Here is a 115343-nt window from a genome sequence, read left to right as displayed (position 1 = left end):
ACGCTGATGAACGGCGTCAACGCCTGCGCCAGGGCGCTGAGGTTCCATTGGCCGATCGGCACCTGGTTGCTGAAGGAATAGCGCCCTTCATGGTCCGAGTGGTTGCAGATGAAGTGCGCGTCAAAGTCGTCGAGAAACGCAAACGGCCCGAAGTCGAAGGTGATGCCGAGGATCGACATGTTGTCGGTGTTCATCACGCCGTGGCAGAAGCCGTAGGCCTGCCATTTGGCGATCATCTCGGCATTGCGCTCGACGATCTCACGGAACATCGCCAGGTACGGCTCAGGCTGCTCGCGGCACTCGGGGTAGTGCAGGTTGAGCACGTGCTCGGCCAATTGCGCCTGCTGTTCGGGCTTTTTGGTGTAGTAGAAATATTCGAAATGGCCGAAGCGGACATGGCTGTGGGCCAGGCGCAGCACCATTGCGCCGCGCTCCTGTTTCTCACGCCACACCGGGGTATCGGAGCCGATCACGCAGAGGGCCCGGCTGCTGGGAATGCCCAGCGCGTGCAGCGCTTCTGAGGCCAGGAACTCCCGAATCGACGAACGCAGCACCGCGCGCCCATCGCCCATGCGCGAGTACGGCGTCATGCCGGCGCCCTTGAGGTGCAGGTCCCAGTGCTCGCCGGCCTGGTTGTACACCTCGCCCAGCAGCAGCCCCCGGCCATCGCCCAATTGTGGCGTGTAGCCACCGAACTGATGCCCGGAATAGACCATCGCCCGCGGTTCCGCCTCGGCCCACAGCTTGTGGCCGCCAAACAGCTCGGCGAACACCGGCGTTTCAGCCACGGCCGGGTCGAGGTCGAGCAAGGCCATGGCGGCCTCGCTCGCCACCACAAGGCGCGGCGCATCGAGGGGTTCAGGCAGGACGTGGGTTGAGAACGCGTCGCCCAGGCGTGCGAAGCGGTTGTCGAAGGTCAGTTCGTCGAGGGCTTTCACCGGCCATCTCCAGCAGAATGTCCGAGCATTCTGCTGGGGATAGGGCGTTTAGTCGAGTTTACCCGGCGGCGGTTCTTGCACGCCGCCGTCGTTGGCGGGTTTGGCCGGGGTGTCGACTTCGACGAGTTTGTATTCCTGGCCGTGGAGGTTCTTCAGGTAGACCTCCATCTGGCGGAACGAAATGTTGATGTGCTCTTTCTTGAACTCGCGGTTGATAAAGCGGTTCACTTCGTCGATCACCGGGTTGCGGTCGCCCAGGTCGCGCACGTGCATGCGCAGTTCGTGGTCGAGGGTGCTTTCGCCGAAGTTGAGGAAGTACACGTGTGGCTCCGGCTCCTTGAGCACTCGCGGGTTTTCGCGGGCGGCCTTGAGCAGCAGTTCCTTCACGCGGTCCAGGTCGGAGCCGTAGTCCACGCCAAGCTTGAGGGTGACGCGGGTGATGGTGTCGGTCAGTGACCAGTTGATCAGTTGCCCGGTGATGAAGGTCTTGTTCGGGACAATGATGTCCTTGCGGTCGAAATCGGTGATGGTGGTGGCGCGGATGCGGATCTTGCTCACTGTGCCCGACAGGTTGCCGATGGTGATGGTGTCGCCGATCCGCACCGGGCGTTCGAACAGGATCATGATGCCGGAGATGAAGTTGGCGAAGATTTCCTGCATCCCGAAGCCCAATCCCACCGACAGCGCCGCGACCAGCCATTGCAACTTGTCCCAGCTCACGCCGAGGGTCGACAGGGTCGAGACAAAGCCGACGCCGGCAATCACATAGGACAGCAAGGTGGTGGTCGCGTACGCGCTGCCCTGCGCCAGGTCCAGCTTGGACAGCACCAGCACTTCCAGCAAGCCGGGCAGGTTGCGCGCCAGGGCGAAGGTGATGCCGACAATGATCGACGCCCCCAGCAGGTCGCCGATGCTGATCGGCACCATGCTGATATTGGCGCCGGTGCCGCTGGTGTATTCGTAGAGCGTGACGTTGTCGAGGTAAGAGAACACGGTGATCAGGTCTTTCCAGACCCAATACAGCGCCGCGATAAAGCCGCCGAGCAAGGCCAGGCGGATCAGGCGCATGGATTGTTCGTTGACCTGCTCGATGTCCAGCGTCGGCTCTTCGATCACTGCCTCGCCATCGCCGGCTTCCTTGGCAGCCTGGCGTTTGGCCAGGGCGCGTGCGTAAGCCAGTCTCCGCGCGGCGACACCCAGGCCGCGTACGAAAGTGGCTTCGATCACCAACCAGAACATCAACAGGTACAGGGTGTTGATCAGCCGGTCGCTGAGTTTGAGCGCGGTGTAGTAGTAGCCGAACAGCACCGCGATAAACAGCGCGATGGGCAGGGCGGTGAACAGCAGGCCCACGGCTTTGCGAAACAGCGAGGCTTTTTCATGCGTCGGGCTGTTCAGCAGCAGGCGCCCCAGCAGCCAGGCCATCAGTGCGTAGCACAGCAGCACCACGCCGATGCCCAGCACGTCGTCGGCCAATGCCGCCGGTTGATGCTCGGCAATTGCCACCACCGCCACCAGGGCCAGCACCACCAGCCCGAGCTTGCGCACCCAGCCCTGGAGGAATTCGACCTGGGGTTTCTCCCAACGGAAGTGCAGCTCGGCCACGCCACCCGGCGCGAGGATGCGGTAGGCGGTGTAGAACACCAGCCACGCCTGGGCGATCTGCAGCAAGGCCGCGCCGAGGTTGGCGTTTTGCCCACGGGCGTCAATCTGCAGCGCATACCCGCACAGCGCCAGGCCCAGGGCTACCGGCATCGCCAGCAGGATATTGATCAGGATGGCCTGCGGCGTGTGCCACTGGCTGTCGCGCTTGAAGTGACCGATGTCCAGATGGACCTTGTTCAGGCGCTGGTACAGGGCTTTGCGGCGCCACAACAGCGCGCCGATCAACAGCAGCAGCGGCAGGAACAGCAGCGGACGCTGGGTCAGGCCGTCGTACAACTCGCTGACGCTGGAAGCCCAGGGCAGGGTGGTGACTTGCTTGCTCAGGTGCGCCGGCACGGTTTCCAGCCACTCGGTGTCCAGCGGCTTGTTGCTGGGGATCCAGAACATTTGCTCATCCAGCGTCGCGCGCAGGGTGGTGGCGGTGCTGAGCAGTTGTTTCTGGTTCAGTTGCAGGGTGATGGATTCGTTCAGCAGCGCGCTCAGCTCACGGCTCAGGCGCTCCAGCAGGTCGCTGCGAGTGATCGCCAGCTCCAGCAGGGTGCGACGCAATTGTGGCGTGACGTCTTCCGGTGGCTGGTTGGCCAGCAGGTTGTCGACGTAGGTGCTCGGGGAACTGATCAGCTCGCGCTGCTGGTTGACCTCGAACTGGTACAAGCGAATGTTGGCGATATCATCGGCCAGGTCGCGGTCCACCGTCAGGCGCGGCAATGCCTGCTTTTGTTTGTAGAGAATCTTGGAGAGCAGCAGGCTGCCCTTGAGCACGTTGATCTGCTCGTCCAGCGCCGAATCGCTCTGGGTCACGGTGTCCAGTTGCTGCTTGGTCTGCAGGTTTTTCTGGGTCAGGTCGTTGAGGCGGTCGGTGCTTTTGAGCAGGTAGTCGGACAGTTTCAGGTTGGCCGCGCTCTCGGTCGCCAGCAGGCTGCTGCCGCCGGCCTTCTGCGCCTCGATGGACTGCTGGGTTACCGTCTGCTGGGACTGGGCCAGGCGTTTCTGGTTGATCAGGGTTTGCAGGTCCTGGATTTCCTGCTCCAGGCGCGCGGTTTTCTCCACCACCAGGTCGTGCTGGCTATTGCCCAGGTCTTGCAGTTGGCTGTTGCCGGCCAGTTCCTGGCGACGCAAAGGGATCAGCGCATTCAGGGCGGCGAGTTCAGCGTTCAGTTGGTTGCGCTGGTCGCCGCTGATGGTTTTGCCATTGTCCTTGCCGGCCTTGAGGATCGCATTGATCTGCTGGATGCGCGTCTGGCTGTTGCTGATTTCGGTCTGGGCGCGCTCGGGGCGGGTCTGGGCGGCAATGGTCAGGCTGTTGGCGTCGGCCAGTTCTTTTTGCAGGTCACCTTGCTGGGTGGTGCGCTGCACCAGCAGTTGTTCCAGCTGTGGCACCGGCAGGCTGGCGTAGCGCTGGGCGACCGGGATGACCTTGGTGGCCTTGAGCCGGGTCAGCTCACGCTGGTTGTCGGTGGTCTGGCGCGGGGCGTCCTCCAGCTGGCGCTTGAGGTCGATGAGGCGCTGCTCGTAATCCTGCTTGTTGCCCAGGTAATTCAGGGTCTGCTGCAGGATCGACTGCAACGCCTTCATGTCGGCGTCGGGCAGCTTGCGATCGGGCAGCTTGTCCAGGGATTGCTGGATGGCGTCGGCGCTGGGCGGATCGGCGGCGTGTACGCTGCCGACACAAAGGGTCAGGCCCAGCAGGGCAGTGGCGAGAAAAGTGCGCAGGATTGGCATAGAGACCGGTCGAGCAAGGTGAAGAATCGGGGCGTTGTCGCCCCGCAGTTTAGAGGAAGAGTCCGGGACCCGGGCGACTTCCTTCGGGGAATCTGACGCCGACTTTGCCGATCTTGTTCCCGTCCATGACCGCGACGGTCCAGATGGTGTTGTTCCATTCCACCTGGTCGCCCACCACCGGCGCGCCGCCGACTTTCTGGGTGATGAAGCGGCTGAGGGGCATGTCCGGGTCGATGCCTTCGAGCTTGAGGCCGTACAGGGCGGAAACCGCGCCCAGCTGGGCGTCGCCTTCAAGCACGAAGTCGCCGAAGAAGCGCAGGTCCAGGCCGCGTTGCGGTGCCTGGCTGAACAGTTTGCCCAGGGCTGGCAGGTTGTGTTCGTGGCCGATCACACAGAGCAGGTCGTCGACTTCCAGCACCGTACTACCCGACGGATGGAGCAGTTGCTGACCACGGAACAGCGCGGCGATCCGCGTGCCTTCGGGCATTTTCAGCTCGCGCAGGGCTGCGCCGATGCACCATTTTTCCGCGCCCAGGCGGTAGACGAACAGCTCCCACTCGCTGGTGACGTGCACTTCCAGGGCCGCGCGCGAGATGGGCGCAGGGTCCGGCGGTACCGTCACTTTCAGCAGCTTGGCCACCCACGGCAGGCTGGTGCCCTGCACCAGCAATGACACCAGCACGATAAAGAAGGCGAGGTTGAAGTACAGCTGCGCATGCGGCAGGCCGGCCATCAGCGGGAACACCGCCAGGATGATCGGTACCGCGCCACGCAGGCCGACCCAGGCGATGAAGGCTTTTTCGCGGCCATGGAACGCCTTGAACGGCAGCAGGCCGACCATCACCGACAGCGGCCGCGCGAACAGGATCATCCACAGCGCCAGGCCCAGGGCCGGCAGCGCGATCGGCAGCAAGTCGTGGGGCGTGACCAGCAGGCCCAGCACCAAAAACATGCCGATCTGGGCGAGCCAGGCCATGCCGTCGAGCATATGCAAAATGCCATGACGGCTGCGCACCGGGCGGTTGCCGATCACCAGGCCGCACAGGTACACGGCGAGGAAGCCGCTGCCGTGCAGGGCGTTGGTCAGGGCGAACACCACCAGGCCGCCGGCGATCACCAGGATCGGGTACAGGCCCGTGGCCAGGTTGATGCGGTTGACCATCTGCAGCATCAGCCAGCCGCCGCCCAGGCCGACGATGCCGCCGATGCCGAATTCGCGCACCAGGTGCGTCAGCAGGCTCCAGTGCAGGCCGGTCTGGCCGCTGGCAAGCATGTCGATCAGGGTGACGGTGAGGAACACCGCCATCGGGTCGTTGCTGCCGGACTCGATTTCCAGGCTGGCGGTGACCCGCTCGTTCAGGCCCTTGCCGCCCAGCAGCGAGAACACTGCCGCGGCGTCCGTGGAACCGACGATGGCGCCGATCAACAGGCCCTGGATGATATTGAGGTCAAACAGCCAGGCCGCGGCCATGCCGGTGAGGCCGGTGGTGATCAGCACCCCGACCGTGGCCAGCGACAACGCCGGCCACAACGCCACGCGAAAACTTGCGACCCGTGTACGCAGGCCGCCGTCCAGCAGGATCACGGCCAGCGCGAGGTTGCCCACCAGGTAGGCGGTCGGGTAGTTATCGAAAATGATGCCGCCGCCATCGACGCCGGCGACCATGCCCACGGCCAGGATGATCACCAGGATCGGGATGCCCAGGCGGGACGAAAGGGAACTCACCAGAATGCTTGCACCCACCAGCAACGCGCCGATCAAGAACAGGCTGTTGATGGTCGTCGCATTCAAAGGCAGTACTCCATGAGTAAACAAGACGGGGCGCAAACTGACCATGCAGTCTGCGTGCCAGCGATTCTAACCTGTTGAATTGCTGCGCTGTCAAAAAGGTTTTGTGGCGCGATGAAGATCAAATGTGGGAGCTGGCTTGCCTGCGATAGCATCGCCTCGGTGAGCCTGATTCACCGAGGTGCCTGCATCGCAGGCAAGCCAGCTCCCACAAGGGATCAGCGCTGCCAGGAGGGCTTTGGTTCAGAGCCTGAACCGCCCCACCATCCCATTCAAATCCACCGCCAGGCGCGACAGCTCACTGCTCGCCGCACTTGTCTGGCTGGCGCCGGTGGCTGATTGCACCGACAAATCACGGATGTTCACCAGGTTACGGTCCACTTCCCGCGCCACTTGCGCCTGCTCTTCCGCCGCGCTGGCGATCACCAGGTTGCGCTCGTTGATCTCCACGATGGCGGTGTTGATGGTGTCCAGCGACATCCCCGCGCCCTTGGCGATGTTGAGTGTCGATTCCGCACGTTCGGTGCTGTTGCGCATCGAGTCCACTGCGTGCTCGGTGCCGGCCTGGATGCTGCCGATCATCCGCTCGATCTCGCTGGTGGACTGCTGGGTACGGTGGGCCAGGGCGCGCACTTCATCGGCAACCACGGCAAAGCCACGGCCGGCTTCCCCGGCACGCGCGGCTTCAATGGCGGCGTTGAGGGCCAGCAGGTTGGTCTGGTCGGCCAGGCCGCGAATCACGTCCAGCACCTTGCCGATATCCCGGGACTCATTGGCCAGGTCGCCGATCAAGGTAGCGGTGGCTTGCACGTCGCCGCTCATGCGCTCGATCGCGCTGACGGTTTCCTGTACCAGGTCACGCCCGTCGCCGGCGGAAGTGGTGGCATTGCGCGAGGCTTCGGAGGTGCTCACCGCATTGCGCGCGACTTCTTCGACGGCGCTGGTCATCTCGTTGACGGCCGTGGCGGCCTGTTCGATTTCGTTGTTTTGCTGGGTCAGGCCGCGGGCGCTTTCGTCGGTGACGGCGTTCAGCTCTTCAGCCGCCGATGCCAGCTGGGTGGCGGAGCCGGCGATACGCTGCAGGGTGTCGCGCAGCTTGTCCTGCATCTTGGCCATGGCCGCCAAAAGGCGCCCGGCTTCGTCGTTGCCGTCAATCTTGATCGGCCGCGTCAGGTTGCCTTCGGCGATTTCTTCAGCGGCGCCCAATGCCTGGGAAATCGGCAAGGTGATGCTGCGGGTCAGCAGCCAGGCGAACAGCAGGGTCAGCGCGGTGGCGATCACCAGCAGGCCCACCACCAGGTCAAAGGCCAGGTCGTACTGGTCTTCGGCTTGCTGGTTGGTGGCCAGGGCCATCTTGTTATTGAGGTCCAGCAGGCGCGTGAGCACCGCGTTGACCTGCTCGGAGTTGCTCAGCAGTTCGGTGTTGAGCAGGCTGCGCAACTCGTCCACCTGATTGGCGCGCGACAGGCTTTTCATGCGCTCTTCGATCTGATGGTACTGGCCGAGCAGGCGCACGTATTCGTCGTAGGTCGAACGCTCCTCGCTGCTCTCGATCAGCTTCTCGTAGACCGCCTGGGCCGTACGGATCTGCTGGTTGCGCAGCTCGAAAGCCTCGAGGGTTTTCTGCTGCACCTCCGGCTCGCGGTTGGTCAGCAAGCGATAGGACAGGACCCGCAGGCGCAAAGTGAGTTGGGTGAACTCATCCAGGGCGCGAATGCTCGGCACGCTGGACAGCGTGATGTCTTCGGTGGCGCCACGGATTTTGCTCATCTGGTTCAGGGCGAACACACCGAGAAACAACATCAGGGCACCAATCAGCGCGAAGCCGAGGAAGGCCCTCGGAGCAATATTCATATTACGAAGCGACATGCGGAAATCCTGGGGAGAAGCGCGATCCGTGCGGTCATGAGACGGGGTGTCCCTCTCTATCGGACGTACGACTAAAGTCTAAAGGGCGCTGTGCGTTTTTGTCGCACCTGACGAGGGGTTGCGCTGATTCAGGAACCAGATGGGGGAAATGCAGTCACTAAGGCTCGAAAGCGTGGCCCGGCCCTTAAAAAACGGGCTGCGCGCCGGGGATAACCCTGGCATCCGAGGTGAATTTTCTTTATCGTCACCGCCCTTTGAAAAAGCCCGAGAAATCAAAATGTTAGAAGCATCCCTCAGCCAACTGGAACAACTGGTCAGCGATCTGGTACAGCAGAATCAGGATCTACTGGGCAGCAACGAATCCCTCAAGGCCGAACTGGCTCGCGCCAAGGATGAGAACGACAGCCTGCAATTGAACCTGATGGAACAGGAAGAAAAGCATGGCGCCACCGCCGCGCGTATCCAGGCGTTGGTTGAGCGCGTGAGCGCAGGGCCTGTCAGCGCATGAATGAAGGGATAAAGGTCGTTTCGATTCTCGGAGAGGATTACTCGATCAAGGCACCGGCAGGGGAGGACAAGACCCTGATGCACGCCGTGACCATGCTCAAGGCGTCCCTGGCCACCACCAAGAAAAAGTACCCGACCCTGATCGGTGACAAGCTACTGGTGCTGGCGGCGCTGAACCTGTGCGCCGAGCAGATCGAAATGCAGCAGGCTCACCAGCAGGAACTCGACCGTTACCAAGAGCAAGTCAGCGCCACGGTCGATGTGATTTCCAAGGTGATCGGACAACCTTAGGGGTCAGAACCACTCATCCTGCATGCCGAGGCACGTGTCATCACGTGCTTCGAGAATCGCCAGTTCATGATGGCAGCTTGGTACTTCCCAGGTCAGGAAGTACCGAGCGGCCTGGAGCTTGCCTTTGTAGAAGGCCACATCCGCCGCATTGCCCCTGGCCAAGCCTTCCTCGGCGCGAATCGCCTGTTCCAGCCAGCGCCAGCCAATCACCGTATGCCCGAATACCTTCAGGTACAGCGCCGAATTCGCCAGGCTGCTGTTGACCTTGCCGTGGGCGAGATCCGTCAGCAGGCCGATGGTCACGCTTTGCAAGCGGTTGACCAAGTGCTCCAGCGGTTCCCTGAGTGGGGTGAGGCTTGGGTATTGCTGCGCACGCGCACCGGTTTCGGCGATCAGTCTGATGAGTTGCTTTAAGCCCGCCCCGCCGTTCTGTGCGAGCTTGCGCCCGAGCAAATCCAGGGATTGGATGCCATGGGTGCCTTCATGGATCGGGTTCAGGCGGTTATCGCGGTAGTACTGTTCTACCGGGTATTCACGGGTGTAGCCGTGGCCGCCGAGAATCTGGATAGCCAACTCGTTGGCCTTGAGGCAGAACTCCGAGGGCCAGGATTTGACGATGGGGGTCAGCAAGTCCAGCAATTCGTGGGCGTGCTTGCGCTCGGCTTCGGTTTCCAGGGTGGTGGTGTCGTCGAACAGCCGCGCGGCGTAGAGGCCCAGATCGAAGGCGCCTTCAACGTAGGATTTCTGGGTCAGCAGCATGCGTTTTATGTCCGCGTGCTGAATGATCGAGACCGGCGCAGTGGTGGGATCCTTGCTGTCCGGCAGGCGACCTTGCGGGCGTTCACGGGCGTACTCCAGGGAGTAGAGGTAGCCGGCATAACCGAGCATGACCGCGCCCATGCCCACGCCGATGCGCGCCTCATTCATCATCTGGAACATGCAGCTCAACCCCTGGTGCGGCTTGCCCACCAGGTAGCCGACACAGTGGCCGTTGTCGCCGAAATTCAGTGCCGTGGACGTGGTGCCGCGCCAGCCCATCTTGTGGAACAGCCCCGCCAGCAACACGTCGTTGCGTTCCCCCAGGCTGCCGTCGTCGTTGACCAGGAATTTGGGCACGATAAACAGCGAAATGCCCTTCACCCCAGGCGGCGCGTCCGGCAGCTTGGCCAGCACCATATGCACGATGTTTTCCGACAGCGGATGATCGCCGCCGGAGATGAAGATCTTATTGCCTTTGAGTCGATAGCTACCGTCAGCCGCTGGCTCTGCGCGTGTACGAATATCCGACAGGGATGAACCGGCATGTGGCTCAGTAAGGGCCATGGTGCCGAAGAAGCGGCCCTCGATCATCGGCTGCAGGAAGCGTTGTTTCTGCTCCTCGGTGCCGAAGCTTTCAATCAGGTTGGCGGCACCCATGGTCAGGAACGGATACGACGTGGACGCGGCGTTGGCCGACTGGAAATGCGCGAAACAGGCCTGCGACAGCAGGGTGGGCAGTTGCATGCCGCCCGCTTCGAAACTGCGCGCCGCGTTGAGGAAGCCGGCTTCGAGGAACGCATCCACCGCCGGCTTCACTTCCGGAATCAGGATGGCCTTGCCGTCTTCATAGCGCGGTTCGTTTTCGTCGTTTTTGCGGTTGTGCGGTGCGAAGTACTTCTCGGCAATGCTGCGTGCCGTGCTGATGGCTGCATCGAAGGTTTCGCGATTGTGCTCGGCAAACCGCTCGCGCTGCGTCAGGCCCTCGGCATCGAGGACTTCATACAGCTCGAAAGCCAGATTGCGGGAACTGAGCAGCGTCTCGGACATGGCGGCTTACCTTTGAAAAGTATGCCGCAGTCTAGAAGCGCTGATAAAAAGGGGGAAGGAACATAGATGGGGGTGATGGGAGGACACAAGCTTCAGCTACAAGCTACAAGCTACAAGCTACAAGCAGCTTGAGGCTTGAGGCTTGCAGCTTAGAAGGTTTAGCCGATGGTCATGAGGCTGGCGTTACCGCCTGCTGCAGCGGTGTTAACGCTCAACGCCCGCTCAATCACCAGGCGTTCCAGCGCAATCGCGGTCTCGCCTTGCGACAAACCATGCACCCCGACAATCGCCCCGCCACGCTGGGCCACTTGCTGGCACACCGCACGCAGTTGATCGGAATCACCGTGGTGCAGGACGGCGTCGAACACCACGTCATCCTTGGTCCAGTCGGCCACGCGCTTGATCTTCGCCTGAATCTCCTTCGGCAGGCGTGGAAACAAGGCCTTGGTCAGGTCGGTTTCCGGCCATACCGCAGAGCCGCCAACAGCCAGCACCGCCGCCAGTTGAGTCAGCAGGTCGCCTTCTACGTCCGCCAGGCACAGCACGTGTTCGCGGGGCAGGATGGCGTAGCTGTTGCGCTCGCCAGTCGGGCCAGCCAACTGACGCGTGATACCGCTTTGCGATTGCGCGGCGAACTGGCTGCACAGGGCGCTCAGGTCGCTGAACTGATTGCTGTCCGCCCAGGTTTTCAGGGCGGTCAGCGGTTGGCTCATGGCGTCGCGCAAACGGACATCCGGTGCAGCCAGTGCGTCGCCACGCACGAAGGATTGTTCGATGGCATCGGTAGGACGGGTCGACAGCAGGCGGTACAGGTACAGCGGACCACCGGCTTTCGGGCCGGTCCCCGACAGGCCTTCGCCGCCGAACGGCTGCACGCCGACCACGGCACCAACAATGTTGCGGTTGACGTAGACGTTACCGGCATTGACGTTGTCGATCACCTTGGCGATGGTCTCGTCGATACGGGTGTGCACGCCCAGGGTCAGGCCATAGCCGGACGCATTGATCTGCGCGATGAGCTGGTCGATCTCTTTGCGCTTGTAGCGCACCACGTGCAGCACCGGGCCGAAGATCTCGCGTTGCAGTTCGTCGAAGCTTTCCAGCTCGATCAGGGTCGGCATCACGAAGGTGCCACGCTTGATCTCTTCGCCGTCGGCAATGGCCACCTGGTACACGTTGCGGCCTTTGTCGCGCATGGCCTGGATGTGTTTCTCGATGCCGGCCTTGGCTTCGGCGTCGATCACCGGGCCGATGTCCACGGACAGGCGCTCCGGGTTGCCCAGGCGGCATTCAGCCATGGCGCCCTTGAGCATTTCTATCACGCGGTCTGCCGAATCTTCCTGCAGGCACAGGACACGCAGGGCCGAGCAACGCTGGCCGGCACTGTCGAAGGCCGAGGACACTACGTCGATGACCACTTGCTCGGTCAGCGCCGAAGAATCGACGATCATCGCGTTCTGGCCACCGGTTTCGGCGATCAGTGGGATCGGACGGCCCTGGGCATCCAGGCGGCCGGCGACATTGCGTTGCAGCAGGCGCGCGACCTCGGTGGAACCAGTGAACATCACACCTTTGACGCGTTCATCACCGACCAGGCGCGCACCGACGCTTTCGCCCTGACCCGGCAGCAGTTGCAGCACACCTTCCGGAATACCGGCTTCAAGCAGGATGCGCACGGCTTGGGCCGCCACCAGCGGCGTTTGCTCGGCAGGCTTGGCCAGTACCGGGTTGCCGGCAGCCAGTGCGGCAGCGACCTGGCCACTGAAGATTGCCAGCGGGAAGTTCCACGGGCTGATGCAGACCACCGGACCCAGTGGGCGGTGGGCGTCGTTGGTGAAATCGTTGCGTGCCTGCACCGCGTAGTAGCGCAGGAAGTCCACGGCTTCGCGCACTTCGGCGATGGCGTTGGCGAAGGTCTTGCCGGCTTCGCGAGCCAGCAGGCCCATCAGTGGCTGGATCTCGCCTTCCATCAGGTCGGCGGCACGTTCCAGGATCGCGGCGCGCTCGGCGGGCGGGGTGGCCTGCCAGATCGGGCCGGCATTGATGGCGCACTGGATGGCGTTGTCGACGTCTTCGACGGTGGCTTCCTGGACGTGACCGACCACATCACGCAGGTCGGACGGGTTCAGCACCGGTGCAGCAGGCTGGTCGCTGGAGGCGCAACCGAGCATCGGGGCGGCCTTCCAGTGGTTGTGCGCGGTGGCAAGCAACGCGCAGGACAGCGACGCCAGACGGTGTTCGTTGGCCAGATCGATGCCGGCCGAGTTGGCGCGGTCGCTGCCATACAGGTCGCGGGGCAGCGGGATACGCGGGTGCGGCAGGCCGAAGCCGCCTTCCAGCGTCGCCATCTGCTCGATGCTGGCCACCGGATCGGCCACCAGCTCCTGGATCGAGATGGACTGGTCGGCAATCCGGTTGACGAACGAGGTGTTGGCGCCGTTTTCCAGCAGGCGACGCACCAGGTACGCCAGCAGCGTTTCGTGGGTGCCGACCGGTGCGTACACGCGGCACGGACGATTCAGCTTGCCGTCGGAGACCTTGCCTACAACTTGCTCGTACAGTGGCTCACCCATGCCGTGCAGGCATTGGAACTCGTACTGGCCGGGGTAATAGTTCTGACCAGCGATATGGTAGATGGCCGACAAGGTGTGGGCGTTATGCGTGGCGAACTGCGGGTAGATGACTTCCGGCACCGACAGCAGTTTGCGTGCACAGGCGATGTAGGAAACGTCGGTGTACACCTTGCGGGTGTAGACCGGATAGCCTTCCAGGCCTTCAACCTGGGCGCGCTTGATTTCGCTGTCCCAGTACGCGCCTTTCACCAGGCGGATCATCAGGCGATGGCGGCTGCGGCGGGCCAGGTCGATAACGTAGTCGATCACATACGGGCAACGCTTCTGGTAGGCCTGGATCACAAAGCCGATGCCGTTCCAGCCGGTCAGCTGTGGTTCGAAGCACAGGCGTTCGAGCAGATCCAGCGACAGCTCCAGGCGGTCGGCTTCTTCGGCGTCGATGTTCAGGCCGATGTCGTATTGCTTGGCCAGCAGGGTCAGGGACAGCAGGCGCGGGTACAGCTCGTCCATCACGCGCTCGTATTGCGCACGGCTGTAACGCGGGTGCAATGCCGACAGCTTGATGGAGATGCCTGGGCCTTCATAAATCCCACGACCGTGAGAGGCTTTGCCGATCGAGTGGATGGCTTGTTCGTACGAGGCCAGGTATTTCTGGGCATCGTGTTCGGTCAGGGCGGCTTCCCCGAGCATGTCGTAGGAATAGCGGAAGCCCTTGGCTTCGAACTTGCTCGCGTTGGCCAGGGCTTCGGCGATGGTTTCGCCGGTGACGAACTGCTCGCCCATCAGGCGCATGGCCATGTCGACGCCCTTGCGGATCATCGGCTCGCCGCTCTTGCCGATGATGCGGCTCAGGGACGAGGTCAAGCCTGCTTCGTTATGCGTGGCGACCAGTTTGCCGGTCAGTAACAGGCCCCAGGTGGCGGCGTTGACGAACAGCGACGGGCTGTTGCCCAGGTGCGGCTGCCAGTTGCCGGTGCTGATCTTGTCGCGGATCAGCGCATCGCGGGTGCCCTTGTCCGGGATGCGCAGCAGCGCTTCGGCCAGGCACATCAGTGCGACGCCTTCCTGGGACGACAGGGAAAATTCCTGCAGCAGGCCCTGAACAATACCGGCACGGCCGCCGGCACTCTTCTGATTACGTAGTTTTTCGGCAATCGAGGCGGCCAGCTTGTTGGTGGCTTCGGCCATGGGCTGCGGCAGGCGGGCCTGCTCGATCAGCATCGGCACCACTTCCGGCTCAGGGCGACGGTAAGCGGCGGTGATCGAGGCGCGCAGTACGGATTGCGGCAGGATGCTCTCGGCAAACTCCAGGAAGCATTGGTGGGCGTGGTCGGCCTGGACTTCGCCGGCGTCATCTGCGTCCTTGCTGCTCAAGCCATTCAGCTCGGTCAGGGTTGCACCACCCTCGAGTTTCTCCAGGTAATTGAAAATCGCCTGCTTGATCAGCCAGTGCGGCGTGCGATCAATCGAGGTCGCGGCGGCCTTCAGGCGTTCGCGGGTCGGGTCGTCGAGTTTGACCCCAAGGGTGGTCGTAGCCATTTTTTTATCCTCATGGGTGCCACTACCGAGTGGCATCAGCTGGCGGCAAGATTAGCTTTGCGCCTGCAGAGGTGCAACCGGGTGCAACCCATTTTCTTCATGAATTTTTCGATCGTGATCGGGAAAAAATCTGGCCCTCGACGGAATTCGCTGCGAGTTGGTGCATTTGCTTCTGAGATCGGCTGTTCTTGCTCCGAAAAGGAGCAAAAACGCGCTGATTGCTGCAATACACACCTAGGTGCAACTTATTCTCAAGAAACTGGTTGCACCTTATTTGCTTTGTTGAATAGCATTCGCGCCCAAGGTGCAACCACCTTAACGGTTCGGTTCATCGGCTGACGGCTTTCCTGGGGAAACGTCAGTCATAAATGCGCGGCACGCCGGTTCGTCTCCCCAACTAGCAATGGGGTAGCCGTCCGCGAGACCGCTGCTACATAAAAACAAAGCCAGGGCGTCACTCATATGAGCGTTAGTAATCCCACCCTGATCACGTTTGTGATCTACATCGCAGCAATGGTGCTGATCGGCTTCATGGCCTATCGCTCCACCAACAACCTTTCCGACTACATCCTCGGCGGTCGCAGCCTCGGCAGCGTGGTCACCGCCCTGTCGGCCGGTGCTTCGGATATGAGCGGCTGGCTGTTGATGGGCTTGCCGGGCGCGATCTACATGTCCGGCCTGTCGGAAAGCTGGATCGCCATCGGCCTGATCGTCGGTGCCTACCTCAACTGGCTGTTCGTGGCCGGTCGCCTGCGGGTACAGACCGAGCACAACGGCGACGCCCTGACCCTGCCGGACTACTTCTCCAGCCGTTTCGAAGATAAAAGCGGCCTGCTGCGGATCATCTCTGCGGTGGTGATCCTGGTGTTCTTCACTATTTATTGCGCTTCCGGCATCGTGGCCGGCGCCCGCCTGTTCGAAAGCACCTTCGGCATGTCCTACGAGACTGCGCTGTGGGCCGGCGCGGCTGCGACGATTGCCTACACCTTTGTGGGTGGTTTCCTGGCGGTGAGCTGGACCGACACCGTACAAGCCACGCTGATGATTTTCGCGCTGATCCTCACGCCGATCATCGTGCTGCTGGCCACCGGTGGCGTCGACACCACCTTCCTGGCGATCGAAGCCAAGAACCCCGACAACTTCAACATGCTGAAGAACACCACTTTCATCGGCATTATCTCGCTGATGGGCTGGGGCTTGGGTTACTTCGGCCAGCCGCACATCCTCGCGCGTTTCATGGCAGCGGACTCGGTGAAGTCGATTGCCAATGCGCGTCGCATCTCCATGACCTGGATGATCCTGTGCCTGGGCGGTACCGTGGCGGTGGGCTTCTTCGGTATCGCCTACTTCTCGGCGCACCCGGAAGTGGCCGGCCCGGTCAACGAGAACCACGAGCGTGTGTTCATTGAGCTGGCCAAGCTGCTGTTCAACCCATGGATTGCGGGCGTGTTGCTGTCGGCCATCCTGGCAGCGGTCATGAGCACCTTGAGCTGCCAGTTGCTGGTATGTTCGAGCGCGCTGACTGAAGACTTCTACAAGACCTTCCTGCGCAAAAATGCTTCCCAGGTCGAGCTGGTGTGGGTCGGCCGCGCCATGGTGCTGGTAGTGGCGCTAATCGCTATCGCCATGGCTGCCAACCCGAACAACCGTGTGCTGGGCCTGGTGAGCTATGCCTGGGCCGGCTTCGGTGCCGCGTTCGGTCCTGTGGTACTGATCTCGGTGATCTGGAAAGGCATGACCCGCAACGGCGCACTGGCCGGGATCCTGGTCGGCGCGATCACCGTAATCGTGTGGAAGCACTTCGAATTGCTCGGCCTGTACGAAATCATCCCAGGCTTCATCTTCGCCAGCCTGGCGATCTACTTCGTCAGCAAGCTGGGCGCACCGACCGCCGGCATGATCGAGCGTTTTGATGCTGCGGAAAAAGACTACAACCTCAACAAGTAATTCGCCGGGCGCTGAGCGCCTGATGAGTTAAAGAAAAGGCCCGCATCCTACGGATGGCGGGCCTTTTTTTGCGTGTGATTTCAGACGAGCCAAAGAAGATTCTGACGCACCTATGTAGGGTTTTACTGATTTGCAGTGAGCATGCTCTTTAGCGTGGAGCAGTGGTGCAGAATCTGCCGCCTACCCCTCGCAGAGAAACACCGGATGTTCGCTCCTGCCAATCAAAGTGCCTTTACCCTGACCCTGGATGGGGTGCCGAGTGAACTCAAGGTGTTCGAGTTTCACGGCACCGAAGCCATCAGCCAGCCCTATTGTTTTGACCTTGAGCTGGTCAGCGAGCAGCCTGACCTGGACCTGGAAAGCTTGCTGCATCGCCAGGTGTACCTTGGCTTCGATGCCCAGGGGCGCGGGGTGCATGGCCTGGTCTGCCGCGTGGCACAGGGCGATTCCGGGCGACGCCTCACGCGCTATCAGCTCAGCCTGGTGCCCCAGTTGGCGTACCTGCAGCACAGCAGCCACCAGCGGATCTTCCAGCAGCAGACGGTGCCGCAGATTGTGGCGCGGGTATTGGTGGGGCAGGGCATCCAGAGCGACCAATTCCAGTTCAGCCTGAGTGGTACTTACCCACCGCGCGAGTATTGCGTGCAGTTCGGCGAGACTGATCTGGCGTTCATTCAGCGGCTATGTGCGGAGGTGGGGATTCACTATCACTTCCAGCATTCGCCCGAAGCGCATTTGCTGGTCTTTGGCGATGACCAGACGGTGTTTGCCCAGGCTGAACAGTCCACGCCGTATGCGCCCGGCTCCGGAATGGTGGCTGAGGCGCCGGCAATCAAGCGGTTTGCCGTGCGCTTGGCCACGCGTACCACGTCGGTCAATCTACGCGATTATGACTTTCAAAAACCGCGCCTCGCCCTGGAGAGTGCGGCCGCCGGTGAGCAGCTTCCCACGCTTGAGCAGCAGGGTTTCCCCGGCCATTTCAACGACCGTGCCCATGGCAAATACCTGGCGCAGCGTGGGCTGGAGCGTCATCGCAGTGATTACCAGCTGGCCCATGGCAGCGGTGATGTACCGGCGCTGGCCAGTGGTCGGTTCCTCACGCTGAGCGGGCACCCGCGCGCGGCTTGGAATGATGTGTGGCTGGTGCGCGAGGTCACGCATGCAGGCAAGCAACCGCAGGTGTTGGAAGAGGCTGTTACAGCGGTGTCTGGCGCAGCGTTTCGCCAGGGTTATCGCAATGAATTTGTCGCCGCGCCGTGGCAGGTGATCTTTCGCCCGCCATTGCCTGAGCAGCCGCGCCCGGTTATTTCGGGTTATCAGAGTGCCGTGGTCACCGGCCCCGCCGACAGTGAGATCCATTGCGACGAGTACGGGCGGGTCAAGGTGCAACTGGCCTGGGATCGCGGCGGTGAACATGACGAGCATTCCAGTTGCTGGTTGCGGGTCGCCAGTGGCTGGGCGCATGACCGCTATGGCTCGGTGTTGATCCCCAGGGTCGGCATGGAGGTGCTGGTGGGTTTCGTCAATGGTGACATGGACATGCCGCTGGTGATGGGGTGCGTGCCCAACGCGGCGACGACGTTGCCCCTCGACCTGCCCGCGGAAAAGACCCGCAGCATTTTCCGCAGCCAAAGCAGCCCCGGTGGGGGCGGCTATAACGAGTTGCGCATTGAGGATCGCAAGGGCGCCGAGGAAATCTACCTGCGTGCCCAGCGGGATTGGACCCAACATGTGCTGCATGATCAGCAGGTGCAGGTGGATAACCGGCGGCGGGTGAGGGTGGGTGGTGAATCGCACCATGAACTGCAGGGCGAAGAACAACGCATCACCCATGGCAATCGGCTGACTGAACTCAAGCAGGATGATCACCTGGTGGTCGGCGGCTCGCAGCAGATGCGGGCCGGGCGAACCATTCAGATCGGCGCGGGGCAGAGTGTGGTCATCGATGCCGGTGCGAGTGTGACGATTCAGGCAGGCGGGCAATCGATCACGCTGTCCTCGGGCGGCATATTCAGCAGCGTGCCGATTCAACTGGGCGGTGCTCCCGCTGCGGCGGCCGCACCATTGCTGCCGGGCGCGAAGGAGACATTGCTCGCAGTGATTGCCGCGCCATTAAGTCGTGTGCAGATAGCCAGCCTGAAACGCAGCGCACCCTTTTGCGAGGAGTGCGAGCGATGCAAGAACGGCCAGTGCGATCTGGCCGGTCAATCCCCCCTGGCAAGGAGTCCAGCCTGATGCCTCCACATTTGACGCCAGGCGCCTGGTTGGCCGAATACCCTTTGCTTGCCCATGAGCGGCTTTTCGCGGTGTTGGGCAGTGCCAGCGAGGCCAAGCCGTATGCTGCCTGGCAAGCCATGGCGGCCGGGAATCTGCCGCACTCCGTGTGGGCCGGCACCCCCTACGCCGACTGGGATGAGGTCATGCCTTATGTGGGCATTGTCGAGCCGGGTAGCGCTTTCCTCGATTGGATTGCTGCCAGTGCCGCCACGGATTGGGGATGGTTGGCGATATCGTCCAGCCCGCTGGAGACCGTGCTTGCGCACCTGCAAGGCCTGACCAAGGTGTACCTGCCCGATAATCAGGAGGTGTTTTTGCGCTTCTGGGACGGGGCTCAGTTTCACCCGATCTTGCAGGCATTGGGCGATGAGGCGGGAAAGGTGCTACCAGTGTTCCAGCGGTATCTGATCAATGGTCAACCGCTGGCGGTAGTACCGGGGCCCGTGACCGAGGCCAACCCCTGCCCCTGGTGGCGGGTGCCTGCGCCAGTACTGGAGCATCTGGCAGCGCAACCGCCGCACATTCTGGTCGACAACCTGCTGCAATGGCTCGAAGAACAGCGCCCGGACGTGTACACGGCGTTTACGCCGGCGACCCTGCGGCACAAGGTCACCTATTGTGTGCGCCGTGCGCAGATCAGCCACGAGGCGCTGGCCGACTACCTGGTTTCAGAGTCGGGTTGAGTCGAGTGCCTGTTGCAGGTCCTCGACCAGGTCTTCGATCGCCTCGATACCGACTGACAGGCGGATCATCTCCGGCTTCACGCCGGCCTTGGCCTGCTCCTGCTCGTTCATTTGCCGATGGGTGGTGGAGGCTGGGTGGCAGGCCAGGGATTTGGCGTCGCCGATGTTCACCAGGCGCTTGAAGATCTGCAGCGCATCGTAGAAGCGCACGCCGGCCTCATAGCCGCCCTTCAAGCCGAAGGACAGGATCGCCGACGGTTTGCCCTGCATGTATTTCTGCGCCAGCGCATGGTGCGGGTGATCCGGCAGGCCTGCGTAGCTGACCCACTCAACGTCGGCATGGTCTTGCAGGAACTGCGCAATTTTAAGCGCGTTCTCGGTGTGGCGCTCCATGCGCAGGGCCAGGGTTTCCAGGCCTTGCAGCAGCAGGAACGCATTCATCGGCGCAAGGGCGGCGCCGGTGTTGCGCAAGGGCACGGTACGGGCGCGGGCGATAAAAGCGGCAGGGCCGAATTTCTCGGTGTAGACCACGCCGTGATAGGCCGGCTCGGGCTGGTTGAGGCCGGGAAATTTATCCGCGTATTTCGTCCACGGGAACGTCCCGCTGTCGACGATCACGCCGCCCAGGGAGTTGCCGTGGCCACCCACGTATTTGGTCACCGAGTGCACCACGATGTCGGCGCCGAACTGGATCGGCTTGCACAGGATCGGCGTGGCCACGGTGTTGTCGACCATCAGCGGGACGCCACGGGCATGAGCGACGTCGGCCAGGGCTTCGATGTCGATGATATTGCCTGCCGGGTTGCCGATGCTTTCGCAGTAGACCAGCTTGGTGTTGTCGTCGATCAGTTCGGCAATGGCCTCGGCGGAGTCGTTGCGGGCGAAGCGCACGTCCACGCCGAAGCTGGGCAGCAGGTGGGCGAACAGGGTGTAGGTGCCGCCATACAGCTGCGGGGTGGTGACGATATTGTCACCGGCACGGGTCAGGGTCTGGATCGCATAGTGGATTGCAGCGCTGCCAGCCGAGACGGCGAGGGCGGCGATCCCGCCTTCGAGGGCCGCCATGCGTTGTTCCAGCACATCGTTGGTGGGGTTCATGATCCGTGTGTAGATATTGCCGGGCACATCCAGGTTGAACAGGTCGGCGCCGTGTTGGGCGTTATCGAATTCGAAGGCGACGTTCTGGTAGATCGGCACGGCGACGGCCTTGGTGGTCGGGTCCGACTTGAAACCGTGGTGCAGTGCAAGGGTGGCGTCTTTCATGATGGTTATTGACCTCCTTGGATTCCTGGATGCCCCCGCCGAGAACGCTGGGGGCTGGTTGCCTGCGATGGCATCACCGCGCACTACGGGTAATACCGCGTCACTTGCGTCGCGGGCAAGCCCGCGCCCACCGGGGGCATTAGATTGTTTTCGGGGGTATGCCTGCGTTTGCGACATAAGCACCGCCCGACACGCAGCCCTGCACCTTTGCCCGTGTAGAAGGTAAACTTCGCCCCCTGCGCAGGAGCAACCATGAATTATCGTCACGCCTTTCACGCCGGCAACCACGCCGATGTCTTCAAACACCTGACCTTGACCCGCCTCATCGCCCTGATGTCGCGCAAGGAGCAGCCGTTCGCCTACCTCGATACCCACGCCGGCATTGGTCTGTACGACCTGCAGGGCGACCAGGCCAACCGCACCGGTGAATACCTGGAAGGCATCGCCCGCCTGTGGGGCGCGAGCGACCTGCCGCCGCTGACCGCCGACTACATGCGCGTGTTGCATGAGATGAACCCGGACGGTCAGTTGCGCTATTACCCGGGTTCACCGGAGCTGGCACGACGTCTCACCCGGCCGCAGGACCGCGTGTTGCTCAACGAAAAGCACCCCGAAGATGGCGTGCTGCTCAAGGACAACATGAAGGGTGATCGCCGGGTCAAGGTGCACCTCGGCGAAGGCTGGCATGTGCCTCGCGCACTGCTGCCGGTGCCGGAAAAGCGTGCGCTGATGCTTATCGACCCGCCGTTCGAGCAACTCGATGAAATGCAACGCTGCGCCGCCTCCCTCAAGGAAGCGATAGGCCGGATGCGTCAAACCGTGGCGGCGATCTGGTACCCGGTGAAGGATCAGCGCATGTTGCGCCGTTTCTACCAGGACCTGGCCGGCACCGGTGCGCCGAAGTTGCTGCGGGTGGAACTGCTGGTGCATCCGCTGGACACGCCAAACACCCTGACCGGCTCGGGCCTGGCGATCGCCAACCCGCCATGGGGCCTGGAAGAGGAATTGCGTGAGCTGTTGCCGTGGCTGTCCAAGAAGCTTGGCCAGACCCAGGGTGGGTGGCAGATGGATTGGCTCATAGCTGAATAGTTATAAGCTGCAAGCCGCAAGCTTCAAGCTGCAAGTGACAGCAGCGAACACCACTTTCAGCTTGTAGCTTGTAGCTTGCAGCTTGCAGCTTATGTCTTGCAGCTGCGACCTTCAGATCGGACAAGTCACGCCCGTGCCGCCAATCCCGCAGTAGCCCTGCGGATTCTTCGCCAGGTACTGCTGGTGGTACGCCTCGGCGAAATACACCGTCGGTGCTTCTTCGATTTGCGTGGTGATCGCACCCAGGCCGGCCTTGCTCAGTTCTTGCTGATACGCCTGTGCGCTGGCCTTCGCCGCGGCCAATTGCTCGGGCGTGGTCGCATAGATTACCGAGCGGTACTGACTGCCGATGTCATTGCCCTGGCGCATGCCCTGGGTCGGGTTGTGCAATTCCCAGAACATTTTCAGCAGGTCTTCATACTTGACCTTGGCCTGGTCATATACCACCAGCACCACTTCGCTGTGGCCGGTCAGGCCCGAGCAGACTTCTTCATAGGTCGGGTTCGGCGTGAACCCGCCGGCGTAGCCGACCACGGTGCTGACCACGCCATCGCGCTGCCAGAACCTGCGCTCGGCACCCCAGAAGCACCCCAGGCCGAAAATCGCGAAGCCGACATCATCCAGAAACGGGCCCAGCAGCGGGTTGCCGTTGACGAAGTGCGTCTGTGGCAGGTTCATCGGGGTTTCACGGCCAGGCAAAGCTTGTTCTTGAGTAGGCAGCACGTTTTTGTTCACCAGAATTTCCGAGCGCAAGACCATGGGCAGTCCTCTCAGTCAGATTGAGTTGGGTAAGAATTCAGACCGCCAGTGTGCCCGAGTGTTACGGCGCTGTCAGGCGATTGGCCCGCGCGGGTAGCGCTTGAGCTTCTCGAGCAGCTCTGCACCCGGGATCGGCCGGTCGAACAGGTAGCCCTGTCCCACGTCGCAACGATGCCGGCGCAGGAAGGCCAGTTGCTCGGAGGTTTCGACGCCTTCGGCCACCACCTTGAGCTTGAGGTTGTGGGCCATGGCGATCACCGCCGAGGTGATTTCCATGTCGTCCTGGTTGTCCGGGATTTCGTGGATAAAGCTGCGATCGATCTTGATGATGTCGATGGGGAATTTTTTCAAGTAGCTGAGCGACGAGTAACCGGTACCGAAGTCGTCCATGGCCAGGGTCAGGCCGAAGCTTTTCAATTGGTCCAGTTGCAGGCGCGTGTCCTCCGTGGCCTCCAGCAGCAGGCCTTCGGTCAGTTCCAGCTCGAGCAGGTTGGCCGGCAGCTGTTCTTCCTTGAGGATCGTCGCGATGGACGCCACCAGGTCCGGGTCGGAGAACTGCTTGGGCGACAGGTTGATCGCCACCTGCAGGTTGCCCATGCCGGCGGCGCTCAATTGCCGGCTCATGCGGCAGGCCTGGCGGGCGATCCATTTGCCGATGGGGATGATCAGCCCGGTTTCTTCGGCCACGCTGATGAACTGGTCGGGGCGGATCATGCCTTTTTCCGGGTGGTTCCAGCGCAGCAGCGCTTCCATGCCCAGCAAACGGCCACTGCGCAGGCACAGCTTGGGCTGGTAGAACACGTCCAGCTCGTTCTGGGTGAGGGCGCGGCGCAGGTTGTTTTCCACGAACAGCTTGTAGCTCGCCTCGGCGTTCAGCGCTTCGGTAAAGACTTGCACCTGGTGTTTACCGTTGGCCTTGGCCTTGTGCAGGGCCAGCCCGGCGTTGCGCATCAATGTCTGTGGATCGCGGCCGTGCAGCGGCGCGCAGGCCAGGCCCACGGAGCCGGTGACGCTGATCAACTGGTTGTCGACGAACATCGGCTTGTCGAGGGTCGCGAGCAGTTGGCTGGCGACCTGCTGGCCGCTCTCCAGGTCCGTGTCGTCGAGCAACACCGCAAACTCGTTACTGGCAAACCGCGCCAGGCTGCCGCCGGCACTCAGGCTGTTGCGCAGGCGCCGTGCCAGGCTGATCAGCAGCTTGTCGCCGGTCTGGTGGCCGAGGCTGTCGTTGATCCGCTTGAAGTTGTCGATGTCCACCAGCAACAGGCTGATCGGGCTGTCGCTGTCGCGGGCAAAGCGCTCGTCGAGGTTGCGGATGAAGGCCGGGCGGTTACCCAGGTTGGTCAGGTTGTCGGTATAGGCCAGGCGCTCGATGCGCTGCTGCGCGAGTTTGGTCTGGGTGATGTCTTCGTAGATACCGATGTAGTGAGTCAGCTCACGATTGTCGCCATACACCTTGGAGATCGACAGCTGGCCCCAGTAGGGCTCGAGGTTTTTGCGCCGGCTCTTGAACTCGCCCTGCCAACTATTGCTTTTGGCCAGGCTCGAGGGCGCATCGAACAGCAGTTCGCTGAGGTTCTCCAGGGCCGGCAGTTGGGCCAGGCGGTGGCCGTGGACCTCTTCGGCGCTGTACTGGGTGATCGCCGTGAAGCTCGGGTTGACGTATTCCACCACGCCATCGCAGTTGACCAGCAGGAAGGCGTTGGCGCTTTGTTCCACGGCGCGCTGGAACAGGTGCAGGGCGCTGGTGGCGGTGCGGCGGTTGTGGTTGTTGATGACTTGCGCGAACTGGTCGGCCAGTTCGCCGGCGAAAGCAATTTCATCGGCCTGCCACGCGCGCGGGCTGCCGCCCTGTTCCAGGCACAACACGCCGATCACTTGGCCATCGACGCGGATGCTCGCGTCGAGCATCGCGTAGATGTCCTTGGCCCGCAGGTTCTCGGCCATCTCGCGGGTGCGCGGGTCGCGCATGGCGTTGGTGGCGTCGATGGCGCGGCTGGTGTGCAGGGCTTCCAGGTAGTCGGGAAAGCCGCTCGCGTCGATCGCCTCGGGCATATGGTGGCGTTGGTCCGCGCGGTGGTACGCCGAAATTGGCACCAGGCGCTGGCCTTCGAGGTTCCAGATGCTGGCGCAGTCGATCTGGTAGATATCGCAGGCGCTGCGGGTGATCAGTTCGGCGGCTTCCTGCAGCGAATTGTTAGTGGTGTAGCGCTGGCGGGCCAGCAGCAGGATCAGCTCCTGCTGGGCGCGCACCCGTTCCAGGTGCTGCAGTTGTTCCTGCTGGGCGCGCTGGTTGAGCTCCAGGGCAATCTGCAGGCGGCTGTTCTGGCTCTCCAGCTCCGCCGTGGGGGCGGGGGAAGGCACTTCGCTGAACAGGCCGTCGACCACCATTAGGTAGCCGCGCAGCAGGTGGCGATTGTGCTGTTTGTAGGCTTCGCCCATTTCCAGCAGGCTCAGCGGGCCGTCGCTGGTGTGCAGGGTGTAGCGCACCAGATAGTGAGGGCTCTGGGTCAGTTGCTGCTGGATGGTGTCGTGCAGTTGATAGCGCGCCTGGGGCTCCATCAGGCTGGCGTAGGGGGTGCCGATCAGGGCGCACAGCTCGACCGCCGGCAGGCCGAATTGGCGCTCACAGTTGGGGTCGAGGTAGAGCAGGGCCCAGCTTGCCTCATTAAGCCGCTCGAAACGCAGCATACCGAGGCGCGAAGGCACCGGTAACTGCGTCACTACCTCGGCCGCCATACGGGCGACATCGGGTTGGCTTTTCATGGGGGAGACTCACTTGAAATAACGCGCACGGCGCCGGGCTCACGCCCTCTTTTCTGCTGCCTGCGGCAAGGTTGCATCATGCGGCGCGGGCTGACAAGAGAGGATGAAGGCTAAGTGCTATAAGGGGGTTATCGGCCGCGCGAGGGGTTTCTTCAATCGATGTGACGGAAGGTGTACAAACCTGTTTGGCTTGTTCAATTTTTACCCGGTACGCAGGCAAAAAAAGCCCCGCCAAGTGGCGGGGTTGAGGTACGAGCGTGGCGCTCGGAAATCGGTGCGGCAAGGGCCTCCCCGCTGAAGGGGAGGCCGTTGCGGCTTACAGCAGGATGGTGCGGATGTCGTTCAGCAGTTGGCTCAGGCGCTGCGTGAAGCGTGCAGCGGCGGCGCCGTTGATCACACGGTGATCGTAGGACAGCGACAGCGGCAGCATCAGCTTTGGCTGGAACGCTTTACCGTCCCACACAGGCTGGATAGTTGCCTTGGACACACCCAGGATCGCCACTTCCGGCGCGTTGACGATCGGCGTGAAGCCGGTGCCGCCAATGTGGCCGAGGCTGGAGATGGTGAAGCACGCGCCCTGCATGTCGTCCGGGGTGAGCTTCTTGTCACGGGCCTTGGCAGCCAGTGCAGCAGCCTCAGCGGCAAGCTGCAGCAGGCTCTTCTGGTCGACGTTCTTGATGACCGGTACCAGCAGGCCATCCGGGGTGTCGACCGCAAAGCCTACGTGCACGTATTTCTTGCGAATGATCGCCTTGCCGCTTGGCGCTAGCGAGCTGTTGAAGTCCGGCAGTTCCTTGAGCAGGTGTGCACAGGCCTTGAGCAGCAGTGGCAACACGGTCAGTTTCACGCCGGCCTTCTCGGCCACGGCTTTCTGCGCAACGCGGAAAGCTTCCAGGTCGGTGATGTCGGCCTGGTCGAACTGAGTCACGTGCGGGATGTTCAGCCAGCTGGCGTGCAGACCGGCCGCGCCGATTTGCATCAGGCGGGTCATCGGCACTTCTTCGGTTTCGCCGAAGCGGCTGAAGTCCACGGTGCGGATCGGCGGAATGCCCGAACCACCGGTAGCGCCGCCAGCAGCTGGCGCTTCCTTGGCTTTGTGCATCATGGCCTTGACGTAGACCTGCACGTCTTCCTTCAGCACGCGACCGTGAGGGCCAGTGGCCGACACGGCGCTCAGCTCAACGCCGAACTCACGGGCCAGCTGACGCACGGCAGGGCCGGCGTGCACCTTGGCACCGCTTGGCGCTGGAGCGGCAGCAGCAGGGGCCGCAGCGGCCTCGGCTTTGGCTGCAGGCGCAGGGGCGGCGGCAGCCGGAGCCGATTCAGCCTTGGCAGCCGGAGCGGCCGCTGGTGCTGGAGCGGCAGCCGGCGCTGCGCCTTGGACTTTGAGCTTGAGGATGAAATCGCCAGTGCCGACTTCGTCTTCCAGTTTGACCGCGATGCTTTCCACCACGCCGGCAGCCGGCGAAGGGATTTCCATGGAAGCCTTGTCGGACTCCAGGGTGATCAGCGACTGGTCGGCTTCGACGGTGTCGCCGACCTTGACCAGCAGCTCGATGATCTTGGCCTTGCCTGACGAGCCGATGTCCGGGACGTGAATGTCCTGGACGCTGGCGGCGGCAGGTGCAGCAGCCGGGGCCGGAGCGGCCTCGGCAGCAGCAGGCTTTTCAGCAGCAGGTGCTGGTGCAGCAGCGGCAGCCGGGGCCGCCGCAGGGGCCGCATCAGCGGCACCTTCGATTTCCAGCTCCAGCAGTTCGTCGCCTTCTTTCAGGCGATCGCCCAGCTTCACTTTCAGGCTCTTGACCACGCCGGCCTTGGGAGCAGGGATTTCCATGCTCGCCTTGTCCGATTCCAGGGTCAGGATGCTCTGGTCGGCTTCGACGGTGTCGCCGACCTTCACAAACAGCTCGATTACTTCACCTTCACCGCTGCCGATGTCAGGTACGCGAATGAGTTCGCTCACAAAAAATCTCCTCAGCAGTCCAGTGGGTTGCGTTTTTCCGGGTTGATCCCGAACTTGACGATAGCGTCAGCCACTACCTTAGGCTCGATCTCACCACGGTCAGCCAAGGCTTCCAGGGCTGCCAACACCACGAAGTGACGGTCGACTTCGAAGAAGTGACGCAGCTTCTTGCGGCTGTCACTGCGGCCGAAACCGTCGGTGCCCAGGACTTTGAATTCCTTGGACGGGACCCACTGGCGAATTTGTTCAGCAAACAGTTTCATGTAGTCGGTCGAAGCGATCACCGGGCCTTTACGGCCGGTCAGGCACTCTTCCACGAAGGTGCGCTGTGGCTTCTGGCCAGGGTGCAGGCGGTTGTGACGCTCTACGGCCAGGCCATCGCGACGCAGTTCGTTGAAGCTGGTAACGCTCCAGACGTCAGCGCCGACGTTGAACTCGTCACGCAGGATCTTAGCCGCTTCACGCACTTCACGCAGGATGGTGCCGGAGCCCATCAGCTGCACGTGGTGCGCCGCTTCCTTGGTGTCTTCTTCGAGCAGGTACATGCCCTTGATGATGCCTTCCTCGACACCGGCCGGCATGGCTGGCTGCTGGTAGGACTCGTTCATCACGGTGATGTAGTAGAAAACGTCCTGCTGCTCTTCGGTCATCTTCTTCATGCCGTCCTGGATGATCACCGCCAGCTCATAGCCGTAGGTTGGATCAAAGGTGCGGCAGTTCGGGATGGTGGCAGCCAGGATGTGGCTGTGACCGTCTTCGTGTTGCAGGCCTTCGCCGTTCAGCGTGGTACGGCCGGCGGTGCCGCCGATCAGGAAGCCACGGGTACGGCTGTCGCCTGCTGCCCAAGCCAGGTCGCCGATACGCTGGAAACCGAACATCGAGTAGAAGATGTAGAACGGCAGCATCGGCTGGTTGTGGCTGGAGTACGAAGTACCGGCAGCGATGAAGGAGCTCATGGCGCCCGCTTCGTTGATGCCTTCTTCGAGGATCTGGCCCTTCTTGTCTTCCTTGTAGAACATCACCTGGTCTTTATCGACTGGCTCGTAGAGCTGGCCGACGGAGGAGTAGATGCCCAACTGACGGAACATGCCTTCCATACCGAAGGTACGGGCTTCGTCCGGGATGATCGGGACGATGCGCGAACCGATTTCCTTGTCCTTGACCAGCTGCGCGAGGATCCGCACGAAGGCCATGGTGGTGGAGATTTCACGGTCGCCCGAGCCGTCCAGGATAGCCTTGAGGGTATCGAGTGGCGGTGTAGGGATGTCGAAGGACTTGGCGCGACGCTGTGGCACGAAACCGCCCAGTGCGGCACGACGCTCGCTCAGGTAACGGGCTTCGGCGCTGTTCGGCTCCGGCTTGAAGAACGGCAGGTTCTCCAGCTCTTCGTCCTTGACCGGGATGTCGAAACGATCGCGGAACAACTTCAGGCTGTCGACATCGACTTTCTTGGTGTTGTGCGCAGTGTTTTTCGCTTCGCCGGCACCGGTGCCATAACCCTTGATGGTCTTGGCCAGGATGACGGTCGGTTGTTCTTTGTGGTTGACCGCTTCGTGGTACGCCGCGTAGACCTTGTACGGGTCGTGGCCGCCACGGTTGAGTTTCCAGATCTCGTCGTCGGACAGGTCGGCAACCATCGCCTTGAGTTCAGGCGTGTTGAAGAAGTGTTCACGTACGAACGCGCCGTCTTTGGCTTTGTAGTTCTGGTACTCGCCGTCGATGACTTCGTCCATCCGGCGTTGCAGGATACCGTCGACGTCCTTGGCCAGCAGTGGGTCCCAGAAACGGCCCCAGATGACTTTGGTCACGTTCCACTGAGCACCGCGGAACACGCCTTCGAGTTCCTGGATGATCTTGCCGTTGCCGCGAACCGGGCCGTCGAGGCGCTGCAGGTTGCAGTTGATGACGAAGATCAGGTTGTCCAGCTTCTCGCGGCCAGCCAGGGAGATGGCGCCCAGGGATTCCGGCTCGTCGCACTCGCCGTCGCCCAGGAAGCACCAGACTTTCTGCTTGCCTTCCGGGATGAAGCCGCGCGCTTCCAGGTACTTCATGAAGCGTGCCTGGTAGATCGCCTGGATCGGGCCAAGGCCCATGGATACAGTCGGGAACTGCCAGAAATCAGGCATCAGCCAAGGGTGCGGGTACGACGACAGGCCGTTACCGTCCACTTCCTGGCGGAAGTTGTTCATGTGTTCTTCGGTGATGCGGCCTTCCATGAACGCACGGGCGTAGACGCCTGGCGAGGTGTGGCCCTGGAAGTAGATCAGGTCGCCGCCGTGTTCGTCGGTCGGGGCCTGGAAGAAGTAGTTGAAGCCGATGTCGTACAGGGTTGCGCTGGAAGCGAAGCTGGAGATGTGACCGCCCAGGTCAGAATCTTTCAAGTTCGTGCGCATTACCATCGCCATGGCGTTCCAACGTACCAGCGAGCGAATGCGGCGTTCCATGAACAGGTCGCCAGGCATGCGTGCTTCGTGGGTAACGGGGATGGTGTTGCGGTACGGCGTGGTGATGGCGTAGGGCAGTTGCGAGCCGCTGCGGGTCGCGAGTTCGCCCATACGGGTCATCAGGTAGTGAGCACGGTCTTCGCCTTCTTTGTCGAGAACCGATTCCAGGGCGTCCAGCCATTCCTGGGTTTCGACGGGATCGAGGTCTTGCATGGCTTGCTCCAGGGCGGAAAGGCTACCAGAATCGGTTGCCTGAAGTTTGCGACTGGCCTTGTGGGCAGACGACATAAATTCTTGGATGGCCGAAGGTTGCTTCGGCGTCCTGTAGTTTTACTACAAATCGTCGGCCATTTCAGCCTTTCGAATGTATATACGAGTAGTAAAACTACACAAGACTGAGCGGATTGCTCGGTCTGGCTGGTGAGCATAATCGTTATTGTTGATCTTTTGCGAACAAGAAAAGGTAGAAGTTTAATGTTGCCTGCCAAAATTAATGATTTTTCAGCTATTTCTAACTTTTGTTCGACAGTCCTTCATCGAGCGTGGTTCTTGCGTTCACAGCTACAAGCCATTTACGCGCCGATCAAGGATAGACCATGAGCCTGCCAACACTGGCCGAATTACCCGCCATTCTCTTGCCTTACGCCAGCCGGGCCGAGCAGTCATTTCGTGACGCAGTGGCCGCGCTGGACGACGATCATGGCCTTTCTGCGTGGACGCCGCAACGGTGGGCCGACTTCGCCCGCGTGTGCGCCGCCAGTGATTTCGTGATTGAACAGAGTGTTCGTGACCCTTTGATGTTGCTCGAGCTGGTGGCCTGGGGCGAGCTGGACCGCGGCTTTGCGCCGGGCGAGCTGTGCGGCCAGATCGCCGGCGCCGTGCAACAGGCCGAAACAGAAGATGAGCTGGGCCGCGTGCTGCGCCGCCAGCGCACGCGCCAGCAAGTGCGCATCATCTGGCGCGACCTGACCCGCCAGGCGGACCTGGTGCAAACCTGCCGCGACCTCTCCGACATGGCCGACGCCAGCATCGACCAGGCCTACCAGTGGCTGTACCAGCGCCATTGCGTGCAGTTCGGCACGCCGACTGGCCGACGCAGCGGCGAAGCCCAGCACATGGTGATCCTCGGCATGGGCAAGCTCGGCGCGGTGGAGCTGAACCTGTCGTCGGATATCGACCTGATCTTCGCCTACCCCGAGGGCGGGGAGACGGTGGGCGTCAAGCGTTCCCTGGATAATCAGGAGTTCTTCATTCGCCTTGGTCAAAAATTGATCAGGGCCCTCGATCCGATGACCGTCGACGGCTTTGTTTTCCGTGTCGACATGCGCCTGCGCCCCTACGGCTCGGCTGGCGCGCTGGTGCTCAGCTTCAACGCGCTGGAGCAGTACTACCAGGACCAGGGTCGCGACTGGGAACGCTACGCCATGATCAAGGCGCGTGTGGTCGCCGGCGACCAGGTCGCCGGTGCGCAGTTGCTCGATATGCTGCGCCCCTTCGTGTACCGCCGTTACCTGGACTTTTCCGCCATCGAAGCGCTGCGCACCATGAAGCAGCTGATCCAGCAGGAAGTGCGGCGCAAGGGAATGGCCGAAAACATCAAGCTGGGCTCGGGCGGCATCCGCGAGGTGGAGTTCATCGCCCAGGCCTTCCAGTTGATCCACGGTGGTCGCGACCTCAGCCTGCAGCAGCGGCCGCTGCTCAAAGTGCTCGGCACCCTCGAAGGCCAGGGCTACCTGCCGCCGGCGGTGATCGCCGAGTTGCGCAATGGCTATGAATTCCTGCGCTACACCGAGCACGCGATCCAGGCGATTGCCGATCGCCAGACGCAAATGCTCCCGGACAGCCCGGAGGACCAGGCGCGCATTGCCTTTATGCTCGGTTTTGCCGACTGGTCCGCGTTCCATGAGCGCCTGATGTACTGGCGTGGCCGGGTGGATTGGCATTTCCGCCAGGTCATCGCGGATCCGGATGAAGAGGAAGGCGAAGAGGGCGAACTGGTCGTGGGCGGAGAGTGGCTGCCGCTGTGGGAAGAGTCCCAGGACGAAGAGGCTGCGTGTCGCCAGCTCGCTGAAGGCGGCTTCACTGATGCGCCCAAGGCCCTCAAGGCCCTGGCCGGCCTGCGCAGCAGCCCGCAATTGCGCGCCATGCAGCGCCTCGGTCGCGAGCGATTGGACGCGTTTATCCCGCGCCTGCTGGCCCAGGCCGTCGAACACGCCAACCCGGACCTGGTGCTCGAACGTGTATTGCCGCTGGTGGAGGCCGTCGCGCGGCGCTCTGCCTATCTGGTGCTGCTCACGGAAAACCCCGACGCCCTGCGCCGCCTGCTGACCCTGTGCGCCGCCAGCCCGTGGATTGCCGAGCAGATCACGCGTTTCCCGCTGCTGCTCGACGAGTTGCTCAACGAAGGCCGCCTGTTCAAGCCACCATTGGCGCCGGAACTTGCCGCCGAGTTGCGCGAGCGGCTCACGCGCATCCCCGAGGATGACCTGGAGCAGCAGATGGAGGCCTTGCGGCACTTCAAGCTGGCTCACCGCCTGCGCGTGGCGGCCTCGGAAATCGCCGGCAGCCTGCCGTTGATGAAAGTCAGCGACTACTTGACCTGGCTCGCCGAAGCCATCCTCGAACAGGTGCTCGCCCTGGCCTGGCGCCAGACCGTGGCGCGCCACGGCTCGCCGCAACGGCTGGACGGCACCTTGTGCGATCCCGGGTTCATCATTGTCGGTTATGGGAAAGTCGGCGGCATCGAACTGGGGCATGGTTCGGACCTGGACCTGGTGTTTATCCACGATGGCGACCCGCAGGCCGAGACCGACGGCGCCAAGCCGATTGATGGCGCGCAGTTCTTCACGCGCCTGGGCCAGCGGATCATCCATCTGCTGACCACCCAGACCAACTCCGGGCAGCTGTATGAGGTGGACATGCGCCTGCGGCCTTCGGGCGCGTCCGGGCTGTTGGTCAGTTCGCTCGGCGCGTTTGATCGCTATCAACAAAATGAAGCCTGGACCTGGGAGCATCAGGCGCTGATCCGCGCGCGCGTGCTGGTCGGCAGCCAGGATGTGGGCCAGGCGTTCGAGCAGGTCCGGGCCAAGGTACTGGGGCGTGAGCGCGATCTGGCGAAGCTGCGCCAGGAGGTCAGCGAGATGCGCGCCAAGATGCGTGACAACCTGGGCACCAAGGGCACGGCGGCCGGCACCGGCGCCAATGCCTTCGAAGCCACGGCGCTGTTCGACCTCAAGCAGGACGCCGGAGGTATCGTCGATATTGAATTTATGGTGCAATACGCGGCTTTGGCGTGGTCTGCACAGCATCCATCGTTGCTGCGCTATACCGACAATATCCGCATTCTGGAAGGCCTGGAGCAGGTGGGGTTGATGCCCGCCGCCGATGCTCATCTGCTGCGCGAGGTGTATAAAGCCTACCGCTCCGCCGCGCACCGCCAGGCCCTGCAGAATGAGGCTGGTACGGTAGCCGGGGATCAGTTCGCCGACGAACGGCGCCAGGTGATGCGAATCTGGCAGGAACTGGGGTTAAGCTGAAGCTCGAATAAAGGTGGGAGCGGGCTTGCTCGCGAAAGCGCTATTTCAGTCACTCGATGGGGCGGCTGACAGATCGCTTTTGCGAGCAAGCCCGCTCCCGCACAAAGCTGTTACCGGGCCAACCGTGACCTACAGTAATTTTCGAGGCGGGGAGGCATAAGCCTCCCCGCATCGTTTGTGGAAACTACATGAATATTCTGATCGTTGGGCCCAGTTGGGTCGGTGACATGGTGATGGCACAGACACTGTTCCAGTGCCTGCGCCAGCGCTATCCGGACTGCCAGATCGACGTGCTTGCCCCTGAGTGGAGCCGGCCGATCCTCGAGCGCATGCCCGAAGTGCGCAAGGCCTTGAGCTTTCCGCTCGGCCACGGTGCCCTGGAACTGGCGACCCGCCGGCGTATCGGCAAATCCCTGGCCGGCCAGTACGACCAGGCGATCCTGCTGCCCAACTCGATGAAGTCGGCGCTTGTGCCGTTTTTCGCCGGTATTCCCAAGCGCACCGGCTGGCGTGGCGAGTTTCGCTACGGCCTGCTCAATGACGTGCGCAAGCTCGACAAGGCGCGTTACCCGCTGATGATCGAGCGTTTCATGGCGTTGGCCTACGCCCCCGGCGCCGAATTGCCGACGCCGTACCCGCGCCCGAGCCTGCAGATCGACCCAGTCACCCGCGATGCAGCGCTGGCCAAGTTCGGCCTGCAACTCGATCGCCCGGTGCTGGCGCTGTGCCCGGGTGCTGAGTTTGGCGAGTCCAAGCGCTGGCCGTCGGAGCATTACGCCAAAGTCGCCGAGACCAAGATCCGCGAAGGTTGGCAGGTGTGGCTGTTTGGATCGAAAAAGGATCACCCGGTCGGCGAGGACATTCGCCAGCGCCTGATTCCCGGCCTTCGCGAAGAAGCCGTGAACCTCAGTGGCGATACGTCACTGGCCGAGGCCATCGACTTGCTGTCCTGCGCCGACTCGGTGGTGTCCAACGACTCCGGCCTGATGCACGTGGCGGCTGCACTGAACCGCCCGCTGGTGGCGGTCTACGGCTCCACCTCGCCGGGCTTCACTCCGCCGTTGGCCGACCAGGTCGAAGTGGTGCGCCTGGGACTCGATTGCAGCCCCTGTTTTGATCGCACCTGCCGTTTCGGCCATTACAACTGCATGCGCCAATTGCTGCCGCAGCCGGTGAACGAAGCCTTGCAGCGGTTGCAGGGCTCTGCGGTCGAGGTCCGATAGTTTGCGCGTACTGGTAGTCAAGACCTCATCCCTGGGCGACGTGATCCACGCGTTGCCGGCACTTACCGACGCCGCGCGGGCGATCCCGGGCATTCAATTCGACTGGGTGGTGGAAGAAGGCTTTGCCGAAATCCCCACCTGGCACCCGGCGGTGGACAAGGTGATCCCGGTGGCGATCCGCCGCTGGCGCAAGAACCTCTGGCAGACCTTCAAGAGTGGCGAGTGGCGACGCTTCAAGCAGCGCATTCAGTCGACCAGATATGACCTGGTAATCGATGCCCAGGGCCTGCTCAAAAGTGCCTGGTTGACCCGTTACGTGCGGGCCCCGGTGGCGGGTTTTGACCAGCAGTCGGCCCGTGAGCCAATCGCCGCGCGCTTCTATTCGCGCCGCCTGGCCGTGGCCCGTGGGCAGCATGCGGTGGAGCGTTTGCGCCAGCTGTTTGCCGTGGCCCTCGGTTATGACTTGCCCAAAGGCCTGGGCGACTATGGCCTGAGCGTCGACAAGTTGCTCGGCCTGCCGCCGAAAAAGCCCTTCGTACTGCTGCTGCACGGCACCACCTGGGACACCAAGCACTGGCCCGAAGCCTACTGGCGCGAGCTGGCCGAACGCATGGGCCGCCTGGGGGTGGACGTGAAATTGCCGTGGGGCAACCCGGTCGAAAAGGCCCGGGCCGAGCGCCTGGCCCAGGGCCTGCCGAATGCCGAAGTCCTGCCCAAGTTGAACCTGGCCGGCGTCGCCCGCGTATTGGCCGGTGCCCGCGCCTGTGTGGCGGTGGACACCGGCCTTGGCCACCTGGCGGCGGCGCTGGATGTGCCGACCATTTCCCTGTTCGGCCCGACCAACCCCGGCCTGACCGGCGCCTACGGCAAGGGCCAGATTCACCTGGCCAGCGATTGGTCGTGTGCGCCGTGCCTGCAAAAGAACTGTACCTATCAACCGACGGCGGATGACCTGCGTCGGTTCGACATCAAGCGTGAGTCGCCCCTGTGCTTCACGCGCCTGAACCCTGAGCGTGTGGCGAGCCGGCTGAGCACGTTGTTACTGGCTGAGGAACTGCACTGATGCAACTGGCTTTTGTTCTGTACAAATACTTCCCCTTCGGCGGCCTGCAGCGTGACTTCATGCGCATTGCCCTGGAGTGCCAGCAGCGCGGCCATCAGATTCGTGTCTACACGCTGATCTGGGAAGGTGACATCCCGCCGGGCTTCGAAGTGCTGGTGGCGCCGGTCAAGGCATTCTTCAACCATCGGCGCAACGAAAAACTCAGCGCCTGGATGGCCGAGGACCTGGCCAAGCGCCCGATCGACCGCCTGATCGGATTCAACAAGATGCCTGGCCTGGACGTGTACTACGCCGCCGATGGCTGCTTCGAAGACAAGGCGCAAAACCTGCGCCATTCGCTGTACCGCAATTTTGGTCGCTATCGCCACTTTGCCGAGTACGAGCGCGCGGTGTTCGCCAAGGATGCCAAGACCGAGATCCTGATGATCTCCGAAGTGCAGCAGCCGTTGTTCATCAAGCATTACGACACGCCGCTGCAACGCTTCCACCTGCTGCCGCCAGGCATTGCCCAGGACCGTCGCGCGCCGCCGAATGCGGCCGAGATTCGCCAGGGTTTCCGCCAGGAATTCAACCTGGCCGACGACGATTTGCTGCTGGTGCAAATCGGCTCCGGCTTCAAGACCAAAGGCGTCGACCGCAGCTTGAAAGCCGTGGCCGCGCTGCCGACGGAACTGAAAAAACGCACGCGCCTGTTTGTAATCGGCCAGGACGACCCCAAGGTATTCCAGCTGCAAAGCGCGACCCTGGGCCTGGGCGACAATGTGCAGTTCCTCAAGGGCCGCAGTGATATCCCGCGTTTCCTGCTGGGCGCCGATGTGTTGATCCACCCGGCGTACAACGAAAACACCGGCACCGTATTGCTCGAAGCCCTGGTGGCCGGGTTGCCGGTGCTGGTCTCGGCCGTGTGTGGTTACGCCCACTACATCGCCGAAGCCGACAGTGGCCTGGTGCTGGATGAGCCGTTCGAACAGAGCCAGCTCAACCAGTACCTGGCTCGCATGATCACCGACACTGCACAGCGCGCGGCCTGGGGCCGCAATGGGTTGGCCTTTGCCGAGACGGCCGACCTCTACAGCATGCCGCAGCACGCTGCGGATGTGATTCTGGCGGAGCCAAAACGATGAAGTTGATTCTTGCCGAACCGTTCAAGACTTTATGGGCCGGGCGCGATGCCTTCGCCGAAGTCGAGCAACTGCAAGGCCAGGTATTCCGTGAACTGGCGGCACGTCGCACCCTGCGCACAGAGGTGGAGGGCCGTCCGTATTTCGTCAAAATCCACCGGGGTATCGGCTGGGGTGAAATCTTCAAGAACCTGATCACCGCCAAGCTGCCGGTGCTCGGCGCCGGCCTTGAGTGGGCGGCGATTCATCGCTTGCAGGAACTCGGCGTGCCGACCATGACCGGCGTGGCCTTCGGTGAAAAGGGCAGCAACCCGGCGGACCAGCACTCGTTCATCATCACCGAAGAACTGGCGCCGACCCTCAGCCTCGAAGACCTCAGCATCAACTGGGTCGCCGAACCGCCTGCACCCGCGCTGCGCCATGCGCTCACACACGAACTGGCACGCATGGTGGGCGACATGCACCGTGGTGGCGTCAATCACCGTGACTGCTACCTCTGCCACTTCTTGCTGGACACTTCCAGGCCCATCGACGCGAACAACATCAAGCTCTCGGTGATCGACCTGCACCGCGCCCAGTTGCGTGCCCATCTGCCGCTGCGCTGGCGCGACAAGGACTTGTCCGCGCTGTACTACTCGGCGCTGGACATCGGCCTGACCCGCCGCGACAAACTGCGCTTCCTCAAGGGCTACTTCCGCCAGCCGCTGCGCCAGATCCTGGCGGAGCAATCGGCATCGTTGAGCCTGATGCAGCGCAAGGCCGACAAGCTGTACGCGCGCAAGCAACGTTATGGGGATGCGATCTGATGGCGGGTTGGAACCTGGAACCTGCCTACGCCCACCTGGCGGATGATTTTGGAAGCCTCGACGCCGTGTTCGCCCTGCAAGGCGAACGCCTGACCCGCGATCCCTTGTCGGAAGTGATCCGCGTGGAGCGCGGCGGGGTCAATTACTACGTCAAGCGCTACACCGGCGCCGGCAAGGGTTTGCGGCGCTACCTGGGCAAGCCGCGCGTGAAGTCCGAATGGCAGAACCTCAAGCGCTTCGCCAAGTGGGGCATCCCCACCGCCGACGTGGTCGCCTGGGGCCTGGCGCGCAAGGGCCTGGCCTACGACCGTGGGGCGATGATCACCCGCGAATTGCCGAGGACCGAAGACCTCTCGGTGCTGGCCGAGCGTAACGATGCGCGCCTGCGCGACCCCAAATGGGTCGACGCGGTCAGCCGCCAGCTCGCCGAATACACGCGAACCATGCACGACCATCGGTTTACCCATAACGATTTGAAGTGGCGCAACCTGCTGATCGACGACCAGTCGACCCTGTACCTGATCGACTGCCCCAATGGCGATTTCTGGCGCGGCTTCTGGCTCAAGTACCGCATCACCAAGGACCTGGCGTGCCTGGACAAGGTCGCCAAGTATCACCTGTCAGCCACCCAGCGCCTGCGTTTCTACATGCAGTATCGTCAGCGCCGGCACCTGAGTGCATCGGACAAACAGCGTATTCGCCACGTGGTGAAGTTTTTCGAGGGACGCGAATGAGTGATTTCCTGGCGGCCGAAGACCGCGCCCTGTTGGAGCGCCACGGCCTCGCGACATTCGACGCGCTGTGGGCCAAGCAACTGGACGCGGTGGACGAGCCGAACACCAGCCGTGGCGGCTGGAGCAGTGTGTTTCGCCTGGAGCTGGACGGCCACGGCTATTACCTCAAGCGCCAAAGCAACTACCTCACGCGCAGCTTGCACCGGCCGTTGGGCGAGCCCAGTTTCTCGCGTGAATTTCGCAATATCAGCCGTTACCGCAAGCTCGGTATCCCGGCGTTGCAGGCGGCGTTCTATGGCGAGCGCAAGGTCGCCGGCGAACACCGCGCGATGCTGCTGACCCGCGCCCTGGACGGCTGGAATGACCTGGACTCGCTGCTGGAGCAGTGGGCGCACCTGAGCGACGCCCAGCACCACGCGATCCTGTTGGCCTGTGGCCTGTTGGCGCGCCGGCTGCACAGCGTTGGCCAGGTGCATGGCTGTTTCTACCCCAAGCATATTTTCCTGCAGGCCACTGGTGACGGTTACGCCGCGCAGTTGATCGACCTGGAGAAAACCCGCCCGCTGCTGTTCGGCTGGCGTGACCGGGTCAAGGACCTGGAGCCGTTGTTGCGCCGTGCGCCGCAATGGTCGGATGCGCAGGTGCGCCAGTTGCTGGCGGCCTACCTCGATCAGCCTGAGGGCAGTGCATTGGTCGGCACCTGGCTGCAGCGCCTGACGAAACGGCGTAGCCACAAGGAGAACCGCTGATGCGTCTGTCCGAGCTGAAAAACGCCGGCCGCACACCGAGCCTGCCCCTCACTCTGGATCTCGCCGATGCCGCCGGCCCCGGCCAGTTGCAACTGCTGAGCCTGTTGCGCGTGTTGCCAGGCGAGCGCTACGTGGGCGCGGCGGTGTGGCGCGGGCGTCCGGTGCTGGCCAAGTTGTTGGTGGGTAGCAAGGCGGCGCGGCATTTTCAGCGTGAGCTGCGCGGCGTGCGGCTGCTCGCCGAGCAAGGCCTGACCACCCCGTTGCTGCTCGCCGATGGCTTGCAGGAAGGCGAGGGCGGTTGGCTGCTGTTCGAATTTATCGAGGGCGCCGAGAGCCTGGCTGATGCCTGGCACGCCGTCGAAGGCCTGCCGCCGTTGGCCGACGAGCAGACAGCGGTGCTGGCCGAGGCGCTGGGTGCGGTCGCGCAGATGCACGCCAAAGGGCTGTGGCAGGAAGACCTGCACCTGGACAACCTGCTGCGCCAGGACGGCAAGCTGTACCTGATCGATGGCGCCGGGATTCGCGTCGAAGAAGCCGGTAAGCCGCTGTCACGTAACCGCGTGCTGGAAAACCTCGGGGTGTTTTTCGCCCAGTTGCCAAAAAATCTCGAGCCGTTTACCGAAGAGCTGCTGGTGTACTACCTGCTGGGCAACAGCGAGCACGCCCTGCCGCTGGAAGCCTTGGAGAAACAGGTGCGCAAGGTCAGTGCCTGGCGCCTGAAAGACTTTCTGCACAAGGTCGGCCGCGAATGCACGCTGTTCAGCGTGGTGCGAGGGGCCTTTGCCTTGCGCGCGATTCGTCGCGAGGAAGAGCCGGCGATGCTCTCGGTGCTGGAGCAGGCGGATGCATTGCTCGACCAGGGCCACCTGTACAAGACCGGCGGGGCCGCCAGCGTGGCCAAGGTCGAGGTGGCCGGTCGGCCGCTGGTGATCAAGCGCTACAACATCAAGGGTTTCGCCCACTGGCTCAAGCGCTTCTGGCGCCCCAGTCGCGCCTGGCATTCCTGGCGCGAAGGCAACCGCCTGGCCTTCCTCGGCATCGCCACGCCCAAGCCGCTGGCCGTGCTGGAAAAGCGTTTTCTCTGGCTGCGCAGCCGCGCGTACCTGGTCACCGAATACCTGCCGGGTCCGGACATCATCGAGCGCTTCGCGCCGTACGTTGAAAGCGGCGAGGCGCCGGAAAACGAACTGCAGGCGCTGGATCAACTGTTCGCCGAGCTGATCCGCGAACGCATCAGCCATGGTGACTTCAAGGGCCATAACCTGTTCTGGGACAAGGACCGCTGGTCGCTGATCGACCTCGACGCCATGTGCCAACACAGCTCAATCGCGAGCTTCACCCCGGCGTATGCCAGGGACCGCGCGCGGTTCATGCGCAACTGGCCGCAGAGCAGCGCGTTGTACCAACTGATCGATCAGCGACTGCCCAAACTGTAGGCGCCGGCTTGCCGGCGATTGCGGCCCGCCAAATCCATGTCGGATGACGGGCACGCCGAGTGTTGGGGCAAGAGCGCTTTGGTTGCCTTCGCGCTTTTCGAAAGTGACCCGCTGCAAGAGCGGAACCCGTAGCCGCGGTTGCCGCAGAAAGGGATAGGTACTCAGTCTGATCCAACATCCTGGTCGACTGTCAGGTCGCCTTCGCGGGCGAGCCCGCTCCCACATTCGAATGGGGGGCAGATAAAATTCGTTTCAGGCAATTCCGCATTCCAGAAAGCGTAAAGCCCCGATGAAACTCACCGAGGCTAGAGCGCCGACCGGGACCCCCAGTCCCTTCGCGCCAGGTTCTATGCCTGCGATTCCAGGGTGTCAACGCAGGCGCTTTAGTCGAAATGCGCAAGCTGGGGTGCGAACACCCAGTGACAGGTGTTGCGTGGGCAACAGCGATTGGGCAGTTGTGTTCAAGAACGACATCACGCTTTCGCTTTGGGTTTTTATCTTGCTGATTTAACTCATTAAAAATCCTGGCACGGGCTCTGCAATAGCACCTGGTGAACCCTTTCACCGTTTGCAGCGGAGCCCTGTATGCCTTCCAGCCTTTCCTCGCTTTCCCGTTTGATCTGCCTTGGCGCCGTCCTGCTGCTGAGTGGCGTGGCCCATGCTGCAGAAGGTGATGATGCCGTGCCGTCCCTGGCCGGCAAGCGCATTGCGGTGAGCATGACCGGTACCAGTCACTATTTCGATATCAAGGCGTTCCAGGCGCAGGTCGATGAGATCAAGCGCCTGGGCGGTACACCGATCACCCTGGATGCCGGGCGTAACGACAAAAACCTGGTGACCCAGCTGCAGACCGTGGTCACCCAGAAGCCGGATGCGGTGATCCAGACCCTCGGTACCCTCAGCGTGATCGACCCCTGGCTCAAGCGCATCAGCAAGGCCGGCATCCCGCTGTTCACCATCGATGCGCCCTCGCAATACAGCCTCAACAACACCACCTCGGACAACGTCGCCACCGGCAAGGCGCTGGCCGATCAGTTGATCAAGGACGCTGGCGGCAAGGGCAAGATCCTGGTGTTCAATGGTTTCTACGGCGTGCCCGTGTGCGCGATCCGTTATGACCAGTTGAAGCTGGCGCTCAAGGATTACCCACAGCTGGAGATCATCCAGCCGGAACTGCGCGATGTGATCCCTAATACCGTGCAGGACGCCTATTCCCAAGTGTCGGCACTGCTCAACAAATACCCGGCGGGCAGCGTCTCGGCGATCTGGTCGGCGTGGGACATCCCGCAACTGGGCGCGAGCAAGGCATTGATCGATGCCAAGCGCACCGAGATCAAGACCTACGGCGTCGACGGCACCCCCGAAGTGCTGGCGCTGCTCGGCCAGGCGAACTCGCCGGTGGGCGCGGTGGTGGCGCAGCAGCCGGCGCTGATCGGCAAGACCGCCGTGCAGAACGTGGCGCGTTACCTGGCCGGCCAACGTGACCTGCCCAAGGAAACCCATGTGCCCACGCTGCTGACCACCGCCGCCAACCTGGCGCAGGTCCAGCAATTGCGGGGTGACTGATGGCGGCATTGCACCTGCAGCACTTGCGCAAACGCTTCGGTGCCACCCAGGCGCTGGATGATGCGAGCCTGAAGGTCGAGCGTGGCAGCATTCACGGGCTGGTGGGCGAGAACGGCGCGGGCAAGTCGACCTTGATCAAGATCCTTGCCGGCCTTCACAAGGCTGATGCGGGACAGATCAGTATCGACGGCCAATCCTATGCCTCCTTGTCGCCGCGCCAGGTGGATGCGCTGGGCGTGCAGTTCATCCATCAGGAGCGCCTGTTGCCGGCGAGTTTCACTGTCGGCGAGGCGCTGTTTTTCGGCCATGAATTGCGCCGCGGGCCGTTCGTGGATCGGCGCCGACAGCAGCGTGAAGCCGAGCGCTTGCTGGCCGAATATTTTGATCTGCAACTGCCGGCCGGTGCCTTGGTCGGCGAGCTGAACAGCGCCGAGCGCCAAGTGCTGCAAATTACCCGGGCGTTGATCCGCCAGCCGAAAATCCTCGTATTCGACGAGCCCAGCGTGGCGTTGGTCAAGCGTGAAGTCGACCAACTGCTGCGCATCGTCAAGCGTCTGCGTGACCAGGGGTTGTCGATTCTGTACATCTCTCATTACCTGCAGGAAATCGACAGCCTGTGCGATGAAGTCACCGTGTTACGCAATGGCCGCGACGTGGCGGTGGTGCAGCCACGACACACCTCCAGCGCCGAGATTGCGCGGCTGATGGTCAACCGCGAGGTGCAGGAGATGTACCCCAAGGCCAAGGTCGAATTGGGCCCGCCGTTGTTGCAAGTGCGCGGGCTGAGCCTGGCGCGGCGTTATCGGCAGATTGACCTGCAGGTGCGCCGCGGAGAAATCCTCGGCCTGACCGGGCTGGTCGGCTCAGGTGCCAAAGAGTTGTTCAAGACCTTGTTCGGCGTGGAACGCGCCGACAGCGGCAGCGTGCACCTGGACGGGCGCCTGTTGCGCCTGCGCTCGCCGGGCCAGGCGATTGCCGCGGGCATCGCCCTGGTGCCGGAAGAGCGGCGGAGCCAGGGCATTTCGCCGCTGCTGTCGGTGCTGGAAAACCTCACGCTGGCGGGGCTGGGAAGGTTCAGTCGCTGGGGGCTGTTGAGTCGGCGCCAGGAGCACGCGGAGAGCGTGCGCTTGATCGATGAACTGGCGATCAAGGCGCCCGGCCCACACGCGGCGGTCAGCCAACTGAGCGGCGGCAACCAGCAAAAAGTCGCGTTGGGTAAATGGCTGAGTCGGCGCTCGGCCGTGTACCTGCTGGATGAGCCCTGCGTGGGTGTGGATGTGGGCGCCAAAGTGGAGATCTATCGCTTGATCGGACGCCTGGTGGAAGCGGGCGCGGCGGTGCTGGTGCTGTCTTCGGACTTGCCGGAATTGCTCGGGATCAGTGATCGGATTGTGGTGCTGCATCGCGGCGAGATCGCCGGTGAATTCCATGCCGGCGAGGCTGACAGCGATCAGTTGCTGGCCTGTGCGACGGGGGCCGTGCCCGCTGCAGCGCTGCCGGCGCGGGAGGTCGAACATGCTTGATGTGGCGACGCCTGGGTTCTCGCAACGCGTGTGGGTGCTGGTGCTGCGCCGGGGTTCGGTGGGGGTGTTCCTGGCGATCCTGGTGGGGTTTGCCGTGGCCGCGCCGAATTTTTTGTCGGTGGGTAACCTGGCCAATGTGTTCAGCCAGTCGGCGATCCTCGGCGTGCTGGCCTTCGGGCTGACCTGCGTGATTATCGGCGGCGGCTCGAATGTGGTGGCCGGCGGGCTCGACCTGTCGTTGGCGGCCAATCTCGGGCTGTGCGCGGCGGTGTTCAGCCGGCTCAACAACGCCGGCCTGGAGCTTTGGCTCAGCGTGCTGTTGACCCTGGGCTGTGGCCTGGCGGTCGGCGTGCTGAACGGCCTGGCGGTGGTGCTGTTGCGCTTGCCACCGTTGCTGGCGACGCTGGCGAGCATGAACGTACTGGCCGGGCTGGAGCTGGTGCTGACGGAAAACACCGTGGTCTCTACCGACTCGCCGCTGCTCGACCTGCTCAGCGGCGGCACCTGGCTGGCGGTGCCGGCACTGGCGTGGGTGCTGCTGGTGACGGCGGGCGTGCTGACCTTGCTGATCCAGCATTCGGCCTACGGGCTGCGCCTGCATGCGGTCGGCGAATACCCACAGGCGGCGCAGGCAGCCGGGATCCGGGTGCCGGCCTATGTGCTCTCGAGCTACCTGCTGTCGGGGCTGTGCGCCGCCGTGGCCGCGCTGTGTTCGGCGGCATTTTTCAGCGGCAGTACCACCGGTTCCGGCGACATGTTGCTGTCGGTGGTGGCGATCGCTTTTCTTGGCGTGGTGTTTTCCAGGCGACTGGTGGCAAGTATCCCGGGCACTTTGCTCGCTGCGCTGTTGATCGGTTTTCTGATCAATGGCTTCCAGTTGCTCAACGTGTCGAGCTTCTGGGTCAATGGCGTGCAAGGCGTGTTGATCTTGCTGGTGGTCGCCGCCTCCAGCGCCTTGAACCGAGGAGCCCACCCATGAACCTGCGCGCCTTGTTGCCGCTGACCTTGCCGCTGGTGTTTGCGCTGATCGTCGGGGTATTCGCCGTGCAGGCGCCAGGGTTCCTGAGCGCCGGCAACCTGCACAGTCTGCTGCTGAACAACTTCGTGTTGCTGGCGATTGTCGCCATCGGCATGACTTACGCCGTGGCCGCCGGCGGTATCGACCTGTCGGTGGGCACCGCGCTGGATTTCGCCAGTTTCAGCTTCGTCGTGCTGCTCAATGGTGGGCATGGCTGGGCGATAGCTGCCACGGGGGCGCTGGTCGCTGCGTTGCTGGTCGAGGTGTTCAATGCCGGCTTGATCGCCGGGCTGCGTATCAGCCCTTTCCTGGCGACCCTGGGGACGTTGTTTATCGGCACCAGCGCCCAGCAGTTGCTGTCGGACGGCGGTCAGCCGATCTATATCGCCCAGGGCGTGAAACCTGAACTGACCGGCCTGATCCCGCTGCTGATCGTCCTTGGGCTGGCACTGTTCTACGGCCTGGCACTTGCGCGCGGGCGCCTGGGCCGTGAGTTGTTGGCCCAGGGCACCCAGCCGCTGCTGGCGTATTACTCGGGGTTGTCGGTGCGGCGCATCGTGACCGTCGTGGCGCTGGCCACCGCGTTGGCCTGCGGGGTGGCGGGGGTGTTGCTCAGCTCGACGGTCAGCGCCTACGTGCCGCTGTCCGGCAATGCGTTTTTGCTCAATGCGATTGGCGCGGTGTTCATCGGCACCACGTTGAGCCGACAGGGCCGGGCAAATATCCCCGGCACCTTGCTGGGGGTGCTGTTTATCAACGTGATCGCCAACGGCCTGCTGCTGATCGGCTGGAATTTCTACTGGCAGCAGGTGGCGACCGGCGTGCTGATTTTTGTGGTGCTGACCTTCAGCTTTGCCAGTCGCCGTGTGCTGGAGCGCAGCTAGCCGGGGTTATTCAGCCTTGACCCGGATGATGCGGGGTTTGTAGGTGCCGTTTTCCACACGTGACGCGATGCGTTTCATGGGCATTGCTTGCTGAAAGAGGCGTGCAAACGCTTTTGGCGCAGCGGCAGGCTGCTTGAGTTCGGTAACCGCATCAGAACTGGTACTGCGCGCCGGCTCCCGCATACCAGGAGCGTCCGGGCGCTGCTTCGTAGTAGCGGCCGTTGCCGTCGCCGACGATCACCGAGCCGACGTACTGGCGGTCGAGCAGGTTATCCAGGCGTAGGGTCTGGTGGAAGGTCCAGTGCTCGACTTTCTGCTCGAAACGGGCGCGCCAGTTGAACACGCTGTAGCCGGGGGCGACGTGTTGCTGGTTGGTGTCTTCGACGTAGACCTTGCTGCGGTACATGCCTTCGATGGCGGTGCTGACCCAGTCCCGTGGCTTCCAGTTCAGTTCGGCGAACAGGGTGGTTTGCGGCACGCCGGGGAGGTAGTTGCCTTTGTCGACCGGCTTGCCGCCGCCGATGAAGTCGCTGTCATAGGTGGCTTGCAGGCGGGTGTAGGCGAGGCTGGTGCTCCAGTGGTCGGCCAACTGGCTCTCGATGCCCAGTTCGAAACCGCGCCGCAGGGTGCGGCCGGCGTTCTGGTAGCTGGTGCGCCCGCCCAGGGACTGGTCGACGACCAGTTCGTCCTCGGTGGTGATCTGGAACACCGCCGCGTTGATCCGCGTGTCGTTCAGTTGGGCCTTCAGGCCCACTTCATATTGGGTGCTTTCGGACGGTTTCAGGCCGAAGTTGAAGCCCTCGACATTACCTGGCGCGTAGGCCAATTCGGCCTGGGTCGGGGTTTCGAAACCTTTGCCTGCACTGACGTAGCCGTGCAACTCGGGCGTGAACGCGTACATCACGCTCATCGACGGGGTATTTTTCTGGTAGGTCTTGCTGCCGCTGGCGTCGCCATTGCTCAGGAATTGATCGTCGACGTCCAGTTGCATGGTGCTGTGGCGGATGCCGGCTTGCAGGGTCCAGCGGTCGAGGGCCCAGTTGGCCTGGAGGTAGGGATCGAGGCTGCGCGCCGTGTCGATTTCATCGCGGCGTAGCTGGCCCTTTACGCCAAGGGTGGTGCCGCTGTAGTTCTGGTAGCCGTGGCGGCTGTCTTCGCTCTGGTCGAAGTCCAGCCCGGTGATAATCGTCAGCTCACCCGGCGCGCTGTCGATGGGCTGCATCCAGCGTACGCTGCCGCCGTAGAACTTGCGGTCGAATTGCACCACGCCGCCGCCGCGTTCGTTGGGCGGGGTGCCTTTGGGGATCGACAGGTACTGAATCACACTCCTGCGCCCCGTATACGCATTCACTTGCAACGTCGCATCGCCGATGTAGCGCTCGTAATTCATCCCCAATTGCTGATGATCGATGCTTTTGCGCGTGTTGTACTGCAACGCGGCGGGGTCCACCGAGCGAGGGTCTGCCTTATACGCCTGCCATTTCTGCCCCAGCGGGTCCTGCGTCCCGTTCTGCTCCAGGCTGCTGTAGATCAGCGCCAGCTTGCTGTCGTCATCGGGCTGGAAATTGAGCTTGGCGAAGGTCTGGTCGCGGCGCGCGCTGCTGTGGTCGCGATAGCCGTTGGTGTCCATGCGCGAGGCGTCGAGGACGAAGCCCGCACCATTGGCGGCGCCTTCGGCGCTCAAGTGGTTTTTGTTCAGGCCGTCGCTGCCCACCAGGGTTTCGGCGCCGATGCGCGGCGGGCCTTCACCGTCGCGGGAAAACATCTGGATCACGCCGCCGGCGTTGCTGCCATACAGCGTGGCGGCAGGCCCGCGCAGCACTTCGATGCGTTCGGCGGTGTCGAGGTTGAAGGTTGCGGCCTGGCCCTGGCCGTCCGGGGTGCTGGCGGGAATGCCGTCGGCAATCAGCTTGATGCCACGCACGCCGAACGCCGAGCGCGCGCCGAAGCCGCGGGAAGAAATCTGCAGGTCCTGCGCATAGTTCTGGCGGTTTTGCACCACCAGGCCTGGCACGCGGGACAGGGCTTCAGAGGCATTGATGCCCAATTGCCCGTCGCTGATCTGCTCGCGGCTGATGCCGTCCACCGAGTATGGCAGGTCGAACGTCGGGCTGGCGCTGCGTGAGCCGGTGACGACGCTGGGATCGAGGATCAGGGCGGTGTCGTCTGCACGGGCGGTGTCACACAGGGCGAGCAGGCCGGGCAGCAACAGGGTGAAGCGAGTGAGCGGGGTCATGGTTCAGCCGGAATCCGTGGCGCTTAGGGTGTAAACGCGCAAAAGGGCGCGAGTTTAGTGACTCGGGCGATTTATTTCATTTAGGAATCGGCCTACGGAACCCGTCGGTGCGTTGGCGCTGGGCTCACACACGGCCCGATGTTAGCGTGGTCAGCCCCGCCCATGACAATGGCCGATGGGTCAAAAGGAGTTGTACGTGAGGAGTACGTCGATAGTCGCGTGCCTGGCAGCGGTGCTGGCGCTGGCCGGTTGCGGAACGATCAACACCGTGTTCCGCCCGGACGCCGTGGCCAGCCAGAACCTCAAGGATTCGCGCAGCCACTGCGAGAACGTTCCGCGCATCTACAGCGGGGTGATCTACGGATTTTGTTCGCTCAATGGCGAGCCCAGGCCTGAAAAAAGCCTCAAGGACCCAAGCGTGTCCGACGCCGCCGGCAATGCCTTCCCGGTCATCGCCATCGATTTCGTCGCCTCCGGCGTACTGGACACGTTGGTGCTGCCCTATACGATCTACCGGCAGAACAAGGACGGCAGCATCGAGATCTTCCGCTAGTGCCTCTTGCCGCTCGCCGCTAACAGCTTCCCACTGCTTTTGAGCTATAATCCCGCCCTTTAGCTGTTTCCTGCCCAGGTGGGAAGCACACTTTTTTCAGGCGCAACCCGCCTGCATGCAGACTAAAAGAGGCTAGACCCCTGTGGCATTGACGATTCTTGGCCTGTCCGGCGCCCTTAGCCATGATCCTTCCGCAGCCTTGTATATCGACGGCAAGCTGATCGCGGCCGCCGAAGAAGAGCGCTTCGTACGCGACAAACATGCAAAGAACCGCATGCCCTACGAATCGGCGAAGTTCTGCCTGGAGCAGGCCGGCATCAAGCCTTCCGACGTTGATGTGGTGGCGATCCCGTTCGCCCCGATCAGCCTGTTCGGCGAGGCGCGCTGGCACTATGCCAAGCGTTACTGGTATGCACCGGACCGCGCGCTCGACGCGATCCTGATGGGCAACCGTCGCTACAAGCGCTATCGCAACAAGATCGTCTGGTGCCTGGAGCAACTGGGCTTCGATCCGAAGAAAATCAAGATCGAACCGGTTGAACACCACCTGGCCCACGCCTCCAGCGCCTACCACTGCTCGGGCTTCCAGGAGAAGACCGCGATCCTCGGGATCGACGGCAAGGGCGAGTACGCCACCACCTTCTTCGGCTACGGCGAAAACGGCAAGATCCACAAGATCAAGGAATTCTACGATCCGGACTCCCTCGGCGGCCTGTACGGCGCGATCACCGAGTTCCTCGGTTTCGAGATGCTCGACGGCGAGTTCAAGGTCATGGGCATGGCGCCGTATGGCGACGCCAGCAAGTACGATTTCTCGCGCCTGGCCTCCTTCGAGAACGGCGAGTTGGTGATCAACACCGACTACGCCAACGTCATCGGCCTGCGTCGCTATAAAGAGAAAGGCAAGGGCTTCTACTTCTCGCCGAAACTGATCGAGTGGCTGGGTCCCAAGCGCGAAGGCGACATCGCCGACGAGCCGTACATCCACTACGCCGCCAGCATGCAGGCACTCTTCGAGAAGCTGGCCCTGCAGATGATCGACCACTACCTGGGCGACATCCTCAAAGACACCGGCAAGCTGGCTTTCGCCGGCGGCTGTGCGCTGAACGTCAAGCTGAACCAGAAGATCATTGCCCGTGACGACGTCAAGGAGCTGTTCGTGCAGCCGGCGTCGGGCGATGCCGGCACTGCCGTCGGTGCGGCGGCCTACGTGTCCCACGCCCGTGGTGTACCGGTGGAGAAGATGGAACACGTCTACCTCGGCCCGTCCTACAGCAACGAAGACGTGATCGCCGCGTGCGCCAGGCACGAGAGCAAGCCGAACTGGCGCAAGATCGAGAACATGCCGCAGCGCATCGCCAAGATCATGGTCGACGGCAACCCGGTGGCCTGGTTCCAGGGCCGCATGGAGTTTGGCCCGCGTGCCCTCGGTGGTCGTTCGATCATCGGCTGCCCAAGCGCCACCGGCGTGGCGGACCGCATCAACCACCAGATCAAGTTCCGCGAGCGCTGGAGGCCTTTCTGCCCGTCGATGCTCGACACCGTGGCTCCGCAGATGATCAAGGTCGATCACCCTGCGCCGTTCATGACCTTCACCTTTGAAGTGGCGGAAGAGTGGAAGACCCGCGTGCCCGAAGTGGTCCATGAAGATGGCACCTCCCGCGCCCAGGTGCTCAAGCGCGAGTACAACCCGCGCTACTACGACATGATGAAAGAGCTGGAAGTGCTGACCGGTAACGGCGTATCGCTGAACACCTCGCTCAACCGTCGTGGCGAAGCGATGATCTGCTCGCCGACCGACGCGTTGAACATGTTCTTCGGCTCGGACCTGCAGTACCTGATCATGGAAGACATCCTGGTCGTCAAAGACGGCGTGGACCCTTATGACGCGCTCGGCTGAACGCCACGTCCTGCAGTTCTGCCACGGCTATGACGGGCCGTTCCTGGACTGCGCCCGGCAGTACGCCAGTCTGTTCGCAGGCTCTGGCTACAAGGTGACCACGGTGTTCCTCACCGGGGTCGCCGACCCCGAGGTGGCCGCCGGGTGTGCCAGCGATGAAGTGTTGTTCATGGAGTTCAGCTCCAAGGCCGTGCGCGGCCTGAAGCTGGCGGCCATTGCGCAGTTGCGCAAGATTGCCGCCTCGCGCAGTTTCAGTTTCTGTATTGCCCACCGTTTCAAGCCGATCTACGTGGCCTTGCTGGCGACGCGGCTGCCGGTGATTGGCGTGCATCACGCCTTTGGTGACTACCAGCGTCGCAGCCGCAAGCTGTTTGCCGGGTTTTTCCGCAAGCGCCTGAGCCTGCTCGGGGTGTCCGACGCCGTGCGTGACGACATGCGCCGCTGCCTGCCAGCCTGGCCTGCCGCACGTATCCAGACCTTGTACAACCGTATCGATGTCGACGCCTTGCAGGCTATTCAGGTGCCGGTGCATGAGGCCCGTGATGCGCTGGGGTTGTCGCCGGACGAATGGGTGATCGGCAATGTCGGTCGCCTGCACCCGGACAAGGACCAGGCCACGCTGCTCAAGGGCTTTGCCCTGGCACTGGCGCACTTGCCCGTCGAGAGCCGCCTGGCGATCCTCGGCAGCGGGCGCCTGGAGCAAGACCTCAAGGAACTCGCCCGGGAACTGGGGATTGCCGACAAGGTGCTGTTCCTCGGCCAAGTGCCGGATGCGCGCCGGTATTTCCGCGCATTCGATGTGTTTGCACTGAGCTCCGATCACGAACCCTTCGGGATGGTACTGCTGGAGGCCATGGCGGCCGGCGTACCGTTGCTGGCCACGGCCTGTGGCGGGGCGAAGGAAGTGGTCGAGGGGGTCGGGATCCTGTTTCCCTTCGGCGATGCCGAACACCTCGCGCAGGGGCTGCGGCACCTGGCGGCGATGGATCAACACCAGCAACGGCAGTGCGCCGAGATGATGCTGGAGCGTCTGCGCGAGCGTTTCTCGGATCAGGCGGTACGCGCTACCTTCTGGCAACTGCCGCACGTTATTGAACTGACCGCGGGGGCCTGATGCTCAATCGATTCCAAGGCTGGCGCGAGCGGGGCTGGTCCGTCGTCGACGCGCCCGTCTACAGCGACGCCTGGCAGCGTTTTGGCGGCAGTGTCGCCACTCATCCGCAGGTGATCGAACGCCTGGCCGGCCTGGCTGACATCCCGGTGCGCTATTTGGCCTGGGAGCAGGGCGGCAAATTGCAGGCGTGCATCGCCACCTGGGGGCGCGACCTGGCCTTGTCCAAGGACGTGCTCAAGCAGCGCGGCAAAAAGGGCCTGTTCGACCTGGGCAACGCCGAGCTGATCCTGCCTGCCGCGCCTGACACCCAGGCCCCCTTGCGCCACCGCGCGCGCTACCTGTCGGCGCTGAACGAAGGCCGCTTCAGTGGGCTCAAGCCACAGGCCGAGCAATTGGCCATGGCCCGCACGCCCGAGGAACTGTCGAAGAAATTTCGCTACAACCAGCGCCGCGAGCTGCGCCTGCTGGAAGAGGCCGGTGGTGTCGTGCGGCCGGTGAGCGAGTTTTCCAGCCAGGAACTGGCAGCGATCTACTGCGATTTGTTTCTGCGGCGCTGGGGCTTTGTCGCCACGGGTGCCGAGCGCATGGCCGAGGTGATCGAGCTGCTGCGCGAATGGCTGATCGGCTCGGTGATTTTCCTCAACGACGCGCCAATTGCGGTCCAGCTGGTGTACCGGGTCGAGTCGCCCGAGTGGATCAGCGTGGAGTACGTCAACGGCGGTGTCGATCCGCAAACCCGCGCTTTCAGCCCGGGCAGTGTGCTCAGTTTCCTCAACACCCAGGGTGCCTGGGAGCACGCCCGTGAAGCCGGCAAGCCGCTGCGGTTTTCGTTCGGGCGGGCCGACCGGGAATACAAGGACCGTTGGTGCAACCCCGTGCCGGTGCTGACCGTATGAGCCGCAAACAGCAATTGCTCAAGCGCCATCGGCGCAACAAACGCATCGGCGTGCTGATCGGCCTGGTGCTGCTGGTGGCGATCGGCGTCGGCGTCGCCTGGTGGCTGCCGCTGGTACTGGGCGTGCTGGCCTGGGCGGCTCATGAAGCCTGGTTTGCCGACCATTTGTTCTATGCGCCCAACGAAGATTACCAGTACCGTTTTTCGGCGGATGCCGAGGTAGCGGGGGTTAGTTTCGAGGGGGGGCGGCTGCGAGTGAATGGGCCGCTGGAAGCTGATGCGACGCTGGTGTTGGCCATCAAGGTCAAGAGCGGCTGGCTGGGGCGTTTTCTCGACCCGGCGATTGAGATTTGCGGCGCTGACAGCGTCGACCGGCAAGCCTTCGAGCGCGGTGTGAATGGCCTGCGTTATCTGAATCTGAGTGGTTTGGCCCCGGCCCTGATGGCCGGTGAGCTGCGCCTGCGCGGGCGCTTTTGCACGCTGCAGGGCGCGCCCCGCCTTTGGGCCTGGACCACGCCGGACTACTCGGCACAACGCGTGATGGTCATCGCGCCGCATGCCGACGATGCCGAGCTGGCCGCCTTCGGGCTGTACAGCCAGGCCGAGAACCCATGGATCGTGACCCTCACGGCGGGTGAAATCGAAGCCGAGCACTATCAGCAGATGGGCCTGGACCCGGCGGAAGCCGCACGGATCAAGGGGCGTTTGCGCGCCTGGGACAGCATCGCCGTGCCGCGTTGGGCCGGTGTGCCAGAGGCGCATTGCGTGCAGTTGGGCTATTTCTGCCTGCAATTGCCGGCGATGCGTGCCACGCCCGATCAGCCTGTCGCTTCGCGCGAGGCCGAGCTGGAAGATATCCGCCTGTTTCGCCAGTTCAACGCGTTCCCGCTGCCGGCGGACCAGGACGGCTTGCCGACCTGGAATAATTTGCTGGCTGATCTGCGCCAGTTGTTGTTGACCGCACGTCCGCAAGTGATTGTGCTGCCTCACCCTGTCCTCGACCCGCACCCGGATCACATCTGTGCGCAGCAAGCGGTGCTCGAGGCCCTGCAAGGCCTGGAGTGGCAGCCGACCACCGTGCTGGGCTACGCCAATCATCTGCACGACAACGACCGCTGGCCCATGGGTGGCGCGGGTGCCGGGATTGCGCTGCCGCCGCTGTTCGATGACGCACAGCAGTTGTGGCCGTGCAGCCTGTCGCTGTCGCTGGCGCAGCAGCGCGACAAGGCCATGGCACTGGGCATGATGCATGACCTGCAGCCCGCGCCGCCGTTCAAGCGCCGGGTGCGACGCTGGTTGCAACGTGTGTTGGCGGGCCGTGCGCGGTCGCCGTATGGTGAGAACGAATTTTTCCGCAAGGCCGTACGACGGCATGAGTTGTTCTGGCGTTTGTGAAAGGGAAAGTCATGAAAGTTTTGTTTCTGGTGCAGAAAGAGCAGCGCGCTATCCTCGACCGTCTTTACGAGGGCGTGGCCGAGCACTGCGAGTGTGATATCCGTTGGCTGAGCAGCGATGAGCAGCGCAACCTGCGTGGTTATTTCCGCCGCGAAGTCGATGTGACCCGTTACGATCGCATCGTGTTCTTCCTGCGCTTCAAGCAGGAAATCCGCCAGGCCGGGTTTATCCGCACGATCCCCAACCTGGTGATCCTTGAGCACGACGCCTACCAGAACTACATTCCTTGCAAATATACCGGCAAGTTCAGCGCCCACTACCGCCGCCTGCCGTGGGCGCGGGTGATCAGTTCCGGGCATATGGTCACTGAGCGCCTGCGCGCGGAAGGCTTTGACGCCGTGTTCGTGCCAAAGGGCTATGATCAGGCGCTGTTGCAGGCGCAAGGGCGCGAACGCGACATCGAGCTGGCGTTTGTCGGCAGTACGAACAGCGTCGCCTACAGCGGCCGCAAGGCATTGCTGGATGAACTGGCGCGAGTTGAACCTTTGGTGGTGACGCGCACCAAATCTGGTGAGGAATACTGCGCGACCCTCAACCGGATTCGTTTTTTCGTCAGTGCCGACGTCGGCATGGGCGAGTACATGATCAAGAATTTCGAGGCCATGGCCTGCGGTTGCGTACTGCTGGCATTTGATCAGGGCGCTGAGGAAAACCAGGCGCTTGGTTTCAAGGACATGGTCAATGTGGTGTTCTACAAGGACATCCCGCAGTTGCAGGAAAAACTCGCCGTCTTGCGGGCCGACCCGCAGCTGGCGGCAGACATTGCGCGCAACGGGCAGGACCTGGCTGTCAGTCAGTTCAGTTTCGCCCGGATTGGCCAGCGCATTGTCGAAGTGCTCCAGCCACCCCTGCGGCCACGTGCGCCGCTGAGCTTACTGGAGAGGTTGCGTCTGAGGTTGGGCGTTTGAGAGTGGCCAAATAGCCACGGATGATGGCTATATGATATTATCGAGGCTTGAATGCAATTCTCCGATCAAAGCGACATAACGCTTGTAGTGACCAGTTGTGGTCGCTTCGATTTGTTGAGGCGCACACTCGAGAGCTTCGATCTGTTCAATACGGCGGCAATACGCGAAGTCTTCATCACCGAAGACTCCGGTGACGAAGCCGTACGCCAGGCGATTCCCGAACATTGGCGCGGACATTGCACCTTCTTGATCAATCGCCCGAAGCTTGGGCAGTTGGCATCCATCGACCTGGCCTACGCGTCGGTCAAGACCCCCTATATATTCCATTGCGAGGATGATTGGGCGTTTTATCGACCTGGGTTTGTCGAGGATTCCAAGGTGGTACTGGAGCAGCGCCCGGATATTCTTCAAGTCTGGTTGCGCAACTATGTTTACGATTTGCAGGTGCACAGCCCCTATATCCACCTGGGGGCGCGCGAAGTGATTGGCGGGGTACCGTGTTATCCCTTGCTGTCCGATAAGCCCGAGTGGCAAGGGTTTTCGCTTAACCCGGGCTTGCGTCGACTCAAGGAGTACCAGTTGTGCGCACCCTTTGCAGGGTTCGAAGGCGAGAAGGGGCTTTCCAGGCGTTATGCAGAATTGAATCTGCCGGCGGTTACCCTCGAGGGCGATGCGGTCCTGCACACCGGTTTCGGTTTGCACGTGGCAACGGCGGGAGAGCGCTTGACCAAGGCGAAGCGCAAGCGGCGAGAGCGGATCAAGCTGGCTCTCATGCTGATACTGGGTGTCGGTATCGGTTGGTTGATCAATAGTTAAGTGCAACAAGCCACCACTACGCCGCAGAAGGTCATTTTTTTCGATGAGTATCCTCAACATCATGTGGGCCGGTGGCTCTGCATTTGCCTCGGTGCAGAAGGTTCATCAACAGATATTGTCGCACGCGCTCAGCCGCGCACCGATTGACACCTGGCTGCTTCAAGGCAGTGCAGAAGGCGGTGAGCCGGCCCGCGAGTGGAAGCTTTCCTCCGCCCGGCTCAAGGGGCGGCATGTGTGGAAGCTCATGATGCCCTGGATGCGCGCGCGCTTTGAGAAGGCCCTGCCCGACGGGGTAGAGGTGGTGCTGCTGGATGGGATCGGCGTGGCCCGGGTGATGTTGCCTGTGCTCAAGCGTCTGCCGCAGGTGCGTGCAGTCGTGGTGTTTCATGGCGCCACGCGCCTGCGGCGGGCTGACCAGCAACTGTTCGAGCAATTCCCGGCCGTGCAATTGACGCTGGCGGCGGTGTCGCAAACCCTGGCGGACTCGCTTGAACGCTACCTGCAACGGCCGGTGGCGGTGCTGCGCAGTGCTTTCGACCCGGTTGCTTTCCGCGCAGCCGCGCTTTCCCGGGAAGAGGCGCGGTCGCGCCTGAGCCTGCCGTTGGAAGACGCGCCGGTGCTGGGTGCGGTAGGCCGGCTGGTGGACGGCAAAGGCTTTGGCTGTTTGCTGGAGGCATTTGCCAACGTGTCGGCCAAGCAGCCTGGCGCGCGCCTGGTGATCCTCGGCGAGGGCCCGGCCCGGCCTGCCCTTGAAGCCCGTATCGAGCAGCTTGGCTTGCAGGGCAAAGTGTCACTGCCAGGGCATCTGTCTGACGCGGCGACGCTTTACCGTGCGTTCGACTGGGTGGCTATTCCCTCCACCCAGGAAGGCCTCGGGTTGATCCTGCAAGAGGCTGTGATGGCCGGTGTGCCGGTGTTGACCAGTGAGCTGGCGGTGTTCCGCGAGCAGTTGGCAGATGCCGGCTGGTATGCACCTTCGGAAGATGCAGAGGCCTGGGCCGGCCTGATGGCGCGGGCATTCGCGGCCTCTGCCACGGCGGTGGTCGAGGCTCAGTCGCAGGCGCTGGCGCCGGAGCAAGCCTGGAAAGACTTCAGTGAAACCTCCCAGCGGCTGTTCTCATGCCGCTAGCAGCGCTTGCTCCAGTGCATGCATTGGAAAGCAATCGTTCAGCTTCTCGCGTGCAATATAGCGCGCGAAGTGCTGCAAGTTGCGTCGCGCGAGTTCCGGGTTCAGCGGGGCGCGCAAGAAGCGCATGTCGGCTACGTCGATAAGCCCCATTTCATTCTCCGGCGTCACCACGATATTGCCCAGGTGCAGGGAGCGGAAGTAGATGCCGGCAGCGTGCAGGCGGCGGATCAGTGCCACCAGCGGATCGAGATTCGATTGCCAGTCAAAACCTTCTTTATTGGAAATCTGCCGCAGTGTTTCCCCCGGCAACGGGCGATACAGCACGGCAGTCATGCCGGGCGCGGCCAGTTGGAAGTACGCCAGCACGTTCAAGGTCGGGATGCCGCGCTGCTGCAATTGCGCCACGTTGTCGATAAAACGCTTGGAGTACGGCCGAAACAGTGCGGATGAAAACAGGCGTTTACGACGAAACAGTTTAAGGATATTTCCGTCAGGCAGCAGGTAGACTTTGGGCCCGTAGCTGTCCTTCTCCAGGACTCTGGCGCCTTCAATCATCGTGTTTAAATCGGCTTGGGCAAGCCTTGAACATTGCATCGTTGGAAAGCCTTGTGGGGAGTCGCGGGCACAGTGATCGGTAATAATGCCGAAAGTTTTGGGTTTTAACCATGCCGGGTTGGCAGGTTGAACGTATTCAGGAGCGGGTGATGCAGGCAAGTCGTTGGGCGCAGGTATGGATGATTTTCGGGTTGCTTTGGTTTCTGCTGGCGATTGCCTTTGCGCCAACCAACAAGATTTACCAACAAGGATTGACGCTGTTTCTCTGGTTGCCGGCCATGGTGTTCGCCTGGTCGGCGCGTGAGCGTCTCAAGGAGGTCTGGCGCGAGCAGCGCTGGATGTGCCTGATGATCGCGGCGCTGGCCATCTGGGGTGCGATCAGCCTGACGTGGACCAATGCCGAGGACCCTTCGCGCGAGGCCAAGCGCCTGCTGTATATCGGCGTGTTCCTGCTGTTTTTCCCGGTGCTGGCCTGTGGTCAGAGCGATCGCATCATTCGCGTGATGCAGTGGGGCGGTTTCGGGCTGGCGCTGTCGTCGCTGGTGGCGATCATCAAGTTTTATGGGGTCGAGCATAACGCCTGGTCTGCCCGCCTCGAAGGGCTGGGGCAATTGGCTCACCCGATCCTGGGCGCCTACGTGATCGGCCTGGCGGCGATCTGGTTGCTGCATTGGCTGCCGCGTGGCCGCTGGATGCAAGTGGCGTGGGTGCTGTCCATCGGATTGCTGGGGCTCTTCGTGGTGTTGAGCCAGAGCCGTGGCGCGGCATTGGCGCTGTTGCTGACCGTGGTCGCCATGCCGGCCTGGTGCCGTGACCGACGTAGCACCGTGATTGCTATCGCTGCGGTCGTGGCGGCGGTGGCGGTGTTCTTCGCCATGGAGTCGCTGATGCTGGCCCGTGGTGTTTCCTATCGGCCGCAGATCTTCATGGCCTCTTTGCACATGATCGGCGAGCATCCGTGGACCGGCCTGGGCCTGGGTGGGGACTACAAGGTATTTGCCGATAACCTCTATTTCGATCACGCCCACAACCTGTTCACGCATGTCACCATCGAACTGGGCCTGCCGGGCCTGCTGCTCTGGTGCGGGCTGTGGTTCGGCGTGTTGTGGCAAGCCTGGAAGGCCCGCGACACGCTCTACGGCAAGGGCATCATCGGCATGTGGGTGTTTTCGTTCCTGGCCATGCAGTTCGATGCTGCGAGCCTGACGGGCACGCCCCGCGCCGAGTGGTTCATCTCGTGGCTGCCGATTGCGCTGGCCAGTGTATTGGTCTGGGCTCGGGCCAAACCCGACGCTTGTGATAAAGTTCGCGTCCTACCCAATCAGTGAGCTCGACACATGAGTGACGCACCGCCCAAAGCGGACCAGGAATCCAGCCTGAAAATTTATTTCAGGCTGCTGGGCTATGTGAAACCGTACCTGGGCATGTTCCTGCTGAGTATCGTGGGCTTCGTGATCTTTGCGTCCACCCAGCCCATGCTCGCCGGGATCCTCAAGTACTTCGTGGATGGCCTGAGCAACCCCGACGTGGTGTTCCTGCCCAAGATCCCGTTGTTCAAGGACTTGAAGCTGCTGATGGCCGTGCCGCTGCTGATCATTCTGATCGCGGCGTGGCAGGGCCTCGGCTCGTTCCTGGGCAACTACTACCTGGCCAAGGTTTCCCTGGGGCTGGTGCATGACTTGCGCGTCCAGCTGTTCAACAAGCTGCTGGTGCTGCCCAACCGTTATTTCGACACGCACAACTCCGGGCACCTGATTTCCCGGATCACCTTCAACGTGACCATGGTCACCGGGGCTGCCACGGATGCGATCAAAGTCGTGATCCGCGAAGGCCTGACGGTGGTGTTCCTGTTCGGTTACCTGCTGTGGATGAACTGGAAGCTGACCCTGGTGATGCTGGCGATCCTGCCGCTGATTGCCGTCATGGTCGGCAGCACCAGCAAGAAATTCCGCAAGCAGAGCAAGAAGATCCAGGTGGCGATGGGCGACGTGACGCACGTGGCCTCCGAAACCATCCAGGGCTACCGCGTGGTGCGCAGCTTCGGTGGCGAAAGCTACGAGGAGCGCCGCTTTGCCGCCGCCAGCCAGGGCAACACCGACAAGCAACTGCGCATGAACAAGACCGGCGCGGTCTATACGCCGATGCTGCAATTGGTGATCTACACCGCCATGGCCGCGCTGATGTTCCTGGTCCTGTTGCTGCGCGGTGACGCCACGGCAGGTGACCTGGTGGCCTACATTACCGCCGCGGGCCTGCTGCCCAAGCCGATCCGCCAGCTGTCGGAAGTCAGCTCGACGATCCAGAAGGGCGTGGCAGGTGCCGAGAGCATCTTCGAGCAACTGGATGAAGTGCCTGAAGTCGACAGCGGCACCGTCGAGCGTGACCGCGTCAGCGGTCGACTGGACGTGCGCAACCTGAGCTTCACGTACCCCGGTACCGATCGCGAAGTGCTGAAGAACATCAGCTTCAGTGCCGCGCCGGGGCAGATGATTGCACTGGTCGGGCGCTCGGGCAGTGGCAAGTCGACCCTGGCGAGCCTGATCCCGCGCTTCTACCATCACGAGACCGGCGAGATCCTGCTGGACGAGGTGGAGATCGAAGATTACCGCCTGCGCAACCTGCGCCGACATGTTGCCCAGGTGACCCAGCACGTCACGCTGTTCAACGACACCGTGGCCAATAACATTGCCTACGGCGACCTGGCGGATGCGCCGCGCGAAGACATTGAAAAAGCAGCGGCGGATGCCTACGCCATGGACTTCATCTCCGAGCTGCCAAAAGGCCTGGACACCGAAGTCGGGGAAAACGGCGTGTTGCTTTCCGGTGGCCAGCGTCAACGCCTGGCAATCGCTCGGGCCCTGCTGAAAAACGCCCCGTTGCTGATTCTGGATGAAGCGACATCGGCGCTGGATACCGAGTCGGAGCGCCATATCCAGGCGGCGCTGGACAAGGTCATGAAAGGCCGCACCACCCTGGTCATCGCGCACCGCTTGTCCACCATCGAAAAAGCCGACCTGATTCTGGTGATGGACCACGGTGAAATTGTCGAGCGTGGTACGCATCTCGAACTGCTGGCCATGGGCGGCTATTACTCGCGCCTGCACGCCATGGGCCTGGACGAGCCGGCGACGGCGAACATCACCTGACCCTCCGGGGCGCGCAATGCGCCCCGTTTTTTGTATCAAGCCCCATACACGCTTGACCAAAGCCAAATAATTCGCTGCCTATCGTTTGTTATGTTGGCCTTCTCGATTCGAATGACGAACGAGAGGGCTAACCTTCTTGCGTGGGTAATGGAATGTTGCAACGTCTGTTGTGGAAACTGCTTCCCAAGCCCCAGCGGGCGTTTCTGCTGGGGCGTTTGTCGGTGGTGGATCGCCAGGCAGTGAACAAATCCCTGTCGGCGGTGACCGTCCTTCCCCCTGCCTTCGAGCGACACAACTGCGTGTTTATCCACGTGCCCAAATGCGCCGGCAGCAGCGTCTGTTCGGCGCTGCTGGATGGGCGCTGGCCGGGGCATTTGCCGTATTACTGGTACCAGCAGCAATTTCCCGAGCACTGCGAGCGCAGTTTCAAGTTCGCCTTCGTGCGTGACCCATTGGAGCGCGCCTACTCGGCCTATACCTATTTGCGCAGCAATCACATGGGCGCGCGTGATCTGCAGGCCCAGGCGCTGGTGTCCAGCTACCGCGACTTCGACCATTTCATTGCCGGCTGGCTGCACCCGGACAACCTGCGTCGCCAACTGCATTTCGCGCCCCAGACCGACTTCCTGGTCGATCACATGGGGCAAATGGCGATGGACTTTCTCGGGCGCCAGGAGTCACTGGAGCAAGACTTCCAGCACCTGTGCGAACACCTCGGCGTGGCGACCTCGCTGCCCCATCTGAATGTTTCACTCGGGCGGCGCAGCGAGCCGGTCAGGGAGTTCTGTTCCTTGCGCACGCGCCGCCTGGTCCGGCGCGCCTATCAACGTGATTACGAGGTCCTGGGTTATGAATAGCCAGTCGCTGTCCCATGGTTCTGCATCGATCCGCCCCTTTGCCTTGTCGCTGTCGGTGGCCGCACGGGCGGCGCTCAAGCACCAGCAGCCTTGTTGCGTATGGCTGACCGGGTTGTCCGGCTCGGGCAAGTCGACCCTGGCGAATGCTCTGGAGGTCCAGCTCAACGAGCAGGGGCGACACACCTTTGTGCTCGATGGCGATAATTTGCGCACCGGCCTGTGCAACGACCTGGGCATGAGTGATGCGGCCCGCAAGGAAAACATCCGGCGCATTGGTGAAGTGGCGCGGTTGATGGTGGACGCGGGGTTGATCGTGATCGTCTCGGCGATTTCGCCGTTCAGCGCCGACCGGGCCGCTGCCAAGGCACTGTTCGGGCCGGGGCAGTTTTTTGAGGTGTATATCAGCACGCCATTCGCTGTGTGCGCGCGGCGCGATCCCAAGGGCCTCTACCGCGCGGCGCTGGAAGGGCGGATCAAGGCGTTCACCGGCCTGGACAGCCCCTATGAAGCGCCGCGGGCTGCCGACTGCGAAATCAATACCGATGAGGTCGAGTTGGCTGACGCCGTGGAGCAGGTTCTCGCGGCCTTGTTCAAAAAATGATCAGTTTTCGCGCATGATGCATTGCCGATAAAGCTCTCGAACTAGGCGGCGCTCACCCTGTGCTAATATCGCGCCCCTGTTCATTTTGTATGTGGGTTGCTCCATGAAGTTGTCCATGCCGCGATTCGATCAAGCCCCTGTCTTGGTGGTCGGCGATGTCATGCTCGACCGTTACTGGCATGGCGGTACCTCACGGATTTCCCCTGAGGCGCCGGTACCGGTAGTCAAGGTCGAGCAAATCGAAGACCGCCCGGGTGGCGCTGCCAACGTTGCCCTTAACATTGCCGCGCTCGGCGCCCCGGCCTCCCTGGTGGGTGTGACCGGCGACGACGAAGCCGCCGACAGCCTGGCCAACAGCCTGCGCGGTGCCGGCGTGCGTGCGCAGTTCCAGCGAATTGCCCACCAGCCGACCATCGTCAAGCTGCGGGTCATGAGCCGGCACCAGCAATTGCTGCGTATCGATTTCGAAGAACCCTTCGCCACCGACGCCCTGGCCTTGAGTGGCCAGGTCGACGAATTGCTCGAAGGCATCAAGGTGCTGGTGTTGTCCGACTACGGCAAAGGTGCGTTGAAGAACCACCAGATGCTGATCCAGGCCGCCAAGGCGCGCAATATCCCGGTACTGGCTGATCCCAAGGGCAAGGACTTCTCGATTTATCGCGGAGCCAGCCTGATCACGCCGAACCTCAGCGAGTTCGAAGCCATCGTCGGCGGTTGCGTCGATGAGCACGACCTCGTGACCAAGGGCGCGGCGCTGATGGCTGATCTCGACCTCGGCGCCTTGCTGGTGACCCGTGGCGAGCACGGCATGACCTTGCTGCGTCCTGGCCACCCGGCGATGCACCTGCCGGCGCGGGCCCGTGAAGTGTTCGACGTCACCGGCGCCGGTGACACCGTGATTTCCACCCTGGCCGCCTCCATCGCCGCCGGCGAAGAGCTGCCCCACGCGGTGGCACTTGCCAACCTGGCGGCGGGCATCGTGGTCGGCAAGCTGGGTACGGCTGCCATCAGCGCGCCCGAACTGCGCCGCGCGATCCAGCGTTCCGAAGGCTCCGAACGTGGCGTGCTGACCATCGAGCAATTGCTGCTGGCGATTGACGATGCACGTGCCCACAACGAAAGCATTGTGTTCACCAACGGTTGCTTCGACATCCTCCACGCTGGTCATGTGACCTACCTGGAGCAGGCTCGCGCCCAGGGTGATCGCCTGATTGTCGCGGTCAACGATGACGCGTCGGTCAGCCGCCTCAAGGGCCCGGGCCGCCCGATCAACAGTGTTGACCGACGCATGGCGGTATTGGCCGGCCTGGGTGCGGTGGACTGGGTGATCAGCTTCCCTGAAGGCACCCCGGAAAACCTGCTGGCCCAGGTCAAGCCGGACGTGCTGGTCAAGGGCGGCGATTACTCCGTCGACCAGGTTGTGGGCGCCGATATCGTCAGTGCCTACGGCGGCAAGGTCAAAGTGCTTGGCTTGGTCGAGAACAGCTCGACCACGGCCATTGTCGAGAAGATCCGCAACAATGAGTAACGCTGATAAGCGGGTCCTGATCACCGGCGGCGCCGGTTTCATTGGCTCCCATCTGGTCGATGCGCTGCTTGCCAAAGGCTATGCAGTGCGGGTGCTGGATGACCTGTCCACCGGCAAGCGCAGCAACCTGCCGCTGGACAACCCGCGCGTCGAGCTGCTGGAAGGCGACGTCGCCGATGCTGCGCTGGTGGCGCGTGCCGCCATCGGCACCACGGCGGTGGTGCACCTGGCCGCGGTAGCGTCGGTGCAGGCTTCGGTGGATGACCCGGTGAGCACGCACCAGAGCAATTTTGTCGGCAGCCTGAATGTCTGCGAAGCGATGCGCCAGGCGGGCGTGAAGCGTGTGGTCTTCGCTTCCAGCGCGGCGGTGTATGGCAACAACGGCGAGGGTGCTTCGATCGACGAAGAGACCACCAAGGCGCCGTTGACGCCCTACGCGTCCGACAAGTTGGCCGGCGAGCATTACTTTGACTTCTACCGTCGCCAGCATGGCCTGGAGCCGGTGATTTTTCGCTTCTTCAATATCTTCGGGCCGCGCCAGGACCCATCGTCGCCGTATTCCGGCGTCATCAGTATCTTCAGCGAGCGTGTCCAGCAGGGCTTGCCGATTGCCGTGTTCGGCGATGGCGAGCAAACCCGCGATTTCATGTACGTGGAAGACCTGGTGGACGTGCTGGTGCAGGCCATCGAAGCCCCGGGCGCGCCCTTGGGTGCGATCAACGTGGGCTGGAATCGCACCACCACCCTCAAGCAAGTGCTGCAGGCGCTGGAAGAAGCGGTGGGCAAGCTGCCTGTCGTGACTTACGGGCCGGCGCGATCAGGCGACATTCGGCATTCGCGGGCAAATAACCAGCGCTTGCTGGCCAGTTTCAAACTGCCCGAGCCGACCCCGTTGAAGGTTGGGTTGGAGCGCTTGCTCCACGGCTGAATGCAATCAATGTGAGCGCTGGCTTGCCGGCGATGCGGGCGCCTGGGGGCATCATGTGCACCGAGGTGATGCCATCGCAGGCAAGCCGGCGCCTACATTGGGTTTGCGTTAGCCCTTGGCTTTTTTCTTTGGCACGATCTTGCGCAGCACGCGCCGTGCCAGGCGCTTCAATTTCGACTCCTTCTCCGGCTCCGCCAGGCCCTGCTGCCTGAGCCAATCCTTCCAGCGAATCCGTTCCTCGCGCACCAGCCAGCCTTCCTGCTGGGCGAAGCTTTCGGCCAGGTACAAACCACGGGTGCTGGCGGGATACAGCTGATCTTTCTTGACGGTGTACAGCTCGGCGAGCGGCTGGCCGTCCTTTAAAGGCATCAGGTACAAATCCGGGCGCTGGCGGTCCAGGCGTGCCACCAGTTGGTCGCCTTCGAGGCGCTCATCCACATGGAACAGGCTCAGGGACTTGGCCTCTTTGGGCACTTCCAGGCGCAAGTCGTAAATCAACTGCAGCGACGCGGTCGGCAAGTGCACATAGGCCCGTGGGCGCTCGATCAGTTGGGTTGTCGCGCACCGCACCGGGCGCGCGGCGCCGGACAGGGGGCTCAAGCGAAACGGCAGCGCCTCGCGATAATGCAGCGCGGCAGAATAGGGCGCCGGCAGCCAGGTGTCGTTGAAGCGCCCGCTGAGCCAGCCTTCGGGCGTTTCCAGCAGGCACTCTTCGGCAATTTCCTGGATGGCGGTGTGCAGCGGCAGGTTCAGTTCATGGGCGGGGACATAGCCGGAGATCAGCTTGAGCACTACGTCGCCCCGGTCCTGGCGGCGCTGGCGCACCAGCACCCAGTAATCCTTGTTTTGCCAGTGCAGGGTCAGGCGCACCGACACGCCGAGGTTGGCCAGCTCAAGGGCGAAACGCTCGGCGTCCGGAACGTCTACCGGCTTGCGGCGTTGCAGGGTCTGGGCAAAGTTGAGCGGCATGCCCACGCTCTGGTAGCTCAGGCCTTCGGGTGTGGCTTCGACGTGCAGCGGCAGTGTTTTGAAGTTGCTGGGGTTTTTTCTTATGAGCGTTCGCGGCATGTCGGCTCCTTCTTGCGACGGGGTCGGCCGCGTCGGCGGCATCAGAGTTGACGAATGACTTGGGCAGCGGTCGCCACGTTATGGGCCAGGTGCAGCGGATTGATGGTCCCGACAATAGCACTGGCGACGCCCGTTTGCGCAAACAACAACGTGAAACTCGCCCGAATTGGATCCACTCCAGGTTCCAGGCACACGTGGCCGCTGGCCAGGGCTTTTTTCACCAGGATGCCTTTGCCATGGGCCGCCGCATAATCAATGACGGCTTTCTCGGCCTGTTCGTTCAGATTGTAGGTGACCATCGCGCAGTCACCTTGTTCCAGAGCCTTTACGCCGCCTTCGACGGTTTTGCCGGAGAACCCGAAACCGCGGATCTTGCCTTCTTTTTTCAACGCCGCCAGGGTCTGGTAGACCTCGCAGTCATTGAGGATATGCAGGTCATTGCCGTCGGAATGCACCAGCACCAGGTCGATAAAATCCGTTTCAAGTCTTTTCAAGCTGCGCTCGATCGACATCCGGGTATGGGCGGCGCTGAAGTCGTGATGGGACACGCCCTCGGCAAACTCTTCACCGACCTTGCTGACGATCACCCAGTCCTTGCGCTGGCCGCGCAGCAGCGGACCCAGGCGTTCTTCGCTGCGTCCGTAGGCCGGCGCGGTATCGATGAGGTTGATGCCCAGCTGGCGGGCCTGGCGCAGCAGCATCCGCGCTGCGTCATCATCGGGAATCGTGAACCCGCTGGGGTACTTCACCCCTTGATCGCGGCCGAGCTTGACGGTGCCCAGGCCCAGTGGCGAAACCAACAGGCCGGTGCTGCCCAGAGGGCGATGCAGGTCGTGCAGGGTCGGCAGGCTCATGGCAACAGTTGCTCCCAGGCGGGTACGCCGATGGCGGGTTTAGGCAGCTCAGGCAGGGGTTCGGAGGCGCTTGGGTGGATGCCGTCGCGTTCGAGGCTGTTGATCACCCGATCGGCGAAGTCCGGCGCCAGCGCCAGCTTGGTCGGCCAGCCCACCAGCAGGCGGCCCTGTTCGGCGACGAAGGCATTGTCGGGGCGTGTGAGGCCTGATTGCAGCGGCTCGGCACGGTCGACACGCAGGGTCGCCCAGCGGGTCTGGTGCATGTCGATCCATGGCAGCAATTGCGCGAGTTCTTTTTGCGCAGTGGCGATCTGCTCTTCAGGTGTGCGCGCCACTCCATCGGCTTCGGCAATATCGCCGCCCATGTACCACACCCAGTTGCCGTCGACAGCGGGGTGAGTGGTGACAGTGATGCGCGGCTTGGTGCCGCCGCCCAGGCAGTGGGCATACAGCGGCTTCAAGCCGGGGCCTTTGGCGATGATCATGTGCAGCGGACGTGTTTGCATGGCCGGTTGGCTCAGGCCCAGGGCGGCCAGCAGGTCGGCGGTGCCTTTGCCTGCGCTCAGCACGATGCGCTGGGCGCGGATCTCGCGGCCATCGACCTTCAGGCCCACCAGGGTGTCGCCTTCCAGCAATGGCTCGATGTGTTGCCCGGCGAGCAAGCCGTCACCGGCCAGTTGCGCCAGGCGTTCGATCAGGCTCGGGACGTCGATGACCAGCTCGGCCAGGCGATAGACCTTGCCCTTGAAGCGGCGGTCCTGCAGGGCCGGCGGCAGCTCATCACCCTTGACCTGGTCGACACGGCCGCGCACGGCCTTGCTGGCGAAGAAGCTGGTGAGGTTGCCGGCGATCGTGCCGGGGGACCACAGATAATGCGCTTCGGACAGCAGGCGCACGCCGGACAGGTCCAGCTCACCGCTGCCGGCCAAGGCCTCGCGCCAGCGGCGCGGCATATCGGCAATCGCTTCGGATGCGCCGGTGAGGGCGCCGTGCAGGGCGTATTTAGCCCCGCCGTGGATGATTCCCTGGGACTTCACGCTTTGTCCGCCACCCAAGGTGGCGCTTTCCACCAGCACCGTGGAAAACCCCTGGCGGCGCAGGCGCGCATTCAGCCAGAGGCCGGCAACTCCGGCGCCGACAATCAGCACGTCGGTGGAAATAACGGATGGCATGGGCGACCTCAGTGTTCAAGACAAGAGGCGCAGTATACAGGGATCGAAATGCGGCGATGATGGGTGTCAGTGCCCGGCGGTTTTCGAGAACAGCTGAATCACCACCACGCCCAGCACAATCAGGCCCATCCCCAGCATGGCTGGAACGTCGAGCTTCTGCCCGTAGATAAACAGCGCCGCGACACTGACCATCACGATGCCCATGCCGGCCCACACCGCATACGCCACGCCTACCGGTACGGTGCGCACCACCAGGGTCAGCATCCAGAATGCGATGCCGTAGCCGACGATCACCAGTGCCAGCGGCAGGGGGGTGCTCCAACCCTTGACGGCTTTCATGGAGACGGTCGCGATCACTTCCGAGCAGATGGCAATAGCCAGGTAGAGGTAGGCGGCATTCATGGGGTATTCCTCGGAGATGAGTTCTGATGTGTAGAAGTCCGGCTTCTACAGTGCTGGCATTCTAGACGCCTGGCAGATGGGGTAAAGTCATTACCTATCCGAAATAAAGATGGGTTGAGCCATGAGCGTGCAGTGGAATCTGGAGCAGATGCGCCTGTTTGTCAGTGTCGCCGAACAGCGTTCGTTTTCGGCCGTGGCGCGCGACCAGCGCAAGGCGCAATCGGCGGTGAGCAATGCGATTGCCTTGCTGGAGGCGGACCTGGGCCTGAGCCTGTTTGAGCGTAGCAGTGGCCGTCAGCCACGCCTGACCGAGGCGGGCAGTGTGTTGCTGGAGGAAGCGCGTGAAGTCTTGCGCCAGTGTGAGCGGCTCAACGGCCGTGCGCTGTCGTTGACCCGTGGCGAAGAAGCCTGCCTGCGCCTGGCCCAGGACGAAGCCATGTTGTTTCAGCCGATACTCGATAGCCTCGAGGCGCTGGCGGGGCAGTACCCGCTGCTGGAGGTGCAATTGTCCAGCGCCGCCCAGGGCGATGTGGCGCGCAAGTTGGTGGAGCGCAAGGCCGACCTGGGCCTGTTGTTCTATCACGACCAGATCCCCGAGGCGCTGGAGCGGCGCGTGGTCGGCAGTGTGGAAATGGTCACCGTGTGCGGCGTGAACCACCCGCTGGCCGCGGAAAACTATGTGACATGCCAGCGCCTGGCGCAGTTTCGTCAGTTGCTGATGTCGACCCAGACCAGCGTCTACCCCGGCAGCGAAGCCGCCAGCCCGCTGGTGTGGCGCGCCGACAGCTTCTACGTATTGGCCGAGTGGCTGATGAGTGGCCTGGGCTGGGCCTGGCTGCCCCGACATATCGTGCAATACCCGACCTATCAGCAGCAGATGGTGGAACTGCACAGCGAATGGACGCCGCCGGCGCTGGTGGTGGAGCTGGTCTGGCGTCGCGATGAGCACCTCGGGCCCGCCGCGCGCTTCCTTGCCGAACGTTTTGCCGAGCGCTTGCAGGCGATCGACTGAAAAAGCCGATAAACTCCGCCGCCATGAATAGAACTCTCTACAGCTGTCTGTTTTACCTGGCGCTGCCATTGGTGGCTTTACGTCTGTGGCTGCGTGCGCGCAAGGCGCCTGCCTATGCCAAGCGCATCGGCGAGCGGTTTTCCTATGGCTTGCCGGTGCTGCAGCCGGGCGGAATCTGGGTGCATGCCGTGTCGGTGGGCGAAAGTATTGCCGCCGCGCCGATGGTGCGCGGGCTGCTGGCGCGTTATCCGACCCTGCCGATCACAGTCACCTGCATGACGCCGACCGGTTCCGAGCGTATCCAGGCGCTGTTCGCCAATGAGCCGCGCGTGCAGCACTGCTACCTGCCCTATGACTTGCCGTGCGCGGCCAAGCGTTTCCTTGACCGGGTGCAGCCGAAGCTGGCGGTGATCATGGAAACCGAGCTGTGGCCCAATCATATTCATGCCTGCGCCCAGCGCGGGATCCCGGTGGCGTTGGCCAATGCACGGTTGTCGGCACGTTCGGCCAAGGGCTATGCAAAATTCGCCAAGCTGACGGCGCCGATGCTGTCGCAAATGAGCTTGTTTGCGGTGCAGACCGAGACCGAGGCCCAGCGTTTCCTGAGCCTCGGCGCGCGGGCGGACACCGTCGAAGTCACCGGCTCGATCAAGTTCGACCTGACCATCGACCCCCAGCTGCCGCTGCGTGCTGCTGCGCTGCGCGAGCAATGGGGCGCCAGCGAGCGTCCGGTGTGGATCGCGGCCAGCACCCATGAAGGCGAAGATGAAGTGGTGCTGGCTGCCCATCGCCAGTTGCTCGACAGCTATCCGAATGCGCTGTTGATCCTGGTGCCACGCCATCAGGAGCGCTTCGGACCGATGTTCGAGCTGTGTGAGCAGCAGGGTTTCGTCACGGTGCGCCGTTCCAGCGGCGCGCCGGTGACCGCGCAAACCTCGGTATTGCTTGGCGATACCATGGGTGAGTTGTTGTTCCTCTATGCCCTGGCCGACAGCGCCTTTGTCGGCGGCAGCCTGGTCGCGACCGGTGGACACAACCCGCTGGAGCCGGCGGCATTGGCCAAGCCGGTGATCATGGGGCCACATGTGTTCAACTTCCTCGAAATCACCGCAATGATGCGCGAAGCCGGGGCGTTGCGAGAGGTGGATGACGCCGAAGGCCTGGCCGAAGCCGTGCGCCAGTTTTTCGAGCTGCCGCAGGATGCCCGCAAGATGGCGCAGGCGGGACTCAAGGTGATGCAGGCCAACCAGGGCGCGCTGCAGCGCTTGCTGGATGGCTTGGGCAAACTCCTGAACCACTGACCACACAACTCAAATGCAGGCGCAGCCAAGCCAGCGCCTGCATGGGTTATGCGGTGTGCTTAATAGCCAGGGCGGGCCTTGAGCTGTTCCGCGGCGGCCTTGGCCAGGTCCGGTGGCAGGAAGTCGCGATCGGGGTTGTAGTCAGCCTTGAGGTAGCGCGCCAGGTCCTGCAGATCCCCGGGGTTCAAGGTGCCCGCCGCCTGCTTCAGGCGCAGGTTGTCGAGGATGTAGTCGTAGCGGCTGTTGTTGTAGTTGCGCACCGACGAATACAGCTGGCGCTGTGAATCCAGCACATCGACGATGTTGCGGGTGCCCACCTGGTAACCGATTTCCGTGGCTTCCACCGCGCTCTGGTTGGAGATGATCGACTGGCGGCGCGCCTGCACCTGTTCCACATCGGTATTCACCGCGCGGTGCAGGTTGCGCGTGTTTTCCACCACCTGGCGGCGCAGGCCTTCGCGTTGCTGCTCGGTCTGGCCCAGGCGCGAGTAGGACTCACGCACTTGCGAGCTGGTCAGGCCGCCGCTGTAGATCGGGATGTTCAGGCGCAGGCCGATGGTGCGCTGCTCCACATCGCCACGGTACGGCGTGCCGAAGGCATTCGGGTTGCTGAAACCGAGGGCGTCGTTGTCGCCTTTCTCGTACTGGGCCACGGCATCCAGGGTCGGCGCATGCCCGGCCTTGCGCTGCTTGAGGGTTTCTTCGGCGGCGGTGACCGCGTAGTTGCTGGCCAGCAGGTTCAGGTTCTGGCGGCCGGCCGTTTCCACCCACGACTTGGCGTCATTCGGCAGCGGCGGCAGCACGGGCAAGGTGTGGACAATGCCCTGGATCGAGTTGTACTGGCGATTGGTCAGGGTGATCAGTGCTTCGAATGCATCGTCCACCTGGCGCTGCGCGACAATCCGGTTGGCCCGTGCAGTGTCGTAGCTGGCCTGGGATTGCAGCACGTCGGTCTTGTCCGAGAGGCCGACATCGAAGCGTTCGTTGGATTGATCCAGCTGGCGCTTGAAAGCGTTTTCCTCGGCTTTGGTCGAGGCCAGGTTGTCCTGGGCGCGCAGCACCGCGAAATAACTTTCGGCACTTTGCAGGATCAGGTTCTGTTCGGTGGCCGACAGTTGCAGGGCGGCCTGTTCATTCGTGGCCTCGGCCGCTTGCAGTTGGAACCAGCGGTCGGCGCGGAACAGCGGCTGGCTCAGGGTCGCGCGCCAGGAGTGCGCGTCGCGGTTGGCGGTGGCGGCGGGCGTGTCGATCTGGGTGCGCACGTTATTGATATCGGCACCGCCCGACAGGTTCGGCAGCAAGCCTGCGCGTGCCTGGGGCACGACTTCTTTTTGCGCGCCGTATTGGGCGCGGGCGGCGGCCAGGTCGGCGTTGTTATCCACGGCTTCCTGGTAGACGCTGACCAGATCGGTTTTGGCGGACAAGGGCGCTTCAGCTGCCCAGACCATTCCGTTGGTCGCACAAGACACGGCGAGAGCCAGTGAGAGTTTGCGCAGCATGAGGCGATCCCTAGAATAAATATTACGATGATAATTTAGCGCCCAAGGCTAAGGCTGGCCATTCCTGGCGTCAAGCACTGTGGCGGCAATCGAGTGTAGTGGGGGTGACACGGCGCAACAATCCCGCAATCACGCCATTCATCACGCTGAATGCACCGCTATTGGCAATTTGCCCACGGCATGGTCTAGACTGGCCGCGTTCTTGTCGGGGTGCCTTGTTGGAAGGCTGAGATCGGTAAATACCGGATCCCGTTGAACCTGATCAGGTTAACGCCTGCGTAGGGAACAAGATTTCTCGTCCCCCGGCGAGTCCTCTTGTGCTTCGTCCGGGATGTTGTTCGACAATCGAACAGCTCTTGTGCGCCAAGCACAGCACTGGTTTCAGTGCGTCCATCCGTCACAGGTTCGCTCCGACAAAAATCCACCACCTGGATAGTTGGAGAGCCCGTGATGAGCACAGAAATAAAAAGTACAAAACTGAAAAATACCGTGCACTTGAGTGAATCGGCCAAGGTCGACTCCGGCTCCGTGCAGCCGTTTACCCGCTCGAAGAAAATCTACGTGCAAGGCACCCGCCCGGACATTCGTGTGCCGATGCGTGAAATCAGCCTGGACGTGACCCCCACCGATTTCGGCGGTGAAATCAACGCGCCCGTGGTGGTGTACGACACGTCCGGCCCCTACACCGACCCCAACGTCATCATCGACGTGCGCAAAGGCCTCGGCGATGTGCGTTCGCCATGGATCGAAGTGCGTGGCGACACCGAGCGCCTGTCCGGTCTCAGTTCGCACTTCGGCCAGCAGCGCCTCAGCGATGCCGAACTGACCGCGCTGCGCTTTGCCCACGTGAAGAACCCGCGCCGCGCCAAGGCCGGCGCCAACGTCACCCAGATGCACTACGCGCGCAAAGGCATCATCACCGCCGAGATGGAATACGTCGCCATCCGCGAAAACATGAAGCTCGAAGAGGCCCGCGCCAGCGGCCTGCTCGACCAGCAACACGCCGGCCACAGCTTCGGTGCCAGCGTGCCGAAAATCATCACCCCTGAATTTGTCCGCGAAGAAATCGCCCGTGGCCGCGCGATCATCCCGGCCAACATCAACCACACCGAACTGGAACCGATGATCATCGGCCGTAACTTCCTGGTGAAGATCAACGGCAACATCGGCAACAGCGCACTGGGTTCGTCCATCGAAGAAGAAGTGGCGAAACTCACCTGGGGCATTCGCTGGGGCTCGGACACGGTGATGGACTTGTCCACCGGCAAGCACATCCACGAAACCCGCGAGTGGATCATCCGCAACTCGCCGGTGCCGATCGGTACCGTGCCGATCTACCAGGCCCTGGAGAAAGTCGGCGGCGCCGCCGAAGACCTGACCTGGGAGCTGTTCCGCGACACCTTGATCGAACAGGCCGAGCAGGGCGTGGACTACTTCACCATCCACGCCGGCGTACTGCTGCGTTATGTGCCGCTGACCGCCAAGCGCGTCACCGGGATTGTCTCGCGTGGCGGCTCGATCATGGCCAAGTGGTGCCTGGCGCACCACAAAGAGAACTTCACCTACACGCATTTCGACGAAATCTGCGAAATCATGAAGGCCTATGACGTCAGCTTCTCCCTCGGCGATGGCCTGCGCCCCGGTTCTATTGCCGACGCCAACGACGCCGCGCAATTCGGCGAGCTGGAAACCCTCGGCGAGCTGACCAAGACCGCCTGGAAACACGACGTGCAAACCATGATCGAAGGCCCCGGCCACGTGCCGATGCAACTGATCAAGGAGAACATGGACAAGCAGCTGGAGTGCTGCGACGAGGCGCCGTTCTACACCCTCGGCCCGCTGACCACCGATATCGCGCCCGGCTATGACCACATCACCTCGGGCATTGGTGCGGCGATGATCGGCTGGTTCGGCTGCGCCATGCTCTGCTACGTCACGCCCAAGGAGCACCTGGGCCTGCCGAACAAGGATGACGTGAAAACCGGGATCATCACCTACAAGATCGCTGCGCATGCGGCCGACCTCGCGAAAGGCCATCCCGGCGCGCAGATCCGCGACAACGCCTTGAGCAAGGCGCGCTTCGAGTTCCGTTGGGAAGACCAGTTCAACCTCGGCCTCGACCCGGACACCGCGCGGTCTTATCACGATGAAACCCTGCCGAAGGACTCGGCCAAGGTCGCGCATTTCTGCTCGATGTGCGGGCCGAAGTTCTGCTCGATGAAAATCACCCAGGAAGTGCGTGAGTACGCGGCCAACCAGCGCATCGAAGCGGTGGATGTGGACGTGGCCAAAGGCTTGGCCGAGCAGGCGGAGCGGTTCAAGCAGGAAGGCAGTCAGCTTTACAAAAAGGTCTGATCCGAGGCAGGCGGTGCCTGCACCGCCGTCATCGCGGGCAAGCCCGGCTCCCACAGTTGATCGCGTTGTACACAGCTTTTGTGTCCACAGCCGGTCCCCTGTGGGAGCCGGGCTTGCCCGCCATAGCGATCCCCCCAAACAACAAATACTCCTCAGAGATAACCCCCTTGAGTATTCAACCCAGCACCTACTCCCCCGACATTGCAGTGCCTGCTGACAAACGCGTCTTCGGCGCCCGCGACCTGTTCTCCCTGTGGTTCTCTCTCGGCATCGGCCTGATGGTCCTGCAGACCGGCGCGTTGCTCGCACCCGGCCTGGGCTTGTCCGGCTCGTTGCTGGCGATTTTCCTCGGTACCCTGGTCGGCGTGCTGTTGCTGGCCGCCGTCGGCGTGATCGGCAGCGACACCGGCCTGTCGGCAATGGCTGCGCTCAAGCTCAGCCTGGGGGCCAAGGGCGCCAGCCTGCCGGCGCTGCTTAACCTGCTGCAGTTGATCGGCTGGGGTTCGTTCGAAATCATTGTGATGCGCGATGCCGCCAGCCTGTTGGGCGCGCGGGCGTTCAGCGACGGCAGCCTGTTGGCCAGCCCGTTGCTGTGGACGCTGTTTTTCGGTGGTTTGGCGACTTTGCTTGCGGTCAGCGGGCCGCTGACGTTCGTACGGCAGATCCTGCGCAAGTGGGGCATCTGGCTGCTGCTCGCCGCCTGCCTGTGGCTGACCTGGAACCTGTTCGCCAAGGCCGACCTCGCCACACTCTGGGCCCAGGCTGGCGACGGGTCGATGCCGTTTGCAGTAGGTTTTGATATTGCGATCGCCATGCCGTTGTCGTGGTTGCCGCTGATTGCCGACTACTCGCGATTCGGCAAGCGTGCAAAAAGCGTATTCGGCGGCACGGCCCTGGGCTTCTTTATCGGCAATTTCTGGCTGATGAGCCTGGGCGTGGCCTACACCCTGGCGTTTGCGCCGAGCGGCGAAGTGAATGCGCTGTTGCTGGCATTGGCCGGTGCTGGGCTGGGGATTCCGCTGCTGCTGATCCTGTTGGACGAGTCGGAAAACGCCTTCGCCGATATCCATTCGGCGGCGGTGTCCAGCGGGATGCTGCTGCGTGTGAAGGTCGAGCACCTGGCGCTGGCCATCGGTGTGATCTGCACCCTGATCGCCTGTTTTGCGCCGTTGGCCCAGTACCAGAACTTCCTGTTGCTGATCGGCTCGGTGTTCGCGCCGCTGTTCGGCGTGGTGCTGGTGGATCACTTCATCCTGCGCCGTCGTGGCCAGGGTGCGCTGGCCAACCTGCGTTGGCCGGCGTTGTTGGCCTGGCTTGGCGGCATTGCGACCTACCACGTGCTGGCCAACCTTTACCCGGACATCGGCGCGACCCTGCCGGCACTGGTGCTGGCAGGGCTGTTGCAGTTTATTTTGGGCCGGGCCTTCAGTGGCGCACAGGCACCAGCTCAGGCTTGATGATGCCGTCCAGGCGCGAGTACGGAATCTGTAACTCGACGTGGCCCAGGGCATACGGCGCAATGGTGTTGGTCGGGTACTTGAGGATCACGCCGCCGTAGGTCAGCGCCACGTTCGGGGTTTTCTGGAAGGGGTAGGTTTTCACATACTCCGGCTCCAGGCTCAGGCGCGTGCTGATCAGCCAGCTGTTGTGCGCGACCTGGGCGGCTTTCCAGAAAGCCTCTTCCTTGCCGGGCAGCAGCATGTCGGTCAGCGACAGCGCTTTTTGCTGCTGGCGCGAGTAGTTGATGAACGCGCGGCCGGGCTCGCCGTGAGTCGCGCCCTGATCCAGATAGCTGGACAGTTCGATGATCACCAAGCCGTCATGCTGTTCGCGTACCTTGGCCTGCAAGTACATGCTGTTGCGTGGCGCGGCGGTCTTGAGGAACTGCTCGCGATACGTTTCCAGGCTGGTCGGCAGCGGGTCGCTCGGGGTGGTGCGGGTCATTTCCAGCAGGCGTTGTTCGATCAACGCGTCCAGCTTGGGTTCCTTGGCAAAGTGCACGGTGTCGATGTTCACCAGCGGGCAGTCGGTGCTGGCGCAGCCTGGCTTGCTTTGCTCGGTGGCGTCGCGAGTGGCTTCCAGGGGGGCACGATAGCTGGGTTGGAACAGGCTTTGGCAGGCACCAAGGGTCAATGCGATGCAGGCCACGGAGGCGATTTTTAAAAGCGACATGGATGTCCTTCGTCTATCGATAAGAGCGAAATTTGTGGAGCTTCGACTACCGGCGGGGCAGTCAGTTCGCCACTAAGCTGATTAGAGTGTGTTTGACGCTCGCCGTCTATCCCGGCAACCGGAAAGGGGCTGCACCAACGGGCATGAGCGCGTTAGGATGGCGCCAAATGCGCAGGCTTAACGAGGATGGGACATGACGGACTTTGCAAAATCGAAGCCGAGCAAAATCGAAATTGTTCAGCACGATAATCTCCACAAGGGCTTCTACAAGCTCGATCACATGCAACTGCGCCACGAGAAGTTCGACGGCAGCATGAGCCGGGTGATCAACCGCGAAGTCTTCGTTCGCCACGACGCCGTGTGTGTGCTGCCCTACGATCCACAGCGCGACGAAGTGGTGCTGAACGAGCAGTTTCGCGTCGGCGCCCTGGGCCGTACCGACAACCCGTGGCTGATCGAGATGGTCGCCGGCCTGATCGACAAGGACGAGCAACCCGAGGAGGTTGCGCACCGCGAGGGCGAGGAGGAAGCTGGGCTGACATTCTCGGCGCTGTGGCCGATCACGCGATATTTCCCGTCGCCCGGCGGCAGTACTGAATATGTGCACTTGTACCTGGGCCGCTGCAACAGCGCCGGTGTAGGTGGCGTCCATGGATTGGAAGAAGAAGCTGAAGACATCCGCGTCACCACCTGGGCCTTCGAAGATGCCCTGCAGGCGGTGCGCGACGGCAGAATTTCCAATGCAGCCAGCATCATTGCCCTGCAGTGGCTTGCGCTTAATCGCGCGGAAGTGAGGGGGTTATGGCAGTAAAGGCACGTGAACGCTATCGAGTCGACCTGATCGGGTTGCAAGCCGCCTGCGAGGCTAATTACGCGCGGCTGATGCGCCTGCTTCCCGACATGCGCCACACGCCAGAGGCGCGGCGCATCGGTGTCACCCATGGGGACCAGATGCTCGGCGTGCTGGCGCTGGAAGTCATCGTCAACTGTCCGTACACCACCACCCTGCGGGTGCGCCAGGAGCACAGCCTGCCCTGGCTGCCGGTGCCACAGCTGGAAGTGCAGGTGTACCACGACGCGCGAATGGCCGAAGTGATCAGCGCGGAACATGCACGACGCTTTCGCAGCATCTATCCTTACCCCAACGTGTTCATGCACCAGCCCGATGAGAAAGCACAACTGAATGTGTTCCTCGGCGAATGGTTGAGCCACTGCCTGGCCCTGGGCCATGAGTTTGAAGTTGTGCGGTAGATGTGAACTGCGTCAGCTTCCTTAGGTTTCCTCTTTGCGTCCTGCCCCAGCATAATCACGCCAACCCTCCATTCCTGTGATTGCCTTGGGAGAGCGCCTTGCCGAGCGTATCCACCTTGAACCCTGATGCGCCGGCGTTGCTGGTGCAACTGTCCGACAGCCACCTGTTTGCCGAGGCCGACGGTACGCTGCTGGGCATGAACACCCGTGAAAGCCTGCAACGGGTGATCGAGTTGGTGCGCCAGCAGCAACCACAGATCGATTTGCTGCTGGCCACCGGTGACCTGTCCCAGGACGGCACATTGGAGTCTTACCAGCAGTTTCGCGACCTCAGCGCGCAGATCAGCGCCCCGGCGCGGTGGATTCCAGGCAATCACGATGAGCCGCAGATCATGGCTCAGGCGACCACGGGCAGCGCGCTGCTGGAGCCGGTAGTGGATGTCGGCCATTGGCGCATCACCTTGCTGGACTCCGCGGTACCTGGCTCTGTGCCGGGTTACCTGCAGGACCAGCAGCTGCAACTGCTGGCTCAAGCCTTGAGCGAAGCCCCGAACCGCCATCACCTGGTGTGCTTTCACCATCACCCGGTGTCCATCGGTTGCGCGTGGATGGAGCCGATTGGCTTGCGCAACCCCGAGGCTTTGTTTGCCGTGCTCGACCGTTTCCCGCAGGTGAGGGCAGTGCTCTGGGGCCACGTGCACCAGGAGATCGACCGCGAGCGCAATGGCGTACGCCTGCTGGCCTCACCGTCGACCTGCATCCAGTTCGCGCCGGGCAGTGAGGATTTCCAGGTCAGCGAGCAGGCGCCGGGCTACCGCTGGCTGCGCCTGCATGCCGACGGACGGTTGGAGACCGGGGTAGAGCGCGTCGAAGGCTTCGCCTTTACCATCGATTACGGCAGCAACGGCTATTAACGGCGCTAAACACCGCCATCACCGGCAAGCCAGCGCCCGCAGTGGATCTCTGTGTCCTTCAGATAGAGGGACTCACATGCCACCCCGATCCCTGTAAACTGCGCCTTTTTTGGCGCAAGCATGGAGAGCCCGGCATGTCCGCTTCGATCCTGTATATCCACGGTTTCAATAGCGCGCCCGCATCCAACAAGGCCCGCCAGTTAGTGACCGTGATGGACAACCTTGGCCTGGGCGACCAGCTGCGTGTGCCGGCCCTGCATCACCATCCCCGTCAGGCAATTCCTCAATTGGAGGAAGCCATTGCCCTGCTGGGGCGGCCACTGCTGGTCGGCAGCTCACTCGGCGGCTACTATGCAACCCATCTTGCCGAACGCCATGGCCTGAAGGCGCTGCTGGTCAACCCGGCGGTCAGCCCCCACCGGATGTTCGACGGTTACCTGGGCACCCAGAAGAACCTCTACACCGATGAAACCTGGGAACTGACCCATGACCACGTCGCGGCGCTGGCCGAGCTGGAAGTACCGGCGCCCCAGGATGCCGCGCGGTATCAGGTGTGGTTGCAGACCGGCGATGAAACACTGGATTATCGCCTCGCCCAGCAGTATTACCGAGCCTGTGCCTTGCGCATCCAGGCCGGTGGCGACCATGGTTACCAGGGCTTCGCCCAGCAATTGCCGGCGCTGCTCAGCTTTGCCGGCATTGGCGCAGATCAGTATCAATCCTTCGACTTTGCAGCACTGTAAAGTCGCAGGTCACTTTTTAATCGAACGACTCACGACGAGACCCCATGGCCACTCCCAGCGCTAGCTCTTATAACGCCGACGCCATCGAAGTCCTCTCGGGCCTCGACCCGGTGCGCAAACGCCCCGGCATGTACACCGACACCAGTCGGCCGAACCACCTTGCCCAGGAAGTCATCGACAACAGCGTCGACGAAGCCTTGGCCGGCCACGCCAAGTCGGTGCATGTCATTCTCCATGCTGACCATTCCCTGGAAGTGTCCGACGATGGTCGCGGCATGCCCGTGGATATTCACCCGGAAGAGGGCGTCTCGGGCGTCGAGCTGATCCTCACCAAGCTGCACGCCGGCGGCAAGTTCTCCAACAAGAACTACCAGTTCTCCGGTGGCTTGCACGGTGTGGGTATTTCGGTGGTCAACGCCCTGTCGACCCTGGTGCGGGTCAAGGTCAAGCGCGACGGTAACGAATACGAAATGACCTTCGCCGATGGCTATAAAGCCACCGACCTGGCTGTGATCGGCACCGTGGGCAAGCGCAACACCGGTACCAGCGTGTACTTCGCCCCGGACCCGAAATACTTCGATTCGCCAAAATTCTCCATCAGCCGCCTCAAGCACGTGCTCAAGGCCAAGGCCGTGCTGTGCCCGGGCCTGCTGGTCACCTTTGAAGACAAAGGCACCGGCGAGAAGGTCGAGTGGCACTACGAAGACGGTCTGCGCTCCTACCTGGAAGATTCCGTCAGCGAGTTCGAACGTCTGCCCAACGAGCCGTTCTGCGGCAGCCTGGCCGGTAACAAAGAAGCCGTCGACTGGGCGCTGCTGTGGTTGCCGGAAGGCGGCGACAGCGTGCAGGAAAGCTATGTCAACCTGATCCCGACCGCCCAGGGCGGTACCCACGTCAACGGTTTGCGCCAGGGCCTGCTGGATGCCATGCGCGAGTTCTGCGAATACCGCAGCCTGTTGCCGCGCGGCGTGAAGCTGGCGCCGGAAGACGTGTGGGAGCGCATCGCGTTCGTGCTGTCGATGAAGATGCAGGAGCCGCAGTTCTCCGGCCAGACCAAAGAGCGGCTGTCGTCCCGCGAGGCGGCGGCGTTTGTCTCCGGCGTGGTCAAGGACGCCTTCAGCCTGTGGCTCAACGAACACCCGGAACTGGGCCTGGCCCTGGCCGAACTGGCGATCAACAACGCCGGCCGCCGTCTGAAGGCCAGCAAGAAGGTCGAGCGCAAGCGCATCACCCAAGGCCCGGCGCTTCCCGGCAAGCTCGCCGATTGCGCCGGGCAGGACCCGATGCGATCCGAACTGTTCCTGGTCGAGGGTGACTCCGCCGGTGGTTCCGCCAAGCAAGCGCGGGACAAGGAGTTCCAGGCGATCCTGCCGTTGCGCGGCAAGATCCTCAACACCTGGGAAGTCGATGGCAGCGAAGTGCTGGCCAGCCAGGAAGTGCACAACATTGCCGTCGCCATCGGCGTCGATCCGGGCGCTGCAGACATGAGCCAGCTGCGCTACGGCAAGATCTGCATCCTCGCCGACGCCGACTCCGACGGCCTGCACATCGCGACCTTGCTGTGCGCGCTGTTCGTGCAGCATTTCCGCCCGCTGGTCGACGCCGGTCACGTCTACGTCGCCATGCCGCCGCTGTACCGAATCGACCTGGGCAAGGAAATCTACTACGCCCTCGATGAGGCCGAGCGCGATGGCATTCTCGACCGCCTGGTCGCCGAGAAGAAACGCGGCAAGCCACAGGTCACGCGATTCAAAGGCCTGGGTGAAATGAACCCACCGCAACTGCGCGAAACCACCATGGACCCGAACACTCGGCGCCTGGTGCAGTTGACGCTGGGCGAAGACTTCGCCGAAACCTCGGAAATGATGGACATGCTGCTGGCGAAAAAACGCGCGCCGGACCGCAAGTCCTGGCTGGAGTCCAAAGGCAACCTGGCCGAGGTTCTGGGCTGATGCGCACAGGTTTCGCCCTGGCGAGCCTGATGTTGAGCGTGTTGGCTGCCACTCCGGTGATCGCCGCGCCCGTGGCAGAGCTGAAACTGGTGTCTGAACACGCGGTGGACGGCATGCGCGGCGGTAACCTGTCGGGGTTGGCGCTGTGTGGCAAGGCGTTGTGGACGGTTTCTGACCGCGACGACGACCAGATCTATCGCCTGGATATCAGCGCGCCGACCTGGCAGGCCGAAACCGTCAAGATCGAGGTGCCGCCGGTGCCGGAGTCCGGGTTGCCCTGGGGCTTGCGTTCGCGCACCAAGGCTGCCTCGTTCATTCGCGGTGGCGACCTGGATTTTGAGGGCATCAGCTGCGATGCCGCGGGCAACCGCTACATTGTCAGCGAAGCCCATGCCGCTGTGCTGCAAGTGCCGGTGGACGGTGCGCCTGAGTGGCTGAAAATTGCCCCGGGCATGGTCCGTGAAGCCCGCGCCAGTGGCATGTTGCTGCACTTCAATGCCTTGTTTGAAGGTTTGGCGGTGAATCCCGAGGGCAACCAGATCTGGCTGGCTGCCGAGCGTGAGCGGCGCGGCCTGATTTCCATCAAGCGCCCGCAAAGCCTGTGGGACTGTGATGGCCCTTGTGTGCTGTTGAGCGAGGCCGGGCAGGAAGTGCAGCCGGCGCAGTTCACCAATGCCAAGGCTGTCTCGAAGGATTTTGCCGACCTGGCCCTGTTCAACGGCAAGCTGTTTACCCTGGAGCGCAACGCGTTCCAGATTTGCCGGCGCGATGCGGTCACGGCCAAAGTCGAGCTGTGCTGGTCGTTCGCCGACGAGACCCTGACGCCCGAGCGCCGCTATGCCCAGCCTTACGGCCTGGCCGAAGCCCTGGTGGTGGACGCGGACGGTGCGTGGATCGGCATCGACAACAATTTCGGCCCTCGCGCCGATGGTGAAAAGCGCCCGGTGGTCTATCGTTTTGCCGCCCCGGCCGGTGGCTGGAGCGCCCAGCCATGAGCCACGCCCTTTTTGAATCGAATCAGCGCAGCGGCAGTTCCGCTGCGCCTTACCCAATAATGATGAGGCCCGCATGAGTGACATCCTCGCAGACAGCTTAGATGGCGTAGAACGCCGGTCGCTGGCTGACTTCACCGAAAATGCCTACCTCAACTACTCCATGTACGTGATCATGGACCGTGCCTTGCCGCATATCGGCGACGGCCTGAAGCCAGTACAGCGGCGCATCATCTACGCCATGAGTGAGTTGGGCCTGGACGCCGATTCCAAGCACAAGAAGTCGGCGCGTACCGTCGGTGACGTGCTCGGTAAATTCCACCCCCACGGCGACTCGGCGTGCTACGAAGCCATGGTGCTGATGGCCCAGCCGTTCAGCTATCGCTACACGCTGGTGGACGGCCAGGGTAACTGGGGTGCGCCGGATGATCCGAAATCCTTTGCGGCCATGCGTTACACCGAAGCGCGCCTGTCGCGTTATTCGGAAGTACTGCTCAGCGAGCTGGGCCAGGGTACCGCGAACTGGGGCCCGAACTTCGACGGCACACTCGACGAGCCACTGGTGTTGCCGGCACGTTTGCCGAACATCCTGCTCAATGGCACCACCGGTATTGCGGTCGGCATGGCCACCGACGTACCGCCGCATAACCTGCGCGAAGTCGCCACCGCCTGCGTCCGTTTGCTGGATGAGCCCAAGGCTACCGTGGAGCAGCTCTGCGAGCATATCCAGGGTCCGGACTACCCGACCGAAGCGGAAATCATCACCCCTCGCGCCGACTTGCTGAAGATGTACGAGACCGGCAAGGGCTCGGTGCGCATGCGCGCGGTGTACCACATCGAAGATGGCGACATTATTGTCACCGCGCTGCCGCACCAGGTGTCCGGCGCCAAGGTGCTGGAGCAGATCGCCGCGCTGATGCAGGCCAAGCCGTCGAAATTGCCGCAGGTCGCCGACCTGCGTGACGAGTCCGACCACGAAAACCCCTGCCGCATTGTGATCATCCCGACCAACAGCCGGGTCGACCACGAAGTGCTGATGCAGCACCTGTTCGCCAGTACTGACCTGGAGTCCAGCTACCGGGTCAACGTCAACATCATTGGCCTGGACGGCAAGCCGCAGCTGAAAAACCTGCGCAACCTGCTGGTGGAGTGGCTGGAATTCCGTATCCAGACCGTGCGTCGCCGCCTGCAATTCCGCCTGGACAAGGTCGAGCGTCGCCTGCACCTGTTGGACGGTTTGCTGATTGCCTACCTCAACCTGGATGAAGTGATCCACATCATCCGCACCGCCGAGCACCCGAAAGCCGAGCTGATCGCGCGTTTCGAGCTGAGTGAGATCCAGGCTGACTACATCCTCGATACCCGCCTGCGTCAGTTGGCGCGGCTGGAAGAAATGAAGCTGCGCGACGAACAGGACGCGCTACTCAAGGAGCAAGCCAAGCTGCAGGCCCTGCTGGGCAGCGAAGCCAAGCTCAAGAAGCTGGTGCGCAGCGAGCTGATCAAGGACGCCGAAACCTATGGCGACGACCGCCGCTCGCCGATTGTCGAGCGCGCTGAAGCCAAAGCCCTGACCGAAACAGAGCTGCTGCCGAACGAGAAAATTACCGTCGTTCTGTCGGAAAAGGGTTGGGTTCGCTCCGCCAAAGGGCATGATATTGACGCCACTGGTTTGTCGTACAAGGCCGGCGATGGCTTCAAGACCGCCGCTGCCGGGCGTTCCAACCAGTTTGCGGTGTTTATCGACTCCACCGGGCGCAGTTACTCGGTGCCGGCCCACACCTTGCCATCGGCGCGCGGACAGGGCGAGCCGTTGACCGGCCGGCTGACGCCGCCGCCAGGGGCGAATTTCGAGTGTGTGCTGCTGCCGGACGACGATGCGCTGTACGTGATCGCCTCCGACGCGGGTTATGGCTTCGTGGTCAAGGGTGAAGACCTGCAGGCCAAGAACAAGGCGGGCAAGGCGCTGTTGAGCCTGCCGAACAATGCCAAGGTGATCCTGCCGCGGCCGGTGGACGATCGCGAGAGCAATTGGCTTGCGTCGGTGACCACTGAAGGGCGCCTGCTGGTGTTCAAGATCAGCGATCTGCCGCAGTTGGGCAAAGGCAAGGGCAACAAGATCATTGGTATTCCCGGTGAGCGGGTGGCCAGTCGCGAAGAGTACGTGACCGACATCGCGGTGATCCCGGAAGGTGCCACCCTGGTCCTCCAGGCCGGCAAGCGCACATTGTCATTGCGCCCAGACGACCTCGAGCACTACAAGGGCGAGCGTGGCCGTCGTGGTAACAAACTGCCGCGTGGCTTCCAGCGGGTGGATGCTTTGTTGGTGGAAACACCTGTTTAAGGTGGTTTAGAGCCCTCGATCTACGATTTAACGCGTAGATCGACGCTTTGGCGCTGGAGTCATGGCGCATATTCACGGATGATATGGCCTTTCCAGCGCCGGCGTGGCCGAGCGTGTTTAGGTTATTTTTAAGTATTACATTGTGGTTCGCCTTGTGGCAGCCACCTGGATGGGATGATGACTGCTCCACGCCTTCCTTTTATTTTCATGCTCGCTGGCCTTTTGGGGCTGGCGGGTTGCAGCACACACCAGCCGGTGTCGCTGTACCAGCTGGACAGCGGAAGTCCGGCGCAGCCAGCGCAAACCGCTGGCATGGCGGTTTTGCTGGGTCCGGTGGTCGTGGCTGACTACCTGCAACGTGAAACCCTGCTGCAACGTCAGAACGACGGCAGCCTGCAAGGTTCCACCGATGGTCGTTGGGCGGGCAGTTTGTCCTCCGATATCAACCAGCTGATGTTGCGCCAGGTCGCGGGTCACCTGGACAGCCAGCGTGTGGTGCTTGCGCCCGCGCCAACCGGCTTCACCCCGGATGTGCAGGTCCTGCTGACCATCACCCGGCTCGACTCCGGCGCTTCGCAGCCGGCGATCCTCGATGCGCAATGGCGCTTGATCGACCGTCGTGGCCAGGTGCGCGATAACCGCATCGTGCACCTGCAGGAAGAGCACACCGGCACCACTGCGTCCCAGGTCCAGGCCCAGGGCGTGTTGCTGCAGCATCTGGCACAGCAGTTGTCGGTGGCCCTCAAGCCACTGGCCAACCAGCCGCCGATTGCCGAGGCCCCGCGCAAGCAAGCCCCGGTACAGGCCAAGCCGGCAGCGCCGGAAAAACCGAAGATGCCGATGGCTACGCCGATTCGTACGGATATGGAAGTGTTCAGGTTCTGATCTGAACCGCAGACAAAAAAAGGCCCGCTGATTCAGCGGGCCTTTTTTTGTCTGCGATTTGAGTCACGCCGTGGGCTCAATGTGGGAGCGGGCTTGCTCGCGAAAGCGGTGTGTCAGTCAACGGATTCATTGACTGATCCTGCGCATTCGCGAGCAAGCCCGCTCCCACACAAGCCCGTTCCTACAGTCGGCCAAGCGCTGTTCTTCAGCCCTTCGCGCGGGTCTCATGCATCCGTGCCAACTGCCGCTCCAGCATCGACGGATACGGCTCCATCAAGCGCTCCACACAGCTTGCCCCTTCAGGGCTGGCAATCGGACGGATGCGCGCGCGCTGGCGGATCAGCGTGTCTTCGCTGATCTTGCGCTCCACCAGCAGCAGGTTGCGGCTGTGCTGGGACAGGGCCAGGGCGTCCTGGGCGATTTCTGTCAGCAGCAGGTCGATCTGGCTCATGCCGAACAGATCATCGCCGACAGTCAGGCCCAGCTGCAGTTGCAGGGTGATGCCGCTGTCAGCCACTTCGATCTGCAACTCATGGCCGAGGGCGCGCAGCAGCTCGCCGCAGCAAATGGCGTTGGTCAGGTAGTCTTCGCCGCTGTCTTCGCTGTGGAACAGCATCAGCGTGCTGCCGTCGTTCAGGGTGTGCAGTTCGCTCTGGTACAGCGAGGCGGCCTGGTCCAGGCAGTCGCGGTAGCGTTCCAGCAGCTCGGTCAGGCGAGCGCGGGGGAGGCGACGCAGTTGGTCCTGGGCGCCCAGTTGCACGGCCAGGACGGCACTGTATTGGGGTTCGCTGCTGCGCACCGGCGCCGGCTTGGGCGCGGTGTTGGCCGAGGTGGTATCGCGCAGGTCGGCGAACGGGTCTTCGTCGTCCAGTTCGTCTTCTTCGGCCTTGAAGGCCTGGCGCGTCGCCGGTTTCAAGCCCGCTACCGGGGCGCTTTCGTCAAAGCCCGGGTCACGCAGGTCGCGCACTTCGAACTCGGGTTCGTCGTCGTAGTCGGTGTCGTCGTATTCCGGCTCGGGCTCAACCTCGGGTACCACCGGTTCCGGGGCGAAGCTGGCGTGCAGTTGGCGGGCGAGGTCGCCGATTTCGTCCTGGCGGTCGGTGGCCGGGGTGTGTTCGTCGATATCCCGCAGCCAGATGCGCAGTTGCATCAGCGGCGTGGAGATATGCCGACCCAGGCGCAGGCTCAAGGCCAGGGCCAATGCCAGCAGGATCGCGCTGAGGATGCCCATGCTCTGCAGGCTGATGGTCATCGGCTGCTGGAACTGTTGCATGTCGAGGCTGATGCGCAGTTGGCCGGCCTTCACATCCTGAAAGGTAATATTGCTCTGGTACAAGCCTTCCGCTTCACCCAGCAGGCCGTTCTTCGGGCGTTGCCCGGCTTCGGCCATGATCCGGTTGTCCACGCTGTAGATGGCGGCGTGGGCCACCAGCGGGTTCTTGGTCAGGTTGTTGAGCAGCACGTTGAGGCTGAGGATGTCGTTGGACACCAGCAGCTCAGTCGCCGAGGTGGCGGTCTGGGTGGTCAAGCTTTCGCCCAGGGCGTCGGCTTGCTCGTGCATGGCCTGCTTGAACTGCAAACCCATCACGCAGGCGTAGATCACCAGGGCCAGAGCGACCAGGATCACGTTATGGCTGGCGATGCGTAATGCGATCGGTACACGGCGGTGGCGCAGTGCCCGGAAGATCAGCAGGAAGAAGTTGTCGGTTTTTACTGGCGTGGGCCGGTTCACTTGAGCTCGGCTCTTGGTCCGTGAAGTTGACGCGCAGTATAGCGACAGGCCCAAGACCGGCAAAGCGCTGGCTGTGCCCGATGGTCACTGAAAGTGGGTAGAATGCGGTTTTTTTCCAGCCTGGGGGTGCGCCTTGCGCGAAATTGTCCTGATAAATATCACCGGTGAAGACCGACCGGGTCTCACCGCAGCCATTACCGGTGTTCTGGCCCAGGGTGGTGTGAACATTCTCGACATCGGCCAGGCGGTGATCCACGACACTTTGTCGTTCGGCATCCTGGTGGAGATCCCGAGCAATGAACAGGCGTCCTCGGTGCTCAAGGACATCCTGTTTACCGCCTATAAGCTCGATCAGCAGGTGCGTTTTACCCCGGTGTCCGAAGCCGATTACCAGCACTGGGTGGCCGGCCAGGGCAAGAAACGCCACATCGTTACCCTGCTGACCCGCAAGGTCACGGCCGAGCAATTGCAGCGTGTCAGCTCCATCACCGCGCAGTATGGCTTGAATATCGACCATATCGACCGTCTGTCGGGTCGCATGCCATTGGACACCCCAGCCGACCAGGGCAAGGGCTGCATCGAGTTTTCCGTGCGCGGTGAGCCGGCCGATCCGCAGGCCTTGCGCGCCGAATTTCTCAGCGTCGCCCAGGAGCTGAATGTCGATATCGCCTTCCAGGAAGACTCGCTGTTTCGGCGCAACCGTCGCCTGGCGGTGTTCGACATGGATTCCACGCTGATCGAAGCTGAAGTCATCGACGAACTGGCCAAGGCGGCCGGCGTCGGCGAGCAAGTATCCGCGATCACCGAGCGCGCCATGGCCGGCGAGCTGGATTTTCGTGCCAGCTTCAAGGAGCGCCTGGCGCTGCTCAAGGGCCTGGATGTGAGCGTACTGGACGCCATCGGTGCATCGCTGCGCCTGACTGAAGGCGCCGAAACCCTGTTCGCCGAACTCAAGCGCCTGGGCTACAAAACCGCGATCCTGTCCGGCGGCTTCACCTACTTCGCCAAGCAATTGCAGGCCAAGCTGGGCATCGACTATGTGTTCGCCAACGAGCTGGAAGTGGTGGATGGCAAGGTGACTGGCGTGGCGGTGGAGCCGATTGTCGACGCGCAGCGCAAGGCCGATCTGCTGAAGGAATTGGCTCACAAGGAAGGTTTGCGCCTGGAGCAGACCATTGCGGTCGGCGACGGCGCCAATGACTTGCCGATGCTGGCGATTGCCGGCCTGGGTGTGGCGTTCCGGGCCAAGCCGTTGGTCAAGCAATCGGCCAAGCAGGCGATCTCTACGCTGGGGCTGGACGGGGTGCTGTACCTGTTGGGTTTCCGTGATCGCGACGGTCAGCTATAAGCTGATTCAACTGCAGGAATGCAGTCACTGTGGGAGCCGGGCTTGCCCGCGATGGCGGTAGTTCAGTCACTGATGGGTTGACTGATACACCGCCATCGCGGGCAAGCCTGGCTCCTGCATGTTGATTTTCGTCAGATTCAGATCAGGCTTTCGGCAGTGCGATACCCTGGCCCATCTGCACCGGCGAACCTGCCACCAGTTCTTCTGCCCACTTCACCTGATCTGGCCCGAACAGCACGATCGCGGTGGAGCCCAGCTTGAAGCGACCCAGTTCCGCACCTTTTTCCAGGTGGATCGGCGCCCGTGCGGCTTCGTCGTAGCGGAAGGTTTTCAGCTCGCGCTTCGGCGGCGTGACCAGGCCGGCCCACACGGTTTCAATCGACGCCACGATCATCGCGCCCACCAGTACCACGGCCATCGGGCCACGCTCGGTATCGAACAGGCAGACAACACGTTCGTTGCGCGCAAACAGCTCCGGCACGTTTTCGGCGGTGGTCTGGTTGACCGAGAAAATCCGCCCCGGCACGTAGACCATCTCCCGCAGGGTGCCGGCCAGTGGCATGTGCACGCGGTGGTAGTCTTTCGGCGACAGGTAGATGGTGGCGAAATCACCGCCCATGAACGGCGCCGCCACGGCGGCATCGCCGCCCAGCAGTTCCAGCACGCTGAAACTGTGGCCCTTGGCCTGGAACACACGGCCGTGCTCAATCGGACCCAGTTGGCTGACCGCGCCATCGGCAGGGCTCAGCACTGCGCCTGGGGTTTGATCCAGCGGGCGGGCGCCGTCTTTCAAGGCGCGGGTGAAGAAGGCGTTGAAATGCTCATAAGCAGTCACGTCTTCCACCAGGGCCTGGGACATGTCCACTTGATAGCGCTTGGCAAACCAACGGGTGAAGGCATTCTTGAACCAGCGCACGCGGCATTCGGCGATGCAGCCGGCCAACCGCGACAGCAGGTGGTGCGGCAGCAGGTACTGGCTGAGGATAAACAACTGCTTTTTCATTAACTGTCCTTAACTCTTAAATCTCGACGGGGGTGTCGGGGTGGTTGCCCCATTCGCCCCAGGAACCGGCATAACCTTTGACTCGCGGATAACCGAGCGCCTTGGCCACCAGGTAGGTGAAGCCAGAGCGGTGGTGAGTCTGGCAATGGGTGATGATCTCTTTATCTCTGGTCAGCCCGAGGTCTTCGAGGATCTGCGGCATGTCGCGGCGGATACGCAGGTTGCGCGCCTTGTCCATGCCGGCCGTCCATTCGAAATTCACCGCGCCGGGGATGTGCCCGCCTTTGGCCGCGAGCACTTTTTCGCCGGAGTATTCCAGCGGGCCGCGCGCATCCCAGATCCCCAGGTCGGCCGCGCCGAGGCGGCTTTGCAGGTATTCGCGGGTGGCGGTGGGGCCCTCGTGCAGCGTGAGGCTGACCGGGCCACCGACTGGTGGCGGGACCTCGGTCGACAGCGGGTGTTGTTCCGCCAGCCACGCCAGCAGGCCGCCGTCCAGGTAGTGGTATTTCTGATGGCCGATCACGTCGAGCATCCAGATAAAGCGTCCGGCCCAACCGCCGCCTTCGTCGTCATAGACCACGTAGGTGGCGTCCGGGGTGTGGCCCAGTTCGCCGAAGAGTTTTTCCAGGTCGGCCTTGTGGGGCAGCAGGCCGGGCGCCGGCGGCTGGCCCAGTTGGGTGCGCTTGGGGTCAACGAAATGCGCGCCGGGGATGTGCCCTTCGGCGTAGCGGGCGGCACTGGTGAGGTCCACCAGAATCAGCTGTTCGGCATCCAGTCGACCGAGCAGGTCGCTGGACTCGATCACCAGCGGCAAGCCAGAGAAGTCAGGCATGTGAGGTCTCCTGGGCACAAATGTTGGCGATAAAAGAGGGCGATTGTAGCGCAAGCATCAGGCGCTGCGGTTGGTAAAGCTGTGCAGTGCTTTCTCGATGCATTGGGCGGTTTTGCCGAAGGCCTGCACGGTGGTTTCCGAGAACGGCCCACCGCCCTGGTCGGCGACCATCAGCATCACGACCTTGCCATTGCAGCTCAGCGAGCGCAGCAGCAGGTGCTCGCCGGTGAACAGGCGCCGCAGGATCGGCGGCAGCAGCGCCGAGAATTGCGCGTGGTTGTCAGGCGTGAGGCGCACCTGGGCGGACTTTTCCAGCAAGCGCTGCAGCAGCGTGCTGTGGACCACATCGAGGCTCAGGTTGGCGGCGTCCTTGGGCAGGCCGTCGACCTGGTGCACACGCAAGGTGCTCTGGGCACGGTCGGTCATCAGCAGCATCACCCGCTGCATGCCGCTGGCCGACAGGGCCTCCTTGGCGCATGTGGTCAGGTGCATGGCGTTGGCGAAGCGGCTCGGCTCAACCAGCAATTCGGTGCAGCGCTTGCGCCACACCGCCAGGGCCTCGGCGGTGGGCGGTGGGGCCGGCAGCAGGCCGCGGTGGATCTTCTGCACATGCCATGGCCAGATCAGCGACAGCGCCGGGTGCCAGAGGTCCGGCATCAAGGTAGTGCGCGCACTGGTGACGGCTTGCTGGTGCACCTGTTGCTGCACGTCGCCCAAAGGCTGTTGCAGGTACAGCGCGGTCAGGTATTGCCAGCGCTGGGTGTGCGGACAGGTCCAGGACTCCTGGGCCGACATCGCGAGGCCGTTGGCCAGCAGTACCGTATTGGCCGGCTGATTCAGCCAGCGCCGCAGGTTGGGATCGGCATCCAGCAATTGCTGGTGGCGCAACGGGTCATCTTCGCGGGCGATATGCAGCGCCTTGACCAGCAGGCGTTGCTCGTTCCGCAGCAGGGTATAGCCCTGGGATACCCAGATCGGCAGGTGCCACGTTTCGGTCAGGCCGAGGCACAGGTCCAGCAGACGCACGCCGAACAATTCCTGCTCGACTGCACGCGCCGATTGGCCTTTGTGGATAACCCGCAGTTCCCACTCTTCGAGAAGCTTGGGGTAGGCCACCGCCATCGGCCACAGCGGCGACAGGAATAGCAGGCTGCCCCAGTGAATGTCTTGCCACAACCGCGCCAGGCGGCTGCCGAACAAGCCGTTGGCTTGCTGCGAGGCATGCTGGCTGACCAGCAGCAATTGGCGCAACGCCACCGGAATCTCTTGGGCGGGGACCGAGGGCAGGCGTGCCAGCAACTCTTCGGCGCGCTTGAGGCCCAGGCGATTGAGCGCCACTTCAAGGTTTTCCGCCGGTGCCGTCATGCTGCCATGCGTGTGGCTATTGGCCTCGCGCATCACGCTGAGTACGAGGGCCGGGCTGTTCTGCATCAGTTCGGCAATGTCTCGCAACGAACTGCGGCTATCGCGGATGGCTTTGCACACGCGTTCGTGGCTGGCCTGGGGAACAGGCAGCAGCACGTCGTCCAGGCGCTTGATCCAAGCAGCGAGGGAGTTGGGTTTTGCAGTTGGGACTGTCGTTTCATTAGCCATGATTGGGGCGCGATCATCACTTGCGGTCAACACGCCCGGAACGGGCCGAACTGGCTTTTCGCCTTAACGGGCTATAGTCTGGCGCAGTTTTGCCGATAAGTAGAACAAGAGTTTTTCAGTTCCTCCAAATATGTCCATGAACCTGACGGCGCAAGTACTCATCTCCTATGGCTAAAATTATCGGCATCATCGTCGTCATCGCAAGTGTGCTCGGCGGGTACGTCCTCTCCCACGGTAAAATTGCCGCGCTGATCCAGCCTTTCGAAGTGCTGATTATCGGCGGTGCAGCGTTTGGCGCCTTCCTGCAGGCCAACCCCGGCTACATGACCCTGCACGTGATCAAGAAGTCGCTGGGCATGTTCGGCTCGCGCTTCACCCACTCTTTCTATCTGGACGTGCTGGGCCTGGTCTACGAGATCCTCAACAAGAGCCGCCGCGAAGGCATGATGGCCATCGAAGCCGACATCGAAGACGCTGCGGCCAGCCCGATTTTCGCCAAGTACCCGGCCGTGCTCAAAGACGAGCGCATGACCGCCTACATCTGCGATTACCTGCGCATCATGTCCTCCGGCAACATGGCGCCCCATGAGCTGGAAGGCCTGTTCGACATGGAGCTGTTCAGCCTCAAGGAAGAGCTGGAACATCCTTCCCACGCCGTGACCGGCATCGCCGACGGCATGCCCGGTTTCGGTATTGTCGCGGCGGTACTCGGTATCGTGGTGACCATGGCGTCCCTCGGCGAAGGCGACCAGAAGGCCATCGGCATGCACGTGGGTGCGGCCCTGGTCGGTACCTTCTTCGGTATTCTCGCGGCCTACGGTTTCTTCGGCCCGCTGGCTACCTCCCTGGCCCACGATGCCAAGGAAGAGGTGAACCTCTACGAAGCGATCAAGGCGTGCCTGGTGGCTTCGGCGTCGGGCATGCCGCCGTCGTTGGCGGTGGAGTTCGGTCGCAAGGTGCTGTACCCGAAACATCGCCCAAGTTTCGCCGAGCTGGAACAAGCGGTTCGCGGTCGCTAAGCCATGGAAAACAACCAGCCGATAATCATCAAGCGCGTCAAGCGCTTCGCTGCGGGGCACCATGGCGGCGCCTGGAAAATCGCCTTCGCCGACTTTGCGACGGCGATGATGGCGTTCTTCCTGGTGCTGTGGCTGATGTCCACCGCCACACCCGAACAGAAGATCGCCATCGCCGGCTACTTCAAGGACCCCATTGGTTTCTCGGAAAGCGGTACGCCCTTCGTGATCGACCTGGGCGGCTCGCCGCAGTTGGCGCCGGAGCGCACCATCAACCCGGAAATCAAGACCGAATCGCCTCAGGAAAAAATCCCGATCGAGCGCGATACCGTCGAGGCCATGGCTGAGCAAGTCGAGCAGGAACGCCTTGAGCTGTTGCTGCAAGAACTGCAGACCAAGGTCGAGGAAAACCCGCAGTTGCTCAAATTCAAGGATCAGATTTCGTTCGAGATCACGCCGGACGGTTTGCGCATCCAGATCACCGACGCGGCCAATCGGCCGATGTTCGACTCGGGCAGCGCGCGGTTGAAGCCGTACTTTGAAGACATCCTGCTGGCGATGGCTGACACCATCAAGGCGGTACCGAACAAGATCAGCATCAGCGGTCATACCGACGCCAAGCCGTACGCGGGCCAGGGTGACTTCGGCAACTGGGAACTCTCGGCCAACCGTGCCAACGCGGCGCGTCGCGCCCTGGTCGCCGGCAGCTATCCGGACCCGCAAGTGGCGCGCGTGGTGGGGTTCGCCTCCTCGCAGCTGTTTGATCCCAAGGACCCGTTCAACCCGATCAACCGCCGCATCGACATCGTCGTGCTGACCAAGAAGGCCCAGCGTGCGATCGAAGGCGACCAGCACGCCGCGCCACCGGTTCCGACCCCAGGCGACGGTGCGCCCGGCGAAGTACCGGCCGACCCGAACGCCATCCCGCCCGGCCAGGAGCCGTTGCCGGCGCATGAGCTGCGCCAGAAGTTGAACCTGTTCGATGATGGCGGGGTGAAGGATCCTACGGCGCCTGCAACGGGCTCCTAGGCTGCAAGCAGCCCACCTCAACAATGAAAAACGCCCCGATTGATCGGGGCGTTTTTCATTTCTTATCAAAGAGGGAGATAGGCTTTGCCTCCACTGATAACACCTCGCATGTCGTTGGTGTCCAGCCGGGGCACGAAATATTCTCGACCTTTTGCTCGAGTCTTTCTATGGAGCTTGTCCAGGCGCTCGAAGCTGACGGTGTAAATCATGTCGCACTTCACCCACAGCTCTTTGTAGCATTTCAGGGGCAACGAAGCCTCGTGTGAAATCGCAAAGAAGAACGTCGCCTTGTTTGGGGTGATAGTAGAGAGTCAATCGTAAATGCCCCACAAAAAGCAAAGCCGCCCGAAGGCGGCTTCATTCGACGCGCAGTGGAGCTTGCTTCGCCCCTTCTGCGCCGCTGGATCAACCCCGAAAAGGATCCAGACTCCTGCCAGCTTGCGCTGGTGACGGAGCGATGATGGGCATCAGGAATTTCGAATTCAAGCTGGCTTGCATCGATTGGCCACCCAGTTGCACGGATTCTTGATGCCAGCACCCTTTAAATCAATGGGCTAGGGTGCTTGGTGCTGCCATTTATATGTATCAAGAAATGGCCCCTCAATAACTGCTCTCGGGCAAGCTCGCAATAATCGACCGATAGCTGTTCATTCGTTGCTGCTGCACGCGCCCATCTTCCAGGGCCTTGAGCAGGGCGCAACCCGGCTCGCGGTCGTGCTTGCAATCGCGGAAGCGGCAAGTGCCGATCAGGTCGTTGAATTCGATAAAGCCCGCTTCCACATCGCTGCGGCTGACGTGGCCGAGGCCGAATTCACGGATGCCGGGGGAGTCGATCAGTTCGCCGCCGCCGGGGAAGTGGAACAATCGCGCGGTGGTGGTGGTATGGGTGCCTTGGCCGGACAGCTCCGATAACGGGCCGACCCGGGTGTCGACTTCCGGCAGCAGGCTGTTGACCAGCGACGATTTGCCCACGCCCGACTGGCCGACGAACACGCTGATGCGGCCGTCCAGCTGCTGTTGCAGCTGTTCCATGCCATCGCCGTGATGCGCCGACACTTCCAGTACCGGGTAACCCAGGGTGCGGTAGACCGCCAGCAGCGCATTGAGCGCAGGCGCGTTCTGCTCGTCGATCAGGTCGAACTTGTTCAGCAGCAACAGCGGGCGAATGCCGGCGTGTTCGGCGGCGACCAGGTAACGGTCGATCAGGTTGGCATGGGGCTCGGGCAGCGGCGCGAACACGATGACGATCATGTCGACGTTGGCCGCCACCGGCTTGAGCTGGCCACGGCTGTCAGGGCGACGTAGCTCGGTGGTACGCGGCAACTGGGCGACGATCACGCCGATGCCCTGGTTGCCGGCGCGCCACACGACCTGGTCGCCGGTCACCAGCGCAGGCAGGTTGGCGCGCAAGTGGCAACGGAACACCTGGCCGGCGAGTTCGCCTTCCAGCGCCTCGACTTCGACCTGCACGCCAAAGTGCGCGATCACCAGGCCTGTCTGTTCGGGGCCCAGGTCGCCGCCCTCGAGCGCTTCCACGGCGGAGGATTCACGTTTGGCGGCGCGGGCGGCGCGTTCGCCTTGAATCTTTTCGATGCGCCAGTTTTGGCGACGATTGAGCTGGCGTTTGGCCATTGGTGTTCCGTGTCGATAATGCAAAGGTTGGGTAAAACGGTCGCGAGTCTAGCACGCCCCTGCCTGCTAAACTGCGCAGCTAAGCCAAGGTGCCAAGAGAATCAAGCCATGCAAAACCCACAGAACCTGATTTGGATCGATCTGGAAATGACCGGTCTGAACCCTGACACCGACGTCATCATCGAGATGGCCACCATTGTCACCGACAGCAACCTCAACACCTTGGCCGAAGGTCCGGTGATCGCCATCCACCACAGCGATGCCGTGCTCGCCACCATGGATGAATGGAACACCCGCACCCACGGCAACTCCGGCCTGACCCAGCGCGTGCGCGACAGCCGCATCGGCATGGCCGAGGCCGAGGCCGAAACCATCGCCTTCCTGGAAAAATGGGTGCCCAAGGGCAAGTCGCCGATCTGCGGTAACAGCATCTGCCAGGATCGTCGCTTCCTGTATACCCACATGAAGGCGCTGGAAAGCTACTTCCACTACCGCAACCTGGACGTGTCGACCCTGAAAGAGTTGGCCGCACGCTGGGCGCCGGAAGTCAAAGACAGCTTCCACAAAGGCAGCACGCACCTGGCGCTGGACGATATCCGCGAGTCGATCGCCGAACTGCAGCATTACCGCAAGCATTTCATCAAGGCCTGAATCTGTGGCGCCTGGCCCGGCGCCTTCGCGAGCAAGCCCGCTCCCACATTCGACTGCATTCCAAAGGTGGAACTCGGTTAAATGTGGGAGCGGGCTTGCTCGCGAAGGGCGCGACGCGGTCTTTCGCCACGCGCCCTCTTTTGGTGCCATCAGCAAATGATTAGACTGCCGGCCTCTCTGCAAGGATCGCCATCATGCTGCTGATGCTCTACCTCATCGCCATCACCGCCGAAGCCATGACCGGTGCGCTGTCTGCCGGTCGGCGTGGCATGGACTGGTTTGGCGTGGTGTTGATCGCATGCGTGACGGCGCTGGGGGGCGGCTCGGTGCGCGATGTGCTGCTCGGCCACTACCCGCTGACCTGGGTCAAACATCCCGAATACCTGGTGCTGACCTCCGTCGCCGCACTGGTGACGATCTTTATCGCGCCGCTGATGCGCCACCTGCGCTCGCTGTTCCTGGCGCTGGATGCCGTCGGCCTGGTGGCCTTTACCCTGATTGGCTGCATGACCGCCCTGGAAATGGGCCACGGCATGCTGGTGGCGTCGGTCAGCGGGGTGATCACCGGCGTGTTCGGCGGCATCCTGCGGGATATCTTCTGCAACGACATCCCGCTGATCTTCCGCCGGGAGCTGTACGCCAGCGTGTCGTTCCTCGCCGCCTGGTTCTACATGCTCTGCCTCTACCTGGAGCTGCCGAGCGAGCAGGCGATTCTGCTGACCCTGTTCAGCGGCTTTCTATTGCGCCTGCTGGCGATCCGTTTTCACTGGGAAATGCCCAAGTTCGTCTACAACGACGACGTGCACTAGCGCTCGGCGTGCTGCTTGAGCGCCCATTCCACGTGTTCGCGCACCAGGTCCGAGGGGTAGTCACGGCGCGCCTTCAGGGCTTCCAGTACCGGAATGCTCGACGGTGCGTTGCCCAGGCCGACGGCCAGGTTGCGCAGCCAGCGTTCGTAACCGGCGCGGCGTAGCGGCGAGCCTTCGGTGCTGCTGAGGAATTTATCTTCATCCCACATAAACAGCTCGGCCAGCTCGGCGTTGTCCAGGTTGTGCCGTGGCTTGAAATCACTTTCGGCGGTGGAGCGGGCGAAACGATTCCACGGGCAAACGATCTGACAGTCATCGCAGCCGAATACCCGGTTGCCGATCAGCGGGCGCAGGTCCTCAGGGATCGCGCTCTTGAGTTCGATGGTCAGGTAGGAAATGCACCGTCGGGCGTCCAGCACATAGGGCCCGACGAAGGCATTGGTGGGGCAGATGTCCAGGCACGCCGTGCAGCGCCCGCAGTGTTCGGTGCTGTGCGGCGGGTCCACGGGGAGCGGCAGATCGACAAACAGTTCGCTCAAGAAGAAATAGCTGCCGGCCTTGCGGTTGAGTACCAGGGTGTTCTTGCCGATCCAGCCGAGGCCGGCCTTCTCGGCGATGGCTTTTTCCAGCACCGGCGCGCTGTCGACAAAGGCGCGAAAGCCGAACGGGCCGATCTGCGCCTGAATGCGGTCGGCCAGTTGCTGCACGCGTTTGCGGATCAGCTTGTGGTAGTCGCGGCCCAGGGCGTAGCGCGAGATATAGGCTTTTTCCGGCTTGGCCAGCAGTTGCGCCATCTGGGTGTCGCCGGGCAGGTAATCCATGCGCAGCGACACCACGCGCAAGGTGCCGGGCACCAGTTCATCGGGGTGGGAGCGTTTGCTGCCATGGGCGGCCATGTACTCCATCTCGCCGTGATAGCCCGCGTCGAGCCAGCGTTGCAGGTGCTGCTCATGCTCGGCCAGGTCCAGGCCGCTGATGCCGACTTGTTGAAAGCCCAGCTCGCGGCCCCAGTCTTTGATCGATTGGGCGAGGGCGGGCAGATCGGAGGTAATAGCAGGCATGAGACACGGGAAACCACGGGTTAGATGGGTATAATTCTGCCAGACATCGGAGCTTGAAGACGCATGCCGCAGACAAAACACGAAATAACCGACGTTCAGCCGCTGTTGCACGGCCAATTGCCGCAACTGGCTGCACGGTCCCCTGACGCCCATAAAGGCCAGTTCGGCCACCTGCTGATGATCGGTGGCGACCGCGGTTTTGGCGGCGCTGCCTTGCTGAGCGCCGAAAGTGCCCTGCGCAGCGGCGCGGGCATGGTGTCCCTGGCGACTCGCCTGGAGCACGTGCCCGCCGCACTGGCGCGCTTGCCGGAAGTCATGACCGTCGGCGTCAGTTCGGCCAACCAATTGATGGGCTTGCTGGAAAAAATCTCGGTGATCGTCATTGGACCGGGGCTGGGCGAGGCGTCCTGGGGCAAAAGCCTGTTGTCAGTCGCGGCGAATGCCCGGCTGCCGCAGGTCTGGGACGCCGATGCGCTCAATCAGCTGGCCACCGGCAGCATCAGCCTGCCGGCCAACTGCGTGATCACTCCGCACCCTGGCGAAGCGGCCCGCTTGATGGGCATTTCGACAGCCGAGGTTCAGGCCGATCGTCTTAAGGTGGCGCGCGCGTTGAGCCAGAAATTCAATGCAGTGGCTATCCTCAAGGGGGCTGGCAGTTTGATCGCCAGTCCGGACGGGCGTGTGTCGCGCTGCGATCAAGGTCACCCGGCCATGGCGACGGCGGGCCTGGGGGATGTACTCGCCGGCCTGGTCGGCGCTCTGCTGGCCCAGGGCATGCCGGCTTATGAAGCCAGCTGCCTGGCCGTGTGGCTGCATGCCACGGCGGGGGATCGCCAGGGCACCTTTGGTCGGGGGCTGGCTGCCAGTGACCTGATCCCTGCCATTCGTCAATTGCTGGAGGAACAGTCGCCGTGTCTGAAGTAATCCTTTTCCTGGCCGATGAAGAGGCCATGGTTGCTTTCGGTCAGCGCATCGCCCAGGTCACGTCCGGGGCCGGGTTGATCTTTCTCGAAGGCGACCTGGGGGCGGGCAAGACTACCTTGTCGCGTGGGATTATTCGTGGCCTGGGCCACACGGGCGCGGTCAAAAGCCCGACATTCACCCTGGTCGAGCCTTACGAGATCGGCGCGATTCGCGCGTTCCACTTCGACCTCTATCGCCTGGTGGACCCCGAAGAGCTGGAGTACATGGGTATCCGTGATTACTTCGATGAAGATGCGTTGTGCCTGATCGAGTGGCCAGATAAAGGCACAGGCTTTTTGCCAAAGCCGGACCTGACCATTACCATTACGCCGCATGAGCATGGACGTCAGCTGAAGTTGTTGCCCCAGAGCGCGCGCGGCCAGTCGTGGTGCGCCGCTTTGGCATTGGAATTCAAATAATTGATGGGGTTAGGTATGCGCTTTCGCGCGTTGGTTAGTGTCGTAGGGGTGTTGCTTGCGGCAATGACTGTCAATGCTCTGGCGGCTTCACAGGTGAAAAGTGTGCGCCTGTGGCGAGCGCCGGATAACACGCGACTGGTGTTCGACCTGTCTGGCCCGGTCCAGCACAGTGTCTTTACCCTGACGTCGCCTGATCGCCTGGTGATCGATATCAACGGAGCGACCCTGGCCGCGCCGCTGAAAGTCTCCACCGCCAATACCCCGATTACCGCCATGCGCTCGGCTCAACGCACGCCGACCGACCTGCGCGTGGTCATCGACCTGAAAAAAGTCGTGACGCCTAAAAGTTTCTCCCTGGCCCCGAATGCCCAGTACGGCAACCGACTGGTGGTCGACCTGTTCGACAACGCCGCCGATGCTGCGCCTCCACCGGCGCCGACGCCAAGCGTGGCCACGGTGCCGGCGGTGCCGGTCAACCCGTCGCAGCCGCAGGTCAAGCTGCCACCACCGCCGCCAGCCCCGGCTGGCAAGCGTGACATTATCGTGGTGATCGACGCCGGCCACGGCGGCGAAGACCCGGGCGCTTCCGGCTCGCGCGGCCAGCATGAAAAAGACGTGGTACTCGCCATCGCCCGTGAGCTGCAGCGCCAGATCAACGGCATGAAAGGCTATCGCGCTGAATTGACCCGTACCGGCGACTACTTCATCCCGTTGCGCGGCCGTACCGAAATCGCACGCAAGAAGGGCGCCGACCTGTTCGTCTCGATCCACGCCGACGCCGCCCCTTCAGCGGCGGCCTTCGGCGCCTCGGTGTTTGCCTTGTCGGATCGCGGCGCTACGTCCGAGACTGCGCGTTGGCTGGCCGACAGCGAAAACCGTTCCGACTTGATCGGCGGGGCCGGCAACGTGTCTCTCGACGACAAGGACAAGATGCTCGCTGGCGTGCTGCTCGACCTGTCGATGACCGCCTCGCTGACCTCCAGCCTGAACGTCGGGCAGAAGGTCTTGAGCAATATCGGCCGGGTGACCTCGTTGCACAAACAGCGCGTGGAACAGGCCGGGTTCATGGTGTTGAAGTCGCCGGATATCCCGTCGATCCTGGTGGAAACCGGGTTTATCTCCAACTCCAACGAGGCGTCGAAGCTGGCCAGTGCCAGCCACCAGCAGGCACTGGCGCGTTCGATCAGCGCCGGCGTGCGCCAATTCTTCCAGCAGAACCCGCCGCCGGGCACGTATATCGCCTGGCTGCGCGACTCCGGGAAAATCGCCCAGGGCCCGCGTGATCATCGCGTGCAGCCTGGCGACACGCTGGCCATGCTGGCCGTGCGCTTCCAGGTGTCGGCAGCGACCTTGCGCAGCGCCAACAACCTGAAGACCGACGAGCTGAAAGTCGGCCAGGTGTTGACCATCCCCGGCACTGAACTGGCGGCACAGTAATGAGCGAATCAGTCTTGAACAGTGGTTCGCGCATCGAGCTGCTCAGCCCGCGCCTTGCCAACCAGATTGCGGCGGGCGAGGTGGTTGAACGCCCTGCCTCGGTGATCAAGGAGTTGCTGGAAAACAGTATCGACTCCGGCGCCAAGCGCATTGATGTCGACGTGGAACAGGGCGGCGTCAAGCTGCTGCGCGTGCGTGACGATGGCAGCGGCATCTCCTCGGATGACCTGCCGCTGGCCCTGGCCCGTCACGCCACCAGCAAGATCCGCGACCTGGAAGACCTCGAACGAGTCATGAGCCTGGGGTTTCGGGGTGAGGCCCTGGCTTCCATCAGCTCGGTGGCCCGCCTGACCCTGACCTCACGCACGCGCGGCGCCGAGCAGGCCTGGCAGGTTGAAACCGAAGGCCGTGACATGGCGCCGCGGGTCCAGCCGGCTGCGCACCCGGTGGGCACTTCGGTGGAAGTGCGTGACCTGTTCTTCAACACCCCGGCGCGGCGCAAATTCCTCAAGGCCGAGAAAACCGAATTCGATCACCTGCAAGAAGTCATCAAGCGCTTGGCTTTAGCGCGTTTTGATGTGGCGTTCCACTTGCGCCACAACGGCAAGACCATCCTCAGCCTGCACGAAGCCAATGACGACGCCGCGCGCGCCCGGCGGGTGTCGGCGGTGTGTGGTGGCGGGTTCCTGGAGCAGGCGCTGCCGATCGAAGTCGAGCGCAATGGCTTGCGCCTGTGGGGCTGGGTCGGTCTGCCGACCTTCTCCCGCAGCCAGGCGGACTTGCAGTACTTCTTTGTGAACGGTCGCGCGGTACGCGACAAGCTGGTGGCCCACGCGGTGCGCCAGGCGTATCGCGATGTGTTGTTCAACGGCCGTCATCCGACGTTTGTGCTGTTTTTCGAGGTCGACCCGTCGGTGGTCGACGTCAATGTGCACCCGACCAAGCACGAAGTGCGTTTTCGCGATGGGCGCATGGTGCATGACTTCCTCTACGGCACCCTGCACCGCGCCTTGGGGGATGTACGCCCGGATGACCAGCTGTCCGCGCCAATTGTGACCGCTGTAGTACGGCCAAGCGGACCGGAAGCCGGGGAATTCGGCCCTCAGGGCGAGATGAGCCTGGCCGGCAACCTGCTGCAATCGTCGCAACCGCAGCCGAGCTACACCGCGCCGGGCGCGGGGTCGGGGGCGGGTTATCAGTATCAATACACGCCGCGTCCGCAATCCGCAGTGCCGGTGGCCGAGGCACAGGCGGCCTATCGCGAGTTTTTCGCGCCGCTGCCGGGTGCCGAGCCAGGCGCCGTTGCCCTGCCGGAAGGCGGAGGAGACATCCCGCCGCTGGGCTACGCATTGGCACAGCTCAAGGGTATCTACATCCTCGCGGAAAACGCCCATGGCCTGGTGCTGGTAGACATGCACGCCGCTCACGAGCGGATCATGTACGAACGCCTGAAGATCGCCATGGCCAGCGAAGGCCTCAGCGGCCAGCCGTTGCTGGTGCCGGAGTCCCTGGCCGTGAGCCAGCGCGAGGCCGATTGCGCCGAAGAGCACCACGCGGTGTTCCAGAAGCTGGGCTTCGAACTGCAACGCCTGGGCCCGGAAACCCTGGCGATCCGCCAGATTCCCGCGCTGCTCAAGCAGGCCGAGGCCAATCGCCTGGTTGCCGACGTACTCGCTGACCTGATGGAGTACGGCACCAGCGACCGCATCCAGGCGCACATCAACGAGTTGCTCGGTACCATGGCCTGCCACGGTGCCATCCGCGCCAATCGCCGCCTGGCCCTGCCGGAAATGAACGGTTTGCTGCGCGACATGGAAAACACCGAGCGCAGCGGGCAATGCAACCATGGCCGGCCGACCTGGACCCAAATGGGCCTGGACGACCTGGACAAACTGTTCTTGCGCGGCCGTTGATGAGTGCCTTGCCCCCCGCCATCTTCCTGATGGGTCCTACTGCAGCCGGCAAGACCGACCTGGCCATCGAGCTGACCAAGGTGCTGCCGTGCGAGCTGATCAGTGTCGACTCTGCCCTGGTTTACCGGGACATGGACATTGGTACGGCCAAGCCTTCAAAGGCGCTGTTGGCACAGTATCCGCATCGGTTGATCGACATTATTGACCCGGCGATGAGCTATTCGGCGGCGGATTTCCGTACCGACGCGCTGGCGGCCATGGCCGAGATCACCGCGCGGGGCAATATTCCGCTGCTGGTGGGCGGTACGATGCTCTACTACAAGGCTTTGCAGGAAGGCCTGGCCGATATGCCGCCCGCCGACGCCCAGGTCCGCGCCGAGCTTGAAGACGAGGCTGCGCGCCACGGCTGGCAAGCCCTGCACGACCAATTGGCGGCGGTGGATCCGGTGTCGGCGGCGCGCATTCATCCGAATGACCCCCAGCGGCTCACTCGCGCGCTGGAAGTCTGGAGGGTCAGCGGCCAGACCATGACTGAACATCGGCTGAAACAAACTGCGCAAAGTGCTGATGCAGGCGCATCTGGTCAGTCACAATTGCCCTATACTGTGGCGAATCTGGCCATCGCTCCGGCAAATCGCCAGGTGCTGCATGAACGAATTGCACAAAGATTCACAATTATGTTGGAACAGGGGTTTGTAGAGGAGGTCGTAGCACTGCGTTCCAGAGGTGACTTGCATCCGGGGTTACCTTCGATACGTGCTGTAGGCTACCGCCAAGTCTGGGATCATCTGGATGGAAAGCTGACGTCAGCCGAAATGCAGGAGCGCGGCATCATTGCCACGCGGCAATTGGCGAAGCGCCAGTTCACCTGGCTGCGCAGCTGGAGCGATTTGCACTGGTTGGACAGCCTGGACAGCGACAATCTGTCACGCGCCTTGAAATACTTGGGAACGGTCTCCATATTGAGCTGAGTCCTTGCAATTGCCGTCTATCCTTGGGGGTGTGACGGCCATGAGCTATCTATTTTCCGATTTTTATTATTGATCCTTAAAGGAGTGCGGCACATGTCAAAAGGGCATTCGCTACAAGACCCTTACTTGAATACTTTACGTAAAGAGAAAGTGGGGGTTTCCATCTACCTGGTCAACGGTATCAAGCTGCAAGGCACGATCGAGTCGTTCGACCAGTTCGTGATCCTGCTGAAGAACACCGTCAGCCAGATGGTTTACAAACACGCTATCTCGACAGTAGTGCCAGTACGTCCGATCCGCCTGCCTAGCGCAGCGGGTGACGAACAGGGTGACGCTGAGCCAGGTAACGCCTGATAGGAGTCTCCTTTGTTCTTTGAGCGCCACGGTGGTGGTGAACGGGTAATCCTCGTTCACTTGGATGGACAGGACCCTGAGGCGCGCGAAGATCCGCAGGAGTTTCAGGAGTTGGCAAATTCGGCCGGCGCCGAGACCGTTGCGTTTTTTAACGTACCGCGTCATCGGCCAACCGCCAAATTCCTGATTGGCAGCGGCAAGGTCGAGGAGTTGCGCGACCTGGTTCACGCCGAAGAAGCCGATCTGGTGATCTTCAATCACACCCTCACGCCCAGTCAGGAACGTAACCTCGAACGTGTCTTCGAGTGTCGCGTGATCGACCGCACCGGTCTGATTCTCGATATTTTCGCCCAACGCGCCCGTACCCATGAAGGCAAGCTCCAGGTCGAACTGGCCCAGCTTGACCACATGAGCACCCGCCTGGTGCGTGGCTGGACTCACCTTGAGCGTCAAGGGGGGGGAATCGGCATGCGTGGCCCGGGTGAAACCCAGTTGGAAACCGACCGACGCCTGTTGCGGGTACGCCTGCGCCAGATCAAGGGGCGTCTCGAGAAAGTCCGCAGCCAGCGCGAGCAATCGCGTCGTGGCCGTTCGCGCGCGGATATCCCCACCGTGTCCCTGGTGGGCTATACCAACGCCGGCAAATCCACGCTGTTCAACAACGTGACCAAGTCGGACGTGTACGCCGCTGACCAACTGTTCGCCACCCTCGACCCGACCTTGCGCCGTCTGGACCTGGACGACCTGGGGCCGATTGTCCTGGCCGACACCGTGGGATTCATTCGTCACTTGCCCCACAAGCTGGTCGAGGCATTTCGGTCTACGCTCGAAGAGTCGAGCAATTCCGACCTGTTGTTGCACGTGATCGATGCGGCTGAACCGGATCGCATGCTGCAGATTGAACAGGTGATGGTGGTGCTGGGCGAGATTGGTGCCCAGGACTTGCCGATCCTCGAGGTCTATAACAAACTCGATTTGCTTGAAGGCGTAGAGCCACAAATCCAGCGCGACGAGAACGGCAAACCCCAGCGGGTCTGGCTGTCGGCGCGAGATGGCACGGGGCTGGAGCTGCTTGAACAAGCGATTGCCGAACTGCTCGGCAGCGATTTGTTCGTCGGCACCTTGCGCTTGCCTCAGCGTTTTGCTCGACTGCGTGCACAGTTTTTCGAGTTGGGCGCGGTACAGAAAGAAGAACACGACGAAGAAGGTGTCAGCTTGCTGGCCGTTCGATTGCCGCGCTCGGAGCTGAACCGGCTGGTCAGTCGGGAAGGTGTTGTACCGACAGAGTTCATCGAACAACACACTTTGCAATAAAAGCCTCCGAAAGCGGTTGTGCCGCAGTAGCAGGCATTCTGTAGCATTGGTCGGCGCGCCGTGGGTGCGTCTTTGCTTTATCAGATGGAGAGCGCTATGGCTTGGAATGAGCCGGGTGGCAACTCGAATAATCAGGATCCTTGGGGTGGTAAGCGCCGCAATAATGGCGACCGCAAGGGGCCACCAGATCTCGACGAGGCCTTCCGAAAGCTGCAGGAAAGCCTGAATGGGTTGTTCGGTGGTGGAAAAAAACGTGGTGGTGACGACGGCGGTCGCACAAGCAAGGGCGGTGGCTATGGCCTGCTGGGCCTGGGTCTTGTCGTGCTGGCGGCCGTATGGCTGTACAGCGCCGTGTACGTGGTGGACGAGCAGGAGCAGGCCGTGGTGCTGCGCTTCGGCAAGTACTACGAGACAGTCGGCCCTGGCCTGAACATCTACTTCCCGCCGATCGACAAGAAGTACATGGAGAACGTCACGCGTGAGCGTGCCTACACCAAGCAGGGCCAGATGCTGACCGAAGACGAGAACATCGTCGAAGTGCCGCTGACCGTGCAGTACAAGATCAGCAACCTGCAGGACTTTGTGCTGAACGTTGATCAGCCGGAAATCAGCCTGCAGCACGCGACCGAAAGCGCCCTGCGCCATGTGGTGGGTTCCACCGCGATGGACCAGGTGCTGACCGAAGGTCGTGAATTGATGGCCAGCGAAATCAAGGAACGCCTGCAACGCTTCCTCGATACGTATCGCACCGGTATCACTGTCACCCAGGTGAACGTACAGAGCGCAGCAGCACCGCGTGAAGTGCAGGAAGCCTTCGACGACGTGATCCGCGCCCGTGAAGACGAGCAGCGTTCGCGCAACCAGGCTGAAACCTACGCCAACGGCGTCGTGCCGGAAGCCCGTGGTCAGGCCCAGCGCATCCTCGAGGATGCCAACGGTTACCGCGACGAAGTGGTCTCGCGTGCCAAGGGTGAGGCGGATCGCTTTACCAAGCTGGTCGCCGAGTATCGCAAGGCCCCCGAAGTGACCCGCGAGCGTCTGTACCTGGACACCATGCAGGAAGTCTTCAGCAACACCAGCAAGGTGCTCGTGACCGGCAGCAAAGGTGGGCAGAACAACCTGCTGTACCTGCCGCTGGACAAGATGATCGAAGGTGGTCGTAGCAGCACCAGCGCACCGTCCACCGGTTCCAATGCCGCTGCCAACGAAGCGAGCGCCCGTGCGGCCGCTGACTTGCTGCAACAGCAAACACGTACCAGGGAGAGTCGTTGATGAGCAATAAATCGCTGACCGCCCTGATTGTGGGCGTCGTCGTGGTCATCGCTGCCTGGAACTGCTTCTATATCGTGCCTCAGACCGAGCGCGCGGTGTTGCTGCAATTCGGTCGCGTGGTCCAGGCGGATGTCCAGCCGGGCCTGCATGTGAAAGTCCCCTACGTCAACCAGGTGCGCAAGTTCGACGGCCGCCTGATGACCCTGGATGCACCGACACAACGCTTCCTGACCCTGGAAAAGAAAGCTGTGATGGTTGACGCCTACGCCAAGTGGCGCGTCAAGGATGCCGAGCGCTTCTACACCGCGACCTCCGGCCTCAAGCAGATTGCCGACGAGCGTTTGTCGCGTCGTCTGGAATCGGGCCTGCGTGACCAGTTTGGTAAGCGCACCCTGCACGAGGTGGTATCCGGTGAACGTGATGCGCTGATGGCTGACATCACGCGTTCGTTGAACGCGATGGCGGAAAAAGAGCTGGGCATCGAAGTGATCGATGTGCGGGTCAAGGCCATCGACCTGCCGAAGGAAGTGAACCGCAGCGTGTTCGAGCGTATGAGCACCGAGCGTGAGCGTGAAGCACGTGAGCATCGCGCCAAAGGTAACGAGCTGGCTGAGGGTATCCGTGCGGATGCTGACCGTCAGCGCCGTGTACTGCTGGCCGAAGCCTACCGCGAGTCTGAAGAGGCGCGTGGTGATGGTGATGCTCAAGCCGCGGCGATCTACGCCAAGGCCTACGGCCAGGACCAGGAGTTCTACGCGTTCTACCGTAGCCTGCGCGCCTACCGTGAAAGCTTCGCGAACAAAACCGACGTCATGGTGCTGGACCCAAGCAGCGACTTCTTCCGCTACCTTGAAAAGTCCAAGTAACCAGCCGGTGATTCTGTAGGAGTGACTCCGTCGGGCGGCTAAAACGCCTGGCGGGGTGATCCTTTCAGAAAACGGGTGTATGATGCGGCAGCCGGGAAATTCCCGGCTTTTTTGCGTCTGCATGTTTGATTGTTGTTTGGCCGCGCAGACGCCACAGTTTTTCGAGGAAAGTGCCCGACGAGGCCGTTTGCAGGCCGTTCGTCACGTCGTTCTTGCGCGTTGTTTATGCAGGGGCCGGGTATTTTCTGCTTCACTCAAGGCTCGGCCGAGGGCTGGCCGCCCGGATCATAGGGGAATGGCGTAATGGCAACGGTAGACCGCTGGCTGCTGCCAGATGGCATCGAAGAAGTACTGCCACCAGAAGCTGCGCGCATTGAAGTAGCGCGTCGCCAGGTGTTGGATCTGTTCCAGAGCTGGGGTTACGAGTTCGTCGTGACCCCCCATATCGAGTACCTGGAATCCCTGCTGACCGGCGCGGGCCAGGACCTGGATCTGCGCACCTTCAAGGTCATCGACCCGCAGTCGGGTCGGCAAATGGGTTTCCGTGCCGACATCACGCCGCAAGTGGCGCGCATTGATGCGCACACCCTGCGTCGCGAAGGTCCGAGTCGCCTGTGCTACGCCGGTAGCGTGCTGCATGCTCAACCGCGCGCCTTGTCGTCTTCGCGCAGCCCGATCCAGTTGGGCGCCGAGTTGTACGGCGATGCCAGCCCGAGCAGCGACGTCGAAGTGATCAGCCTGATGCTGGCCATGCTGCAACTGGCCGATGTGCCGGATGTCCACATGGATCTCGGCCACGTCGGTATCTACCGTGGCCTGGCCCGTGCGGCCGGTCTGTCCGGTGAAGTGGAACAACAGTTGTTCGATGCCCTGCAACGCAAGGCCATCGATGAAGTCATCGCCCTGACCGAAGGTGTGCCTGCGGATTTGGCCGGCATGCTGCGCGCGCTGGTCAACCTGTGCGGCGGCCGTGAAGTGCTGGCGGCGGCGCGTGAGCGCCTGGCCAATGCGCCGGCGCCGGTATTGGCTGCACTGGATGATGTGTTCGCGATCGCCGAGCAGTTGTCGGCGCGCTTCCCCGAGTTGCCGCTGTATTTCGACCTGGGTGAGTTGCGTGGCTACCACTATCACACGGGCGTGGTGTTCGCGGTGTTTGTACCGGGTGTTGGCCAAGCCATCGCCCAGGGTGGTCGTTACGACGATATCGGCGCCGACTTCGGTCGTGCGCGTCCGGCCACCGGCTTTTCCACCGATTTGAAAACCCTGGTGACCCTGGGGCGTGCTGAGGTCGAGCTGCCGTCTGGTGGCATCTGGATGCCCGACAGTACGGACGCAGCACTCTGGCAGCAGGTTTGCCAGTTGCGCAGTGAGGGTCAGCGTGTTGTCCAGGCCTTGCCTGGGCAGCCATTGGCCGCCGCCCGTGAAGCGGACTGCGACCGGCAATTGATTCTGCAGAACGGGCTTTGGCAAGTATCGCCACTGGCTTCTTGAGTTTTCCTGCCGGCCATCGCCGGCACCAAGTTTGCGCGAATGAGGACAAGTGTTATGGGTAAGAATGTCGTAGTCCTGGGCACCCAATGGGGTGATGAGGGCAAAGGCAAGATCGTTGATCTGCTGACCGAACATGCTGCCGCCGTAGTGCGCTACCAAGGTGGCCACAACGCTGGCCACACCCTGGTCATCGATGGCGAAAAAACCGTCTTGCACCTGATCCCGTCGGGTGTACTGCGCGAAGGCGTGCAGTGCCTGATCGGTAACGGCGTGGTGGTCGCACCTGACGCCCTGCTGCGCGAGATCACCAAGCTGGAAGAGAAAGGCGTACCGGTGCGTGAGCGCCTGCGTATCAGCCCGTCCTGCCCGCTGATCCTGTCCTTCCACGTTGCGCTGGACCAGGCCCGTGAAAAGGCCCGTGGCGAGCTGAAGATCGGTACTACCGGTCGCGGCATCGGCCCGGCGTACGAAGACAAGGTTGCACGTCGTGGCCTGCGTGTGGGCGACCTGCTCAACATGCCGCGCTTTGAAGACAAGCTGCGTGAGTTGGTGGACTACCACAACTTCATGCTGGTCGGTTACTACAAAGAGCCAGCCATCGAATTTGAAAAGACCCTGGCTGAGTGCAAGGAATACGCCGAGCTGCTCAAGCCGCTGATGCTGGATGTGACTGCCGAGCTGCATGACCTGCGTCGCGCTGGCAAAGACATCATGTTCGAAGGCGCCCAAGGTTCGTTGCTCGACATCGACCACGGTACCTACCCTTACGTGACCAGTTCCAACACCACCGCGGGTGGCGTTGCGACCGGTTCGGGCGTTGGCCCGATGTTCCTGGACTACATCCTGGGCATCACCAAGGCTTACACCACGCGCGTAGGTTCGGGTCCATTCCCGACTGAGCTGTTCGACGAAGTCGGTGCACACCTGGCCAAGCAAGGTCACGAGTTCGGCGCAACTACCGGCCGTGCCCGTCGTTGTGGTTGGTTCGACGCCGTCATCCTGCGTCGCGCTATCGATGTGAACAGCATCTCGGGCATCTGCCTGACCAAGCTGGACGTACTCGACGGTCTGGAAACCATCAACATCTGCATCGGTTACAAAGATGCGGAAGGCAACGACGTTGCCCCGACTGACGCTGACAGCTACGTGGGCCTGCAGCCTGTGTACGAAGAAGTGCCGGGCTGGACCGAATCGACCGTGGGCGCCAAGACCCTGGAAGAGCTGCCAGCCAATGCGCGCGCGTACATCAAGCGCGTTGAAACGCTGATCGGTGCTCCGATCGACATTATTTCGACGGGCCCGGACCGCAACGAAACCATCGTTCTGCGTCACCCGTTCGCGTAATAAGCTGTTGATGTAAAAAGCAAAGGGCTCCTTCGGGAGCCCTTTGTCGTTTCTGCCGGGCAAACGGCACGACCCTTGCTTTGGTTCTCTCTTTCGCGGTGCTATCAAATTAATGGCACCCGTGGTGGAGGGATTCCCAGATGTCTGCCGTTCTCTCATTGTTACAAAGCCGTCTGTTGCGGCCGGTGTTCGTTACCCTAGGTATCGCTCTTTTGGTGCAAGTGCTGGTGGCGGTCGCTCTGACCCGGAGCACAGTCACGGCGCTGGAAGCTGATTTGGGCAATCGCCTGGGTATCGACAGCCAGAAACTGTCCGGCGAATTGGCCCAGGCTGGCAAAGAGGTGACTTCCAGCCTCGACAGCTTGTCGTCCAGTACTCGTCAGCGCCTTACCGCCGGGTTGTCCACGCGTCTGCAGGAAGAGCAGAAGCAACTACGTGCGACCCTGGAAAAAGACCTGCAGGACTCCGCTAACGATATGGCTCAACTGCTTGCCTCGGTAGCGCCGCGCGCCATGTGGGACAGCGACGTGCCGACGCTGTCGGAGTTTGCCCGCCGTGCCCAGCGCAATCCCAACGTGTTGTTTGTGGTGTATGACGATGCGGCGGGTGAGCACCTCACGCGCTACCTGAATCGAGAAAACCCGATCAACCAGGCGCTGCTGGAAAAGGGCCAGGGCGAACGCGCGTTGGACAAAGTGTTGAATGCGGCCAAGACCGATCCGTCGGTGTATTACGTCGAGGCGTCCATCAGTCCTAATGGCGTCGAGATCGGCAAGGTCCGCATGGGGGTTTCGACTGCCTCGGTCGAGGCTGACCTGGCCGCGCTGGACAAGCGTTTTGCTGCACTGATTGCCAGCGGTGACCAGTTGGTGGGCGACAGCCTCAAGGGCGCCGCTGCCGATAGCGCGGCCGCCATGGGCGCGCGGTTGCAGTCGGCGCAAGCCACTGCGACCCAGATGACGGCCAACACCTCCAGCGCTGTCCAGGAGGCTGCCGGCACCTTGCGCTGGCGCATCGGCATGGGGCTCGCGGTGGTTGGCTTCGGCGTATTGCTGCTGATCGCGATCGTGCTTGGGCGGCGCGTGGTCAATCGCCTGAAGCTGTTGATTGCGGCCATGGATGATCTGGCGGCGGGCGAGGGCGACCTCACCAAGCGTGTACAGATCAGCAGCAAGGACGAAATCGGCGACATGGCCTCGGCGGTCAATCGCTTTGTGGATAAGTTGCAGCCTATCGTGCGTGAAGCCGGTGATGTGGCCCAGCGTACCGGTGTGGAAATCGGCGCCATGACCCTGCGCAATGCGGGTGCCGATGCCGCCGCTGGCCTGCAGCGTGACGAAGTCGCCGAAAGCCTGCGCGCGCTGTCGCAAATGGCCGACGAGGCCCAGGCCGAAAGTCATGCGATGCAGGCCGCATTGCAGCAGGTGGTGGATATTCGCCAGGCAACCGATGAGAACTCGCGCACCTCGGCCGAAGTCGGCAGCCTGATCGAAGCGCTGGCCGGGCAGGTGCAAGCCGGTTCGCAGGTGATTGAGCGCCTGGCGCAGCAAAGCGAGCAGATCGAAGTGGTGTTGACGGTGATCCATGGTATTGCCGAACAGACCAACCTGTTGGCGCTTAACGCGGCCATTGAAGCGGCGCGCGCCGGCGAGACCGGGCGTGGTTTTGCAGTGGTGGCGGACGAAGTGCGTGCGTTGGCCAGCAAGACCCAAAGCTCTACTGGTGACATTCAGGCGCATATCGCGGCCCTGCAGCAGGGCGCGCGCGAGGCGGTGGAAACCATTGGCAAGGCCGGACGCCAGGCCAACGAAGGCTTATTGGTGCTGCGCGATAGCGTGCGCCTGCAGCAAACGGTGCAGGCTTCGGTGGAGCAGGTGCACGCGGCCATCGGCCTCGCCACGCGCGCGGCCGAGCATCAAGCGCAGGGCGCGCATGCGGTGCGTGGGCGGGTCGAGGTGATCCATGCCCAGGCCGAACGTGCGGCGCAGGCGGTGGTGGAGACCACGGCCAGTGGCAAGGTACTTGATGGGTTGGCTGCACAGTTGAAGGCGAGCCTGGGGCAGTTCCGGGCTTGATGTCGCCTGTTTCGGCCTCATCGCAGGCAAGCCAGCTCCCACACTTGACCGTATTCCAATGTTGTAACGATCGAGTGTGGGAGCTGGCTTGCCTGCGATGGCGGCTTCAGCGGCTCAAGTACATCCGCGTCGTCAGCAAATACACCGGCAGTCCCGAGACCAAAATCAACAACGCCGCATAGGGCGCCGCCGCCGCGAATTCCACATTCGAGGTGTGCGCCCACACCGCCGTGGCCAAGGTGTTCAGCCCGGTCGGGCTGAGCAGCAGCGTCGCCGTCAATTCCTTCATCGCATCCAGGAACACCAGTGCAAACGCCGCGCCCAATGCCGGGAAAATAATCGGCAAGGTCACTCGGCAAAACGCGCTGAACGACGACGCGCCCAGCGTACGTGCGGCTTCTTCCAGCTGCGGCGCCGCCTTGTTCAGGGCGGTACGGATCGGCGCCTGCGCCAGCGGCAGAAACAGCAGCGCATAAGCAATCAACAGCAACGCCGAGGTCTGGTACAGCGCCGGCACGTAATGCAGGGCGAAATATACCAGTGTCAGCGCAATCACCAGGCCGGGCAGGGCGTGCAGCAGGTAGGGCAGGCGTTCGGCCCAGAGCGCCAGTTGGCCTTTGTAGCGCACCACCAGCAGCCCCACCGGCACTGCCAGTACCAGGCACAGCGCGGCGCCGCCCAGCGAGAGTGCCAGGGAAGACAGCAGCGCCTCGCCAATTTCGGCCGCTGGAAACGCCGCCGACGAACCAACTGCCAGCCAATACCCGAGCATGCCCAGGGGAATGCCGCTGCCGATGATCGCCAGCAGCAAGCAATACACTTGGCCCAGTGGCGCCCATTTACCCAGTCGAACCTGCTCCGCGTGCCGCGCCGCGCCCTGGCCGATACGCACGTGCCGGCCTTTGCCGCGCACGCGCAACTCCAGCCACAGGAGCGTCAGGCACATCACCAGCAGCACCGCCGAGAGCATCGCGGCATTCGCATTGCTGAATTCCAGTTCGAACTGTTGGTAGATCGCGGTGGTGAACGTCTGCAATCCGATGATCGACAGCGCACCGAATTCCACCAGCATGTGCAGGGCAATCAACAGGGCTCCGGCCAGCAGCGATGGCCACAGCAGCGGCAATGTCACCCTAAAGAATATGCCCCAGCGGTTGAGTCCCAGGGTGCGGGCCGACTCTTCCAGCGAGGGGTCAAGATTGCGCAGGGTCGCCGCCACCGGCAAGAACACCAGCGGGTATTTGGACAGGCTCATCACCAGGATCGCCCCGCCGAGCCCTTCGAATTGGGCGCTCAGCGACACCCAGGTAAAGCTGCTGACAAACGCCGGCACCGCAAACGGCAGGCACAGGATCACGCCCCAGATGCGCCGTCCCGGCAGGTTGCTGCGCTCCAGCAGCCACGCCAGGGACAGGCCGATCACGGCGCACGCGACCGTCACCCCGACCATCAGCGCCAAGGTGTTGCGCAGCAGTCCAAACACGTAAGGCCGCCACAGCAAGTGCACCGCTTCTGCCCAGCCTGCCTGCCAGGCCTTCAGCCCGACATACACCAGCGGCAGCAGGCTCAGGCCCACCAGGAGCAGGACGGGGAGCAACAACCAGATCGAGGGACGCTTGCGTCGCGGGGTGAAATCCCCGCGCAGGGCGGGGGCGGGTGGCGATGGGTTCATCAGTTCAAGCCAACGTCACGTTCCAGGTCCAGGGCCTCTTCGGCGTTACCCAGGTCGGCAGGCGTGACTTTCGGCGGTTGCAGCTCGCTGAAGGGCTTGAGGCCACGGTTGGATTCCATGCCCTTGCGCAGCGGGTATTCGGCCGAGGTGTTGGTGATCACGCGCTGGCCTTCTTCACTGGCCATGAACGCCAGCAGCTGCTGTGCTTCCTGGGGGTGTTTGCTGGATTTCAGTGCTGCTGCCGAAGACACGGTGATCAGGCCGCCGGCATCGCCATTGGTGAAATAATGCAACTGGGAGTCCAGGTTGGTTTTTTCCTTCTTCAGGGCAAACCAGTAGTAGTTGTTCACCAGCACGGTAGCCACTTCGCCATTTTCCACGGCTTTGAGGGCGACCATGTTGTTGCTGTACACCTTGCCGAAGGCGCGCAGGCCGGTCAGCCATTCTTCGGCGGCTTCGCGGCCGTGCAGTTTGATGATCGCCACGGCCTGTTCCTGGAACGCGCCGCTGGTGGGCACGAAGCCGACCTTGCCTTGCCACTCGGGACCGGCGAAATCCAGTACCGACTTGGGCAGGTCTTTTTCGGCGATCAGTTTAGGGTTGAACGCCACGACGCGGGTACGTGCGGTCACGCCCATCCAGTCGCCGTTGCTGCCGACGTAGTCCTTGGGCAACACCGCGAGCGTGCTGGCATCGATCTTCGCCAGCAGGCCTTGCTCGCCGAGCTTGTTCAGGGGCGGTGACTCTTCGGTGTAGATGACGTCGGCAGGGGAGCGCTCGCCTTCTTCCACGACCTGGCTGGCCAGCTGGTTGCTGCTGCCTTTGCGCACATTGACGTGGATGCCGGTCTTGGCTTCGAAGGCCTTGGCGAGTTCATCGCCGACTTCTTTGTGTTGGCCGTTGTACAAGGTCAGGGAAACCTTGTCGGCGGAATAGGCACTGGGCGAGAGCAGGGTCAGGCCGAGCAGAGTGATGGTCAGGCCACGCAGAAGGGATGTCTTGAGACGGGTATCGCGGATCATCATCCGGGGTTTTCCTCACTTGAGTGCAACAAATCATTGCAAGGATAAACGATAAAGTTTCTCAGGTGCGGACGGGAGGGTAAATCGGGCGGGAAAGTTTCCAGGCTGATGTTTTCAAACCCCGGAAACGAAAAAACCCGCTTTCGCGGGTTTGATCTGAATTTGGTGCCCAGGAGAAGACTCGAACTTCCACGACCTTGCGATCACCAGCACCTGAAGCTGGCGTGTCTACCAATTTCACCACCTGGGCATTATCAACAACGCTTGCGCTGTTGATGGAGCGAACTATACGGAGGGCTTTTTGATCTGTAAACCCCTGATATCAAAAATATAAATCGGGATTCACGTTAAAAATCAAAGGCCTGAAACGAAAAAACCCGCTTTCGCGGGTTTGATCTGAATTTGGTGCCCAGGAGAAGACTCGAACTTCCACGACCTTGC

At 62.4% G+C, this 115343-nt stretch carries 87 protein-coding genes, 2 tRNA genes, 2 pseudogenes and 1 riboswitch (2 of these 92 only partly in view); of the genes and pseudogenes, 61 read left to right on the top strand and 30 right to left on the bottom strand.

What is annotated here, in order from left to right:
* From selO to AC07OJ_RS19220, 5 genes and pseudogenes are all read right to left on the bottom strand, one after another.
* Nucleotides 1–938: the 5' portion of a protein adenylyltransferase SelO gene (gene selO / locus AC07OJ_RS19240; RefSeq protein ID WP_495094994.1), read on the bottom strand. Its footprint begins 526 nt before the window's first position; the window shows 938 of its 1464 coding nt (coding positions 1–938); its start codon is at nt 936–938; its stop codon lies off the left edge, out of view.
* A 48-nt stretch (nt 939–986) separates the two neighbouring features.
* Nucleotides 987–4325: a mechanosensitive channel MscK gene (gene mscK, locus AC07OJ_RS19235; protein WP_106805357.1), complete on the bottom strand. Its 3339-nt coding sequence runs from the start codon at nt 4323–4325 to the stop codon at nt 987–989.
* A 49-nt stretch (nt 4326–4374) separates the two neighbouring features.
* Nucleotides 4375–6117 carry a potassium/proton antiporter gene (locus AC07OJ_RS19230; RefSeq protein WP_065899995.1) on the bottom strand — a complete coding sequence of 581 codons (1743 nt, stop codon included), beginning with the start codon at nt 6115–6117 and terminating at the stop codon, nt 4375–4377.
* A gap of 240 nt (nt 6118–6357) precedes the next feature.
* Nucleotides 6358–6957 (bottom strand): annotated as a pseudogene (locus AC07OJ_RS19225) (methyl-accepting chemotaxis protein); the annotation flags it as partial.
* Between the two features lie 303 nt (nt 6958–7260).
* Nucleotides 7261–7917: pseudogene (locus AC07OJ_RS19220) on the bottom strand (MCP four helix bundle domain-containing protein); the annotation flags it as partial.
* 343 nt (nt 7918–8260) lie between these two features.
* On the opposite strand from AC07OJ_RS19220, the gene AC07OJ_RS19215 reads away from it, so the two are divergent.
* Nucleotides 8261–8491: a hypothetical protein gene (locus AC07OJ_RS19215; protein WP_012721849.1), complete on the top strand. Its 231-nt coding sequence runs from the start codon at nt 8261–8263 to the stop codon at nt 8489–8491.
* Nucleotides 8488–8781, top strand: a complete 294-nt coding sequence (locus AC07OJ_RS19210; RefSeq protein ID WP_065899998.1) for a cell division protein ZapA — start codon at nt 8488–8490, stop codon at nt 8779–8781. The genes AC07OJ_RS19215 and AC07OJ_RS19210 overlap by 4 nt, the downstream gene beginning before the upstream one ends.
* 3 nt (nt 8782–8784) lie before the next feature.
* On the opposite strand, the gene AC07OJ_RS19205 is transcribed toward AC07OJ_RS19210, so the two are convergent.
* Together AC07OJ_RS19205 and putA are read right to left on the bottom strand one after the other, a co-directional pair.
* The gene (locus AC07OJ_RS19205) at nt 8785–10587 is read right to left on the bottom strand and encodes an acyl-CoA dehydrogenase (protein ID WP_495094993.1); all 1803 of its coding nucleotides are present in this window, start codon (nt 10585–10587) and stop codon (nt 8785–8787) included.
* 158 nt (nt 10588–10745) lie between these two features.
* A complete protein-coding gene (gene putA, locus AC07OJ_RS19200; RefSeq protein ID WP_106805354.1) occupies nt 10746–14699 on the bottom strand; it encodes a trifunctional transcriptional regulator/proline dehydrogenase/L-glutamate gamma-semialdehyde dehydrogenase in 3954 nt (1317 codons plus the stop codon).
* A gap of 462 nt (nt 14700–15161) precedes the next feature.
* Between putA and putP the strand changes: the two genes are divergently transcribed.
* From putP to AC07OJ_RS19185, 3 genes are all read left to right on the top strand, one after another.
* Complete coding sequence (gene putP, locus AC07OJ_RS19195) at nt 15162–16646, top strand: sodium/proline symporter PutP (RefSeq protein ID WP_065900004.1); 1485 nt, start codon at nt 15162–15164, stop codon at nt 16644–16646.
* A 204-nt stretch (nt 16647–16850) separates the two neighbouring features.
* Entirely contained in the window at nt 16851–18881 is a 2031-nt protein-coding gene (locus tag AC07OJ_RS19190; RefSeq protein ID WP_495094992.1) for a type VI secretion system Vgr family protein, read from the top strand.
* Nucleotides 18881–19606: a DUF4123 domain-containing protein gene (locus AC07OJ_RS19185; protein WP_495094991.1), complete on the top strand. Its 726-nt coding sequence runs from the start codon at nt 18881–18883 to the stop codon at nt 19604–19606. Before AC07OJ_RS19190 ends, AC07OJ_RS19185 begins: the two co-directional genes overlap by 1 nt.
* Here AC07OJ_RS19185 and AC07OJ_RS19180 read toward each other — a convergent pair.
* Nucleotides 19592–20869: an O-acetylhomoserine aminocarboxypropyltransferase/cysteine synthase family protein gene (locus AC07OJ_RS19180; protein ID WP_065900012.1), complete on the bottom strand. Its 1278-nt coding sequence runs from the start codon at nt 20867–20869 to the stop codon at nt 19592–19594. The two genes, AC07OJ_RS19185 and AC07OJ_RS19180, sit on opposite strands and share 15 nt — an antisense overlap.
* 252 nt (nt 20870–21121) lie before the next feature.
* Here AC07OJ_RS19180 and AC07OJ_RS19175 point away from each other — a divergent pair, with 252 nt between their 5' ends.
* Nucleotides 21122–21958: a 23S rRNA (adenine(2030)-N(6))-methyltransferase RlmJ gene (locus tag AC07OJ_RS19175; protein WP_065900013.1), complete on the top strand. Its 837-nt coding sequence runs from the start codon at nt 21122–21124 to the stop codon at nt 21956–21958.
* A 111-nt stretch (nt 21959–22069) separates the two neighbouring features.
* On the opposite strand, the gene msrA is transcribed toward AC07OJ_RS19175, so the two are convergent.
* The 4 genes from msrA to aceE form a co-directional block, all read right to left on the bottom strand.
* On the bottom strand, nt 22070–22717 hold the full coding sequence (gene msrA / locus AC07OJ_RS19170) for a peptide-methionine (S)-S-oxide reductase MsrA (protein ID WP_065900014.1): 648 nt from the start codon (nt 22715–22717) through the stop codon (nt 22070–22072).
* A 72-nt stretch (nt 22718–22789) separates the two neighbouring features.
* A complete protein-coding gene (locus tag AC07OJ_RS19165; RefSeq protein ID WP_065900016.1) occupies nt 22790–25483 on the bottom strand; it encodes a putative bifunctional diguanylate cyclase/phosphodiesterase in 2694 nt (897 codons plus the stop codon).
* Between the two features lie 316 nt (nt 25484–25799).
* Nucleotides 25800–27446: a dihydrolipoyllysine-residue acetyltransferase gene (gene aceF, locus AC07OJ_RS19160; RefSeq protein WP_106805351.1), complete on the bottom strand. Its 1647-nt coding sequence runs from the start codon at nt 27444–27446 to the stop codon at nt 25800–25802.
* An 11-nt stretch (nt 27447–27457) separates the two neighbouring features.
* On the bottom strand, nt 27458–30103 hold the full coding sequence (gene aceE / locus AC07OJ_RS19155) for a pyruvate dehydrogenase (acetyl-transferring), homodimeric type (protein ID WP_065900019.1): 2646 nt from the start codon (nt 30101–30103) through the stop codon (nt 27458–27460).
* Nucleotides 30104–30486: 383 nt separating this feature from the next.
* Here aceE and glnE point away from each other — a divergent pair, with 383 nt between their 5' ends.
* From glnE to AC07OJ_RS19095, 12 genes are all read left to right on the top strand, one after another.
* Nucleotides 30487–33426: a bifunctional [glutamate--ammonia ligase]-adenylyl-L-tyrosine phosphorylase/[glutamate--ammonia-ligase] adenylyltransferase gene (glnE, locus tag AC07OJ_RS19150; protein WP_495094990.1), complete on the top strand. Its 2940-nt coding sequence runs from the start codon at nt 30487–30489 to the stop codon at nt 33424–33426.
* Between the two features lie 188 nt (nt 33427–33614).
* Nucleotides 33615–34649, top strand: coding sequence for a lipopolysaccharide heptosyltransferase II (waaF, locus tag AC07OJ_RS19145; RefSeq protein WP_065900023.1), 1035 nt, complete (start codon nt 33615–33617; stop codon nt 34647–34649).
* A 1-nt stretch (nt 34650) separates the two neighbouring features.
* A complete protein-coding gene (gene waaC, locus AC07OJ_RS19140) occupies nt 34651–35712 on the top strand; it encodes a lipopolysaccharide heptosyltransferase I (RefSeq protein WP_495094989.1) in 1062 nt (353 codons plus the stop codon).
* Entirely contained in the window at nt 35712–36836 is a 1125-nt protein-coding gene (locus tag AC07OJ_RS19135) for a glycosyltransferase family 4 protein (RefSeq protein WP_495094988.1), read from the top strand. The genes waaC and AC07OJ_RS19135 overlap by 1 nt, the downstream gene beginning before the upstream one ends.
* Nucleotides 36833–37639 (top strand): lipopolysaccharide core heptose(I) kinase RfaP, encoded by an 807-nt coding sequence (gene rfaP / locus AC07OJ_RS19130; RefSeq protein ID WP_065900029.1) that lies wholly within the window; start codon nt 36833–36835, stop codon nt 37637–37639. Before AC07OJ_RS19135 ends, rfaP begins: the two co-directional genes overlap by 4 nt.
* Nucleotides 37639–38373, top strand: a complete 735-nt coding sequence (locus tag AC07OJ_RS19125; protein WP_065900030.1) for a lipopolysaccharide kinase InaA family protein — start codon at nt 37639–37641, stop codon at nt 38371–38373. Before rfaP ends, AC07OJ_RS19125 begins: the two co-directional genes overlap by 1 nt.
* Entirely contained in the window at nt 38370–39122 is a 753-nt protein-coding gene (locus AC07OJ_RS19120; RefSeq protein ID WP_120447468.1) for a lipopolysaccharide kinase InaA family protein, read from the top strand. Before AC07OJ_RS19125 ends, AC07OJ_RS19120 begins: the two co-directional genes overlap by 4 nt.
* A complete protein-coding gene (locus AC07OJ_RS19115) occupies nt 39122–40558 on the top strand; it encodes a lipopolysaccharide kinase InaA family protein (protein ID WP_495094987.1) in 1437 nt (478 codons plus the stop codon). The genes AC07OJ_RS19120 and AC07OJ_RS19115 overlap by 1 nt, the downstream gene beginning before the upstream one ends.
* 585 nt (nt 40559–41143) lie before the next feature.
* Nucleotides 41144–42124 carry a sugar ABC transporter substrate-binding protein gene (locus AC07OJ_RS19110; RefSeq protein WP_106805348.1) on the top strand — a complete coding sequence of 327 codons (981 nt, stop codon included), beginning with the start codon at nt 41144–41146 and terminating at the stop codon, nt 42122–42124.
* Nucleotides 42124–43647, top strand: a complete 1524-nt coding sequence (locus AC07OJ_RS19105; RefSeq protein ID WP_495094986.1) for a sugar ABC transporter ATP-binding protein — start codon at nt 42124–42126, stop codon at nt 43645–43647. The genes AC07OJ_RS19110 and AC07OJ_RS19105 overlap by 1 nt, the downstream gene beginning before the upstream one ends.
* A complete protein-coding gene (locus AC07OJ_RS19100) occupies nt 43640–44626 on the top strand; it encodes an ABC transporter permease (protein WP_495094985.1) in 987 nt (328 codons plus the stop codon). Before AC07OJ_RS19105 ends, AC07OJ_RS19100 begins: the two co-directional genes overlap by 8 nt.
* Complete coding sequence (locus tag AC07OJ_RS19095; RefSeq protein WP_495094984.1) at nt 44623–45549, top strand: ABC transporter permease; 927 nt, start codon at nt 44623–44625, stop codon at nt 45547–45549. The genes AC07OJ_RS19100 and AC07OJ_RS19095 overlap by 4 nt, the downstream gene beginning before the upstream one ends.
* Before the next feature lie 151 nt (nt 45550–45700).
* On the opposite strand, the gene AC07OJ_RS19090 is transcribed toward AC07OJ_RS19095, so the two are convergent.
* Nucleotides 45701–47785: a TonB-dependent receptor family protein gene (locus AC07OJ_RS19090; RefSeq protein WP_495094983.1), complete on the bottom strand. Its 2085-nt coding sequence runs from the start codon at nt 47783–47785 to the stop codon at nt 45701–45703.
* Between the two features lie 175 nt (nt 47786–47960).
* Between AC07OJ_RS19090 and AC07OJ_RS19085 the strand changes: the two genes are divergently transcribed.
* The 8 genes from AC07OJ_RS19085 (at nt 47961) to AC07OJ_RS19050 (ending at nt 56555) form a co-directional block, all read left to right on the top strand.
* Nucleotides 47961–48338, top strand: coding sequence for a YceK/YidQ family lipoprotein (locus AC07OJ_RS19085; RefSeq protein WP_495094982.1), 378 nt, complete (start codon nt 47961–47963; stop codon nt 48336–48338).
* A 142-nt stretch (nt 48339–48480) separates the two neighbouring features.
* Nucleotides 48481–50238, top strand: a complete 1758-nt coding sequence (locus AC07OJ_RS19080) for a carbamoyltransferase family protein (protein WP_065900046.1) — start codon at nt 48481–48483, stop codon at nt 50236–50238.
* Nucleotides 50222–51352, top strand: a complete 1131-nt coding sequence (locus tag AC07OJ_RS19075) for a glycosyltransferase (RefSeq protein ID WP_106805342.1) — start codon at nt 50222–50224, stop codon at nt 51350–51352. The genes AC07OJ_RS19080 and AC07OJ_RS19075 overlap by 17 nt, the downstream gene beginning before the upstream one ends.
* The gene (locus AC07OJ_RS19070) at nt 51352–52248 is read left to right on the top strand and encodes an antimicrobial resistance protein Mig-14 (RefSeq protein WP_495094981.1); all 897 of its coding nucleotides are present in this window, start codon (nt 51352–51354) and stop codon (nt 52246–52248) included. The genes AC07OJ_RS19075 and AC07OJ_RS19070 overlap by 1 nt, the downstream gene beginning before the upstream one ends.
* Nucleotides 52245–53642: a PIG-L deacetylase family protein gene (locus AC07OJ_RS19065; RefSeq protein WP_495094980.1), complete on the top strand. Its 1398-nt coding sequence runs from the start codon at nt 52245–52247 to the stop codon at nt 53640–53642. The genes AC07OJ_RS19070 and AC07OJ_RS19065 overlap by 4 nt, the downstream gene beginning before the upstream one ends.
* An 11-nt stretch (nt 53643–53653) precedes the next feature.
* Complete coding sequence (locus AC07OJ_RS19060) at nt 53654–54610, top strand: glycosyltransferase family protein (protein ID WP_065900053.1); 957 nt, start codon at nt 53654–53656, stop codon at nt 54608–54610.
* A 51-nt stretch (nt 54611–54661) separates the two neighbouring features.
* On the top strand, nt 54662–55426 hold the full coding sequence (locus AC07OJ_RS19055; protein ID WP_065900054.1) for a glycosyltransferase family 2 protein: 765 nt from the start codon (nt 54662–54664) through the stop codon (nt 55424–55426).
* 43 nt (nt 55427–55469) lie between these two features.
* Entirely contained in the window at nt 55470–56555 is a 1086-nt protein-coding gene (locus AC07OJ_RS19050) for a glycosyltransferase (protein WP_065900055.1), read from the top strand.
* Here AC07OJ_RS19050 and AC07OJ_RS19045 read toward each other — a convergent pair.
* Entirely contained in the window at nt 56544–57110 is a 567-nt protein-coding gene (locus AC07OJ_RS19045) for a BUD32 family EKC/KEOPS complex subunit (RefSeq protein ID WP_495095091.1), read from the bottom strand. The two genes, AC07OJ_RS19050 and AC07OJ_RS19045, sit on opposite strands and share 12 nt — an antisense overlap.
* Before the next feature lie 149 nt (nt 57111–57259).
* Here AC07OJ_RS19045 and AC07OJ_RS19040 point away from each other — a divergent pair, with 149 nt between their 5' ends.
* The 6 genes from AC07OJ_RS19040 (at nt 57260) to AC07OJ_RS19015 (ending at nt 64170) form a co-directional block, all read left to right on the top strand.
* Nucleotides 57260–58438 (top strand): O-antigen ligase family protein, encoded by a 1179-nt coding sequence (locus AC07OJ_RS19040; protein WP_495094979.1) that lies wholly within the window; start codon nt 57260–57262, stop codon nt 58436–58438.
* Nucleotides 58439–58447: 9 nt separating this feature from the next.
* Nucleotides 58448–60256, top strand: coding sequence for a lipid A export permease/ATP-binding protein MsbA (msbA, locus tag AC07OJ_RS19035; protein WP_106805335.1), 1809 nt, complete (start codon nt 58448–58450; stop codon nt 60254–60256).
* Between the two features lie 152 nt (nt 60257–60408).
* Nucleotides 60409–61113, top strand: a complete 705-nt coding sequence (locus AC07OJ_RS19030; RefSeq protein WP_065900063.1) for a sulfotransferase family 2 domain-containing protein — start codon at nt 60409–60411, stop codon at nt 61111–61113.
* Complete coding sequence (cysC, locus tag AC07OJ_RS19025) at nt 61106–61714, top strand: adenylyl-sulfate kinase (protein WP_065900065.1); 609 nt, start codon at nt 61106–61108, stop codon at nt 61712–61714. Before AC07OJ_RS19030 ends, cysC begins: the two co-directional genes overlap by 8 nt.
* Before the next feature lie 103 nt (nt 61715–61817).
* A complete protein-coding gene (gene hldE / locus AC07OJ_RS19020) occupies nt 61818–63242 on the top strand; it encodes a bifunctional D-glycero-beta-D-manno-heptose-7-phosphate kinase/D-glycero-beta-D-manno-heptose 1-phosphate adenylyltransferase HldE (protein ID WP_065900067.1) in 1425 nt (474 codons plus the stop codon).
* Nucleotides 63235–64170, top strand: coding sequence for an NAD-dependent epimerase/dehydratase family protein (locus AC07OJ_RS19015; RefSeq protein ID WP_201143418.1), 936 nt, complete (start codon nt 63235–63237; stop codon nt 64168–64170). The genes hldE and AC07OJ_RS19015 overlap by 8 nt, the downstream gene beginning before the upstream one ends.
* Before the next feature lie 108 nt (nt 64171–64278).
* Here AC07OJ_RS19015 and AC07OJ_RS19010 read toward each other — a convergent pair whose 3' ends face one another.
* The 4 genes from AC07OJ_RS19010 to AC07OJ_RS18995 form a co-directional block, all read right to left on the bottom strand.
* A complete protein-coding gene (locus AC07OJ_RS19010) occupies nt 64279–65238 on the bottom strand; it encodes a metal ABC transporter ATPase (RefSeq protein WP_065900069.1) in 960 nt (319 codons plus the stop codon).
* A 41-nt stretch (nt 65239–65279) separates the two neighbouring features.
* The gene (locus AC07OJ_RS19005; protein WP_065900070.1) at nt 65280–66092 is read right to left on the bottom strand and encodes an aldo/keto reductase; all 813 of its coding nucleotides are present in this window, start codon (nt 66090–66092) and stop codon (nt 65280–65282) included.
* The gene (locus AC07OJ_RS19000; protein ID WP_495094978.1) at nt 66089–67264 is read right to left on the bottom strand and encodes an NAD(P)/FAD-dependent oxidoreductase; all 1176 of its coding nucleotides are present in this window, start codon (nt 67262–67264) and stop codon (nt 66089–66091) included. Before AC07OJ_RS19000 ends, AC07OJ_RS19005 begins: the two co-directional genes overlap by 4 nt.
* 66 nt (nt 67265–67330) lie before the next feature.
* A complete protein-coding gene (locus AC07OJ_RS18995; RefSeq protein WP_065900074.1) occupies nt 67331–67666 on the bottom strand; it encodes a DMT family transporter in 336 nt (111 codons plus the stop codon).
* Nucleotides 67667–67787: 121 nt separating this feature from the next.
* Between AC07OJ_RS18995 and AC07OJ_RS18990 the strand changes: the two genes are divergently transcribed.
* Together AC07OJ_RS18990 and waaA are read left to right on the top strand one after the other, a co-directional pair.
* Entirely contained in the window at nt 67788–68678 is an 891-nt protein-coding gene (locus AC07OJ_RS18990; protein WP_065900076.1) for a LysR family transcriptional regulator, read from the top strand.
* 23 nt (nt 68679–68701) lie between these two features.
* A complete protein-coding gene (gene waaA, locus AC07OJ_RS18985; RefSeq protein ID WP_495094977.1) occupies nt 68702–69979 on the top strand; it encodes a lipid IV(A) 3-deoxy-D-manno-octulosonic acid transferase in 1278 nt (425 codons plus the stop codon).
* A gap of 59 nt (nt 69980–70038) precedes the next feature.
* Here the strand turns inward: waaA and AC07OJ_RS18980 are convergent, their stop codons facing one another.
* Nucleotides 70039–71478: a TolC family outer membrane protein gene (locus tag AC07OJ_RS18980; RefSeq protein WP_065900078.1), complete on the bottom strand. Its 1440-nt coding sequence runs from the start codon at nt 71476–71478 to the stop codon at nt 70039–70041.
* Between the two features lie 196 nt (nt 71479–71674).
* Nucleotides 71675–71780, top strand: a riboswitch (TPP riboswitch).
* 148 nt (nt 71781–71928) lie between these two features.
* Here AC07OJ_RS18980 and thiC point away from each other — a divergent pair.
* Together thiC and cytX are read left to right on the top strand one after the other, a co-directional pair.
* A complete protein-coding gene (gene thiC / locus AC07OJ_RS18975) occupies nt 71929–73833 on the top strand; it encodes a phosphomethylpyrimidine synthase ThiC (RefSeq protein ID WP_065900079.1) in 1905 nt (634 codons plus the stop codon).
* Nucleotides 73834–74000: 167 nt separating this feature from the next.
* Entirely contained in the window at nt 74001–75290 is a 1290-nt protein-coding gene (gene cytX, locus AC07OJ_RS18970) for a putative hydroxymethylpyrimidine transporter CytX (protein ID WP_065900080.1), read from the top strand.
* Here the strand turns inward: cytX and AC07OJ_RS18965 are convergent.
* Entirely contained in the window at nt 75259–76005 is a 747-nt protein-coding gene (locus AC07OJ_RS18965; protein ID WP_201143421.1) for an RsiV family protein, read from the bottom strand. The genes cytX and AC07OJ_RS18965 overlap by 32 nt on opposite strands.
* Nucleotides 76006–76198: 193 nt before the next feature.
* On the opposite strand from AC07OJ_RS18965, the gene AC07OJ_RS18960 reads away from it, so the two are divergent.
* The 8 genes from AC07OJ_RS18960 to AC07OJ_RS18925 all read left to right on the top strand — a co-directional run bounded on the left by AC07OJ_RS18960 (nt 76199) and on the right by AC07OJ_RS18925 (nt 85083).
* Nucleotides 76199–76816 carry an NUDIX domain-containing protein gene (locus AC07OJ_RS18960; RefSeq protein WP_065900083.1) on the top strand — a complete coding sequence of 206 codons (618 nt, stop codon included), beginning with the start codon at nt 76199–76201 and terminating at the stop codon, nt 76814–76816.
* A complete protein-coding gene (locus tag AC07OJ_RS18955) occupies nt 76807–77256 on the top strand; it encodes a DUF1249 domain-containing protein (RefSeq protein WP_017526444.1) in 450 nt (149 codons plus the stop codon). The genes AC07OJ_RS18960 and AC07OJ_RS18955 overlap by 10 nt, the downstream gene beginning before the upstream one ends.
* Before the next feature lie 98 nt (nt 77257–77354).
* Entirely contained in the window at nt 77355–78170 is an 816-nt protein-coding gene (gene cpdA / locus AC07OJ_RS18950; protein ID WP_495094976.1) for a 3',5'-cyclic-AMP phosphodiesterase, read from the top strand.
* Between the two features lie 134 nt (nt 78171–78304).
* The gene (locus tag AC07OJ_RS18945) at nt 78305–78913 is read left to right on the top strand and encodes a YqiA/YcfP family alpha/beta fold hydrolase (protein WP_065900087.1); all 609 of its coding nucleotides are present in this window, start codon (nt 78305–78307) and stop codon (nt 78911–78913) included.
* Nucleotides 78914–78957: 44 nt separating this feature from the next.
* Nucleotides 78958–80865 carry a DNA topoisomerase IV subunit B gene (parE, locus tag AC07OJ_RS18940; protein ID WP_065900089.1) on the top strand — a complete coding sequence of 636 codons (1908 nt, stop codon included), beginning with the start codon at nt 78958–78960 and terminating at the stop codon, nt 80863–80865.
* Nucleotides 80865–81860: an esterase-like activity of phytase family protein gene (locus AC07OJ_RS18935; RefSeq protein ID WP_495094975.1), complete on the top strand. Its 996-nt coding sequence runs from the start codon at nt 80865–80867 to the stop codon at nt 81858–81860. The genes parE and AC07OJ_RS18935 overlap by 1 nt, the downstream gene beginning before the upstream one ends.
* 73 nt (nt 81861–81933) lie before the next feature.
* On the top strand, nt 81934–84198 hold the full coding sequence (parC, locus tag AC07OJ_RS18930) for a DNA topoisomerase IV subunit A (protein ID WP_106805323.1): 2265 nt from the start codon (nt 81934–81936) through the stop codon (nt 84196–84198).
* A 177-nt stretch (nt 84199–84375) separates the two neighbouring features.
* Nucleotides 84376–85083 (top strand): PqiC family protein, encoded by a 708-nt coding sequence (locus AC07OJ_RS18925; protein WP_065900095.1) that lies wholly within the window; start codon nt 84376–84378, stop codon nt 85081–85083.
* 205 nt (nt 85084–85288) lie between these two features.
* On the opposite strand, the gene AC07OJ_RS18920 is transcribed toward AC07OJ_RS18925, so the two are convergent.
* A complete protein-coding gene (locus tag AC07OJ_RS18920) occupies nt 85289–86815 on the bottom strand; it encodes an AhpA/YtjB family protein (RefSeq protein WP_065900096.1) in 1527 nt (508 codons plus the stop codon).
* A 133-nt stretch (nt 86816–86948) separates the two neighbouring features.
* Between AC07OJ_RS18920 and serB the strand changes: the two genes are divergently transcribed.
* Nucleotides 86949–88163 carry a phosphoserine phosphatase SerB gene (gene serB / locus AC07OJ_RS18915; RefSeq protein ID WP_065900097.1) on the top strand — a complete coding sequence of 405 codons (1215 nt, stop codon included), beginning with the start codon at nt 86949–86951 and terminating at the stop codon, nt 88161–88163.
* Nucleotides 88164–88305: 142 nt separating this feature from the next.
* On the opposite strand, the gene asd is transcribed toward serB, so the two are convergent.
* The 3 genes from asd to AC07OJ_RS18900 are packed head-to-tail and all read right to left on the bottom strand — an operon-like array spanning nt 88306 to nt 91591.
* Entirely contained in the window at nt 88306–89166 is an 861-nt protein-coding gene (gene asd / locus AC07OJ_RS18910) for an archaetidylserine decarboxylase (protein ID WP_065900098.1), read from the bottom strand.
* A 16-nt stretch (nt 89167–89182) separates the two neighbouring features.
* Nucleotides 89183–89998 (bottom strand): thiosulfate sulfurtransferase, encoded by an 816-nt coding sequence (gene rhdA / locus AC07OJ_RS18905; protein WP_120447490.1) that lies wholly within the window; start codon nt 89996–89998, stop codon nt 89183–89185.
* A 57-nt stretch (nt 89999–90055) separates the two neighbouring features.
* Nucleotides 90056–91591 carry an HDOD domain-containing protein gene (locus tag AC07OJ_RS18900; RefSeq protein ID WP_065900101.1) on the bottom strand — a complete coding sequence of 512 codons (1536 nt, stop codon included), beginning with the start codon at nt 91589–91591 and terminating at the stop codon, nt 90056–90058.
* Between the two features lie 167 nt (nt 91592–91758).
* Between AC07OJ_RS18900 and motA the strand changes: the two genes are divergently transcribed.
* Entirely contained in the window at nt 91759–92610 is an 852-nt protein-coding gene (motA, locus tag AC07OJ_RS18895; RefSeq protein WP_065900103.1) for a flagellar motor stator protein MotA, read from the top strand.
* 3 nt (nt 92611–92613) lie between these two features.
* Nucleotides 92614–93636: a flagellar motor protein MotB gene (gene motB / locus AC07OJ_RS18890; protein WP_065900105.1), complete on the top strand. Its 1023-nt coding sequence runs from the start codon at nt 92614–92616 to the stop codon at nt 93634–93636.
* 600 nt (nt 93637–94236) lie between these two features.
* On the opposite strand, the gene rsgA is transcribed toward motB, so the two are convergent.
* Complete coding sequence (rsgA, locus tag AC07OJ_RS18885; RefSeq protein WP_065900107.1) at nt 94237–95268, bottom strand: small ribosomal subunit biogenesis GTPase RsgA; 1032 nt, start codon at nt 95266–95268, stop codon at nt 94237–94239.
* Nucleotides 95269–95376: 108 nt separating this feature from the next.
* Here rsgA and orn point away from each other — a divergent pair, with 108 nt between their 5' ends.
* Both orn and AC07OJ_RS18875 read left to right on the top strand, forming a co-directional pair.
* Entirely contained in the window at nt 95377–95919 is a 543-nt protein-coding gene (orn, locus tag AC07OJ_RS18880) for an oligoribonuclease (protein WP_233893557.1), read from the top strand.
* A 191-nt stretch (nt 95920–96110) separates the two neighbouring features.
* On the top strand, nt 96111–96728 hold the full coding sequence (locus AC07OJ_RS18875) for a trimeric intracellular cation channel family protein (RefSeq protein ID WP_174555870.1): 618 nt from the start codon (nt 96111–96113) through the stop codon (nt 96726–96728).
* On the opposite strand, the gene queG is transcribed toward AC07OJ_RS18875, so the two are convergent.
* Nucleotides 96725–97789, bottom strand: a complete 1065-nt coding sequence (queG, locus tag AC07OJ_RS18870; protein ID WP_065900109.1) for a tRNA epoxyqueuosine(34) reductase QueG — start codon at nt 97787–97789, stop codon at nt 96725–96727. The two genes, AC07OJ_RS18875 and queG, sit on opposite strands and share 4 nt — an antisense overlap.
* A 63-nt stretch (nt 97790–97852) precedes the next feature.
* Between queG and AC07OJ_RS18865 the strand changes: the two genes are divergently transcribed.
* The 12 genes from AC07OJ_RS18865 to AC07OJ_RS18810 all read left to right on the top strand — a co-directional run bounded on the left by AC07OJ_RS18865 (nt 97853) and on the right by AC07OJ_RS18810 (nt 112208).
* Nucleotides 97853–98713: an NAD(P)H-hydrate dehydratase gene (locus AC07OJ_RS18865; protein ID WP_201143426.1), complete on the top strand. Its 861-nt coding sequence runs from the start codon at nt 97853–97855 to the stop codon at nt 98711–98713.
* Entirely contained in the window at nt 98701–99171 is a 471-nt protein-coding gene (tsaE, locus tag AC07OJ_RS18860) for a tRNA (adenosine(37)-N6)-threonylcarbamoyltransferase complex ATPase subunit type 1 TsaE (RefSeq protein WP_495094974.1), read from the top strand. Before AC07OJ_RS18865 ends, tsaE begins: the two co-directional genes overlap by 13 nt.
* Nucleotides 99172–99174: 3 nt before the next feature.
* Entirely contained in the window at nt 99175–100608 is a 1434-nt protein-coding gene (locus AC07OJ_RS18855; protein WP_201143427.1) for an N-acetylmuramoyl-L-alanine amidase, read from the top strand.
* Nucleotides 100608–102521: a DNA mismatch repair endonuclease MutL gene (mutL, locus tag AC07OJ_RS18850; protein WP_065900116.1), complete on the top strand. Its 1914-nt coding sequence runs from the start codon at nt 100608–100610 to the stop codon at nt 102519–102521. Before AC07OJ_RS18855 ends, mutL begins: the two co-directional genes overlap by 1 nt.
* Nucleotides 102521–103492: a tRNA (adenosine(37)-N6)-dimethylallyltransferase MiaA gene (miaA, locus tag AC07OJ_RS18845; RefSeq protein ID WP_065900118.1), complete on the top strand. Its 972-nt coding sequence runs from the start codon at nt 102521–102523 to the stop codon at nt 103490–103492. The genes mutL and miaA overlap by 1 nt, the downstream gene beginning before the upstream one ends.
* A gap of 93 nt (nt 103493–103585) precedes the next feature.
* A complete protein-coding gene (hfq, locus tag AC07OJ_RS18840; protein WP_003188059.1) occupies nt 103586–103846 on the top strand; it encodes an RNA chaperone Hfq in 261 nt (86 codons plus the stop codon).
* 12 nt (nt 103847–103858) lie between these two features.
* The gene (hflX, locus tag AC07OJ_RS18835) at nt 103859–105160 is read left to right on the top strand and encodes a ribosome rescue GTPase HflX (protein ID WP_065900120.1); all 1302 of its coding nucleotides are present in this window, start codon (nt 103859–103861) and stop codon (nt 105158–105160) included.
* A gap of 96 nt (nt 105161–105256) precedes the next feature.
* Nucleotides 105257–106432, top strand: a complete 1176-nt coding sequence (gene hflK, locus AC07OJ_RS18830) for an FtsH protease activity modulator HflK (protein WP_028615515.1) — start codon at nt 105257–105259, stop codon at nt 106430–106432.
* Nucleotides 106432–107298: a protease modulator HflC gene (gene hflC, locus AC07OJ_RS18825; RefSeq protein ID WP_495094973.1), complete on the top strand. Its 867-nt coding sequence runs from the start codon at nt 106432–106434 to the stop codon at nt 107296–107298. The genes hflK and hflC overlap by 1 nt, the downstream gene beginning before the upstream one ends.
* Before the next feature lie 303 nt (nt 107299–107601).
* The gene (locus tag AC07OJ_RS18820; RefSeq protein ID WP_106805318.1) at nt 107602–108789 is read left to right on the top strand and encodes an ATP phosphoribosyltransferase regulatory subunit; all 1188 of its coding nucleotides are present in this window, start codon (nt 107602–107604) and stop codon (nt 108787–108789) included.
* A gap of 54 nt (nt 108790–108843) precedes the next feature.
* Nucleotides 108844–110133 carry an adenylosuccinate synthase gene (locus AC07OJ_RS18815; RefSeq protein ID WP_120447494.1) on the top strand — a complete coding sequence of 430 codons (1290 nt, stop codon included), beginning with the start codon at nt 108844–108846 and terminating at the stop codon, nt 110131–110133.
* Nucleotides 110134–110273: 140 nt separating this feature from the next.
* Nucleotides 110274–112208 (top strand): methyl-accepting chemotaxis protein, encoded by a 1935-nt coding sequence (locus AC07OJ_RS18810; RefSeq protein ID WP_495094972.1) that lies wholly within the window; start codon nt 110274–110276, stop codon nt 112206–112208.
* A gap of 106 nt (nt 112209–112314) precedes the next feature.
* Here the strand turns inward: AC07OJ_RS18810 and AC07OJ_RS18805 are convergent, their stop codons facing one another.
* The 4 genes from AC07OJ_RS18805 to AC07OJ_RS18790 form a co-directional block, all read right to left on the bottom strand.
* Nucleotides 112315–113880 carry an ABC transporter permease gene (locus AC07OJ_RS18805; protein ID WP_495094971.1) on the bottom strand — a complete coding sequence of 522 codons (1566 nt, stop codon included), beginning with the start codon at nt 113878–113880 and terminating at the stop codon, nt 112315–112317.
* On the bottom strand, nt 113880–114905 hold the full coding sequence (locus AC07OJ_RS18800; protein WP_065900132.1) for an iron ABC transporter substrate-binding protein: 1026 nt from the start codon (nt 114903–114905) through the stop codon (nt 113880–113882). The genes AC07OJ_RS18805 and AC07OJ_RS18800 overlap by 1 nt, the downstream gene beginning before the upstream one ends.
* Before the next feature lie 160 nt (nt 114906–115065).
* A tRNA-Leu gene (locus tag AC07OJ_RS18795) sits at nt 115066–115152 on the bottom strand.
* Between the two features lie 153 nt (nt 115153–115305).
* Nucleotides 115306–115343 (bottom strand) — tRNA-Leu (locus tag AC07OJ_RS18790) (it continues 149 nt past the right edge of the window).

Source organism: Pseudomonas sp. GW821-FHT09C08, assembly GCF_059418125.1.
This window is presented reverse-complemented; position numbering and strand designations above follow the sequence as displayed.

Bases quoted from the DNA above. Each gene is read 5' to 3' on its own strand.
- mscK (WP_106805357.1), bottom strand. From the start codon at position 4,325: ATGCCAATCCTGCGCACTTTTCTCGCCACTGCCCTGCTGGGCCTGACC.
- AC07OJ_RS19215 (WP_012721849.1), top strand. From the start codon at position 8,261: ATGTTAGAAGCATCCCTCAGCCAACTGGAACAACTGGTCAGCGATCTG.
- AC07OJ_RS19210 (WP_065899998.1), top strand. From the start codon at position 8,488: ATGAATGAAGGGATAAAGGTCGTTTCGATTCTCGGAGAGGATTACTCG.
- AC07OJ_RS19205 (WP_495094993.1), bottom strand. From the start codon at position 10,587: ATGTCCGAGACGCTGCTCAGTTCCCGCAATCTGGCTTTCGAGCTGTAT.
- putA (WP_106805354.1), bottom strand. From the start codon at position 14,699: ATGGCTACGACCACCCTTGGGGTCAAACTCGACGACCCGACCCGCGAA.
- putP (WP_065900004.1), top strand. From the start codon at position 15,162: ATGAGCGTTAGTAATCCCACCCTGATCACGTTTGTGATCTACATCGCA.
- AC07OJ_RS19190 (WP_495094992.1), top strand. From the start codon at position 16,851: ATGTTCGCTCCTGCCAATCAAAGTGCCTTTACCCTGACCCTGGATGGG.
- AC07OJ_RS19185 (WP_495094991.1), top strand. From the start codon at position 18,881: ATGCCTCCACATTTGACGCCAGGCGCCTGGTTGGCCGAATACCCTTTG.
- AC07OJ_RS19180 (WP_065900012.1), bottom strand. From the start codon at position 20,869: ATGAAAGACGCCACCCTTGCACTGCACCACGGTTTCAAGTCGGACCCG.
- AC07OJ_RS19175 (WP_065900013.1), top strand. From the start codon at position 21,122: ATGAATTATCGTCACGCCTTTCACGCCGGCAACCACGCCGATGTCTTC.
- msrA (WP_065900014.1), bottom strand. From the start codon at position 22,717: ATGGTCTTGCGCTCGGAAATTCTGGTGAACAAAAACGTGCTGCCTACT.
- AC07OJ_RS19165 (WP_065900016.1), bottom strand. From the start codon at position 25,483: ATGAAAAGCCAACCCGATGTCGCCCGTATGGCGGCCGAGGTAGTGACG.
- aceE (WP_065900019.1), bottom strand. From the start codon at position 30,103: ATGCAAGACCTCGATCCCGTCGAAACCCAGGAATGGCTGGACGCCCTG.
- glnE (WP_495094990.1), top strand. From the start codon at position 30,487: ATGAGCCTGCCAACACTGGCCGAATTACCCGCCATTCTCTTGCCTTAC.
- waaF (WP_065900023.1), top strand. From the start codon at position 33,615: ATGAATATTCTGATCGTTGGGCCCAGTTGGGTCGGTGACATGGTGATG.
- AC07OJ_RS19135 (WP_495094988.1), top strand. From the start codon at position 35,712: ATGCAACTGGCTTTTGTTCTGTACAAATACTTCCCCTTCGGCGGCCTG.
- rfaP (WP_065900029.1), top strand. From the start codon at position 36,833: ATGAAGTTGATTCTTGCCGAACCGTTCAAGACTTTATGGGCCGGGCGC.
- AC07OJ_RS19125 (WP_065900030.1), top strand. From the start codon at position 37,639: ATGGCGGGTTGGAACCTGGAACCTGCCTACGCCCACCTGGCGGATGAT.
- AC07OJ_RS19120 (WP_120447468.1), top strand. From the start codon at position 38,370: ATGAGTGATTTCCTGGCGGCCGAAGACCGCGCCCTGTTGGAGCGCCAC.
- AC07OJ_RS19115 (WP_495094987.1), top strand. From the start codon at position 39,122: ATGCGTCTGTCCGAGCTGAAAAACGCCGGCCGCACACCGAGCCTGCCC.
- AC07OJ_RS19110 (WP_106805348.1), top strand. From the start codon at position 41,144: ATGCCTTCCAGCCTTTCCTCGCTTTCCCGTTTGATCTGCCTTGGCGCC.
- AC07OJ_RS19105 (WP_495094986.1), top strand. From the start codon at position 42,124: ATGGCGGCATTGCACCTGCAGCACTTGCGCAAACGCTTCGGTGCCACC.
- AC07OJ_RS19100 (WP_495094985.1), top strand. From the start codon at position 43,640: ATGCTTGATGTGGCGACGCCTGGGTTCTCGCAACGCGTGTGGGTGCTG.
- AC07OJ_RS19095 (WP_495094984.1), top strand. From the start codon at position 44,623: ATGAACCTGCGCGCCTTGTTGCCGCTGACCTTGCCGCTGGTGTTTGCG.
- AC07OJ_RS19090 (WP_495094983.1), bottom strand. From the start codon at position 47,785: ATGACCCCGCTCACTCGCTTCACCCTGTTGCTGCCCGGCCTGCTCGCC.
- AC07OJ_RS19085 (WP_495094982.1), top strand. From the start codon at position 47,961: ATGGGTCAAAAGGAGTTGTACGTGAGGAGTACGTCGATAGTCGCGTGC.
- AC07OJ_RS19075 (WP_106805342.1), top strand. From the start codon at position 50,222: ATGACGCGCTCGGCTGAACGCCACGTCCTGCAGTTCTGCCACGGCTAT.
- AC07OJ_RS19070 (WP_495094981.1), top strand. From the start codon at position 51,352: ATGCTCAATCGATTCCAAGGCTGGCGCGAGCGGGGCTGGTCCGTCGTC.
- AC07OJ_RS19065 (WP_495094980.1), top strand. From the start codon at position 52,245: ATGAGCCGCAAACAGCAATTGCTCAAGCGCCATCGGCGCAACAAACGC.
- AC07OJ_RS19060 (WP_065900053.1), top strand. From the start codon at position 53,654: ATGAAAGTTTTGTTTCTGGTGCAGAAAGAGCAGCGCGCTATCCTCGAC.
- AC07OJ_RS19055 (WP_065900054.1), top strand. From the start codon at position 54,662: ATGCAATTCTCCGATCAAAGCGACATAACGCTTGTAGTGACCAGTTGT.
- AC07OJ_RS19050 (WP_065900055.1), top strand. From the start codon at position 55,470: ATGAGTATCCTCAACATCATGTGGGCCGGTGGCTCTGCATTTGCCTCG.
- AC07OJ_RS19045 (WP_495095091.1), bottom strand. From the start codon at position 57,110: ATGATTGAAGGCGCCAGAGTCCTGGAGAAGGACAGCTACGGGCCCAAA.
- AC07OJ_RS19040 (WP_495094979.1), top strand. From the start codon at position 57,260: ATGCAGGCAAGTCGTTGGGCGCAGGTATGGATGATTTTCGGGTTGCTT.
- msbA (WP_106805335.1), top strand. From the start codon at position 58,448: ATGAGTGACGCACCGCCCAAAGCGGACCAGGAATCCAGCCTGAAAATT.
- AC07OJ_RS19030 (WP_065900063.1), top strand. From the start codon at position 60,409: ATGTTGCAACGTCTGTTGTGGAAACTGCTTCCCAAGCCCCAGCGGGCG.
- cysC (WP_065900065.1), top strand. From the start codon at position 61,106: ATGAATAGCCAGTCGCTGTCCCATGGTTCTGCATCGATCCGCCCCTTT.
- hldE (WP_065900067.1), top strand. From the start codon at position 61,818: ATGAAGTTGTCCATGCCGCGATTCGATCAAGCCCCTGTCTTGGTGGTC.
- AC07OJ_RS19015 (WP_201143418.1), top strand. From the start codon at position 63,235: ATGAGTAACGCTGATAAGCGGGTCCTGATCACCGGCGGCGCCGGTTTC.
- AC07OJ_RS19010 (WP_065900069.1), bottom strand. From the start codon at position 65,238: ATGCCGCGAACGCTCATAAGAAAAAACCCCAGCAACTTCAAAACACTG.
- AC07OJ_RS19005 (WP_065900070.1), bottom strand. From the start codon at position 66,092: ATGAGCCTGCCGACCCTGCACGACCTGCATCGCCCTCTGGGCAGCACC.
- AC07OJ_RS19000 (WP_495094978.1), bottom strand. From the start codon at position 67,264: ATGCCATCCGTTATTTCCACCGACGTGCTGATTGTCGGCGCCGGAGTT.
- AC07OJ_RS18995 (WP_065900074.1), bottom strand. From the start codon at position 67,666: ATGAATGCCGCCTACCTCTACCTGGCTATTGCCATCTGCTCGGAAGTG.
- AC07OJ_RS18990 (WP_065900076.1), top strand. From the start codon at position 67,788: ATGAGCGTGCAGTGGAATCTGGAGCAGATGCGCCTGTTTGTCAGTGTC.
- waaA (WP_495094977.1), top strand. From the start codon at position 68,702: ATGAATAGAACTCTCTACAGCTGTCTGTTTTACCTGGCGCTGCCATTG.
- AC07OJ_RS18980 (WP_065900078.1), bottom strand. From the start codon at position 71,478: ATGCTGCGCAAACTCTCACTGGCTCTCGCCGTGTCTTGTGCGACCAAC.
- thiC (WP_065900079.1), top strand. From the start codon at position 71,929: ATGAGCACAGAAATAAAAAGTACAAAACTGAAAAATACCGTGCACTTG.
- AC07OJ_RS18965 (WP_201143421.1), bottom strand. From the start codon at position 76,005: ATGTCGCTTTTAAAAATCGCCTCCGTGGCCTGCATCGCATTGACCCTT.
- AC07OJ_RS18960 (WP_065900083.1), top strand. From the start codon at position 76,199: ATGACGGACTTTGCAAAATCGAAGCCGAGCAAAATCGAAATTGTTCAG.
- AC07OJ_RS18955 (WP_017526444.1), top strand. From the start codon at position 76,807: ATGGCAGTAAAGGCACGTGAACGCTATCGAGTCGACCTGATCGGGTTG.
- AC07OJ_RS18945 (WP_065900087.1), top strand. From the start codon at position 78,305: ATGTCCGCTTCGATCCTGTATATCCACGGTTTCAATAGCGCGCCCGCA.
- parE (WP_065900089.1), top strand. From the start codon at position 78,958: ATGGCCACTCCCAGCGCTAGCTCTTATAACGCCGACGCCATCGAAGTC.
- AC07OJ_RS18935 (WP_495094975.1), top strand. From the start codon at position 80,865: ATGCGCACAGGTTTCGCCCTGGCGAGCCTGATGTTGAGCGTGTTGGCT.
- parC (WP_106805323.1), top strand. From the start codon at position 81,934: ATGAGTGACATCCTCGCAGACAGCTTAGATGGCGTAGAACGCCGGTCG.
- AC07OJ_RS18925 (WP_065900095.1), top strand. From the start codon at position 84,376: ATGACTGCTCCACGCCTTCCTTTTATTTTCATGCTCGCTGGCCTTTTG.
- asd (WP_065900098.1), bottom strand. From the start codon at position 89,166: ATGAAAAAGCAGTTGTTTATCCTCAGCCAGTACCTGCTGCCGCACCAC.
- rhdA (WP_120447490.1), bottom strand. From the start codon at position 89,998: ATGCCTGACTTCTCTGGCTTGCCGCTGGTGATCGAGTCCAGCGACCTG.
- AC07OJ_RS18900 (WP_065900101.1), bottom strand. From the start codon at position 91,591: ATGGCTAATGAAACGACAGTCCCAACTGCAAAACCCAACTCCCTCGCT.
- motA (WP_065900103.1), top strand. From the start codon at position 91,759: ATGGCTAAAATTATCGGCATCATCGTCGTCATCGCAAGTGTGCTCGGC.
- motB (WP_065900105.1), top strand. From the start codon at position 92,614: ATGGAAAACAACCAGCCGATAATCATCAAGCGCGTCAAGCGCTTCGCT.
- rsgA (WP_065900107.1), bottom strand. From the start codon at position 95,268: ATGGCCAAACGCCAGCTCAATCGTCGCCAAAACTGGCGCATCGAAAAG.
- orn (WP_233893557.1), top strand. From the start codon at position 95,377: ATGCAAAACCCACAGAACCTGATTTGGATCGATCTGGAAATGACCGGT.
- queG (WP_065900109.1), bottom strand. From the start codon at position 97,789: ATGCCTGCTATTACCTCCGATCTGCCCGCCCTCGCCCAATCGATCAAA.
- AC07OJ_RS18865 (WP_201143426.1), top strand. From the start codon at position 97,853: ATGCCGCAGACAAAACACGAAATAACCGACGTTCAGCCGCTGTTGCAC.
- AC07OJ_RS18855 (WP_201143427.1), top strand. From the start codon at position 99,175: ATGGGGTTAGGTATGCGCTTTCGCGCGTTGGTTAGTGTCGTAGGGGTG.
- mutL (WP_065900116.1), top strand. From the start codon at position 100,608: ATGAGCGAATCAGTCTTGAACAGTGGTTCGCGCATCGAGCTGCTCAGC.
- miaA (WP_065900118.1), top strand. From the start codon at position 102,521: ATGAGTGCCTTGCCCCCCGCCATCTTCCTGATGGGTCCTACTGCAGCC.
- hfq (WP_003188059.1), top strand. From the start codon at position 103,586: ATGTCAAAAGGGCATTCGCTACAAGACCCTTACTTGAATACTTTACGT.
- hflK (WP_028615515.1), top strand. From the start codon at position 105,257: ATGGCTTGGAATGAGCCGGGTGGCAACTCGAATAATCAGGATCCTTGG.
- hflC (WP_495094973.1), top strand. From the start codon at position 106,432: ATGAGCAATAAATCGCTGACCGCCCTGATTGTGGGCGTCGTCGTGGTC.
- AC07OJ_RS18820 (WP_106805318.1), top strand. From the start codon at position 107,602: ATGGCAACGGTAGACCGCTGGCTGCTGCCAGATGGCATCGAAGAAGTA.
- AC07OJ_RS18815 (WP_120447494.1), top strand. From the start codon at position 108,844: ATGGGTAAGAATGTCGTAGTCCTGGGCACCCAATGGGGTGATGAGGGC.
- AC07OJ_RS18810 (WP_495094972.1), top strand. From the start codon at position 110,274: ATGTCTGCCGTTCTCTCATTGTTACAAAGCCGTCTGTTGCGGCCGGTG.
- AC07OJ_RS18805 (WP_495094971.1), bottom strand. From the start codon at position 113,880: ATGAACCCATCGCCACCCGCCCCCGCCCTGCGCGGGGATTTCACCCCG.
- AC07OJ_RS18800 (WP_065900132.1), bottom strand. From the start codon at position 114,905: ATGATGATCCGCGATACCCGTCTCAAGACATCCCTTCTGCGTGGCCTG.